The sequence below is a fragment of the Paenibacillus tritici genome (assembly GCF_018207515.1).
In the GTDB taxonomy this organism is placed as follows: domain Bacteria; phylum Bacillota; class Bacilli; order Paenibacillales; family Paenibacillaceae; genus Paenibacillus_AQ; species Paenibacillus_AQ tritici.
The window spans coordinates 3,286,603-3,399,737 of sequence record NZ_CP073365.1; the positions used below are offsets into that span (position 1 = coordinate 3,286,603).

The window sequence follows — 113,135 nt, forward strand, 5'->3', positions numbered from 1 at the left end:
ATGTGATACAAAAGATTGAGCAGCGCCATATCATCACCGACCAGCGTAAAACCCGCAAAACCGGTCGGACGATCCGGCGGATGAAGATCAAGGATCTCGACGACGGAAGACAACTGATTGACATGGTCATCTCTGCTCCAGACAAGGATTATGCTACGGAAATCTATTATGATGTGAAGAAAATCGAGCATGTGATGAGTGTGGAAGTGGAGCAGCTGTAAAAATGACATGTTGCCATTCCGGCAGATGTGGTACTCTATCTATGAGAGAGTCATAATGAATATATGGAAGGGGATTAGAGTAATGAGTTCAATTACTGCATTTGAAGGGCACTATGAGGGAGAAGCCGCCATCTGGCTGAAGGCCGGACGTTATGAGGCTGCGGTTCTGCCGGGCATCGGCGGGAATCTGATCTGCTTCCGTGATACTGAGAGCGGTTACCGTTTCCTGCATGAGCCAGGTGCGGAGGAGATGGAAGCGTTCAAGGCTAACCCCGGCATTCACGGCATTCCTGTGTTGTTCCCGCCGAACCGCTACGAAGACGGGGAATTCCCGTGGAACGGACAAACCTACCACTTGCCGGTTAATGAGGCCAAGACAGGCAACCATCTGCACGGTTTCTTACATACAGCAGCATGGGAGGTAGAAGAATTCGGCAGCGGTACAAGCGAAAGCTTCGTCACCGTAGCGATCAAGGTGGATGAGAATCATCCTTCTTATCAATATCTGCCGTTCAAATATACCGTCAAGCTGCGCTATACGCTGAGCGAAGCCGGTCTGTCCCAGCAATTGCTGGTTCATAATGACGGCGAAGTGCTGATGCCTTGTCTGCTGGCGTTCCATACTGCCATTAATGCACCCTTCGCACCCGGAAGCACAGCGCAGGATTACCGCGTCAAAGTAACGATCGGTGAGCGTTGGGAGCTGAGCGACGACCGGATGCTGCCGACCGGCAAATTCCAGGAGCTGACTGCCGATGAAGTGGCCTTGCGCGGCGAAGGAGTGTATCCGTTCTATGCGCCGATGGACAACCACTACACCGCAGCCGCCCAGAACGGACGGAACCGGATGGAGCTTACCGACCGCAAAGCCGGAGTTACACTGGTATACGATGTGGGCACCTCTTACAAACAGTGGATGATCTGGAACAATGGCGCAACAGAAGGCTTCTTCTGTCCGGAGCCGCAGATCAACCTGGTGAACGCACCGAAGGTAGATCTTCCTGCAGAGGACATCGGCCTGTTCGGTCTGGAGCCCGGGGAGTATTGGGAGGAGAGTAGCCGGTTGTATGTGAAGTAGGGGGATATAGCTTGAACCGGGAAAGTCCACTCAGGGGTCAGCCGTGGCTGCAGAGAATGTTTGACTTCCGGCCGCTGTTGTCCCCAGATTTCTTGATTTAAACCGCTCTTCGCGGTGGAAATCCGGGAACAAAGGCGGTCGCTATCGCTCCTACAGTTCAAACTTCTCTTCCGCCACTTCACCCTTAGTGTATATACCAAATTCAAGCTATCTCTTGGAGTTGAGAATAGATAAGAAAGAGGAGAGCAGCGCTTATGCTGCTCTCTTTTTTTGAAAAGAGATGTGCTTTTCCAAATATTGCGTACTTCTTCCCGCTTGAAGGTTATATTTACTTCATGCACGAGCCGGGTGGACGACGGGAGACGATGGGAAGGGGAGTAGATGGATTTTGTCCACTTGCTGAAGTACGAATGACCACTGGCGGGGGAGCAGTTGGAAAAACAGCACTTAATTACTCGCAATTTACGCAAAAGGGCAGGAATCCTCAGCAGCAGATGCTGTTTTTCCACTTGCTTACGCCAAATCGTCGGAAACGGCTAAATTAAGATACGTTTATCCACCTGCTGAAGTACGGAGGGTTCCTGCTACGACAGACAGCTGTGCGATCAAGGATGCCTAATGTTCCTTTTTGGATACTGAATTTTAAGGCGGTTTTAAGCTTAAAGGCGTATACTACTCCTTTAACCGAGTTAGGAGTGATTGCACTTGTCGCGGATATTACCTTCCAAACGTTTGTCATATTTGCTGGTTGTTTTGCTGGCCGGAGGATTCGGGCTGAATTTTTTCCTTCAGGCTGCTACTTTTCGGATGGATCTGCCCCGGGCCCTGGAGTGGGTTGGCTCGTATCCATGGCTGTATGGTACAGGAAGCTTGTTCATTTTCTTCATTCTGCTCTTAAGTTCAGTGCTGCTGCCCAATACATATGCGGGGCCGGCGGTTACCGGGGCAGTGTTCCTGCTGCTGGGCATTGCCAGTGCGCAGAAGCTTGCTGCGAGGGGGGAACCGCTGTTTCCGTGGGATCTGATGCTGCTGAGGAATGCCGGTGAGATGAGCAAAATCACCAGCGGCATCATCTCGCCGGCTGCTATCGTGGCCGCAGCTGTGCTGATTGCCGGGCTGGCAGTTGTGATCTTCAAGCTGCCCAAGAATAGAATCAGACTACCGCTGCGATTAACGCTGGGCGGGATATCCGTGGCTTGCAGCGCAGGATTCCTGGTGCTGGTCACCGGCCATTCCCCTGTTGTTGCGGCTATGAATTATCAGAACATCTTCTGGAATCAGAAGGTTAATTATACGCAGAACGGGTTTGTGTATGCCTTTGCCGGGAATTTGCGGCAGAGTCTGATGGAGAAGCCGGAGGGGTACAGCCGCGAGGCGGTTGAAGCGGTGGCGGCCAAGTACTCGGCATTGCCGGATACGCCGGTGCAGGCCAGCCCTGAAGAACAGCCGAACATTCTGTTCATGATGAACGAGGCGTTCTTTGATCCTACGCGTCTGCCCGGGTATACGTTAAGCGAAGATCCGCTGAAATTCATCCATGGGGCGGCGGAGCAGACTCCGTCAGGGTATTTGCTGTCCCCGGAATTCGGGGGCAATACGGCGAATGTTGAATTCGAGGCCTTGACCGGGCTGTCGATGTACTTCCTGGGAGACGGAACCATTCCTTATCAACAGCGCATTGTCAAAATGTCTTCTCTGCCGTCAATCGTCAGCATTCTGAAGGAGAGAGGGTATCAGGCACGGGCGGTGCATCCGTTCGATGAGACCTTCTATAACCGCAACCGCGTCTACCCGTTGCTGGGCTTCGACAGCTTCACCAGTGAGAAGGATCTGCCGGATGCCGCCCGTCTTACTCCGGGAGGGTACATCTCGGACAAGGCCGCTGTACAGGAGGCGGTCCGGCAGCTTAAGGACGCATCCGCACCGACATTCCTGCATCTGGTGACGATGCAGAATCATTTTCCATTCACCAAAGGGATGAACGGACCGAACACAATCACCGTCGAGGGCGGACGGCCGGAACAAAAGGATGAGCTTGAGACCTATGTGCAGGATACGAAGCTGACGGACGAGGCACTGGCTTACATGCAGCAGGAGCTGCTCAAGCTCGAGCGGCCTACCATTGCAGTATTCTGGGGGGATCATCTGCCGGCACTGACCGCCGGTATCTATACCGAAGCAGGCTGGGATCAGAAGCCAAGGCTGAAGCATGAGACACAATTATTGATTCTGGCTAATTTTGAGATTGGCAAGGAGCCGCTGGGTACCCTGAGTCCGGCCTTCCTGGGTCCTGCCGTCTTCCGATTATCCGGCCAGAGCTTGCCGGCCTATTACAAGCTGCTGGAGCAGGTGCGGGCTGAAATTCCCGGACTGAGCAAGAAGGTGCTGATCGGGCCGGGCAACAGCGGAGTTCTGCAGGAGCTGACACCGGACCAGCAGGAGCTGCTGAATGACTATCGTCTGATCGAATATGACCTGCTGGAAGGCGAGAAGTATGCAGAGTCTCTGATGTTCTGACCGGCAGAACCGACACCACCAGCACAATAGGCACAACCCAAGTCTCCAGACTCAGCGCAGCCCCACATCCTGGAAGCGGTTCGCAATGGGTTCGCGCAGCAGGCCGCGGATGGATTGAATCGCAGCGGTCTCGATACGCTGTGCTTCCCGGAGGAGCGTGATCAGCTCCTGCCGTCTACTCGCCGCTGGAAGCAGCGTGTCCACGCCTAACCGTGCCGTGATTTCATCATAGACGGCGGACAGGGATGCGTAATGACCCGCAGTTTTCTCGAGTCCAGGCATGTAGGTGCAGGCCTCCCTGGTGTAGCTGGCCGCTTCCTTTTTGCTGGCTGCATAGAACATCAGGGTTGCATAAGCACCAGCGGCATCATAAGCATCGCCTGAGAAGGCTTCCAGCATGGCATCATAAGCCTGCAAGCCGCAGGCATACTGTGCTTCGGGCAACAGGGGGTCATGGACCTCTGCTTTGTACACCGCCTGGATTAAGGATTCCCGGATGACCTGCGGGAGCTCCTTGCGGATCTGTCCTTCATAGATCTGACAGTACCAATAGGGAGTCGTATTCCTTCCCAGTTGTGCGTACGGCAGCTCCAGCTCAGCGCCAGAGGACATCTCATTGTAATAGAATAGCTGCTTGCGGTCATCGGAGCGGGTGATCACCACAAACTGGTCTTTCCAGCAGACAACGCCGGTGCCTTGCGCAAGCGACCCGCGGATATCCAGGATCGCCTGCTTCTGATAGAGCGGGAAGGTTGGGGCGAAATGATAACCTGCCGACTGACCGGCGACAATGCCGATTAGATCTGCTGCTACTGTGTGTTCGGCCGCCCAGTTATAGGCCGTTGGTGAATCCTTATGAAGCTGTCTGTGGACGGAGAGCCGGAAGCAGGAGGCCGTCATCCCGGATAACATAGGCTTCGGCAGATTGAACCAGCCTTTGGCGGACAGGACCTGGTGCAAGGCATCAACATAAGATATGGTGAGCGGGTGCTTGTCTCTCATCGCGCTGTATGGGCCCCCCATCTTGGCAGAATGGAACGTTTCAGATCCGGGTACTGCCCGGAGATGACTCTAACCTGCTGCATGGCCTGTTCCTCCAGTTCCATAGCCTGCTGTACAATAGCGCAGAGTGAGGGAAGCTGCTCAGGCAGCAGCACTCTGTTGCCGGGCGCCACGGGAAGGGAGGAGGCCAGCTGCAACCGCATTATTTTCTCCAATTGAGCGTATATACCATGAACTTCACCGAGCCCCGGCAGTACAGACTGAACCTCCTCCAGATAACGGCGAATCTCAGAGCGTGAGCTCAAATAGGATTCAAGAATATAGACAGCGCCGCTATTGTCGAAATCCCCCTGCTGAAGAGCGCCGATCAGGAAGCTGTAGGCCAGGCGGCCGGAAGCTATACTTTGGTCAGGCAATATTTTATACGGAGTCTCCCAGTCCTCCAGGGCAAGTCTCAGGGATTCGAGGACAGCGTCATGCAGCGGAATATCCACCTTATCCCCGATATACTGGCAGTACCAGAAGGAGGTGAAGTTAATGCCGAAGTTGTCATAGAGCACGTACTCCGTCCCGCCGGACTTGCCATCCTGTACATAGAACACTTGATCCTCCTCGTCATAACCATGAATCACGCCGAACTCCGGTATCCAGTAGATGCAGGCCCTGCCCCGGTCCAGACTCTGCTTTACACTCTCAATAGCGATCCGCTGATACTCCCTGAACGACTCATGTCTGCTCCTCCCGCCATCATAGACGGTATAAATGCCGAGATTATCTATGCCCGGACCATGCTCCTGGCCCCACTGTCCATAAGCGGTAACGGAGTGGAAATAGAGCTTCTCATGCACCGAGAATTTGAAGGCCATGCCGCTAAGCCCGGAGAGCATGAATTTCGGACCCTGGAATAACCCCGCAGCAGTCAGGACCGCATAGAGGGCATCGGTAAAAGATTTGGATTCACGCTTCATCTGGATTCCTTCAAGGATTACTCTCGTTCTCACGCTCATTCTCCTGTTCATCTAGCAGTGTCAGTACAGCCCGGCACCTGTCCCGGACCTTGTGCTTCAGCCATTTGGGAGAGAGGATTCCGGTCCAGTCCGAGCGGAGCAGGTGTCCCAGGAAGGCTTCGGTGTCCCAAAAGTCGATTTCGTACACATCTCCTCCGGCTGCGCGGACCGCATACCCGCCCCATGAGGAGTCCGCAGGTGCTTCTCTTAAGGTGATACGGGCCGTGAACGGCTTCAACGGCGGTCTGTTCTGCTGTGGCGGGGAGACCGAACCTTCTTCTTCACCAGCTGTAAAAGTCCTGCCCGTCAGCTTCAGCTGCCGGATACCGGATAGCATGTAGAACGCTGGCTGCTCCTGGCCTTCGATAGCTGCAAGAAGATAATCTTCATCCAGACGGCGGCTCAGCTTCACGGGACAGAGATACAGCTCCTGCGGCGGGTCCTGCTGCCCCTGGTAGAGCACATGGATCACGCTGCGGGACGCAACGGCTTGCTCCAGCAGTTCAATGATCTGCAGCAAGCGGGCATCCACTTCAAATACAGGAAGCCGGATGTCCTTATCCGCGTTAGGCTGCGCCGTGAACCGCTCCAGCAGACCGCCGATTTTGCGGATCGTCCGGGCATTCTCATAATCATAATGGCTGTAACGATAAGCCAGATATTTAAGTATCCGCTGCTCCTCGTCCGTGATATACAGATGCGGCAGCACAAAGCTGTTATCCTCATATATATATCCCCGCTGCTTCGCCACGTACCGGAGGGGAGCACGCAGAGACTCGGCCAGATATTCGATATCCCGCTGCGCCTGGCGCCTGGAAATCTCGAATTGCTCCGCCAGCGACTGGCTGTTCGGATATTTGGCATTTCGGATCTGCTGGTCAAACCACTGAATCCGGTGAATATGGCTCATGCGGCTCCGCTCCTTTCCTGTCGGTCAGCTTTCAGTATATCCGCTGGCGGTTATCTTACGCAACGAAACAAGGATGCCGCCCGGCTACATGCACTTAGGAGCATATAGGCGGGCAGACATCCTTGCACGATACCCTCAGGTTATACGGCGCATGACCTTTTAGGGCTATACGGCGTCTACTTTGCTTTGCGGTGCTTTGTCACAGCGTTTGCAGACCTTAAGGGCGGTACCGTCAGACTTAACTTTGGTGTAGAGCACCTTAATTCTGGTGGCCCCGCAGATCGGGCAGGTGCCGCGGCCATGGGAAGGGAGGGTCCAGAGTACCCGCCCGCGTTTTGTTTTTGACATTTGTGTAGTCCTCATTTCAGTAATTTGAATGTTACCTGCTCAGTATAGAACAACTGGTACGACATAAAATGTCGCAGCAGTTCACGATCTTGATCCATCTGCCCTGTAACGTAATTGACGGAAAGCCTGCTGAGCCATTAGACTAGACTGGACAAAGATGGAAGAAGCTGGAGGATGTCTTGATTTTTTGGTTTTGAAAGAGGTTACAGATGTGAAAAAGCTCTGGCTAGTCTACGTGCTGCTGATCGGGATCTTCGTGATCTATGTGCTGAATTACAAGCAGCAGGGGGATTCAGCAGACCCGTGGGAGACCGCCGGACTGCGCGGGAATATTGAGGATAAATATGTGATGGTCACCTTCCAGATCGGCATTGACTATTGGAAAAGCGTGCTGAAGGGCTTCGAGGATGCGGCAGAAGAGCTTAATGTATCTGTCGAATACCATGGCTCGACCCAGCATAATGCAAGTGAACAGATGACCGTGCTGGAGCAGACCATTGCCAAGAAGCCTGCGGGGATTGCGATCTCGGCGGTGAATTCCAAGCTGCTCACAGCGACCATTAATAAGGCGGTGGAGAGCGGCATTCCGGTCGTGCTGTTTGATTCGGGAGCTCAGGGCAGCAAAGCGTATTCCTTCCTGGGAACGGATAATTACAAGGCCGGGACCCAGGCCGCGCACAAGATGGCCGAGCTGACGGGAAGCTCCGGCGAGGTTGCGATTATCACCACACCGGATCAGCATAATCATCAGGAACGGACGGACGGCTTCACAGATACCATCCGCAGCAAGTATCCGGAGATGAGCCTTGTGGCTGTCAAGGATGGCCGGGGCGATCAGGTGGCGTCGAGGGAAGCGGCGGAGCAATTGCTGGAGCGGTATCCGCAGCTTGCCGGGATTTTTGCCACGGAATCCAATGGCGGAATCGGAGTGGCGGAGGCGGTGGATGCAGCCCGGGGCAGCGGCCCGTCACCGAAGATTATCAGCTTCGATACGGATAAGGGCACGCTCGATCTGGTGAAGGAAGGCAAAATTGCCGCAACGATGGCCCAAGGGACCTGGAATATGGGCTACTGGTCCCTCACCGAGCTGTTCCATCTGCACCGCGATCTGAAGGCTGACCCTGACGCCTATGCCAATAACAAGCCTCTGCCCGTCCCCGATTCTGTAGATACCGGCATAGATGTGGTCACCAGGCAGAACGTGGACAATTATTATGCCAAGTAGACTGCGGCAGAGGGGGAGCCTGTGATGCGCAAGTCCGGCGTAACTATGGAGAAGCTGAAGCTGAATAATATGCCGATCCGCTACAAGCTGATTATTCACTTTTTGCTGATCAGTATTCTGCCTTCCATTGGCCTTGGGCTGCTGATCGGCTGGACGGTGGACCGGATCGTGGAGGAGCAGAGCAACGAGAATACGATGCAGCTGATCCGCAAGGTGAACACGGCGATTGAGAGCGATGTGGAGAATCTGCAGAAGATTACCTACCTGATTTCGTTTGATCCGGGAGTGCAGAAGTTTCTCAAGGGGGAAGCGGCGGGAACCGCACAGATGGACCCGGCTGCGGGTAACGGGGAATCCGCCGAATACAACATCCGCAAATTTCTGCAGGGCTTCACCACGCTCAGCTCCGAGATCGCGGGCATTATGCTGGTCAACCGTGAAGGCGGTTTCATTAGCAATGAGATGTACACCCGTTCCGGGACCCGGTTGACGGAAGAGGCCTGGTATAAACAGGCGGCAGCGAATAAGGGGATCTTCCAGATCGTTGGGCATCCCTACGGCCGTGCGGTCAGGTCCCATGTGGACTATAAGGAGAGTGAGGTGGTCTCCGCCGTGCGGGCCATTGTGAATCCTGAGACACAGGTCGTGCAGGGCGTGGTGCTGGTGGATCTGAAGCTGCGGGTGATCGCGGAGACGGCCAGAGATGTCACACTCGGGAAGACAGGTTACCTGACGGTGGTGGATAACAACGGGGAGATGATTTACGCGCCGCAGCACCCTTTGATGCAAAAGATTCCGGCAAACCTGTTCACCGAGTCCTCGGGGATCACCTCGGAGACGGTGGAGGGCCGCCATTTGCAGCTGATCTACCGGACTTCGCCGTTTACCGGCTGGACCACGATGGGCGTCTTCCCGATGGATGAGTCGGCCTATGGTATCCGCGAGATTACATTCAATGTCGTAACCTTTGTATTTGTGGTCTGCATGCTGGGCATGACGGCTTCGTTCTATCTGGCCTATTCGATATCCCGACCGATCGGTCAGCTGGCCTCCTTCATGAGCAAGGCGCAGTCCGGCGATCTGACGATCCGCTACTGGGGCAACCGGTCCGATGAGATCGGGCTGCTCGGCCGCAGCTTCAATACCATGCTGGCCCAGATCGGCCGCCTGTTGTCTCTGACGGAGCTTCAGGCGCGGCAAAAGCGTGAAGCAGAGCTGCGCAGCCTGCAGGCGCATATCAAACCGCATTTTCTCTACAACACGCTGGATACCATCCACTGGATGGCCCGCAGCAAGGGGGCGGAGGATATCGCCGAGGTGGTGCAGTCCCTCTCCAGGCTGTTCCGGCTGGGCCTGAGCAAAGGGAGTGATATCATTCCGCTCTCCGATGAGCTGGAGCATATCGTCAGCTATCTGAAGATTCAGCATGTCCGCTACAGCAGCAAGCTGACCTATTCGATTGAAGTGGAGCCGCAATTGCAGGAGCTGTACGTGCTTAAGCTGCTCCTGCAGCCGATGGTGGAGAACGCAATCTATCACGGCATTAAGGAGCGCCGCGGTCCCGGACACCTCTCGATTGAAGTCGTGGAACGAGGCAACGAGCTATACCTTACCGTACGCGATGACGGAGCGGGGATGGCTGCTGACAGGCTGAGGGAACTCAGGTACCGGCTCGAAGCTGTAGGAGGGGAAGAGCCCGAGCCTTCCGAGCCCGAGATGCCTGTAACGGGTAGCGCAGGAAGCGGCTACGGCATACTGAATGTGCAGGCCAGAATCAGGCTGACCTATGGGGAACCATACGGGATCAGCATGGAGAGTGAGCCGGGGAAGGGGACCGTCGTCACGGTCAGGCATCCGGTCGTCCGTGACCCGGAGAAGAATTAGGATGAGGAGGAATACCGGGCATGCCGGACAAATGGAAAGTAATGATTGCCGATGATGAGAGCATTATCCGTGAGGGTATCCGGCAATGCGTAGACTGGGACAGCCTGGGCATGAAGGTTATAGCGGAGGCAGAAGATGGAGAAGAGGCGCTGGAGCTGGCAACGGAGCAGGGCATCCACATCGCGCTGGTGGATCTCAATATGCCGATTATGCATGGCATGGAGCTGATGAAGCGTCTGAGGGAGGAGCTGCCCGGCTGCAAAATCATTGTGATCACCGGACATGATGAATTCTCCTATGCCCAGGAGTCGATCCGGCTGCAGGTGAATGATTACATCCTTAAGCCGGCGGAGCCGAAGCAATTAATGCAGGTGCTGCGGGGCGTCCGCGATGAGCTGGAGTCGGAGCAGCAGCAGAGCCAGCATCTGGAGCAGGCCTCCCGGCAGCTGCTGAAGAACTTCCCGCTGCTGCGTGAGCGCTTTTGCCAGGAATGGCTGGACGGCAATCTGAGCCAGGCGGAGATCAGGGAACAGCTGCAATTCCTCAAGCTTCCGCCGCAGCGGCCGGAGCTGATCGGCATCATCCGCTGGAGATGGGAAGGCCAGCATCCGGCGATGAAGGAGAAGGAGCGGCAGCTTTTCCTGTTCGCCATCGAGAATATCGCCGCTGAGCTGCTGGAGCCGTATTCCAGAGTGATCTTCCGGGATGCTGCCGGACTGATTGTCATTCTGCTGTGGGATGCCGCTGGCGAGCGCGTCCTGGCCGGTGTGGAGGCTGCTGTGCGCAGCAATCTCAAAATCGCAGTGGAAGTCGGCGCCACGCCGATCCAGGGAGAGATTACAGACTTGACCGCCGCCTACCGGAGCTGCCGGATGGCGCTGGCTAAGGAGCAGCCGCTGTCCCCGCTCGTCCGCCGGGCGAAGCAGTATATCCAGGAGCATTACAGCGAATATGGCCTTACGCTGGAAGCGATGGCAGGCATCCTTCAGGCATCGCCGGTCTATCTGAGCCGCCTGTTCAAGCAGGAGCTGGGCGAGTCCTTCGGCGCCTATCTGACGCAGATCCGTATCCGCCGGGCAGCCGGGCTGCTGCATTCCACGGAGCTGAGTATTAATGAGGTAGCGGAGCAGTCCGGGTATGAGACCCAGCACTATTTCAGCACCGCCTTCAAGAAGCATACGGGGGTATCGCCGATGCAATTCCGTAAGGGTGTGCAGCCTGGTGACGGTGGTAACCGGAAGCAAGATAATCAGTAGGAAGGATAACTAATACCTACCATAATTTTGTGAACCGCCTGTGGTCAATGGACTGCGGGCGGTTTTTGATGTAGGAAATTATAAATCCACCTGATGTGGATAATGGGGGGCATAGCGTGGGGAGCAGCGCTCTTTGAATGATTCGGAGACCGAATGAGAAACTTTCAAGGCACAACTCCAGCATGAAAATGAGCAGCGCGCCTAAAAACAGAACGTCGTCTGTTCATCTGTTTAACAAATTTCAACGGAAAACCGAACACAATTAGACCGGGGGGGTAGCGTAAGCCGAATGTAATCGGAAAACCGAACACAATTGGACTGGACGCGCCGCGTAGGCCGAATGTAATCGGAAAACCGAACACAATTGGACTGGACGTACCACGTAGGCCCAATGTAATCGAAAAACAGGCATGACAAGACAGAGGCCTTGTCACCCCCAGGAATGAAAATAAGTGGGTGGCATCCGTCGCATCCATTCTAAAAGATGCTGTAGTCGTCAACACTACATATACAAATCAAAGGGCGGACGCGGTTACTGGGATACACCCCGTGCGAAAAACCGTTCTATTGCGCTTTTCGAGCATCGCCTATTGTAACCCCCAAAAAGTACGTGTATTAAATTACACTCACTCGAGCGCATGATTTGTAAGCTGACGATGGAGGATGATTGGAATGGATGCTGTACGTATGTGTTGCGCCGGTCTGGACGTGCACCAGGAAACCGTTGTGGCCTGCGTGTTAAAAGGACCGATCGAACAAAAACCGCAATGTCACATGAAAACCTTTGGGACGACAACCAGAGAATTGTTAGGACTGCAAGATTGGCTGAATGAACACGGCTGCCTTGAGGTGGTGATGGAGAGTACCGGCGTGTTTTGGAAACCGGTATGGAACATCTTAGAGGGCAGTTGTGATCTTGTCTTGGCCAACGCCCAGCGGGTAAAGAATATGCCGGGTCGAAAAAGTGACATGCAAGATGCGCGCTGGTTAGCGCAATTGCACCGTTGCGGGCTCATTGAAGGCAGTATGGTGCCAGAACAGGACATCCGGGATTTGCGAGATTTGACCCGTTACCGGAGTAAGATGGTGCAGGCGGTGACGGCGGAGAAGAACCGCATCCACAAAATCCTGCAGGATGCCAACATCAAGCTAACCACCTTTATGTCCGATCTATATGGGGTTTCAGGACGGGGCCTGCTCCAGAAGATCATGGACGGCGAGGTCGTAGACGAAGTGACCGTTAAAAACCTGGTCAAAACCCGTTTAAAAAAGAAAGTTCCGCAGTTGCTAGACGCGCTCAATGGCAAGTTGCGCCGTCATCATCGGGAGATGATTCGAGACCACTGGGACCACTTGGTCTATTTGGAGAAACGGATCACGGAACTGGAAGCTCGAATCGAGGCGAAGGCAGAACCCTACCTGGAGAGGATTGAACAAATTGACTCCATTCCAGGAATTGAGCGGACATCTGCCGTGACCATCTTTGCAGAAGTGGGGCCGCATGTCGCGGAAATGTTCCCGAGTGATGCGCAGTTTGCATCATGGGCGGGGGTGTGTCCAGGGAACAACGAAAGCGCTGGAAAGCGAAAAAAGTCAAAAACGATGCAAGGGAACAAGCATCTGAAAGGGGCCTTGTGTCAGGCGGCTTGGGCGAACTCTCGCTCCTCGAACCGGATCGGCCAATTCTTTCGACGAATACGTAAGAGACGAGGAGATAAAAAAGCAAACGTCGCCACCGCACATTTGTTGATTCGAATCCTCCATGCCCTGATGCGGGAGAAAAGGTTATACCAAGAAATAGACGTCTCACTAGGCGATGAGACGTCCAAGAAAAACCCGTTGGATCGGTACGTGCAATATATCCAGCAGTTAGGATATAGCGTGCAATTAAATCCTATCCAATAGTCTCCCCTTTTTCAAAAAAAACGAAACGTAATTTTGGGGCGGTGGGTCTTTTTTTGTCAAAATCCAGTCTGCGGCGCATTTTCCGATACTTTTATTTTCGTATTAAACCGAACACAATTGGACTCGGTGCACCGCGTAGGCCGTGCGTTTATCGCAGTGCCAGACGTATTTCCACAGAAAACTCAATACAATGTGCGGGTGCGAAGGTTCGTAGACCGGATGTTCCGGAAATGGGCAAATGGGTAAGAGCGAGGTAGCCATATGAGCTGTCTGGACCACAGAGGTTCTTACATCATCCACCCGCAGGGTGATTATGTTCAGTGCCTGCTTAGTGTGAAGGGACCGCGTACCAAACAGGTTTATCTTTACAAAAAGCACTACAGAACTAAACAAAAAGCAAAAGAAGCGGAGGGGAAATTTGGAACTGTAGGAGCGGTAGCGACCGCCCGAAAGCTTTCCGAAGGAAAGCTACCTCGTAAGGATAAGCTGTCACCGGATTTCACCCGCTTACAGCGGTTTAAAAATCAAGAAATCTGGGACAACAGCGGCCGGAAGTCCAAATGTTCACCGCAGTGACGATGTAGCTTCAAGTTCAAAACTTAAGTGCGTCTTATATAGATTGAATCATTTGAGGAAAGAGCATGAACTTTTATGACAAAAGTTGGATTTTCATAAAAACAGTAGTCTTATTATAAATACGCCGCATGCCCTTCGTTGCTATACTCGATTTGTCACACGGGAAGCCCGTGGAAGACAACAGAATAGTTCAGGGGGTAGTGCAGGAATGAAAAGATATTCATTGATCACGTTGCTTCTAACAATGGTAATTGTCTTATCTGCGTGTGGCAACAGCGGCAACTCTTCCGGCGGCAGCGGGGATTCAGCCAAGGGTAAGGTAGGCATTGCAATGCCGACGAAATCTTCGGAACGCTGGGTGAATGACGGCAACAATATGGTGAAGGAGTTCGAGAAGCTGGGCTACGGCACGGATCTGCAATACGCTGAGGATGTGGTGGAGAATCAGGTCTCGCAGATTGAGAACATGATCACCAAAGGCGTGAACGCGATTGTAATCGCTTCAATTGACGGCGAGGCGCTGACGGATGTGCTGCAGAAGGCCCATGATGCCAACGTTAAGGTTATTGCCTATGACCGTCTGATCAAAAAAAGTGAATTCGTAGACTATTACGCAACCTTCGATAACTTCAAGGTGGGCGTGCTGCAAGGCTCCTACATTGAGGAGAAGCTAGGCTTGAAGGACGGCAAGGGGCCGTTCAACATCGAACTGTTCGGCGGATCGCCGGATGACAACAACGCCTACTTTTTCTTCGATGGCGCGATGTCGATCCTCAAGCCTTACATCGAATCCGGCAAGCTGGTTGTCCGCAGCAAGCAGGTTACGATGGATCAGGTGGCTACCCTGCGCTGGGACGGCGCTGCCGCCCAGTCACGGATGGATAATCTGCTGAGTGCGAACTATGCCAGTGATAATCTGGACGCCGTATTGTCTCCATACGATGGCATCAGCATCGGTATCCTGTCTTCACTCAAAGGTGTGGGCTACGGCTCGGGCGACAAGAAGCTTCCGGTAGTTACGGGGCAGGACGCCGAGCTGGCTTCCGTGAAGTCCATTCTGGCTGGAGAGCAGACTCAGACCGTATTCAAGGATACGCGTGAGCTGGCCAAGAAAGCGGTCGAGATGACTGAGAGCGTGCTGAAGGGCACTGAAGCCGAAGTCAACGACACCACAACCTATGACAATGGCGTCAAAATCGTCCCGTCCTACCTGCTGGAGCCCGTGTCTGTGGATGCAAGCAACGTGGATAGGGTACTGGTAGACGGCGGCTACTATACCAAGGAACAACTGGGACAATAGCCGTCAGGCAGCGATTTAGCGGATACCCGGCGGCTGTGATTCAGATTCGCCGCCGGAGAGCCGCTGCACAGTCACAAGGAAAGCTGGGTGAGGCACTTGAGTGAAACGATTTTGGAGATGAAAGGCATTACGAAGACATTCCCCGGCGTCAAGGCGCTCGCAAATGTCAATCTGCAGGTGAAGGCAGGCGAAATCCACGCCCTCTGCGGGGAGAACGGGGCAGGCAAGTCCACGCTGATGAAGGTGCTGAGCGGAGTCTATCCGCATGGAACCTATGAAGGGGATATTTACTACCAGGGGCAGGTATGCCAGTTCAAGGATATCAAGGACAGCGAAGGACTGGGGATCGTCATCATCCATCAGGAGCTGGCGCTGATTCCGTATCTGTCGATTTCGGAGAACATCTTCCTCGGCAATGAGCAGGCCAGGCGCGGGGTGATCAACTGGAACGAAACGACGGTGAAGACCAAGGAGCTGCTTGCCACCGTCGGCCTCAAGGAATCGCCGTTTACGGGAGTATCTACGATAGGTGTCGGCAAGCAGCAGCTCGTTGAGATTGCCAAGGCACTCTCCAAGGAAGTGAAGCTGCTCATTCTCGATGAACCTACAGCGGCGCTGAATGAGGATGATAGCGAGAACCTGCTGATGCTCATTCTGGAGCTGAAGAAGCAGGGGATCTCCTCGATTATCATTTCCCACAAATTGAACGAAATCGAGAAGATAGCGGACTCGGTCACGATTCTGCGGGATGGACAGACGATCAAGACCCTGGATATGAAGCAGGATGAGGTCACTGAGGATGTCATTATTAAGGGCATGGTCGGACGCGATCTGACGAACCGTTATCCCGAGCGCACGCCGGAGCTGGGCGAGACCATCTTCGAGATCCGGAATTGGGACGTCTACCATCCTACGCAAGCAGACCGCAAAATGCTGGATCAGATTAATCTGCACATCCGGCGCGGCGAGGTGGTCGGCATTGCCGGACTGATGGGCGCGGGGCGCACGGAGCTGGCGATGAGCGTGTTCGGGAAGTCCTACGGCAAGCGGATCAGCGGCCAGACACTGATGCACGGCAAGGAAGTCCGCCTGAATAACATCAGCCAGGCGATTGAGAGCGGGCTGGCCTACGTTACCGAGGACCGCAAGCATTACGGCCTCATTCTGATCGACGACATTAAGCGGAATATCTCGCTCAGCAGCCTGAAGAAGCTGTCCCGCCGCGGAGTGATTAATGAGAACGAGGAAGTGCTGGTCGCAGAGGAATACCGCAAGAAGCTGAACATCAAGACCCCCAGCATCCTGCAAAAAACCGTGAATCTCAGCGGCGGCAACCAGCAGAAGGTGGTACTCAGCAAATGGATCTATGCCCAGCCGGATATTCTCATTCTGGATGAGCCTACACGCGGAATTGATGTCGGGGCCAAATATGAAATCTACTCGATCATTAACAGTCTTGCGGCGGAGGGGAAGGGCGTGCTGGTCATTTCGTCCGAGCTGCCGGAGATCCTCGGGATGTGCGACAGGATCTATACCATGTGCGAAGGGCGGATCAGCGGGGAAGTCGAGCGGAAGGACGCATCGCAGGAGCTGTTGATGAAATTAATGACACGAAGCAGGGGGTAACACCGCATGGGAGCCATAAGTGAATTATTCAAAAAAAACATCCGCCAATACAGCATGATCATTGCCTTGATCTTTATTTCAATCTTCTTTCAAATTCTGACGGACGGCATTCTGCTGAAGCCGCTGAACGTCACCAATCTGATTCTGCAGAACAGCTACATTCTGGTGCTGGCGATCGGGATGGTGCTGGTCATCATCACGGGTCATATTGACCTGTCCGTCGGCTCGGTAGCCGCCTTCATCGGCGCTCTTTCGGCCATTATGATGGTCGATATGGAGCTGAATCCGGTGCTGGCTGTGGTTCTGTCGCTGCTGATGGGAGCGCTGGTCGGGGCCTGGCAGGGCTTCTGGGTCGCTTATGTCAAAATCCCGGCGTTTATCGTGACCCTGGCGGGGATGCTGCTGTTCCGCGGGTTAACTATGATTGTGCTGAACGGACAGTCGATTGCGCCTTTTCCCAAGAGCTTTCAGAAGATCAGCTCCGGGTTCATACCTGATGTTGCCGGAGGGGGTTCGCTGAATGTGCTGACCCTGATCATCGGTGTGATCCTGTCGGTGCTGGTGATCTATCAGGAATTCCGCAACCGCCGGATCTCGGTCAGATACGGGTTTGAACAATCCCCGGTCTGGATGTCCGTAGCCAAGGCGGCCGCGCTGGTCATCGTGATCAACCTGTTCACGTATGTCCTGGCTCAGTATAACGGCATTCCCAACATTCTTGTGATTCTGCTGGTGCTGATCGTGATTTACTCCTTCGTGATGAACCACATGACGATGGGGCGGCATATCTACGCTCTGGGCGGCAACGAGAAGGCGGCAAGCCTCTCCGGTGTCAAAACCAAACAGGTGACCTTCTGGGTATTCGTCAACATGGGTGTGCTGGCGGCCTTGTCCGGTCTGGTGTTCGCGGCCCGGCTGAACTCGGCTACCCCCAAAGCCGGGACCAACTTCGAGCTGGACGCCATCGCTGCCTGCTTCATCGGCGGAGCCTCGGCTTCCGGGGGAATCGGAACCGTGGTCGGCGCCATTATCGGCGGTCTGGTCATGGGGGTCATGAACAACGGCATGTCACTCGTCGGCCTTGGCGTGGATTGGCAGCAGGGCATCAAGGGGCTGGTGCTGCTGCTTGCTGTGGGCTTTGATATCTATAACAAGTCGAAGACGGCGTAATAGGCGTGATATAGGATAGAAAGCCGGGCCGGAACTGCTCCAGAGGGAGCGGCTCCGGCTTGCCTGTCGTACAAGTCTTCCCGCGCAGCTTGCAGCATCCGGCTCTGGCATGGATAATAGCACCTAAGGTGCTTTATATTTCATGACTGTAACAGGAGGCTACAGATGCAGATTATTGCCATGTTGACCATGCTGATTGATCATATCGGCTATATTTTTTTCCCGGGTGAGCTGGCCTGGAGGTATGTGGGGAGAATTGCCTTTCCGATTTATTGCTACGCGCTGGTGCAAGGACATATACATACCTCATCGAGACCCCGCTATCTCCGCAGGCTGCTGGTCATTGCCCTGCTGGCCCAGATTCCGTATAATCTGGCGCTTGATCCGGGGGGCTGGAATGTAGTATTCACCCTGCTGATCTCAGCGGCCTTGCTGGCCCTGCTCGATAAGCTGCCGAAGCTGTGGTTCGGCATTCCGGTTGTAATACTGGCTGTGCTGCTGGCGGATGCGCTGCCGCTGGATTACAATGCCTACGGGCTGCTGCTGGTGCTGATTTTCCGCTATACCCGCTCCTACTGGCTGGTGCTGGCGCATTTGGCGCTGAATGTATTCTATCTCTTCTATTATAATTGGCTGGTGCAGATGGCGAGTATCCTCCCGACGATCCTGATTGCGCTCATTCCGGGCTTCTGGGTCCTGCTGGAGAAGAAACGTCTGCCGCGCTGGGTCTGGTGGAGCTTTTATCCGGCACATTTAGCATTACTTGCCCTGGTAAAGTTTCTCTTATTCAAGGAATGGGTATTTATAGAGTGGCGGAGTTTATTTACCGTCTGAATTGTTAATCATTTCAAGGCGCCGTATTTACAAATCCACGTTCCTTTGAGATGATGGAGACGTTGCCAAATTATGAGCTAGAGGAGACATGCTATGAAGAAAATGAAAGCAAGAACCAAGTGGCTGGTGCCGATTCTCGCCCTGCTGCTGATCCTGTCCGGCTGCCAGACGGTTGGCGGCTTCGATGTCAATAAGGCATTGCTCGGGGATCTGGATGTCAAATCCTCTGAATCAAGCACTACGATGACGCTAAGCGCTGTTCCTGCTGTAAGCATCCGTGCAGAAGACCGGGAAATCGTCGATCTTATTAATTCTTTATCCCTTTCGTTCGGACATGTGAAGCTTCAGGATAACGGCAACGTCTCGGCAACGGGTGTTGTAGGTTATAAGGAAATGAAGATTCCGTTCTCCTTCTTCATGGATAAGACGAATATGGTCTTTACCGCAGAAGGCGCGAAGCAGCCGTTCTACTTCCCGATTCAGGGATACGAGGATTCACTCGGCATTGAAGGCATGGATCAGGCCAAGACACTGGAGCTATCCAAGCTGATCTCCCAGTTCGTGGTCAAGAATCTTCCGAATCCAGGTGCTATCACCGTAGCCTCCGTAACAGAATCCGTATATGGTCAGCCAACCAGCTTGACGAAGCTACATACGGAAATTACAGGGGAAGAGCTTCCGGTATTGTTGAAGAGCTTCCTGAGATCTGTCTCCAAAGACACCGAAGGCTTCACAGCATTGATCAGCGGTCTTTATGATTATTTGTATCCGCTGCTGAAGGCTTCTGGTGAAGAGATGAACAATTTCGATTTCGGTCTGGGCGAAATTCCGCTCGATGACAAAGAAGGCGTAGTCACTGTAGCGCATGACGCTGCCAAGCTGGGCATTGATGCCCTTCTGCTGGTCTATGACAAGCAGCTTGAGAAGCTCTATGAAGAAGCTCCTGAGCTTAAGACTGTGCTCGGCAAGGATACGAAGCTGACCGTGGACATGTTCGTGGACAGCGGCTTCCATGTCCGCAAACAGAACATCGACCTTAAGGTTGCTCTTCCGGCCAGCGAGGATCTGCCGCTGCAGAGTATCAATGTGAAGCTGGTATCCGAGACCTGGAATGTGAACGGTCCGGTAACGGCTGATCCGATCAGCACCGACGGAGCGATTGACTTCTCCAAGTCACAGCTGACTCCGGGCGAGACCCTGAGAAGCTTCGAGCCATCTTCATCCGTGTATAAGCTGCTCAAAGAGGACATGGGAATCACCTCTAAGAGCCTGATGATCTCACCGGATGACGATTACTATTATCCGATCGTGGATAACGGTACAACTTATGTGCCACTGCGTTATATCGCGGAGGATATGGATGCCACTGTAGAGTGGGATGCTCCTAACCGGGCGATCAAGGTGACTGACGATGTATACGGCGACCAGCTCGTATTCAAAATCGGTTCCGCCCAGGCACAGATTGCCGGCAAGACCGTTAAGCTTCCACAAGCAGTATTTGTGGATGAATACGGAGATGCTTATGTACCGCTGCGTGTACTCGCACAAGGTCTTCATGCCACGGTTGAAGTGGATGATGACGGGTATATCTGGATCGACCGTCCATAAGATGTACTGTTTAAGCCGGGACCCCTGAGCAATCAGGAGGTCCCGGCTTTTTGTGCTTTTGTAATGGTATAAGAAATTATAATATCCGTCTGATGTGGATAAGGGGGGATGGCGTAGGGAGAAGTGTTCTTTGAAGGATCTGGAGCTGGTGCCACGGAAATGGGCAGAAGGTAAGGGGGAAGTAGTTGGATTTTCTCCACTTGCTGAAGCAGGGATGGCTCCTGGCGGGACAGCAGTTGTATAAACAGCACTTAATGAATCACCATTCAACCCAAAGGGGGGGAACTAACAGTATTAGATGCTCTTTTTCCACTTGCTTGCCGATTATCCGATGAAAACGGTAAATTAAGATACATTATTCCACCTGCTTGCCATTGAGGAGACCTCACATTGATGCCCAAGTATTACCACTAAACCCAGCCTTGACAACTTAGGTTTACTGCAATAGACTTAACATCATAAGGTCTACTACAATAAACTTATAAGGAGTGATCAGGATGGAGCCCTACAAATTATTCGATGCTGAGTATAAATTCGCATGTCTGATCTGGGATCATGAGCCCATTAATTCTACAGAGCTGGTGAAGTTAAGTCTATCCAAGCTTGGCTGGAAGAAGTCCACTACATATACCGTACTAAGAAAGCTGTGCGAGCGTGGAATTCTCAGGAATGAGGAAGCGATCGTGACTGCCATCATCCCCAAGTCAGAGGCGCAGCGATATGAGAGTCAGACGGTTGTAGATAAAGCCTTTGACGGGTCTTTACCGCAGTTTTTGGCCGCTTTCCTTGGGGACAAGAAATTATCTGCGAAGGAGGCGGCTGAGCTGAAAAAGATTATTGAGGAGGCCTCCCAATGACGAACCTGTGGGTCAACATTCTGAACATGAGTATTACAGCCAGTTATGTGGCCGTCGCTGTAATGCTGGCAAGAGTCATTCTGCGGCGTGTCCCTAAGGTGTTCTCCTATATTCTGTGGTCGGCTGTAATGATCAGGCTGGTCATTCCTGTCAGCTTCACTGCAAGCTTCAGTATTCTGCGGCTTATACGGCCTGCGAGCCAATCGGGCACGGGGGTTATGGAATTTGTTCCGCATAATATCGGGCTGCAGCCGCAGCCTGCTGTGGACACTGGACTAGATAGTGCTGGAAGCTTAATCAATAATCTTCTTCCGGCTGCAGCTCCGGCAGCAAGTACAAATTCAATGCAGGTGATCTTGTGGTCGGGAAGTATGATCTGGCTGGCAGGTGTTATAGCATTGCTATTCTATAGTGTTATCTCCTACATGAGAATATTGCGGAGAGTCCGTACGGCAACACTTGTGAAGGATCATATTTTTGAAACAGATCAGATCACTACACCCTTCGTATGCGGATTCGTGAAGCCGCGGATATACATTCCGGCCGGAGTAAGCGAACAGGAGTTGTCCTATATCCTGCTGCACGAGCAGACCCATATTCGCAGGCGGGATTATCTGATTAAACCTTTAATGTACCTGCTGGTGATTCTCCATTGGTTCAATCCGCTGATGTGGCTGTCGTATGCGCTCATGAGTAAAGATATGGAGATGTCCTGCGATGAAGCAGTTATCAAGAAGCTGGGTCCGCAGATTAGAGGCAGCTATTCGGGTTCCCTGCTTGGGTTTTCGGTCCGCAGAAGCGGTCTCGTAACCGGCAGTCCGCTTGCTTTTGGAGAGAGCAGTGTGAAGGCCAGAATCAAGCATATTCTCGCGTACCGTCAGCCCACTTCCCGGAGAGTTGCCGTCTCTACGATTGCGGTTATGATCTTGATAATAGGATGTATAGCTAACCCTAAGCCTGTGCAGACCGCTTCGCAGCCGCTATATTCGGGATATGCCGTAGACCGGCTTCTGGAGAACAGAACCATGTATGTGGGAGATAATAGTAAGGTGGTAGCTCTCATCAACGACTTGCCTTTACCGGCAGGGGTAGAAGGTGCAGGTATCGAACTAAAAACAGGCTCTCAGCCGTATGAACTAACGATCCATTACTCCATGAAGGAAGCTGCCGGAATGATGAAGGATGGAGCATTAAGCGGTGAGCTTTTATACTGGAATTCCATTCTGCTCTTCAGCCTGATTGATAACGTCGGCATTATTAATAATGTGGTGGCTGATAACACAGGAGAATATGATGGCGTAACCGCTGCTTATACCTTTACAAGACAACAGGTCGATCAGCAGCTCGGAGAGGATGTCCGGCCATATTCCAAGAATGAACCAGGCCTGCGACAGCTGATCGACCGGTTAAAGAGCCTGTCTGTCCTTGATTTATGACCAATGATGCTTTACCACCGGCCCACCGCCACAACCACAGCCAATACGATGAAGACGAGATTCACAGCGATCTCCCGGTACTCCTTACGCTGGATGTGGAACACAGCTCCGCTAGCCACAACCAACGCAAGCGCGGTTGCGGCAACCGGCGTCAGCACGGGCATGATATTGAGCGCATAGGGAAGGATGATTCCCGTTGCGCCGAGCAGCTCGGCTACTCCAATCAAGGTGACTAATGCGCGGGGAACATCGGTTACCCAGCCCCAGGAGCGTTTCGCCTGCTCATATTGAACGGCTTTTAGCCAACCGGAATAGATGAAACCAACTGCTGCAATACCCTGAACAATCCATAATGCAATATTCATGAATAACTCCTCCTGATTACGTTTTTCCTGCCCGGTACTGGTATAATAGCCGCAGAGATAGTTCTTAAGGAAGTAGGCACTTTTAATAAACCTGGTCTATTAAAAGTAACCATAGACCGTTAAAGGAGCGGGGGGAGTTATGGAAAAGTATTGTAAGTTCGAATCGGCGCTGGATATTCTAATCGGGAAATGGAAACCTGTCATTCTGCTGCAGCTTATTACTAACGGCACCATGAGATTCGGCGAGCTTCAGAAGTCCATCCCGGAGATTAATAAAAAGATGCTCACCCAACAATTAAGAGAGCTGGAATATAACGATATTGTACACCGCGAGGTGTATCACCAGATTCCGCCGAAGGTCGAATACTCGATCTCGGAATACGGCAGAGGGTTAAGCAGCGTCCTGCAGGTATTGAACGATTGGGGAGTCTCGCATATCGAGCATATGAAGGGCCGGAATGAAGCATAAATTATTTTACCTTACGCTGCACTGCGTTTAATCAAGTTCTTGATCAGGATTGATAGACTGAGAGGAGGTTTACATTTCAACAGCAAGGGAGCCATAGAGATGGAAGCGGATGAGCAGGTGGTATCGGTGGAGCAGAAGGGGAAGGCTGGCGCCCTATTAGAAGTGCTGGTTGTATCTGCGAAATTAGGTCTTACTTCCTTCGGCGGACCTATAGCCCATCTGGGTTACTTTCATAATGAGTACATCCGGCGCCGAAAATGGATGGATGAGCGGAGTTATGCTGATCTGGTGGCGCTCTGCCAGTTTCTCCCGGGTCCGGCGAGCAGTCAGGTGGGAATTGGCATCGGTGTGGTGAGAGCAGGGGTGCTGGGCGGTATCGTGGCTTGGCTGGGGTTCACTTTGCCTTCTGTCCTTGCGCTGGTTGCATTTGCCTTGGTGCTGCAAGGTTATGATATCGCCAGTGCAGGCTGGATTCATGGTCTGAAGATCGTAGCTGTAGCGATTGTCGCCCAGGCTGTTCTGGGAATGGGGCACAAACTGACGCCTGACCGGGAAAGAGTAACCATTGCCGTTATTACAGCAGCGATTACATTATCCTGGCAAACCGCCTACAGTCAGATCCTCATGATTGCGGCTGCGGGCTTAGTCGGGATATGGCTGTATCGTCACCACACAGCAGAAGGTCTGACGACTCTTCATATACCCATCCGCCGGTCCTTTGCTATGGGGTGTTTAGCTTTGTTTGTTGGATTACTCGTAGCTCTCCCGCTCCTCAGAGGCTCAGCTGAGACGGGAGGATTGGCGATCGTTGACAGCTTTTATCGTTCCGGTGCTCTGGTATTCGGCGGCGGACATGTCGTCCTTCCGCTTCTGGAGCAAGAGGTAGTTCCCACAGGCTGGGTAAGCCAAGCGGACTTTCTAGCAGGCTACGGGGCCACGCAGGCCGTTCCAGGCCCGTTGTTCACCTTTGCAGGTTACCTTGGGGCTATGACGGGTGGTGTATCCGGGGCAATTATTGCAACGTTGGCCATTTTCCTGCCAGCCTTTCTGCTGGTTATCGGTGCATTGCCCTTTTGGAACAGCTTAAGAAGAAGCCCGAAGATTCAAGGAGCCTTGGTTGGCATCAATGCCGCAGTTGTTGGAATTCTGCTTGCTGCCTTGTATGACCCCCTATGGACTACAGCGATCTTGGAGCCTATGGATTTCGCCTTGGCCGTCATCCTATTTGTGATGCTGGTCTTCTGGAAGCTGCCGCCTTGGATGGTGGTTATAGCGGGTGCAGCGGGCGGAATGGTGCTGGGAGTCCTGTGAGATTCTGTCATAAGCATATCTTCTCCTTCGATTCTTAGAATCACCTATTGTGTAGTCAGAACCATTTCCAGCGAGACATTGCTCAGCTCTGCATGTTCCGCCATACTGCGGATGTACCCGGACATGAAGCCGCCCTCCATACTCTCCCACAGCTTGTAACCCGGCATCGCCCGGATCTCCTCCAGCGAATCAGCGGCATTCCCGGCAAAATATTTCACATTCAGCTTCGACATCACCTCAGCCATGGCTTGCTTCTGGGCTTCGGTGAAGCTGCTCTCCTTCAGCCTGCTCATGGCCTTCGCGTAAGAATTCTCTGCAAAAATCTCTTCCGCATACGATTTGAAGTTCAGCAGGTGCGGATCAGTCTTGTTGTTAGCCTTGGCCCAGCCTTCGACATCCACGACTGCCGTATGGTAGGTGACTGCCCGGGAAGAAGGATCGAAGGTCATGCTGCCGTACTGATGCGGGTTAACCGCCATTGCGCTGGTTGCAATATCATATACAGGCAAGGCGGGATCTATCGAATCTGCGGGAGGATCACGGCGGATATCCTGCATATGAATATGCCCGGACAATACCAGATTCAGACCATCCCTGCGAAAAGCCTTCATCGTCTCCTGGCTGTTATTCAGCTTGAACCCGGATACAGCCATAGACGTATGGCTCAGCAGATTATGATGCATCACTGTAAGTATGGAGGCGTGTTCCTGTGCGGCCAGCTTCACTTGCTCATCTATCCACGACAAGGTGGACGGCAGGATGCGCCCATCGGTCTGCGGGAAATTATATTCTTCATTATGCGCATATTGGGCACTGTCCATCATAAGCAGCCATAGGCCGGGAGCCGCCTTCACGACATAACTTAAGCTGTCCTTATCCCGCGAGACCGCCTCATGATATCCGAAATCAGCGTAGATCCGCAGGAAATCCTCCATATTGATGTGCGGGGCAACTACCTGCTTGTCCCCGTCGAATGATCTGGCCCACGGATTATTGATATCATGGTTACCCGGGATTACATAGACAGAGGTCCCCGCAGCTTCCATGCGGTGCAGCTTTGCAGCCAGCTCCTTGTGACTATCCGCCTCACCGTTATTGGTGAGATCGCCGCTCAGAATCAGGAAGGCGGGTTTCTTGTGTTCCACATCGCGGACGAGAGCTTCGGTCAGCTCATCGCTGTAGGGAAGCATTTTACCGTCCCCGCCCGTGACGTAGGTCTGGAAGGCCTGGCCGCCATCCTCAAGGGCTTTATCCAGGAAATGAGTATCTGTGGCGATCCAGAAGGGGACGGGCTGTGTAGAATCTGTGCGGGCCTCAGCCGCCGCCGGAACAGCATTCAAGGATGGCGAAGTGGTGTCTTTGTCTTTGCACCCGCTGAGTATGAAGAGTGAAGACAACAGCATGATGAAGGTGAGTTTCACAGTTTTAGCAGTACCTTTATGGAGTGAAGCGCGCATGGCTTGACCTTCTTTCTGTATTTTTGCTGAATCATTGTAGCGTATTTATTGTCCGGTTGTATATACGAAAAGCCGGCCGGCTGTTTCTAATCCTCATGAATGGCTTATAGAAAATAGTGGAAGATGTATAAATAGAACGAATCCAGCGACACTAAGAGCGGGTATATCAATAGTTCCTCAAAGGAAATGTGAATATGTATTGTATTCAGGTAGGAAAAGTGTTATGCTTTAAAAAAGTAATTTACTTAATTAAATGGAGGTAGTTATTTTATGTCGAAAACTTTTTTTGAAGCGGTAAAAGGCAGACGTTCCATATATGCGATCAGCAAGGAATCCCCGATCTCTGATGAACAGATCCAGAAAATCGTTGAAGAGGCCGTATTACATAGCCCAACTTCCTTCAACTCCCAAAGCTCCAGAGCTGTAGTGCTGCTGGGAGAACAACATGATAAGCTGTGGGATATCACTGCAGAAACTTTACGTAAAATCGTACCTACGGAACAATTCGAAGGCACCGCCCAGAAGCTGTCCTCCTTCAAGGCGGGATACGGCTCCGTGCTGTTCTTTGAAGATCAGGCAGTTGTGAAGCATCTGCAGGAGAACTTTGCACTGTATGCAGAGAACTTCCCGATTTGGGCCAACCAATCCTCGGGGATTCTGCAGTTTGTAGTATGGACAGCCTTTGCCGAAGCAGGCCTGGGTGCTTCCCTTCAGCACTACAACCCGCTGATTGACGATGAAGTGAAGGCAACCTTTGGTATTCCGGCAGAGTGGAAGCTGATTGCGCAAATGCCATTCGGCAAGACCTTGACCCCTCCAGGCGAGAAGGAATTCCAGCCGATTGAAGAACGGGTAAAAGTCATCAAATAAGGTAACCTTACACAAAGCAGTTTAGAACCTCCTTGATCCGGCTAAGTATAACTATAGCCAAATCAAGGAGGTTTTTGATATGCCATGGAACAAGGAGAACTATCCGGATTCACTGAAGAATTTCACGGCGCCTGTACGCAATAAAGCGGTGGAGATTGCAAATGCGCTGCTGGAGGATGGATATGAGGAGGGGCGGGCGATCGCTATTGCCACCGCACAAGCCAAAGAGTGGGGCGAGAATCACGATAAGCAGATCCGCAAAAAGGAGCATTGACGCTGTTCCTACCTGTTAAGCTCAGGCTACAATACGTGCATAAGTAAAGAGGACAAGCGGTGATCCGCTTGTCCTCTTTGCGCCTATATGTTGCGGTAAATCATTTATTACTTGGCTGGAGCTTCTGTAGCAGCAGCAGGATCTGCACTGGCATCCGGTGCGCCAGATTCTGCTGGAGCTGTTGAAGCATCCGGCTTATCAGTCAGCGTATTTGTAATCTTGGAATTCTTGTTCAAATCAGCCAACCAGGTAGCAGACATCTCAGACACTTTTTGTGCCGTTAAAGTCTTTTTGATCTCGTCTTTCTTCTCTGCCAGGGTATATTCCTTGGCTTCCTTGCGGTCTGTAACCTTGATAATGTGGTAGCCGTATTCCGACTTCACAGCACCGCTGGTCTCGCCAACCTTAAGCTTGAAGGCAGCATCGGAGAATTCGGCAACCATGTCTCCGCGTTTGAAGAAGTCCAGGTCCCCGCCTTTTTCCTTGGAGCCGGTATCTGCGGATTTCTCCTGAGCCAGCGCAGCGAAGTCTCCGCCTTCTTTAAGCTGCTTCACAATCGCATCGGCTTCTTCCTTGGTCTTCACCAGGATGTGGGAAGCGCGTACTTCCTCTTCCTGATTGTACTTCGCCTTATTCTCTTCGAAATATTTGGAAATATCCTCGTCCGTAATCTTAATCTTAGGTTCAATCAGCTTGCGGATCTCAACCTGGAGCGGCATTTGCTTCTTCAGATCCTCGATCGTCATAGAACTCTGCTGCAAGGCGTTATTCAGAGCTTCCTCGCCGCCGAACTGAGTCTTAAGGTCTTCGATTTCCTGATTAATATCTGCATCGGTTACCTTAATGTTCGCTTTCTTGGCTTCCTGGCCCACGAGAGTGGTAGTAATCAGGTTCTGCAGGGTGGATTCCCCGCCGGCTTCCACCAATTTATCATACAGCTCTGCTTTGGTGATGTCCGTTCCGTTGACGGTAGCAACGGCTGTTTTGCTGTCATCCTTCTGGAAAGGCTGTACAATCAGCACTACGATTAAAGCTGCTGCGAGCAGAATGGAGGCAATCATCCAGCCTTTACCGCCGCCGGATACACCAGGTGTGGAAGGAGGAGTACCCCCGCCGCCAACCTTATTCATCACGGGAACGCTTTCTTCAATTCTTGGGGACTGCGGTTTGCCGGAGCCCTCAGTTGCAGCTTGTACCGGTTCCTGCGGTACAGGGGCGGTTCCTGCAGGTTCAATTCCTTCATCCGTGTTAATTACAGAAGCCTCATTCTCTTCCGGCGTTAGGCCGTTTTTAAGCTGTTCATTTTCATTGAAATCTTTTTTGTCCATTATAATTAATGACTCCCTTCAATATAGGTGGTGCCTGTCTTTCTACAACTTTACCAGAAAACAGAATTCCAAACCTTAAGAAAGTATAAAAAAGCACAATTACTTTTTAAGATTCCATTAAGAAACAGGAAAAACCGGAGCCGCAAATGGTTCCCCATGTGCGCTCCGGCCTGATGAGAGAGGCTGTAATATAGAAACCTGCGGATATGTATCCGCCTTAGGAACTTAGCCCCTTAAGCAGATGACGGATATTCTCCTGCTTGCGTCTGGGAACACGTACAGACTTGGCATATAGGCCCATTTCACCGAAGTAGATGCAGTCATCCTCGATGGAGCTGATCTTATTCAGGTTCACGTAGCAGCCCCCGTACACATGATAATAGCTGTTGCTCGACAATAAGCGGTTCAGTTGCTCGGCAGTCATTCTCTTTTTAATATTGTAGTTTCTGCCGTGAAAAATGACCAGGTCATGGTCCCCGACCTTAAAGAACAGAATGTCTGTCTCCACCTCGAAGTCCTCGTATACATTTCTGGCTTCCAGCAGGCTGCTCATTCGTGTTCCCCCTTTATCTTGATTAATAACATTAATGTTAGCGCTTTCATTATATCATACTCTGTTTGCTTTGAGAAGTCTTATTTTTGAAATGTTTTTTGTCATTTTTTCCGTTGCATTTGTCATCTCTCACGAAAAAATGTAAATTATATAGATGGCTATTTAACTTGGAGGAGGAATATCAGATGAAAGACAAGACGAAGCTGCTGTTATTTACCGGCTCTTATGCCACGGCAGAAGAGAGCGGAGTCCAGGTATTTGCTTTTGACGGTGAAGCAGGGGGGACTCTTGAGCGGCTGGCTACCGCAGAAGGCGTGACGAACCCGACGTTCGTGAATGTGGACCCTTCCGGGCTGAAGCTGTATGCCATAGGGGAGAAGCCGAATGGTGAAGGCGGCAAAGAGGGGGAGGTTGTAACCTTCGCTATTGATCCTGAGACCGGTAAGCTTGCTGAGCTGCAACGGATACAGACTATGCCATCGGCAGGCAAAGGCCAGACGACAACCTGTAACATTAACCGGGATGCCGGTAATGAACATCTTGTAGTGTGCAGCTATCACGGGGGATCGGTCGGACTAATTACCCTTGATAAGAAGGGACTGCCTGTAGCCTTGGCGGATACAGCCGTACATACCGGGCAGGGAGCGCTCCCGGGCCAGGATCGCCCTCATCCGCATTCAGCTATCTATAGTCCGGATGGACGTTATCTGTTTGTGTCTGATCTGGGACTGGATCTGATTCGCAGCTACCGGATTAATAAGGAGACGGAAACATTTGAAGCTGTTGGGGATACCAAGCTGCAGGATGGGGCGGGACCGCGCCATTTCGTATTCCATCCGGACGGGAAGTCCGCTTATGTGATCAATGAATTGAACAGCACCGTGACTTCTTTCCTGTATGATGCTGCTGCAGGTACGCTCCAGACGGCAGTTACCTTATCTACCCTCCCTGAGGGATATCCCGCAGACTCTAACAGCTGTGCAGAGATTACGTTCTCCAAGGATGGCAGATATCTGTACGGCTCCAACCGCGGACATGACAGTATCGTGGTGTATGCAGTAGATCCGCTGACGGCGGGGTTAACCCTGGTAGAGCATGTATCCACCAGAGGCGGACATCCGCGGCACTTCACGGTTACCCCGGATGGGGCCTACCTGATTGTGGCTAACCGGGACGGCAATAACCTGGTTGTCTTCGCGCTGGAGCCTGCCAGCGGCCGTCTGAGCTTCACCGGGCACACCGCCGAGCTGTCCAAGCCCGTATGTGTGATGCCGGCAGTCTTCCCTGCGTAAGACGACAGGACGCCTTCCCTTAAGCGATCTGCCGGCACAGGCAAAAGGAACACCGGAATCATGCTCCGGTGTTCCTTTTGAATTCCTGGCGGTTATGCGGCTTAGGTCTAGGTTAGAATGTGCGCCTTGGAGACTGCTTATTTGAGTGAGACCGGCTTCAGCGGCACTACAGTTGAGACTGCCGACTTGAAGAGTACGTTCTGTCTTCCGTCACCCTGGCCCTGCAAGGTGATTGTATAAGCGTCATAAGAGGTTATCAGTCCCTGCATTTTGACTCCGTTCGTTGTAAAAATCGTCACAGGCATCTTCGTTGAGATGCACTGGTTCAACAAACGTTCCTGCAATTTTAGACTTTCCACTTGGCAGCACTCCATCTTTATATAAAATAATTTCTCAGGATATTATAACACGGGATAGACCTTCCCTGGAAATGTGTTCATATGGCGTGACAAATAGACAAGGGGGTAGTTATGCTTTATTATCATTACTGGTCCCGCGGATTCCGGCGGTTTATATGGTTCCTGCTGGCCTTTATCGTGATTGCGGCACTGGTCAAGCTGGGCGGGGCTGGGGGCTTTGACCGTGCGGTTATCCGGTTCGTTCAATCCATGGAATCCCCGCCGCTGACTACGCTGGCCAAAGGCTTATCCCTGGTGGGCTCCTCGAAGCTCGCGATCGGGATATCCCTGCTGACGATGATCATCCTCTTCTTCGCCCTGAAGCACCGGCTGGAGCTTGCCTTGTTTCTATGGGTAGGCTTAGGCTCACAATTGCTGAACACGCTGCTGAAGCTGTGGTTTCACCGGGAGCGCCCCAGCATCCACAGGCTGATTGAACAGGCCGGATACAGCTTCCCGAGCGGGCATTCTATGGCAGCCTTCTCATTATATGGAGTCATAGCCTACTTGCTCTGGCGGCATATGCATAGCCGGACCGAACGGTTCCTGCTGATTCTGTTCGCGGTGCTGATGACCGGAGGGATCGGCTGGAGCCGGATTTATCTGGGGGTGCATTATCCCAGCGATGTCATTGGCGGCTATGCCGCGAGCGGGGCCTGGCTGATGCTGTCGGCTGCTATATTCGAGGCCTACCGGAATTATAAGGAACGCAAGGGGAAGAATCCACGCAACACAAAGGATGCCCGGCGCAAATAAGCTCCCGGGCATCCGCAGGCTTTTACTCCTTAAGGTGACTTCGTTGCAGCAGGCTGCTGCGAAGGTTTGATCTGGTGAAGCTGGGCTGTGCGGCTAAGGCTGCGCTTGATCAGCAGCGGTAGGCCCGGCTTCAGCTTGGCGGCGTCTTCCTGCGTCAGCTTCCCGTCCTTGACGAATTCATCGAGCTTGAGACTGGCGGCTTCGCTCAGCTTCTGGATATACTGGTCTTCACTCCAGCCTTTTTTCTCCTGAGCCAGACCGCTCAGCGTTTTGCCGGATTTCAGGCTGTCGATCAGCTCCGGACGGCTGATTCCGAGCAGCTTGGCGGTTTCGCTCAGGATGAAATGGCCGCCGGCTCTGAAATTTCGGTCCCCGCCGCGGGGATGATGATGCTCTTGGCCGGCATGCATGGAATCCGGTGCTGCGGTTGCCCGTCCTCTGGACGGCTGCTCTGCATAAGCGGCGGCAGGAGCCATAGTAAGCATTAAGGCTGTGGCCCCTGCGATGATTGTACGGGTGCTCTTGTTCATGGATTCACCTCTTCTGTGGTTGTGGCTGCTGCCTGGTAACCAGTATTCCCCGAAAGCTGAAAGAATCCTGAAGCCCGGCTTAAGACATACTAAAATTCGCCAGCCCGCTTCATGGGTAATAATGTGTGTACAAATATTAGAGATTAATCGAATGCCTGCAGGATATACATAAATGATGAAGACCGGCATTTATTATGAAACAGAGCATCAAGCTACTTGGGAGGGATAGATTTGGCTTTTGGTGCCCGCATACTCAAAACAGGAATGGCCGTAACACTTGCACTTTATCTGTCCGTTCTATTCCAATTCGCCTCTCCTGTCGGTGCGGCCATTGCGGCAATCTTTGCCATGCAGCCATCCATATACAGATCATGGAGGTATTTCCTGGATCAGATACAGACCAGCACCATGGGGGCGGTTATCGCGCTGCTGGGCGGAATGCTGCTGTCCAATGAACCGATTGCGGTTGGACTGGTATGTATACTGGTGATTATGATCAGCATGAAAATGAACCGCGCCGATACCATCGGCCTGACACTGGTCACGGTTATCTCCGTCATGGAGGCGTCCGGCCAGTGGCAGTTCGCGTTAACCCGTTTCCTGCTGACATTGACAGGAATCCTGTCCGCTTTTATTATCAATATTTCCGTATTTCCGCCGCAGCCGCGTAAGCAGTACATCAAGCAGATAGAGACAGTATTCACCAGCCTGTCGCTGCTGCTGCGGACGGCGGTGTCGCATGAAATGAAGGAAAGTGTGTTCCGGGATGAGAAGAACGGCCTGGAGGGCTCCATTAAGGCGCTGGCTGACAAGTATGCCTTGTTCGAGGAAGAGCAGAAGCAGCTCCGCAGGGCTAAATATAGTCAGACGAGGCAGATGGTGGTCTACAAAAACCTGCTGAATTCTCTGCAAAAGGGCTATCAGGTGCTTGAGGCGATTGACCGCCACTATTTCCAGGCAGAACGTACGGAGCATACGGATGAGCTGTTCGACCGGCATCTGGAGCAGCTCATCAAGTATCATGAGTATATCCTGCTGAAGTTCGAGGATAAGCTGAAGCCTGGAGCCAATGACTCTGAGCTCTTGGGAGAAGACAATGAACGGTTTTTGAAATCTGCTATTAATGGCTATGATCCGCAGAAATCCGGGCAGCTCCGGCTGTCGGTGGTGGCAGCGGCAATCTATGACTACGGCTATCAGCTGGAGCGTCTGGATAAGGTGGCTGACCAGATTAACCGGATGAATGCGGACGACAAGGACAGCGCGGTTCTGAGCGAGAAACTGTAATGAGAAATGAAGGGGATGACAACCATTGGATAAACATGATCACGAGTGGCAAAAGGAGCAGGAGCGGGTAAACGGCATCACCAGACTGCTGTCTACCCAAATCCGGCTGCTGTCGGAGGAGCTTGGGCTCCACCGCACGGATGTCGTGGATATGCGCAAGGACTTCTGGGAAGAAGTTACAGTGAACTTCAGCAGCCCCGACGATCTGGGGGAGACCTCCACAAGTCTGCGGCAGCAGGCCCAGATTCTGAACGAACGCGAACGCCATCATCTGCAGTCCAGCAAAGCGCTCAAAAAATATAAAAAGCTGGTCGTATCCCCCTACTTCGGCCGGATAGACTTCTCGGAGCCGGGGGATGAAGCGGCTGACAAAATCTATCTTGGCATCGGTTCATTGATGGAGGATAACGGGACCTTCCTGATCTATGACTGGCGGGCACCGATCTCCAGCCTGTATTATGACGGCGCGCCGGGACCGGCCGCTTATGAAACACCGGGCGGCCTGATTAAGGGAACAATGGAGCGCAAACGCCAATTCGTCATCGACAACGGTGAAATCGAAGTCATGTTCGACACGGGCGTAACTATCGGCGATGAGCTGCTCCAGCAGGTACTGAGCCATAGCGCCGATGACCGGATGAAGAGCATCGTGGCTACCATCCAGAAGGAGCAGAACGCGGTCATCCGCAATGACAGAAGCCGGATGCTGGTTGTGCAGGGAGCCGCCGGAAGCGGGAAGACTTCAGCGGCGCTGCAGCGGGTGGCCTACCTGCTCTACAAGTACCGGGAGGTGCTTCAGGCAGATCAGATGCTGCTTTTCTCCCCCAACCCCTTGTTCAACAGCTATGTATCTACCGTACTGCCTGAGCTGGGTGAAGAGAATATGCAGCAGACGACCTTCCAGATGTATCTGGAGCACCGGCTGGGCCAGGAATTTCAGCTGGAGGATGTGTTCAGCCAGACCGAGAGTCTGCTGAATGCCCCGGACGGTCCGGAAGCCTCCATACGCAGAGAAGGTATCGCTTATAAATCGTCAGTGGTCTTCCTGGGTGCCATCCGGCGTTATGTGAACCTGCTGGAGCATGAAGGGATGCTGTTCAAGCCGCTGATGTTCCAGGGCCGGGCGGTTGTAGGCAAGGAAGAGATGGAACGCCAGTTCTACAGCTATGACCCGGGGATCAAGCTGGCGAACCGGATCGAGCTGATGACGGGCTGGCTGCTGAAGAGAATCGCTGCGTTCGGCGTTGAAGAGCGGAGTGCTTCATGGGTAGACGAGCAGATTGAGCTTATGGACAACAGCGATTATCAGCGGGCTTACAATCAGATGCGCCGTAAGGGCGGGGGACATAACGACAGCTTCGATGATTATGAGGCGGAGAAAATCCTGCTCGCCCGCTACGTAGTGAGCCAGAAGCTGAAGCCGCTGCGCGGCTGGACCAAACGCGGACGCTTCGTTGATGTGAAGGGTCTGTACAGCAGGCTGTTCCAGGGCCGCGAATGGATGAAGCGTCTGGATACCCGCCAGCCGTTGCCTGAGGCGTGGGACGAGATCTGTGAACAGACGCTGGCTTCCATCAGCGGCAATGAATTGGCGTATGAGGATGCCACGCCGTTTCTGTATTTGAAGGAGCTCAGCCAGGGCTTCCGGACGAATACGCTGATCCGTCATGTCATTGTTGATGAAGTGCAGGATTACTCGCCGTTCCAGCTTGAATTCATGCGCAGGCTGTTCCCGCGGGCCAAGATGACGGTGCTGGGTGATCTTAACCAGGCGATCTATGCCCAAGGTGAGGTGCTTGGAGACCTGGCGGGACTTGTGAGCATCTACGGTGAAGAGAACACCGAGGTGATCTCCCTGACCCGCAGCTACCGCTCGACTTATGAGATTGTTGAATTCACCCGGGCGATGATTCCCGGAGGCGAGAAGATCGTACCCTTTAACCGCAGGGGCGAGGAACCGCTCTTGACGGTAGTGGATAATGAAGCAGATCTGCTGGCCTCCGTGGAGCAGGATGTGCTGAACCTTCATGCCCAGGGCTACCACTATGTAGCCGTGATTTGCAAGACGGCGGAAGAGAGCGCACAGGTGCATAGTGAACTGGAGAAGCGGCTGCCGGTAAGGCTGGTCACGAAGGAGACGCCCAATTTCCAAAAAGGGACGCTGGTGCTTCCCGCATATCTGGCGAAGGGCGTCGAGTTCGATGCTGTGATCATCTATGACGGCTCGGCGGAGAGATACGGCCGTGAACATGAGCGCAAGCTGTTCTATACGGCTTGTACCCGGGCGATGCATCTGCTGCATATCTACAGCCTGGGCCAGCCTAATCCGTTCCTTCCTGCTGCGGTGCGTGATACTGTAACGGCAGGCACATCGCCGAACTGAGCCATCGTCTGCTGAACCTGCTGAAATGATAAGACCGCCTGCGCGTATGACGCGAGGCGGTCTCTTGTGGTTATGACGCTATGCTGAGCAGCGGCTTATTCCCCGGAAGGCTGCGTTGCCGCTCCCGCCGTAGGCGCCTTACGCTTATGGCCCTGCCGGTAAGCCGATACCGCAAGGTAGACGGTGAGCAGCAGAACCGGGGCCAGGATGGAATACCGGTACATCACGGCATAGCTGGTGTACATGGCGACAGCGCCAAGCAGCATGGATCCGATAGCGACTCCAAGGTCCAGCGAGTTCAGGAACATCCCGTTGGCTAATCCGCGCTGGCGCGGCTCCACAGACTGGATCATCCAGGTCTGAAGTGCAGGCTGCATGGAGCCGAAGCCGAAGCCGTAACATAAGGCGGCCGGGAACAATGCCGCTGTTGTTGAGGCGAAGGACAGCAGCAGCAGGCCGGCGATGATGAACAGGCTTCCCGGGATCAGCAGGGCGGCCGGCCCGAAGCGGTCGTAGATCCTTCCGGACAGCGGACGGATCACTAAGATAGCTACCGCATTGAACAGGAAGAAATACGCGATATGCTGGAGGTTCTTTTCTGCCCCGAAGAGTGCCAGGAAGCCCAGCAGTCCCCCGTAAGAGATGGATAAGAGGAAATTGAGCAGGCCGGGAAGTAACAGCCTGCGGTACGCTCCTCCTCCGGGGGCGGCAGCCGGAGCGGCAGGAGGCTCCTGATGTCCGGCCGGCAAGGCTGCGGACAAGCGGAAGCCCAGGGGCAGGATCAGAGCAAGTACGGCAGCCGTTCCCAGGAGCAGGGAACCGAAGCCCGGTCCCTGCAGCAGGCTGAGTCCGATTAACGGACCTGCCGACATGGCGAGGCTGGTGGATAACCCGAAATAGCCCATGCCCTCACCCATCCGGCGGATCGGGATGACATCGGAGGCCATCGTCGGGAATGCCGTGCTGGCCATTCCGAAGCCTATGCCGAACAGCATGCGGAGCAGCAGCAGGGTAAGGATGCTGCCTGCGAAATAATATCCGGTCACGGCTGCGAGTGAAACGGTAAGCCCGAGGAAGATCAGCAGGTTGCGTCCGCCCTTCTCCATGGCTCTGGCCGAGAACAGGCGGGAGGCAATGGCGCTGAGTGCGAACAGGCTGGTTACAAGACTGACCTGAACGGGAGTAGCCTGCAAGGCTGCTTCTGCATAAGCCGGAAGAGTGGACAAGGTCATCTGCAGTCCGAGGAAGAGCAGCAGATTACAGAGGGTAAGTGTGATGAAGGATGTAGTCCATAGACGTTCGGATGAAGGGTTCAAGTGAGTAGACTCCTATTCGTGATGTAGATTGCCGGTGTTGTGATAGATTTGCTCCAGCATGCTGCGGAGGTCTTCAAGCTGCTGCGGATTCAGCCCGGCTACAGCTGTGTTAATGGTCTGCTGCTCCAGTTCAAGCGTATTTACGATTAGCGATCTCCCTTCCTCGGTAGCGTAGAGCTGAAATGCCCTGCGGTCCTCCGGGTTGGTCGATTTGCTGATGAAGCCTTTCTTGAGGAGCAGCTCAACGATCCTGGCGGTTGTCGGCTGGTCTTTGGCGGCAGCAGCTGCAACCTCCTTCTGATTGATTCCGCTCTGGTCACAGATCATAAGCAGGACAGACCATTGCTCAGGCGTAATATCATAGGGCTTCAGGGCCCGGGCGAAGCCGCCCGAGATTCTCCGGTGGGTAGATCCCAGCAGGAAACCGAGGAATTGGTGAGGAGAGGATGGGTTCATAATGAGTGGCTCCTTTATAATGCTTGTTATGACAATTATAATTACAACAAGTAAAATGGTCAAGGCGGCGTTCGCGTGTGCCTTCCCGTTATATACACCAACTATTCCCTTGAGCCGCATTCGTGCCATAAAAGTGAATGGTGCCCGCACTGCATGGTGCAGCACATAGTGCCCGCTCTGTGTGGTGCAGCACATAGTGCCCGCTTGCATGATGAAGCACAGATGCCCGATCTGCGTGATGCAGCACATGGTGCCCGCTTTGCATGATGCAGCATATGGTGCCACTCCGCATGGTGCAACATTAGTTGGAAAAACGTATCTTAATTTAGATAAATTGCTGCGACTGGCGGAATTAGTTGGAAAAACGTCATTTATTTTTAGGATTTCCGTCTAATCGGGCGGATGTGAAGCAATTAAGTGTTGTTTTTCCAACTATTTCCTGAGAGAAACGTTCCTCCGCTCCTGAGCAAGTGGAGAAAATCCAACTGTTGTCGCCGGAGCACTCGCATTTGTACCCGCACGAACAAAAAGCCCCACTCCGCGTGATGCAGCACATGGTGCCCACTCCGCGTGATGCAACACATGGTGCCCGCTCCGCATGGTGCAGCACATGGTGCCGACTCCGCAAATGAAGCACATGATGCCCGATCTGCGTGATGCAGCACATAGTGCCCGCTCTGTGTGGTGCAGTACATGGTGCCCACTCCGCATGGCGCAGCAATAGTTGGAAAAACGTATCTTAATTCAGATGATTTGCAGCGGTTGGCGGAATTAGTTGGAAAAACGTCATTTATTTTCGAGGATTTCCTCTATTCTGCCGGAAGTCCAGCTATTAAGTGTTGTTTTTCCAACTAATACCTGAGAAACTCGCTTCCGCTCTTAAGCAAGTGGAGAAAATCCAACTGTTGTCGCCGGAGCCCTCGCATTTGTACCCGCACCCGCACCCGCACCCGCACCCGCACCCGCACCCGCACCCGCACCCGCACCCGCACCCGCACCCGCACAAAAAAGCCCCGCTCCGCTTGGTGCGGAAGGGGGCTTGAACGGTATTTCTTTTGTTTTAGACCTGCGGTACTTTCTCCCAGTCCTTCAGGAAGCGTTCGATTCCGTTGTCTGTCAGCGGGTGCTTCCAGAGCGATGGCAGAAGTGAACCCGGGATCGTAGCAATATGGGCACCGGCAATCGCAGCTTGCTCCACATGGGCAATATTGCGGATACTGGCGGCGATAATCTCGGATTTCAGGCCGTAGTTGGTCAGAATCGTCTTCAGATCCTTGATCAGCTTCATGCCGTCTACCCCGATATCATCCAGACGTCCGACAAACGGACTGATATAAGTAGCTCCGGCCTTGGCCGCCATGAGGCCTTGCGCAGCGGAGAATACGAGTGTTACGTTGGTTTTAATGCCTTTTTTGGTCAGTTCATAGCAGGCTTCCAGACCATCTTCCGTCATAGGCAGCTTGATGACCACGTTCGGAGCCCATTCAGCGATCTCGTAAGCTTCCTTGAGCATCTCTTCTGCCGTAAGGCCGATCACTTCAGCGCTTACAGGACCGGGAACAATCGCTACGATCTCTTTGATTACGTCCTTAAACAATCTGCCTTCCTTGGCGATCAGCGACGGGTTCGTCGTTACGCCATCCACTAATCCGAGGCGGGTAATACGTTTGATTTCCTCAATATTTCCGGTATCCAAGAAAAATTTCATTTCCAGGTGTCCTCCCTTGATTTCGTATGGATTGACAAAACAGCAGGCTCCACTTCATTATGAGACATGCCAAGTGAAGTTTCAACTGTTAATTTGAATATCTCAAAATAACTTTATGGAATCCCGGCAAAAAATTGATTTTACACGATAGGACCATTCACGGCTAGTTCTGTCCATGATAATATAGAAGCGGTATTGTCCATTACAGGCGAATGGCTGGTGAGAGTAATGTATACTTTAATTGCGGGAGTTGTGCTGTTTCTGCTGTTCACCGCCGGACTGATTGCTTACCAGAACAGCAGAATCCTTGCTGATCAGGAGACGGATGCTTCCAGAGCACACACCGGCAATCTGATGTATTCTGTATATAATCAGAGGTTCTCCCCGGATGAAGAGCTGCCGGAAGCGGTGCCGCTGTTTCAGTTCACTGTGCTTGACGGAGGTGCGGAGGCGATGCCGGAAGAGGCGGGAACGACCCGTGCCCTGTGCAGGGTTGCCGCCGGTACAGGCGAGCTGGTGTTATCCGATGCGCAGAATTATATGCTGGGCAATCTCCGTCAGGCCGCGCTGCAGGGGGGCCGGCTGGAGCATTTATCTTTTCCGGGAAAGGCCACCCTCAGGGGGGAGAAGGAACTGATCAAGGCGCTGGAGACTGCGGCGAAGGAGGAGGCCGAACATGCAAATTACCGTTAAGGATGTAGTAATTTCGGTAAAAGAGGGCGATATTACCGCCTGGCAGGGCGAGATGATTGTCAATGCTTCCAATTCCGGCCTGTATGGAGGCGGCGGGGTAGACGGGGCAATCCACCGGGCCGGCGGTCCGAGAATTGCCGAAGAATGCGCGGTGATCCGCCGCAAGCAGGGCGGCATTCTTCCCGGGGAAGCGGCGCTCACCACTGCGGGTCAGCTTTCTTTTCGCGGAATCATACATACGGTGGGGCCGATCTGGAAAGGCGGCACAGCCGGGGAAGCTGCGGTGTTGTCCAGGTGCTATAAGAGCAGTCTTGATCTGGCTTGCGCCCATGGCGTGCAGAGCCTTGCGTTTCCAAATATAAGTACGGGGATTTATAGCTTTCCTAAGGATCTGGCCTGCAAGACGGCCCTGGAATCCGTTATTCAATATATCCGCGGGAAGAACCCGGCAGAGCTTCCGCTGCGGCAGATCGACTTCATCTGCTTCGAGTCTGACAATGCCAGGTTATACGAAGCCATGCTGGGCACTTATAGCTGAAGCGGCGCTGTGCTGGAGACAATAGAGAAGAGATAAAGGAGTGGGGCAAGCATGAACCCTGTAACTGAAGTGACATTCGTGCGCGTTGATCCGCATCATACAGATCTGGGAACACTGATCGGCCAGCTCGATGAGGATCTGAAATCCCGTTATCCGCATGAGATGATCTATGGTGTGGATTTCTCCGATCCCCAGGTGAAGGAAATGACCTTCGTGGTCGCTTATGTGAATGAACTGCCGGTGGGCTGCGGCGGGCTGCGCCCGCTGGACACACACAGCTCCCTGATGGAGCTGAAGCGGTTCTATGTAGATCCGGGTTCCCGCAAGCAGGGAATTGCCAGCCGGATGCTGCAGGATCTGGAGGAGCGGGCAATGGCAGCAGGGTGCCGGGAGATCAGGCTGGAGACCGGCATCAAGCAGCCGGAATCCATTGCCCTGTATGTGAAGCATGGCTATCAGCCAATCGAGCTGTTCGGGCCTTACATAGGTGATCCGGACAGCATGTGTTACGGCAAAAGCTTGTCCTGAACGCAGGTTCAGACTCAGGCGTGGTATTTGCCGGTTGGGGCATTTAGTACCCATTCCAGCATTAGAATCAAATCTTCAAGCCGGGTAAGCTGGGCATCTAAGGCTGCCCGCTGCGGATCACCGGACGGCAAGGGAGCCAGCCGCGACTCGAGGGATCTGCGCTGAAGCGTCATTTCGTTAATTTTGGATTGGATTTGGTGTTCGGTTCTCATCCGGATTCCTCCTGGTGTGGTATTGGATTAAGGATCTGCTCATCGTTCATTATAACGGATAACATGGGGGTAATAAAATGAGTATCAATGTGAAGCAGCTTGCAGCGGAGAAGGCAGTCGAATATGTGCAGGACGGAATGAAGGTAGGCCTGGGTACAGGCTCTACTGCCTACTGGGCCATCCGCAAGCTGGGTGAGCGGGTAAGCGAAGGGTTGAAGATTACGGCGGTAGCTACTTCACAGGCATCAGAGGATCAGGCCCGTGAGCTGGGCATTCCGCTGGTGTCCTTCAGTGAGGTGGACAGTCTGGATCTGACTATTGACGGAGCGGACGAGCTGGACGGAGCGCTGCAGCTGATCAAGGGCGGAGGCGGCGCACTGCTGCGTGAGAAGATTGTAGCCATGGGCAGTGCCCGCATGATCGTAGTGGCCGATGAGAGCAAAGCAGTGACCACGCTCGGCAAGTTCCCTTTGCCGGTTGAGATTGTGCCGTTCGCCTGGGAGTGGACGGTCGCTGATCTGGCCAAGCTGGGCTGCAAGCCCGAGCTGCGGCGCAGCGGGGACGAGCTGTACAAGACGGATAACGGCAATTATATTGCGGACTGCCGGTTCGAAGCTATCGCCTCAGCCGCTGACTTGGCGCTATCTCTCCAGCGTATTCCCGGAGTAGTGGAGCACGGCTTGTTCATCGGGATCGCCAGCATGGCCATTGTCGGCAAAAGTGACGGTACCATTGAGATCATTGAAGGTGATAGTGGTCGCTAATACGCATCCGCGCCGCCGGAAGGGCAAGGCCGCTACAGGTAAGCAGGGGCTGCCGCCCGGACGCCGGGTACTGGCGTGGCTGTTGCTGATTACATATAGCGCATTCCTGCTGTACTGGATGTTCGTTGGATTCGGACGGACCGTACAGCTGGACGGGCCGCTGCGTTACAATCTTGAACCGCTTCGTACGGTGCGTCTATTCTTCGATATGACCAACGGCTTATCGTATGCAAGCCGGCTGGTCAATCTGCTGGGGAATGTAGCGGTATTTGTTCCTTTTGGCATTCTGCTTCCGCTGGTGATCTCCGGTTACCGCTCTGTTGTCCGGCTGACACTTCTGTCTGTCTTAGTCATCACCTTCCTGGAGCTGCTGCAGATGTTGTTGCATGTCGGAAGCCTGGATATTGATGATCTGCTGCTTAACCTGCTGGGCGTGTGGACAGGTTATGTGCTGCTGCGGCTGGTGCGGGGATAGCGGCGGGAAGTTCGAAGGTTCAGCGCAATTACGACTCAGCTTCAAGTACCACTCTTAAGTGCGTCTTATATAGCTATAAATTAAGGAGGTTACTCTAATGTTGATTGATTTGAAGCCGCTTGTCGGCACACCGCAGGTGAATGAGCTGCTGACTTATGCGGTGATAGATGATCCGGAGGCGCTGGAGAGTACTTCGGCAGAATACAGGGAGCAGGCGGCCATGCAGCTATGCGGCTGGGAAGAGGAAGGGCTGCTGCTCGGGCTCACAGGATTTGAAGAGACGGAGGACGGCTCGCTGGATATCCGCCACATCGCAGTGCTCCCGGAGAACCGGGGCAAGGGCTACGCGCGCGGCATGATTCTGGAGCTGGTGACCACCCGGGAGCCGCGTTATCTGGTAGCGGAGACGGAAGACGAGATTGCCGCAGACTTTTACCGCAGCCTTGGCTTCATGGTGTACAGTCTGGGCGAGAACACCGCCGGCATCGAGATGTTCCGCTGTGTTTACGAGGTTGAAGAGACCGAGGACGAGGAGTAAGGCAGGTGGCGGTAGCGTAAGAGTAAGCGTAAGCGAACCCGCAACCGTAACCGCAACCCTGTAGCTGCTTTAAACAGGACTGAACAACAGCCATTCTGCACTTACGGTGCGGGGTGGCTGTTGTTTGCGTCCAAGCGAGCCAACTTGCAGGAAATCCTGCACATTATACAACACGGCAGAGCTTGATTCGGGTAAGCGGCTGGAAATCCTGCGCATTTTGCAACAATACTCGGTATAATCGCGCCAAATCACCGGAAATCCTGCGTTATGTGCAACAAATTCGAATCCGGCCTGCTGGTCCGTCACAAATCCTGCATAATGTGCAACAAGTCTGGTATCCGAATGGCTGACGCGGGACAACAATAGTCATCATAGTCACCGTAGCCATCATTTCCCTGGAAATCCCGCTTGAAGGGCAGTTACCGCCCAATGAATATCCCAAATGAATCTCAATGTAAAATTCATGAAAACCAGTTGACTTTTAATGAATCGGACAATATAGTTTTACTGTGAAACAGTTCTACACGTGAACTATTATTCAGAAAGGCGGAAGTAGCATTGAAGAAAGATGCAGAGGAATGGATCAACCGCTACGTAGACGCTTATATGGTGGTCACCCGGCAGATCAATGCGCGGCTCCGGGATATTTTTGGAGAAGGGCTGACGAATGATCAATTCCTGATTCTCAGGCTGATCGCCGGGCAGGAGCAATGCACCTCCACCTATCTCGCTGAAGCTGTGGCGGTTGGCAAAAGCTCGATTACGGCCATTATTAACCGGCTGGATGAAGCGGGAATGATTCAGCGGACCCGTGATGAGAATGATCGCAGGCAGGTGTATCTGACCATGACGGCGCATGGGGAGAGTGTCTACCGTACCTGTGAGAAGCAAATGCAGGAGGTAATCTCCCCTTATTTGTTCCACTTCGAGGATGACAAGATTGAACAATTTATTGTGATGTTTGAAAAGCTGGCGTTTCTGATGCAGGACACTGGGGGGAGAAGCAATTGAGAACGATTTTGAAGGTAAGATGGGCGGTTATAGCGGTATGGCTGGCTGTGGCGGCAGTGTTATTCCTCACCGCACCCGGGATGTCTGAGCTGGTACGTGAGAAGGGACAAATCTCGGTTCCGGCAGGCTACACCTCTTCAAGGGCTGCCGAGATTATGAAGGAGGTCGCTGCCGCCAAAGACGGGGAAACGGTGCATCAGGTGGCCCTGGTGTTCCATAAGCCGGAGGGGCTTGCAGCCGCAGACACCGAGAGTATCAAGCAGGGGGTGGAGCAGCTCGCCGGGAACAAGGATTCCCTGAAGCTCAGCACGATTACAGATCCTTTCTCGCAGCCGGAGCTTAAGGATACGCTGATTGCGGAGGACGGCAAGACGATCATGGTTGCGTTGTCTGTGCAAGGCGGGGAGGAGGCAGTCAAGGAACTCCCGGCTAAGGCCGCTGAGATGCTGGGTAACGTCACTGCGGAGCATTATATGACCAGTGAAGGACTCATTACGGAGGATACGATTGCCAGCTCGGAAGCCGGACTGAAAAAGTCGGAATATATCACAGTCGTGTTTATTCTGCTGATTCTGTTCGTCGTGTTCCGTTCGTTCGTGGCTCCGTTTGTTCCGCTGCTTACGGTAGGGCTGAGTTATATCGTCTCCCAGTCGGTTGTGGCTTTTTTGGTGGACCGGTTTGATTTCCCGCTGTCCACGTTCACCCAGATCTTCATGGTGGCCGTGATGTTCGGGATCGGGACCGACTACTGCATTCTGCTGATCAGCCGGTTCAAGGAGGAGCTGGTCCAGTCTGAGGATACTACAAGCGCCATTATTGCCACTTACCGGAAAGCCGGTGGAACGGTCTTCTATTCGGGGCTGGCGGTCTTCGTCGGCTTCCTGGCCATCGGGCTGTCCAAGTTCATGCTCTACCGTTCAGCGGTGGCGGTGGCGGTCGGCATAGCGGTGATGCTGCTGGCGCTGGTGACAGTCGTTCCGTTCTTCATGGCGGTGCTGGGTCAAAAGCTGTTCTGGCCGTCCCGCGGTAAGCTGGAGCATAGCGAGAGCCGGATCTGGGGAGCGGCCGGTTCGTTCTCCCTCAAAAGACCCTGGGCTGCGCTGCTGATTGTGGCCGCCATTGTGGTGCCGTTCCTGCTCACCTACAGCGGGAAGCTATCCTTCAACAGCATGGATGAGATCGGGCCGAATTACGCCTCGGTCAAAGGATTCAATATTATATCGGAGAGCTTCGGTCCGGGTGAATCCATGCCGGGCAAGATTGTGATCAAGAACGATGACCGGATGGATACCGCTGAATACATGGGGCTGGCGGAGAAGATCAGCCGTGAGCTGGAAAAGGTGGACGGAGTCAAGGCTGTGCGCAGCATGTCACGGCCCACCGGGGAGCAAATTAATGACTTCCTGATTCCTACTCAGGTGGCTACGCTGGCGGACGGTCTGGATCAGAGCAGTGAAGGGTTAACCAAGATCCAGAGCGGGCTGAGCGAAGCAAGCAAGCAGCTGAAGGATAATGGGCCTAAGCTTGCCGAGGCCGCCTCGGGCAGTGCGAAGCTGACAGAAGGAACAGCCGAGCTTAAGAAAGGTATAACTGCCCTGGGCGATGGCTTGTCGCGGATTGAGCGCGGTATCCGCAGCGGCTCTGCCGGAGCCGGAGAGATTAAGGCAGGCCTCGCGCAAGCATCGGCCAGTGCGAAGCAACTGGCACAGGCCAATGCCGCGCTGCTCGAAGGGTACAAGAAGATCGGCAGCGGTCTGACCGCGCTGAACGGAGGGCTTGCAGGGCTGCAGACACAGCTTCAAGGCGTGGCTGATGCCCTCAACGGTCTGGGTGCCTCGTTCACCGGACTGGAAGCTGCTTATCCCGAACTGCTGCAGGATGTGAATTACCAGACGATCAAAGGCACGGTAACACAGAGCGGGACGGGGGCGGCAGGCTTGGCTGGAGGACTCGGCCAGATCTCTGATCAGCTCAGCGGTGCAGCGGCTGGATTGACAGAGGCCAACGCCGGTTACTCCAAAGCGGCGGCAGGCCAGGCGGCGCTGGTGAAGGGGCTGGATCAGCTTGTGGCCGGTATCGGCCAGCTGCAATCCGGCCTTGTGCAGGCGGCGGACGGCCAGGGGCAGATTACCGGCAAGCTCCCATCCATCACCAGCGGACTGGATCAGCTTCAGGGCGGTCAGCAGCAGCTTGCCGACGGCTTCGGTGAGCTTACAGGACAGCTGGGTCAACTGACAGACGGACTTACGCAAAGTGCGGATGGACTGGGGCAAATCACCGGAGGCCTGAGTTCCGCACAGGATTATCTTAAGCAGATTCAGGACGCCAAGGATGATGAGCTGAGCGGATTCCTGGTTCCGGCAGAGGCGCTTAAGGCCAAGGAGATGCAGCAGGTGTTCGACACCTATCTGTCCAGAGACCGCAAGGTGATGACGATGGATGTGGTTTTCGCTGGTAATCCATACAGCGCGAAGGCTATTGACAGCGTCGGACAGATTCAGGCAGCGGTGGACCGTGCCGTGGCCGGCACCAAGCTGGAGAATGCGGAGACAGCCATGAGCGGCGTGACCAGCACCTACAGCGATTTGCAGACGATCTCGAATGAGGATTACACGCGTACGGTCATTCTGATGCTAAGCGGTATTTTCATCATCCTGGTGGTACTGTTCCGCTCGATGATTATGCCGCTGTACATCATTGCCTCATTGTTAATCACTTACTTTACGGCACTGGGCATCACGGAAGCGATCTTCGTCCATCTGCTGAACTACTCGGGGATCACCTGGACGACGCCGTTCTTCAGCTTCGTTATGCTGATAGCGCTCGGGGTGGACTACAGTATCTTCCTGATGGACCGCTTCAATGAGAATAAAACCTGGGATGTGCGGGAAGCCATTCTCCACGCCATGCGCAATATGGGAACCGTGATTCTCTCAGCCGTTGTGATACTGGGCGGAACCTTCGCCTCGATGTACCCTTCAGGGGTGCTGTCGATGATGCAGATTGCCACGGTTGTATTGTCCGGTCTGGCCCTGTATGCACTAGTATTCCTGCCGTTCTTCGTGCCGGTGATGGTGCGGATGTTCGGCCGGGCCAACTGGTGGCCGTTCCCCGCGGCGGCTGCGGAGGAGAAGCCGAAATCCCTGAATCTCTAAGGCTCAGGATGATCTGATAGGATACAATAAAGAGCAGGCTTCCGGTTTCATGGAGCCTGCTCTTTGCTGTTTACGTAAGAAGAAGAGAAAATAATTGTTCGTGCTGAGGTAACCTTATGTGCCTGTGCTTCATCTAAACAGATATATACAACTAACAAGCGGGAAGCAGCAGCATCCCGAAGGAAGGGAGGAGATCTACCCTGGATACCGTACAAGAGGATCTGGTCCAGCGTGCACAGGCAGGCGACAGCGAGGTCTTCATCCAACTGGTGAAGAGTCTGGACAGGAGGATGTACAGTATGGCGAAGTCCATGGTCAGAAATGACGAGGATTGTGCAGACGCCATGCAGGAGACCGTGCTGAAAGCTTTTAAAGCCATCTCAGGACTGAAAGAAGCGGCTTATTTCAATACATGGCTGTTTCGGATTCTGATCAATGAATGCAACATGATCCTGCGCAGACGGGACAGAGTGGTAGTGATGTCCGAGCCGCCGGAGCGCATCGAGTCCTCTTCTTCATCCGCAGAAGATATGGATCTGCGTCAGGCCATCAGCGGGCTGGAAGAGGTAACGCGGACGATTGTTAAGCTGCATTATTATCAGGGATTGAGGCTGCAGGAGATTGCAGAGCTGCTTGAGCTGTCAGAGAGCGCAGTCAAAACCAGATTACACCGGGCCAGAAAAACCTTATATCAATCTCTCTCGCAACCTCTAGAAAGGAAGGTGAACGAATGAGTCAGCAGCCATTGGAGAACAGGCTGGCAGGTCTCAAGGAAGAGAGTCTTCCTGAACTGCCGGAAGCTGTGCACACACGTATGGAGGACACTTACCGGATGATCATTGAAAGGGATGAGGTAAGCCTGGAGGAGACTCCAGAGCATCAGGAGAACGTCAGACGTAAAAGAATGCCCCGGTGGCTGACCCGGCTGATGATCAGTGCCGCATCTGTGGCCGCCGGGCTGGTGATCATTGTTAGTCTGGGGTTCATCTCTCCAGCAATGGCAGAGACCCTGAAGCAATTGCCGTTCATGGAAAGTGTATTCAGACTTGTAGGGGATGCCGGGCTTCAAAAAGCAAACGAAGCAGGTCTAACCACAAATGTTCAGCAGAGCGTTACTCAGGACGGGACGACGATCAGTGTGTCGGAACAGATGTATGACGGAAGCCGCTTGTCATTGGTGCTTACCCGTGCTCAGGCAGCCAATGGTCAAAAAACGGAGGCGTGGTGGGATTTAATCAACCGCAGGGATCAGCCGCCGGGAGGAATCAATAATATTGAGTTTGTGGTTAACGGAAAAACGGTCAATACGGGATACGGCCTTGCCTCGGGAGGTGCGGGTGCACCTGACTCTATCATTGTTACAGCACTGGATGGAGCTAATCTGCAAATTCCTGAGCAGTTTGATCTCACCTTGCTTGTCCTTATTGATGGAATGGATCAGCCATTCCGCTTTGAGTTTCCCGTAAGCAAGAATACGTTGGGTGATCTTGTGCTTGTTCCGGGAGAGGTCAAGGTACATGATCATATTCATCTGCGGTACACACGGCTAGAGTTAAGCCAGACATCAACCCGGCTGCTAACTGAAATTAAGGGAGACCCCGGGGGGGATACTAAGGCTATTGAAGAAGCTATTCCAGATAAATACAAGCAAGATGGGCTTTTCACTATTTGGTTTGAGCTGCGGGATGAGCAAGGGCAAGAGGCTGTCATGCTTGGAGGTAGCGGTACTGGTGACGGGGATACGCTGTCCAGCAGCAGTGTCTTTGAACCTTTTGAGAAGAGGCCGGAGAGTATCATCATTAAGCCTTACGTCTGGAAAGACCGGCATAAGCTCTATATTCCTGAACTTGAGGTAACGGTTCCTGTAAAATAAAACAAACGACCTCCGGGGCACTGCAACGTGCAGCAGCCGGAGGTTGTTTGCGGTTCATGTCCTCTATTCCTAATATCTGCGGCTCAGCGCAGCTTGGCGAAATAACTGCGCAGCGCCCAGCCGCGTTCCTAGCGTTTCTTGTATTTGGGCAAGGTGCGGTAGACGGCAAGTGATTCGTTAAAAGCAAGCTTGGCGTCCTCCGTCCGGCCCAGCGCCTTGTACATGGAGCCTGCCAGATAATAAGCTTCGCTGGAGGAGGACTGGATCTCCTGGAACTGGCTCACATAGTGGAGCGCCTTGTCATGGTCAACATGCCGGAAGGTCTCGGCCAGTCGCAGGTAAGGCTGCCCGTATTGCGCTCTGCGGTTGATCTCCAGTCCCTTGAGCATCTGGGCTTCTCCTTCGGGAAGCTGTCCCAGCTTGAGATTGGCGTAGCCCAGTTCTACCCAGTATTCAGCGGAGGTCTCATAACGGTCGGCGATGGCTATCAGCAGCTCCTTGGACTCGTTGTAACGCTTGCGCTCAATCAGCAGCCGGGCCAGGTCGAATTTGGCGGATACATCGTTCGGGTTCTGTGCAATGGTCAAGCGCAGTCTGGAAATCTGGCGGCTGCGGCGGAAAGGCTTGGAGAAGCTGGGCAGAATGCCTACATAACGGCGGTCTACGAAATATAGAACGACGAGCAGAATGATCAGGGCCAGAAATGGATTGCCGAGCAGACGGTACAGCAGCAGGAAACCTAGAATTTTAATCATGGATAATGAATTCCCTCCGTTATGGTTGTGTTATGTAAGCTTCCAGCATGGATTAGTACAGTAGGGCAGGGTAATTATACCATAAGCCCCTTTTTCAAGGCTACGGTAGTAGAGGAGGAGCGTCCGGCTCCCCGGTGCGGGCAGCGGCGGGACCAAGGCCCGCGCCTGTTCCGCTGTAATTGACAGTGCGCCGGGAAAGTCATAAGCTGTGACTACAGTTAGAGGGTCAGACAGCAACTAATATGCCGAGAGAAGGATGAACTATGGAAACACCTGTAAGTGAGGTCCGTCTGCGCTTCCTGGGACAGTCTGAATTATCTGTATCGCCGCTGGGACTCGGCTGCTGGCAGTTCAGCAGGGGCAGCGGCTTCGTAGGCCGTTACTGGAGCAATCTGACCGATGCGGATATTCTGGATATCGTACGGGTCAGCCTGGAAGGCGGCATGAACTGGGTGGATACGGCTGAAATTTATGGCGGAGGCAAATCAGAGGAGACATTGGCTCATGTGCTGGACCAGCTACAGCAGGAAGGCAGCTCACATGCTGCACCGTTGATTGCGACCAAATGGTGGCCGATGCTGCGGACGGCACGCTCGATTCCCTCTACAATTGATCAGCGCATTGCTTGCCTGGGCGGCAGGGAAATTGATCTGTACCAGATCCACCAGCCGTTCTCCTTATCCTCGATTGCCAGTGAGATGAAGGAGATGGCCGGGCTGGTGAAGGCTGGCAAAATCCGCTACGTCGGGGTAAGCAATTATTCAGCCAGGCAGATGGTGGAAGCGCACCGTATTTTGCAGACTTACGGGCTCACTCTGGTCTCCAATCAGGTCAAATATAATCTGCTGCACCGCAGCATTGATCAGAACGGCATCATGTCCGCCGCCAAAGAGCTGGGAATTTCGATTATCGCCTACTCGCCGCTCCAGCAGGGGATTCTGACCGGACGATTCCACAATGATCCGTCGCAGATTAGCGCAGTCTCGCGGTCCCGTCGGATGATGTCCGGCCTGGACGACCGGAGCCTGGCCCGCAGCAGGCCGCTCATCGCCACCCTGACAGCGCTGGCTGACAAATACGGGGTCACACCCGGCCAGGTCGCACTTAACTGGCTAATTCATTATCATGGCGACACCGTTGTTGCCATCCCGGGCGCTTCCAAGGTCCGCCATGCCCGGGAGAATATCGGCGCCATGACCTTCCGGCTGGAGCGTGACGAGCTGGAGCTGCTGAATGAAGGTTCCTGGGCAGCAGTGAACAAATAGCGCGCAATTCGGAGCGTACCTCAGTCCCTACCACAGTTCGTACACGTAGAACTCAGGCTTGGGACCAGGTACATTGTAAGAGTGATCCCTCCGGGGCAAAAACACTTTAGCTGTATTTCGTACAATTAAATCAATTGATTATGGATTAACTGGGTGGTTAACTGTATTTCGTACAGCTAAAAACCCCTTCTTTCGTTAAATGTGGACTTGCGGTCATTTTTTATTGTACAGAATACAGCTAACCTGGCACATTCCGTTTTTTGCCGCCTTTTAATTGTATGAAATACAATTATCCGCCTTTCATTACTCCCAAGGGTTAACATACATAATCAGGCAGGTGCGGGTGCTGGCTTTTTCTGCGCAAGACATGTTGAGGGCTAATCAGACCGGGGGAGTGAACTGGAATGAATGAGAAATGCTGGGTAGTCGTACAATATCCCTTGAAAAGCATTAAAGGGAGCCAGCGCGATGAATGGTTGAGGGATAAAGTAACGGAATATCTGAATCTATTTTTGGCAGATGCTGAACTCGGCTATGTGGACGGGTTTGAGATGGGGAGAATGGTGTCTGACCCGCAGCAATATGTGCTTAACCTCTTTTGTGTTGTTACGGATGAACAACGGGGGATGGCTCTGATCAAAAAAGTTATAAGAGAGCATAGGCTTGATTTTACCCGGATCAAAATAGCCACGATGCCCTTTGAGGGCGGAGGAGCCTATACGCTGAAATATGCCTCTAAGAAAGGCGTGACTGATTTTTCGTTGTAACTGTTAATAGCCTCTTAATGTAAATTAGGGCTTGTGTATCACGTAGCGTGATATCCTATTATTCATTCAAGAGGTGATAGACATGAATAATATCATAAGAATGCTTTCTGTAAACAAGGACTTCAGAATGGTCCTAGCGGACACCCGTCAGATTGCAGAACAAGCATTAAGCGAATTTAGAGGGACGGATTGCATGCGCGGGTTTTTGGAGCAGATCATTACAGGTTGTACGCTGCTCTCCTCCATCAATGATGTTAATGCAAAGATAAGTTTTTCTTTTCGTCTTTCTCAAGGGGTCTCTGTTTTTTGTCAGATCACAGATGCAAATTTCACGATGGAGTATAAAGATACGATCCATGAATTTAAAGGGACAGTAGCTGAATTGTTTGACAATAAATCGGTTGTGTCTATTACAACGGGGAATTGGGAAACCGGATTACACACAGGGACCGTTGAGGCAAATATGGATAGCGTCGTGATGCTGTTTGCTCACTTTACAGTTCAGAGCGAGCAGCTTCCCAGTCAGTTTATATGGGCCGGGGATGGGTGTTCCAGAGGGATCCTGATGCAGCCCTTACCGTTCGCAGTAGAACCATTCATTTCCAAAGCTGCGTATGAATTGAACTATCACTCCAAGGAGCTGGAGCACATGGATTGGAAGTGCGTTCCGGCCAGGTTCCGTCACTTAGCCAAGGTCATCTCAGAGAACAGGATAGGTAGACTGTATGACGATGGAACAATATATAAAAATTAAAGAGCTTTCCGAATTGACCGGTGTAAGTGTGAGGACTTTGCAATACTATGATGAAATTAACCTGCTCACCCCGGCATATATCAACGAGTATGGTCACCGGTTTTATGATGCAGATTCCTTTTCCAAGATTTTCGTGATTATATCTCTTAAAAATATGGGGATGACTTTAAGGGAGATCAATCAGTATATCCATAATACTGATTTTGATATTCGGCTTTTTATTAAAGCAGAACAACGTAGGATTGAGGCAGCTATTACTGACCTGCAGCTGCGTTTAATGCGCTTGTCCATTCTTGAGGAGCGGATCAGCGAGCAACAGGAGATTACCGCGTATCTTCTTCCGTTTTTTGCACAAATCACAGAGGATACGGATAGTTCAACATTCCGCGTTGATCATCCCGAACAGAAATTAAGCAAAACCTTCAATATCAAAGGCTGGAACACATTTCTAAAGGATTTGAATTTCTGCCTGGAGCATAAGCTGTCTTCGGCGGACCAAAGAGCGATAAAGTGCATTCAATATTGGAAGAAGAACATTCTTGAGGCCAATCAGGTATCCGGGGATATGATAAAATTTGCCGAAGATTTCTATCACAAGAACCCCGCGAATTCGTTTGGGATTACTGAAGAGAATTACAAATATTTAGTCAGGCTGATGAATGAATAGGATGAAAATCACCTTGACGAAACCCGTATCCGGTTCGAATTTTTATGAGGTGACATGATGAGACAAAAGCGAATAAGCTTACTTGTTCTAATTGTTGGTTTGCTCATTTTAGGCTTTTTGGCTGCACGTTATTTCGGGTGGACAAATACACCTAAGGAGACTTCTATCCCTGAACCGAATATTGAGATTCAAACCCAAATAGTCGAAGACACAACCTTTGCCTTACGATATGCCTCATATACGAGGGATGAAATTAAGGTCGGTTACGAGATAAAAGGGATCACTATTTTAAAAGATTATAATATAGTCTGCAAACTTTTTAACAATAAAAAGGATATAACCGCTTCAGATACGTCTGGAGGAGGATTAGTGAAAATGGGTGAAAACCATTATTATCTTACGGGTATGGAGAATATCAGCAAAATCGTCTTACCCGATCCTCTAATCTTGACTGTAGAGATAACAGCAGTGCCTACTGATTCTCGTCTAGAGCCTATTACTGCATCTTTTGAGTTGTCTCTAAATAAAGAAAAGAATTAATTCCATAGCTATGTGGTGTATAGCAGCCTACTCTGATTTAATTGTTCACTCTTTCTGAGCTTGGATTCAATGTAACTTCAAAAGTACAGCGGCGGACCCGGACTTTATTTCAAGTCTGGGTCCGCCTTTGCTATTTTCAAGGGGGATAATTTTAAGATTCCGTTTCCATTTTTCTGAGATAAAACTGTTTAGGATTGGAAAGAGCAGTTTATATAAGGGATAAGAAGTTTCGCACTCACGCAAATATTGGGTGAAGATTATGGAAGGAGGTTGAACTCAATGAGTATGAGCGTACATAATCTAATGGCTTTTAATCATCAGTTTTTTAGACCTCAGCCCGTTATTGATCCCAAAGCGCAGAGACAGGAAGACAAAGTCCAGAGCTTCCAGGAAGTTCTGAATGAGAAGCTGAATACCTATGGCGACATGAAGAAATAAGCAATGGAGCAGCAGAACTATTTTCCACAGAAGATCTTGCAGCAAATCATAGAGCCTTCAGCAAAAGCAGCAAAAAGGTGCCTCCCGGAACTCGGAAGGCACCCTTTTTGTTGTTTAGGAAATTATAATTTCCTCCTCTTGTGGACCAGGTGTGTTTGGATTAGCGGATAAGGGCTCTTTGAATGGTATGGCCTGAATGTATGCGGAAAACAGCATACATTGTGCTGGTGCGAAGGTAATCCTATTCATCCGTTAGGATGACTTAGTTCCTATGCTTGCATCCTGGGAGCGCCTGCATTATCCTGCTGACCGGCAGATTAACGTTTGCTTCGTACGCGCTTTGATTTACGCAGCTTGGGTTCGGAGCCCGGCGCCTGCCGCATGATCCATTTCAGATAAGCGGCAATCTGCGGGTCGCTGCGCAGTCTCTCCAGTGTCGTAAGGCCAAGAACAACGAGATCGCTGTTGGTATACAAGGCATGAATCTGCCGGTGGCAAGCCTTGCACAGAAGGGCAGTCGGGAGCAGGCTGCCGCCTTTCTCGCGGGGGATCAAATGATGAACGGTAGTTGCAAGAGGAGAACGGCCGCACAGCTCACACGTGTCCAAGGCCCGGACAGTCATCCTTTAAGGCCGGACTTCGAAGAATTCGCAGCGGCTGCGCGAATAATAGGTTAAGTCGCTGACACGGGACTGGATTACAACATCCGAATCGGTAAACCGCACTATAGTAGCGCCGGAATTCACCAGATGGTCATCCTGAAAGACGCGGACAGGCACCTTGCGGTCAATCGCTTCCTGCAGATCCTGGTCAGTCAGCAAGGGACGGTTAATGGGCATGCGATATAAATCTCCTTTATATAGGGATAACTGCTGCTTCAGCAAATACGATCAGTATACCCGTCTGCCCGCCAGAAATCCACTTAACGCTTACTTTGGTGCGAAATATGAAAATGAAGGGAATTATGACAACTGGTTTAGCAAGTCCATCTACTTTTGAAGTTCGCCAACCCCTTAATGCTAGTAATATTTCTTTTTTTACCAAATTAGTGTTTTTAAGTGAGATACTAGGAAATATAATATATATGTTTGTTCGTATCAGTACATTAGTTTTGAAGAGTGAAAACGGGAGGGGAACATTTGTGAGTAAGGTCGTATTACTAATTTCAAGTGTCGTTGTAGGTGTGCTTATAATGATATCACCAGGATTTATCACTGGGCATACTTTCGGCTCAACGCAATACCAAGGGAGCCTCTATATTGCTGAGTTCGTTGTAAGAAGTTTGGCTTTAATTATTGGTTTGATGGTCATATATGATGGAATCAAATCCTTTTTCAAAAGACTGGAAAATATTTAATACAGAGTTTAGAAATGATATGAATATTACATAACAAAACCCCGGATCGTTATTCCGGGGTTAAATCTATTCACACGCTACTCCGTCACCCTCTCGATCAAGCTTTCTGGAGTATCCAGGCTCTCCAGCATAGATCGGCGCAGCACCGGCTGCTCTCACAGCAGAACAGTTCTTGTAGTAAACATCTTGAACTGGTTGCGGGGTTGCTTTTGGTTTCGGTTTTTTAGTAGTTGCAGGTTTTTGAGTTTTAGCTGGAATAGGTTTTTTAGTAGCGGTAGGTTTCGGTGTGGCTGTGGGCTTAGGTGACGGTTTAATTGTGGCAGTGGGATGGATAGTAGCTTTAGCCACAACGGTCTCATCATATCCTTTATCAGTTGCGTAATCTTTTAAGCTCCATATCCCTAATTTTGCTGCTTGGGCTTTTTTCTGGATAGACCTGAACTGATCCACATTTTTCACATTCGGCTGAAAGACAGCGACTCGTGCAAGACCTTTCTCCAGCAGCAATTCATTTACCATTTTATCATCGACATAGGCGTAAGCAAGGATACGTCCGTACTGGTCACGTTCGGATACATCGAATTCAAGTCTGACTGTATTATCCGTAAGCAACTTTGTTGTAAACGCACTCGCCTCTGGCCCGAAGGGCTGTACAGGTTTTATTTCAGGAGTGTCGATTAGGATGAGCCGCACCTTTTCAAGCTTTCCATCTAATTTGACTGTGAAGGTATCACCATCAGTCACTGCGGTGACCTTTGCTTCAATGGTTTTTGCATTCATAGACAAGCTGGTAAGTTCAGTGTTCTTCTGAGTTGTTTCAGATTTAAGCACATATGTGTCGAGAACTTCTGTGTGGTCATCAGTCTTATTAGTAGCTTGTTCCAAGGGAGAGGCTTTTGGAATTGCAATAACGAACAAAATAAAAAATATAATAAACATAACAGCAGAATACTTGGTAATTATTTTTCGATTTCCCCGGCGAACAATGGTCGGCTTAAACATGCCAACGAACCAAAAAATAATTACAGCAAGTGAGGCAAGAAGAAAGTTCATCCCTAAGGCTTCTCTCAAGGACATGCCTGTAAAAATAGCAATTTCTAATAAAGCGATGATTCCGATGGTAATTAGAAGCTTTTTTGATCTAAACATTAAAATCCCCCCTTTGTACGTCTACCTTTTAAACTATCGGTAATTTACAATGATTTGTAAATACTGTAATGATAAAAACTCTCCAGTTTTAGAATCGTAAGTATTTCCACCATAAATCGGTAATTTGCCTCCTCAAAAAAAACTTCTCCCTACGGTACACTAAGTCTTGTAAAAGAAACCTTTGAGAGGGGTACAGAGGAATGAAAAAAGTTAAAAACCTGGCGCTGACGCTGGTCTCTATCATGCTCATGAGTTCACTCGCAGCATGTGGAGGCAACAACGGCGGCAATAAAGCTGCTGAAGGAAATACAGGTAACAACCAGGCAAGTACAACTGCACCGGCAACAGATGGAGAGATGACGGAGCCTGCAGAGAAGGTGGAACTGTCTTTCTGGACGCTGGGCAACGTGAACTACGAAGAGCTGGCTACAGCCTACACGAAGGAACACCCGAATGTAACGATTAAGATACAGAACACCGGGGACCAGACTGCTCACCACAACAATCTGACGACAGCCTTGTCGGCGGGTTCGGGCGCACCTGATATTTTCCAGCTTGAGATCGGTTTCATGGAGCGCTTCCTGGGGGCCCAGGACAAATTCTACAACCTGAATGATCTGGGCGCGAAGGACATCCAAGCGAACTATCTGGACTGGAAGTGGAAGCAGGCATCTTCCCTCGACGGCAGCTTCCAGCTTGGACTTCCAACAGATATCGGCCCGACTGTAGTCTATTACCGCACCGATCTGGCTGAAGCAGCCGGCCTGCCGAGTGATCCTGAAGGCTTCAGCGCAGCCATTGACACATGGGACAAATTCGCTACGGTTGCCAAAGCATTCAAAGATAAGACCGGCAAATATTTCTCCGACCTGACGGATCTTACGTACAATGCCCTTCGTGACCAATCTGCCGACGAGATCTATTTCAGCAAAGCAGACGGCAGCTTCATCGGCGACACCAATCCGCAAGTGAAGAAAGCGTATGACTTCACCGTTAAAGGCATTCAGGAAGGCTGGATCAGCAATGTAATGCTCTGGTCGCCGGAATGGGGTCAAGGCATGAATGACGGTTCGTTCGCAGTGGTTATGGGCCCGGCCTGGATGGCTGGCAATATCAAGAGTAACGCGCCTGATTCTTCAGGCAAATGGAAGATTGCCCAGCTTCCTGAAGGAGCCGGCAACTGGGGTGGTTCGTTCATCACGCTGCCGAAGGAAGGCAAGCATTCCAAAGAAGCTTATGATTTCATCCAGTGGCTTGTGAACAAGGATAACCAGCTGGAGTCCTTCAAGACCAAAGGCCTGATGCCTTCCATTCCTGCACTGTATGAAGATCCTGCATTCGTAGATTTCAAGGATGACTTCTTCGGAGGCCAGCAGACGGCTGTTGAATTCGGTAAAGCGGCTAACCGCGTGAAACCGGTATATTACGGACCGCTGCATGACCAGACGGACACCTTCTTCAAGAATGCGCTCAAAAACGTACTTGAGAAAAAAGCCGATCCGGCAAAAGAGTGGGAAGATGCTGTAAAGCAGTCGAAAACTCTTGCAGAGCGCGGCTAAATTCTTAACCAGCGGGGAATCCCATTCCACGGACGTCCGGATTCATCCAAATATAAGAATTTTGATGTGCACACGATAACTTATCCTTTTAATTCTCGCTGAAACGGATGCCGTCCTATAAAAGGGCGGCACAGCCGTTTTAGCTTGCGTTATGAATTCCCTGGAGGTGTGACATGGCAGAACCCGTAATCGCGAGTCCGCATGCCGAGAGCAAACGCCCTTTCCTTACTGAACAAAGACGGAGCCGCATCACTGCATATACATTCATTTCACCGTTCTTTATTCTGTTCTCGATATTCGGACTGTATCCAATCTTCTTCACATTCTATTTATCGTTCTTCAAGTGGGATGCCCTCGGTCCCATGAAATACGTAGGCTTCAAAAACTATGATCTCATCACCAGTGATCCGACCTTCTGGATCTCCTTCAGCAATACGCTGATTATGGGGCTGATGGGCACCGTACCGCAGGTCATTCTGGCGCTGCTTCTGGCTGTGCTGCTGCACTCGGGGATGACCAAATTCAAAAAGACCTTCCGCATTCTGTACTTCATGCCCAATATCACTTCAATCGTTGCCGTTACGCTGGTATTCAGCACGCTGTTCGGCAACAACGGGATGATCAACTGGCTGCTGAATGGAATGGGAATCGACAGCATGGCCTTCAACTCCGGCTGGTGGGGGGTCAAAATTGCCATCTCCACCATGGTGATGTGGCGCTGGACGGGCTACAATGCCATTCTGTTTCTCTCAGGACTGCAGAGTATTCCGATGGATCTGTACGAATCCGCCAAAATTGACGGGGCTAACCGCAGACAGCAGCTATTCTCCATCACCCTGCCGCTGCTCAAGCCGTTTATTATTTTCGTATCCCTGCAATCGACCATTGGGGCGCTCCAGCTCTTCACAGAGCCTTATGTCTTCCTGGGCCAATCGGGAACCGGTTCTACCCGGCAGGAAGGAATTACGATGGTTACTTATTTGTATAGCGAAGCATTCCGCAACGGATTCTTCGGCACAGCGGCGGCGACGGCAGTTCTGCTGTTCCTCGTTACGATTCTGTTCTCTGTCTTGAATATGCTGATCTCCAGAAGCGGCGGCAGAGAGACTGGAGGGAAAAAAGCGTGAGCACACTGCGTATGTTCAGAAAAAAACCGGATGACCTCGGCTTCTTCGGCAAGCTGGGCTTCTATTGTCTGCTGATCCTCGGGGCGCTGGTCTCCATCTTCCCGTTCTACTGGATGTTTGTGGTTGGTACCAATGACAAGGGAGCCGTGTTCCATGTCCCGCCGCTGCTGACCGTAGGAGATCAGTTCTTCGACAACTTCAAGCGTGTGCTGGAGAAGTCGGACTTCTTCCAGGCGCTCGGCAACTCGCTGTTCGTATCGTCCATGGTGACAATCTCGGTGGTGTTCTTCTGTACACTAGCCGGTTATGCGTTCGCCAAATATGAATTCCCCGGTAAAAACGTGCTGTTCGTGTTCGTTATTGCTACCCTGATCGTTCCGCAGCAGCTCGGCGTCTTGCCAACCTATGTCATTATGGCCAAGCTTCACTGGATTGACAGCTTCAAGGCACTGATTGTCCCGGCCATGGTGAATGCCTTCGGGATCTTCTGGATGAGGCAGTACATATCTTCGGCTGTGCCTACCGAGCTGATTGAAGCCGGACGCATTGACGGGGGCGGCCACTTCCGGATCTTCTGGAAAATTGCGGTTCCGGTCATTACACCGGCAATGGCTACCCTGGGAATTCTTAATTTCATGACGGTATGGAATGACTTCTTCTGGCCGCTGGTGGTCTTGAAGAACAAGGAGAATTTCACGATTCAGATTGCCCTGCAGCAGTTGTTCACTACACGTGACGGTCTTGATTACGGAATGATTATGTCGGCGACCTTCACAGCAACGTTGCCGCTGCTGGTGGTCTTCCTGCTGTTCAGCCGCTGGGTGATCGCCGGTCTGACCTCCGGAGCCATCAAGAGCTAATCTATCTATTCATGTAAGCAAGAGGAAATACAGAATGCTGTGAAGAATAATAATCAAGTGGAAACAGCTTTGCCGTCCTTGTAAAGGGCGGCATTCGTTTCAGCGAGAAATAGAAGGATAAGGTATCGTGTGAAACCTATGAATTCTTCTATTTGGACAGAGACAGCAGGAGGAAGGGACAGACCATGAAGCTCCGCCGCAAAATCTTGTTCGCTATTATTCTTCTTGTTTTCATACCCGTGATTGTCATGGGGATTGTTACGTATGTCAACTTCTCCAACGCCATGGAGAAAAAATCAAGCAATTTCTACTGGATCTCCCTGCTGGAGACGGACCGCAAGCTGAAGTTCGCGCTCAGTGAGATTTCCTCCATAACCAATTCAGCCATTACGCAGCCGGCGATTCAGCAATCGCTGAAGCAGCAAAATTTCGTTCTGACCTATGACCGCAAGCAGGAAATCAACAATCTGCTGATCAACCATCCGATGATCACTTCCTTCAGCCTGTACGGCAAAGACCGGCTGCTCTATCAATACAATGCGCCGATGTCTTTTGCAGATATGCATAAGCAGGTCTGGTTCGGAGCCATGGAAGGTGCCGAAGGGCGCCCTGTCTGGTCCGGTCCCGGGGAGAACGGCTCGGTAAGCGGCGATAAGCCGGTGCTCATCCATGCCAGAGTGATTAAGGATTACTATTCACTGGAGGATATCGGCTATCTGGTGGTGTACGTCAAGCCGGATCTGCTTGATCAGATCTTCTGGGAGGCAGCCACCTTGAAGAAGGGGGATATCCTGCTGGTGAACAAGCAGGGCAATATCGTCTTTAACAAGTCCGGTGAGCATATCGGAGAACGGACGGATTTTCCTTTTTTGCAGGAGAATTATACACAGGAGCAGGACTATTACATCGACAATTATCAAGGGGAGCGGTCTCTGATCACTTTCCTGCCTTCACATAATTCGGATTGGTTTCTGGCAGCGATTACACCGATGAATCTGATCTCCTCGGAGTCGGCTTCGATCCGCAATATTGCCATTATTCTGGGGATGGTGTCGCTGCTGTCCGCCTTTCTGTTCGATCACTATTTCATCCGCAGGCTGGTCCGCAGCATTAACAGTGCCGTGAACGGCATGAAACGGGTGAAGCAGGGGATATTCACCCCGATCACCGTACCTCTGCGGGCCAATGATGAGAGCGATTCCCTGATTGACGGCTTCAACCGGATGAGCTCACAGATCAACGAGCTGATAGAACAGGTACAGACAGAGCAGGGGCGCAAGAAAGAAGCGGAGATGAAGGCGCTGATGGCCCAGATTAATCCGCATTTTATCTATAATTCATTAGAGTCGATCAACTCCATGGCAGTGCTGGCAGGCAACAGGGATATCAGCAAAATGGTGATCTCGCTCGGCAGGCTGCTGCGGATCAGCATCAGCCAGAATCAGGAGCTGATCCCGCTGCAGATGGAATTCGAGCATGTCCGGCATTATCTGGATATTCAGAAATTCCGTTTTGAAGACAAATTCTCCTATCAGCTTGAGCTGCCCGAGCCGCTGAAATACGTAATGACCCAGAAGCTGATTGTTCAGCCGATTGTAGAGAACGCCTTGTATCATGCCATTGAGCAGATGGAGGAGCAAGGGACGATAACGGTCACTGCCCAGGAGAACGGCAAGGATATTATCATTATTGTGAAGGACAACGGCCCCGGCTTCGATCTTGAGGTCCTGATGAGCCAGTGGAACAAGGAGCGAAGCAACCCCAAGAAATACAGCGACAGCGGGGTCGGGCTGAAGAATGTGCATGAGCGCCTGAACATCCGGTTCGGCAATCCCTATGGCATTCTGGTCTGTTCCTCTCCGGGCTTCGGATCAGCCATCTGCATCCGGATTCCGAGGATACAACCGTCATGAGAGGGAGAAGCCAAATGAAAGACCAGCGGCATATGGTAAGATGGCTGATCAACTGGGGGTGGATTCTGCTCTATATTGTGCTCATGTCCGGTGCCGTATGGTTCATTATGATGGAGGACCGGGAGCAGATTGAGGATACCTCGCCCGAGAAAATCACCCTGACGTTCCGGCATTTCTGGATCAAGGAGCATGACCGGCCGTTGCTGGCCATCTTCGAGGAGGTGGTGCGCAGCTATCAGGAGAGCCATCCGAACGTGAAGGTGAACTTTGAAGGGCTGGATCAGAATATTCACCGGGAGCAGAAGCTGAAGAGTGAGATGGTTACCGGGACACCGCCGGATATGTTCGTTCTGTTCGGCGGGGCGGAGATAGAGCCTTACGTGCGTTCGGCCCGGCTGATGGATCTGACTGACTTCACTATCGGGAACGGACTGAGTAATCAGTTCAAGGATCTGCATCTCTGGACGTTCAATAAGCATATCTACGGGCTGCCGATTGAGGGGAATGCAGAACCGCTCTATTACAATAAAAGCATCTTCACCAAGCTCGGAATCAGCATTCCGGCCACAGTAGCGGAGCTGGATGCCGCCATGGCGAAGCTGAAGGCGGCAGGGTATATCCCGTTTGCGCTGGGGAATGAAGACCGCTGGCCTGCCGGGATTTTTGCCCATTACCTGATGGACCGCTACGCCGGACCGGAGCTGATCCAGAAGCTGGTTACAGGCGAGGATCAGTCCAGCTTCCAGAACAGCAGCTACCTGGAGGCCTTCCGGCATTTGAACCGCTGGGTGGCAGCGGGCTACTTCAGCAAAGGCTCCAATGACACCTCCACGGAGAACGCGGTCCGCCTGTTCACAGAAGGCAAGGCCGCCATGTATCTGAACGGCAACTGGGATATCAATCTGTTCTCAGGTGCGGCAGCGCCCGGGGAATTCCAGACGCAGGTCGGTGTTATTCCGTTTCCTGTGCTGGCTCCGGGGACAGAGCCGTCGATAGCGGGCGGTTATACGATCGGCATCGGACTCTCTTCAAGCCTTAGCGGAGCGAAGCGGGAAGCAGCGCTTGAATTGATGAAGGGCTTCTACACGAAGGAGATTCAGACGCGGATTGTATATGAAGGACTTAGAATCCCATCCATGCGGATTGCGTTCGATCCCGATAAGACCGGACCGGTCTTCGCCCAGGTCATGGAGATGATGGAGGAGAATCACCAGAGCTTCGTTCCTTATGATAACCTGTTATCACCTGAAGTGAAGAAGACTTTCCTTAGTGTCATCGAAGAGATGATTGACGGAGGGCTGCAGGCAGACCTGGCCTTGAAGCAGCTGCAGGATGCGTCCAAGCAATACTGGAATCTGATCCGTAGTTCGTCCGATCAATAAGCCTGGGGGGTATGAGATGAAGGAGCATCAGGAGAAATATAAAGTCCTGCTCGTAGATGATGAGCCGATTATTCTGCGCAGCCTGAAGGTTGCCATTCCATGGGATGAGCTGGGTCTGAGCATTGTCGGGGAAGCGAAGAACGGGGAAGTTGCGCTGCAGCTGATTCAGGAGACCTCGCCGCAGATCATTATTAGCGATATCCGCATGCCGGTGATCGACGGAATCGCTCTGATGAAAGAGGTGCTGCCGCGCAGCGCCAAGCTGATCTTCATCTTCATCAGCGGCTACGGGGAGTTCGAATATGCCAGGGAAGCCCTGCGGCTGGGCGCGTTTGATTACCTGTTGAAGCCGATTGACCATGATGAGCTGGCGGAAATGCTCAAGCGGGCGAGGGAACGGCTGGACCGGCAGAAAGAGAATGAGCAATTGCTGCTCTCTGTGCAGAACTTATCGCTGCTTGCCCGTGAGCGGATGCTGGCTGAGTTCACGCTCGGCAATCCGCGGCCGCTCCAGCATCTGAAGTGGTTGGAGAACAGTGAGCTGGAGGACGAATACTTCATGGCGGTGGTCCGTCTGGATGACTACGCCGGACTGACGGCGAGATGGAGTGCCGAAGAGAAGCGTCTGTGGCTGTTTGCCGTGCGCAACATTCTGGAGGAATGGTCGCTGGAGAACGGGGCGCTCTCCATCTTTCCGTTCTATAACGGGGAATGGATTCTGCTCTTCCCGGCCAGCCCCGGTACCGGCAAGAGGGAGCTTGGGGAGCAGCTGATTGCCGGGATCAAGCGCTACTCCAAGCTGAACTGTTCTGTCGGCATCAGCAGAAGCACCCGGGGAATTGATCAGCTCAGCACGGTCTATCCCTTGGCCGCCCAGGCATTATACCGGCGCTTCTATTCCGGCCAGGCCGGGGTCTTCCTTGAAGAAGAGACGGCGGCGGGCGGCAGCCGTGAGGTGCAATATCCGAAGGAGCTGGAGCATTCGCTGATTGAGAGTATCCGCACCCTGAACCTGGAGCGTATGCTGGCCCTATTCGATGAGATGTCCGTATTCATCGAAGCCCAGAGTCTGCCGCAGCCGCTGGCCGAGCGGCTGATGATTGAGATGAGCGTGGTGCTGTACCGGCAGTTCGAGCATCTGAACACACATAATGACTGGTCCATTGAAGGGCTGCTCAGCAGGCTGAACGGACTGGGCAGCTTGCCGGACATGATGAATGTCCTGAAGTCAACCTTCCGCGACTGGCTGGAGCAGAGCCGGGGGACCGCAGGCCGCGAAGACGGGCGGAGTATCATCGAGAAGGTCAAACGGTATATTGAAGCCAATTACCACAAGGATCTCAGCATCGAAGAGGTGTCTGAGGTGGCGGATCTCAGCATCAGCCATTTCTGCACCCTGTTCAAACAAATCTCAGGATACACGTTCCTGGAATTTGTCACCCACTGCCGGATGGAGAATGCCAAGTACATTCTGCGGAGCAGCAATGTGAAGGTCTATCAGGTTGCGCCGCTTGTCGGCTATCAGGACCCGCGGTATTTCACTCAAGTGTTCAAGAAGGCAACGGGCAAGACCCCCACAGAGTATCGGGAGGAGCATGTGAAGCAGGCCTGACAGACCGGCGGGCAGGAAGCTGCATGAACGCAGGATATACATAAAGGCCGAATAAGGGTACCGCCTAAGAATCTGAGCAACTAAGAATCTGAGCAACTAAGAATCGAAGCACCGAAGCACCGAAGCACCCAAGCACCTAAGCTAATGGGTGCTTTTTTTGTCGTTCGAGGCGTCGAGCCTATTCAAGCCTCTTACTGCTGATTAATTCGCTGCCCGCCTGTGCCTGCTTCGAGGAAGCTGCTAAGTAAGAAGCACTAAAGAAATAAACAAAAAGCAAAAGAAGCGGAGGGGAAATTTGGAACTGTAGGAGCGATAGCGACCGCCTTTGTCACCGGATTTCCACCGCGAAGAGCGGAATAAATCAAGAAATCTGGGGACAACAGCGGCCGAAAGTCCAAATGTTCACCGCAGTGACGGCGAAGCTTCAAGTTCAAATCTTAAGTGCGTCTTATATAAGTGGAAAAACTCCAACTATTTCAGCCGAAATCATTGAAACCGGTGAAGCAGTTGGATAAACAACACTTACTGGGAGCGAAATTGGAGCTTTAGCGGAATGGGGGCGAATTAGATGACAAAAATCCACTTACTCTTCTTATGGAAAGAGAAACGAATTTATTAAGTGTATAAAATCCAACTAAGATGGCGAACAGGGGCTAGGGGCTGCTTTTCATTCATCATAACTGCTCATGTGTTGGACCGGCTAATCATGCTGCTACAAAGAGATTCGTAGACGAATGGAAACATTATCTTTAAATATATAGACAAATAAATAAAACATCTATATATTAATAAACAGATTAGATATATATCTATTTAGTCAAATATGAAATGCGGAGGATGTTAACGTGTTAAGTAACAAGTATGTACGGACGATTATGCTGTCCAGGGTGCTGCTTCAGCTCGGGGTTTGGGTGAGGAATTTTGCGATTCTGCTGTATGTAACGGATATTACGCAGAATGACCCTTATTATGTCTCGCTTATTTCGGTGGTTGAATATGCGCCGATTTTTATTTTTGCCATTATCGGAGGAACCTTCGCAGACCGCTGGCGGCCCAAGCGGACAATGATGTTAAGCGATCTGTTGTCTGCCTGTTCAGTCTTTGTGGTACTGCTGGTGGTCATGTCAGGATCATGGAAAGCGTTGCTGCTGGCAACACTGGCTTCGGCCATTCTGTCCCAATTCTCACAGCCTTCCGCCATGAAGCTGTTCAAGCAGCATGTGCCTGAAGAGCAATTGCAGAGTGTGATGGCCATGTTCCAGTCGATGACGGCCTTTTTCATGGTGATTGGTCCGGCATTCGGTACATTTATCTATGGACACTACGGAATTGAAGTATCGCTTATCGTGATGGGCGGCATGTTCATCGGCTCATCGCTCATTCTGGGCCTGCTGCCCACGGATACCTCTGACGAAGGCGGGCGTTCCCGGAGCGGATTCCTGGCTGAGATGAAATCGGGACTGGATTATGTGCGCTCTAACCGGGTGCTGAGGAATCTTGGAGCGGCCTTTGCCTTCGCGGGACTTGCCGCCGGGCTGACCCAGCCGCTGAGCATCTTCATCATTATTGAGAATCTGGGCAAGGACAAAGGATTCCTGCAGTGGATTATGATGGCGAACGGGGCGGCGATGCTCCTCGGGGGAATGTTTATTATGAGTAAAGGCAAAACTATGAAACCACAAACCATGTTGTCCTTAGGTCTGCTGGTCAGTGCTGCCGGAACAACAGGTGTAGGCTGGTCGCATCATACCGCGCTAACGCTTGCCCTGCAGACAGTGAGCGGATTCTTTTACCCGTGTATCCATATCGGCATCAACACACTGCTGCTGCGAAATACCGAGTCGGCCTTTATGGGCAGGGTTGGCGGAATTATGGGGCCGATGTTCATGGGCTTCATGGTGATTGGCATGTCAATCGCAGGTTATCTTGCAGGCATTCTCTCCCTGTCTGTGGTGTTCTCCGTCAGCGGTGCATTATTCCTGATCGCGATGCTGATTCTGCTGCCGATGGTTCGAGCGAATGAAGCTGAACAACAACCCTCCCTTTCAGGGCGACTATGACAAATGTCATACATCAGAGTTGATGTTTATGACTTACGGGGGTGATACTTCCTCCTCTATAATGACATTACATGAAGTATCCTTGAATGGATGCATCCTAGGAGGAACTGATCCCGATGAACAACCACCACCACCATAACAATAACAACATACCCCAGCTCTCCACCTTGAAGAAAAGCGTAGCCCCTTACGAAAAAACAGACCGCAACACGAGCATAAAACAGCTCATCAACACGCTTGGACCGCTGGTGCTGTTATGGGCCGCCGCATACTTCAGCTTATCCGTGTCTTACGGGCTGACGCTGCTGTTTGCCATTCCGGCCGCCGGATTTGTCATCCGCACCTTTATTATTTTTCATGACTGCTGTCACGGGTCGTTCTTCAAGAACCGCAAGGCGAATGATATTCTCGGAACGATCACCGGTGTGCTTACCCTGGTCCCTTACCGTCAGTGGAAGCACAGTCACTCGATTCATCACGCCGGAAGCAGCAATCTGGACAAAAGAGGCATCGGCGACATCTGGATTATGACAGTGGATGAATATGTGGCTGCGAAGCCGCTGCAGCGGCTGTATTACCGGATCTACCGCAATCCGCTGGTTCTGTTCGTTATCGGACCGATTGCCGTTTTCCTGATCCAGTACCGGTTCAATGCCAAGGGTGCAAGACGCAAGGAACGGATGAATACGTATCTGACCAACGTCTCTATCGTGGGTTTATACACGGGTCTCATTCTGCTTATTGGCTGGCAGGCGTTCCTGCTGGTACAGCTGCCGATCGTGTTCGTGTCCGGATTCCTCGGCATCTGGCTGTTCTATGTGCAGCACCAGTTTGAACATACCTATTTCGAGCATGATGAGGAATGGAGTTACGTGAACGCTGCTGTAGAAGGAAGCTCGTATTATAAGCTGCCGAAGCTGCTGCAGTGGATCACCGGCAATATCGGTTTTCACCATGTGCATCACTTAAGCCCGAAGGTGCCTAACTATAATCTGGAGCTGGCCCACAATGCCAGCCCGTCACTGCAAAAGGCGACAACCATTACGCTGGGCACCAGTCTGCAAGCCTTGAAATACCGTCTCTGGGATGAGGACCACAAAACCTTCATCAGCTTCAAGCAAATGAAGCAGCGGCTGCGGCAGAACGAACCTGCTGTGACCGAGGGGCTGAAGGTCATCAAACCTGGATTTCAGAGTGAATAGAAACCATTAACTGAACTAGAAAGGCAGGTCCGGGGAGCAGGTTTCCGGGTCTGCTCTTTCTTTTTTGAAATATAAGCGGTGACTGGCGGGCGAGACTGCCGGTTATGTGATGGTTTATGTTAAAATGGGGGTATAAACTTGCTGGCAAAAAGGATGGCTAACATGCAGAAGTGGCATCATATTTTTCATAAAAGCACTGGACTGAGCCCTTATGTGTGGGTTATTTTTTACATTCTTCCGTTCTATTTCATCTTCCGCTCCTCCTCGGCGAACCGCTGGGTCTACGGGATTCTGATGATTATGGTCTTCTTCGCCTGCTACGTGCTGGCGTTCAAGTCGCGGGGCTGGGTGGTCTATTTCTGGACCAGTGTGCAGATGGTGGTCTCGGTTACAATGACGGTGCTGTTCGGGTATATGTATTTTGCGCTGTTTCTGGCTTTTTTTATCGGGAATATCCAGAAAAGGGCTGCCTTCTTCACCCTCTATCCGATCCATCTGTTGACGACCGTTATAGCGATTAACTATGAGCTGATTATGCGTAATCCCGTGTTCGTCTCGCAGCTGCCGTTCGTGCTGGTCAGTATCATTGCGGTGGTCCTGCTACCCGTCACGACCTATAACCGGAACAACCAGGATAAGCTCCAAGGGCAGCTGGAGGATGCCAACAAACGGATCTCCGAGCTGGTTATTATGGAAGAGCGCCAGCGGATCTCCCGTGATCTGCATGATACGCTGGGACAACGGCTGTCACTGATCGGACTGAAGAGCGACCTGGCGGGCAAGCTGATCACCAAGAATCCGGCACAGGCCATCATCGAAATTAACGATGTCCGCGTAACCGCACGCAGCGCGCTTAAGGAAGTCCGGGAGATGATCACACAGATGCGGGGCATCCGGGTGGAAGATGAGCTGGTACGCATCCGGCAACTCCTCCAGGCGGCGGAGATCGGTTATATGCTGGAGGGTGATCCCGTTCTGACCAATACCTCGCTGATTACCGAGAATGTGCTGAGCATGTGTATGAAGGAGGCCGTGAACAATGTGGTGAAGCATAGCGGCGCCTCGCTCTGCCTGATCCAGATTGAGCCTTCCCGGACAGACCTGGTGATTAAGGTGAAGGATAACGGCACGGGGATTGAGGGAAGCCATCTCTATACCAAAGGGCATGGCCTGCAGGGAATGAGGGAGCGGCTTGAATTCGTCAACGGGTCTATGGAAGTGGTACATGATGAAGGGACGACGCTGGTCATTAAGGTGCCCAATGTTGCACCGCTGCGCGAAATGGAGGTTACCGTGTAATGATTAAGATAGTGATTGCCGAAGATCAGCGGATGCTGCTCGGGGCGCTTGCGGCCCTGCTGGACCTGGAGGAAGATATGCAGGTGGTCGGCAGGGCCGGCAACGGGGAAGAGGCGGTGAAGCTGGTAAGGCAGCATCAGCCGGATATCTGTATTATGGATATTGAGATGCCTGCCATGACGGGACTGGAAGCTGCGGAAGCGCTCAAAGGAGCAGGCTGCAAAATCATGATCCTCACCACCTTTGCCCGGGCAGGCTATTTCGAGCGGGCGGTCAAAGCCGGAGTAAATGCCTATCTGCTCAAGGACAGTCCCAGCGAAGAACTGGCTCTGTCGATCCGCAGTGTGATGGACGGCAAACGGATGTATGCGCCGGAGCTGATGGACGAGGCTTACAGCCAGGAAGCGAACCCGCTGACCCAGCGGGAGAAGGAAGTGCTGGGGCTGATCGCAGACGGCAAGAACACGAAGGAAATCGCCAGCCAGCTCTATATCACCACCGGTACGGTCCGCAACTACATCTCGGTCATTCTGGACAAGCTGGATGTGGGCAACCGGATTGAGGCGATTACGCGGTTTAAGGAGAAGGGCTGGTTCAAATAGAATAACGCTGTGCGGTTATAGGAACGGGGCTGTCATTAGATGGCTGCCGTTTTTTGTTATATAGGACCTTTTAACTGTTTTTGGCGTGAATGGGGCTGCAGCATTGGATCGGCCGGGCAGATTTGCTAATATAAATGCAAACATGTGATCTTATCATGTGATCTTTTCAGGTAAAGTTGGGTAATAGATTAATGTGTCCCATCTGCACTCTTATTTATTCTGCATATATCCTAATTCAGCCGGGAGGAATCTAATTTGCCAGAGCTTACATCCACTTACGTCGATTCACTTGCACCCAACGCTGCTGCCATCAAGAACGGCCAAGGGCTGGTCCGCAAAAAGAGCTTCGTGGAGCTTCATCAATCGGAGAACGGAGAGCTGCTGTTCGGAAAATGTGCCGGGAGCGGAAAAACGCCCTATGAGTGTTCAGTGGATTTCATCGCAGCAGACATTCCGGTATTCCGCTGCACCTGCCCCAGCCGCCAATTCCCCTGCAAGCACGCGTTAGGTCTGCTCTATGCCTATACCGAAGGGCAGACGTTCACGGCTGCACCGGTGCCTGAAGACATCGCTTCCAAGCGGGAGAAGGCAGAGAAACGGGAAGAGAACAAAGTGAAGCAGGCAGCTGAAGGAGTAGAGCCCAAGCCTAAGAAGGTTAACAAATCTGCCCTGAAGAAAAAAATCACCGCACAGCTCGAAGGGCTTGATCTGCTGGAGAAGCTGGTGCTCTCGTTCGTCCGGGGCGGCTTATCGACGATGGACCGCTCTGCAGTGAAGACCATTCAAGAGCATGTGAAGCAGCTCGGGAACTATTACCTGTCCGGCGCGCAGATTGAACTGCGCCGCTTCTCGAACCTGATGTTCGGCGGTAAGGATCAGGAGCAGAACTATACATATGCGATGGAGCAGCTGACACGGCTTCACGCATTTATTAAGAAGGGCCGGGCGTACCTCCAGGCCCGGAGCGAGGACCCGGAGCTGGCTCTGGATCATGAATCGACCATTGATGAATGGCTGGGACATGCCTGGCAGCTAAGCGAGCTGAAGGAATACGGGCTGGTGAAGGAAGGGGCCGAACTGCTGCAGCTGGCCTTCTACAGCTTCAATGATGCGGCCCGCCTGGAGTTCGTAGACATGGGCTACTGGCTGGACCTGTCTGCGGAAGGCGGGGGGATTCACCGGACGTTCAACTACCGCCCTTACAAGGCGGCCAAGCTGATGCGGGAGGAAGACAGCTACTTTGAGGTTGCTGTGGTCCCTCAGCTCTACACTTATCCCGGGGAGATGAATGCGCGGATTCGTTACGAGGCCGTGACTCCAAGGCAGGTGCAGGGCACAGATCTGCAGCGGGCTGCCGCTCAGGCGCACCGTTCTTACACTGAAGCCGTCAAGAAAGTGAAGAACCAGATCAAGAACCCGCTGAGTGACAAGCAGCCGGTGATGCTGCTGCATGCCGCGACTCTGGGCGTTACGGAGAACGGCCAGTATGTCATGACGGACGAAGAAGGCACCCGTCTGCTCCTGGAGGATCTCCCGTCCGTGCCGCAGGGGACGGTAGAGCTGCTGCCGTTCCTGCCGGCTGCCGCCCGGGAGGACTGCTATATTCTGGTGATGTTCGAGCATAATCTGGATCAGGGACGTCTGCGTGCCCAGCCGTTAACCGTCATTAAGGATGAAGAGATGATCCGTCTGTTGTACTAGAGTACTTCAACTACATCCATTAACTTTATTCATAGGGGAGGACAGTCCATGAGCACAGCGTTATTACAAGAGCTGCATCAGGAGTATAGAAGACTGTATATTGCAGGCAGCGAGCTTGCGGCAGGAGATTTCCGCCTGAAGCGTCTGCTTCCACAGTTCCAGCAGCTCGGGGAGCGGTCTCCGGTCTTCAAAAAAATCGGTGAGGGTATTGCTGCGCTGCTTGAACCAGCCAGCTCTGACGGACCTGCACCGGGCGTTCAATTGCAGGAGCATACCCTGCTGCTGGAATCGGTGCTGTACACGCAAGGGACAATAGCCGTGGATGGAACTCCCGGACCCTTGCCTGTCCGGAATTTCACACTTCACACGAAGCAGCCTTACCGGAAGCTTGCTCCGGTGCTGGAGGCACTCAGCACAACCGGTAGCGGCAGGCATGAGATTGTGGTCGATGCCTATAAGGAAGGGGCCTTTCAGGATCTGCGCCTGCTGCCGCCCGCAGTCTCTGCCTTGAGCGACCCTTATTCGGAGCTTGCGGAGTATGCGATGACGAATATCCTGCCTTCCTACGGGCCGGGTATTGCGGGTTACTTGCTGGAGAGCCTCGATCTGACAGGAGGACGAAGCGAGGTCCGCAAGCTTGAGGTCATCAGCAGAGTTGGCGCTGACGAATATCTGGATCAGATCTTCCATGCCGCCGGGAATGGCAGCGAGGAGATCCGTGCCGGGGCGATCAAGTGCCTTGGGGGCTACGAGCAATATCTGGATCATCTGCTGGAGTGGTCCACGGATAAGAAGAAGGCTATCCGTGAAGCGGCTTACACAGCGCTGGCGGCTGGAGGTTCGGCGCAGGGCGGGGAACGGCTGGTGGAAGCGTTCATCAAGAAGAAGGACCGCGAGATGGTGGCCGCTGTGCTGGCGCGCTGGCCTGTTGCGGAGGTATCGACCAGGCTGGCGGCTTTGTTCATGGAGGAGTTGAAGGCAGCCCCGCAGGACAATGCCGACAAGAAGCTGACGGATAAGGTATGGGATGAGCTGCTTCCCTTCATCACCGCGCTTCGCCGCGAACGGAGTCCGCAGATGGATGAAATCTACAGCTATGTGCTTCAGGAATATGCCCGTTTCTCTCCGCTGGGCTGGATTACGCTCATTGAGCATGCAGCCTGGTACAAGGAGAATACGCCGGACAATACCGCGCTTGCAGAGCTGGAGGCGCTGGACAAGCGGAGCGCGCGATTCCTGCCGAATTATTTCCGTGCCGCCCAGAAGACTATGAGTCCGAAGGAGCTGTTCAACCAGTTCTGCGGAACCTTTATGGATAAGCTGAAGGCGCTCGTGGGCAAAGAGGCCAAGGATGCGGCTCAGCGCTCGCAATTGCTGATTCACACGATTGAGGAGCAGACCGTGGATATCCGCCGGAGAAATTATCAGGTGGAGTATGATGCTGCTGGAGTCAGACAGTACAGCAGAGATCTGCTGCCTTCCGAAGAGATTGCGGCAGACTGGGACCCCCGCTGGCTGGATTGGTTCATCAAGCAGGATGCGGTGAATCTGGCCGGCACCTTTGCCCGCCCGGGTCATCAAGGGGTACGCGATTATCTGGCTGGCAAGCTGAAGGAGCCTTATAAACGGCGTACTTATGATTATATTCCTAATATCTTCAAAGGTCTGGAACGGGCGGGAGTGCCGGAGCCGGAACGGCTTGAACTGCTGATGACTGCCCTGGAGAATAATAATGTGCATACGCCTTATACGTTTGAATTCTATTTAGTTAAACTGATGGAGCGCTTCCCGGCCAACTACGCCAGCCGTCTGGAAGCGGTCGTCCCTAAATATAGATATGAATGCAAGCAGCAACTGGAGTATGTACTGAACAGCCTGCAGAGTGCCAAGTAAGTAAATAATCGGTTTCATCTAAGGATAAGGAGAGGTGTACATGTCAACAGAACAAGAACAGCTCCAGGATTACATGCGTCTGCCGGCCGAGGTCCTGTACCGGGATGAGCTGGAAGCCTTGCGCAAGGAGGATACCGGGCGTATTCCTGCCGGATGGCAGATGTCCCCGCGCTCCGTGCTGACCTTCATCGCAGGCGGGATGGCGGGCAAGACGGTCATTACCCCGAAATATATCGGCAATACCCGGCTGATCGAGATGGCGGTCGCTACGCTGGTCACTGACCGGGCACTGCTCCTGATCGGGGAGCCGGGGACGGCGAAATCCTGGCTGTCCGAGAATCTGGCGGCGGCTATCTACGGCAACTCGGGCATGGTTGTGCAGGGAACAGCGGGAACGAGCGAAGAGCATGTACGCTATTCCTGGAACTATGCCATGCTCCTGGCGAACGGTCCAACGCCGGAGGCGCTGGTGAAGAGCCCTATTATGCGGGCGATGGAGGACGGCGGCATTGCCCGGTTTGAAGAAATCTCCCGCTGTGCCTCCGAGGTGCAGGATGCGCTGATCTCGATTCTGTCGGAGAAGACGATCTCTGTGCCGGAGCTGGGCAAGGAGACCAGTGCCCGCAAAGGCTTCTCGATTATTGCCACTGCCAATACGCGGGACCGCGGGGTCAATGAGATGTCCGCTGCTCTGAAGCGGCGGTTCAACATCATCGTGCTGCCTGCACCCTCCGATCTGGAGACCGAGCTGTCAATTGTGAAGAAGCGTGTTGCTGAGATTGCCTCATCATATGAGCTGCAGGCTGCGGTTCCGGCGGATGAAGCCCTGCTGAAAGTAGTGACGATCTTCCGCGAGCTTCGCAGCGGCATGACTCTTGACAAGAAGGAGAAGGTCAAGACTCCAGCCGGTGTCATCTCCACGGCAGAGGCGATCTCTCTGCTTACGAACAGTATGGCCCTGGCCGCCAGCTTCGGCAGCGGAGAATTGACCGACGGGGATCTGGCTGCTGGACTTCAGGGGGCCATCGTTAAGGATGACGATAAGGATAAGCTGGTCTGGAAGGAATATCTGGATAATGTAATGAAGAAAAAAGGAGCGGACTGGCGCGGACTCTATCATGCCTGCAAGGAGATGAACGAGTGAGTGGGGCAACGGTTGCCGGCGTTCATATATTCGGGGTCAGGCATCTGTCTCCGGGCGGTGCCAGGCATGTGCTGGAATACCTGAACGAACTGCAGCCGACCGCCGTGCTGATTGAAGGACCCGGCGATGCAAGTGCAGAGATCCGTCATCTGACCCATGCCGTAACGAAACCGCCGGTAGCGATACTGGCCTTCACCGAAGATCTGCCTGTACGGACTGTACTCTGGCCGTTCGCCGTCTATTCCCCGGAATATCAGGGAATGAAATGGGCGCAGGAGCATGGGGCGGAGGCGGAATTCATAGATCTGCCTTCCTCTGTAACCCTGGGCTTACAGGACGCCTTACGGCAGGAAACCGGCGGCCGCCCAGAGCTGAAGCCTGTGGCTGATGAGCAAGGCGAACCGGCGGAGGAGGATGTGCAGGAGCCCGAGTCCGTCTATAGCCGGATTGCCCGGCTTGCCGGTGAGCATGACTATGATATGTACTGGGAACGCAACTACGAGCATAACGCCAGCAGCGGAGCCTACCGTGCCGCTATTCTGGCATTCTCTGCTCACATGCGCGAGCTGTCGGAGTCCAAAGAGCGCTCGGAGCAGCCGCGTGAATATGCCTACAATGCCCTGCGTGAATCCTATATGCGGCGGCAGATTCAGCGGAAGATTGAGGAGGGCCATCAGCCGGAGAAGATTGTCGTGATCTGCGGCGCTTATCATGCCGCTGCGCTGGCCGATCTCACGGATGTGATGAGCGATGCGGAGCTGGCGTCACTGCCCTCACGCGCCACCAAGCTGACGCTGATGCCTTATTCCTATTATAAGCTCTCCACCATGTCCGGCTACGGCGCAGGCAACGCCGCTCCGCATTACTTCCAGATGATGTGGGAGCTGATGGCATCGGGGCGTGCAGAAGAGCTGCCCCATCTCTATCTGTCCTCCGTCGCCCGCCAGGTACGCGGCTCCGGGACACACCGCTCCACCGCCGAAGTGATTGAGGCGGTGAGACTGGCCGAATCACTGGCCGCGCTGCACGGCGGAAGCGCACCTACGCTGCGCGATCTGCGCGATGCTGCGCAGACCTTGCTCGGGCACGGTGATCTGGCTGTTATCGCCGATTCGCTGGCACGGATCGATGTGGGTACGAACATCGGGAGCCTGGCCGATGGCGTCAGTCAGACGCCGATTCAGGATGACCTGAACCGGCTGCTGAAGCGCTACAAGCTGGAGAAGTACAAATCGACGGTAGCGAGCGACCTGGCTCTGGACCTGCGTGAGAACCGCCGGGTGACGAGCAGCGAAGCGGCTTACCTGGATCTGCACCGCTCCGTGCTGTTCCACCGGCTGGAGCTGCTGGGCATCCACTTCGCCCGGAAGGTGCCGAGCAGCCAGTCCGGGGCGACCTGGGCGGAGCACTGGAGGGTCCAGTGGTCGCCGGAGGTGGAGATAGAGGTCGTGGAGTCTACCCTGCTGGGGGAGACGATTGAGGTAGCCGCAGCTTATGTGCTGCGGGAGAAGCTGCTGGAATGCCGTACGATTACCGAGGCCTCGGCACTGATCGTCACCGCCTGTGAATGCGCCATGACCGCACAGATGGAAGAGAGCAGCCGGGTGCTGCAGAGTCTTGCCGTGGACAGCCGGGATGTGGTCTCTATTGCGGTAGCGGCAAGGGAGCTGGCCAAGATTATCGGCTATGGGGATATCCGCAAGGTGGATACGGCTCCGTTCATACCGCTGCTGGAAGAGCTGTTCCGCCGGGGCTGCCTGTTCCTGCTGGATGCCAGCGGCTGCAATGATGAAGCGGCTGCGCTAATGATCAGCGCGATGAACGACTTGAATACAATCTCACTGGAGCATAGTGAGATTGCAGACACGGCCCTGTGGCTGCAGGAGCTGCTGCAGCTGGCTCAGCGGGATGACCGCAACCCGCGGCTGTCGGGCTTCGCCTGTGCGATCCTGATGGAGCGGGCGGCGATTCCTGCCGGGGAGGTCGCGGCTGAGGTGTCGCGCCGCTTGTCTCCCGGTATACCGGCAGATCTGGGGGCAGGCTGGTTCGAAGGCCTGTCCATGCGCAACCGCTACGGGCTGTTATCCCGGATGAGCCTGTGGGAGCAGTTGAACGATTATATCAATGCCTTGGAGGATGAGGAATTCAAGCGTGCCCTGGTCTTTTTGCGCCGGGCGTTCAGCACCTTTTCCCCGCGCGAGAAGACGATGATCTCGGAGCTGCTGGGTGAGCTGTGGGGCGTGAACACAGAGCAGGCGGCCGAGATTCTGACAGGTGAACTGAAGGAGGAGGAAGCCAAGATGCTGGATGATCTGAATGATTTTGACTTCGGTGATCTGTAGATGGGGGACGAGAAGCTGAAGGATGATAACCAGGACGCAGCCGTTACACGCTGGCGGCTGATTCTGGGGCAGGAGGCTGAAGCGGCCTTGCCCGGCTATGGGCAAGGCGGAGGCCGGACGCTGAGCGAGGAAGAGCTGATTATGGATGCGGCGCTGGCGGCTATCTATAATGAGACCGGCTCAGGCAATGCTGGCGGGAATTCCGGTTCCGGCTCGAAGGGGAGAGGGGCGGGCTCCGGACATGCTGCGATTAATCTGTCCAAGTGGCTCGGCGATGTGCGTAACTTCTTCCCGGAGGACGTCGTCTCTGTCATTCAGAACGACGCGATGGAGCGCAGAGGCTGGAAGCAGCTGCTCTTCGAGCCGGAGCTGCTGGCGGCGGTGAAGCCGGATATCCAGCTCGTGGGTACCCTGCTGGCACTCAAGGGCAAAATCCCGGAGAAAACAAAAGAAACGGCAAGAATGCTCGTCCAGGCTCTCGTAGATGAGCTGGTCAAGCTGCTGGAGACCGATATCCGCCGTGCAGTGACCGGAGCGCTCAACAAACGGCAGCATTCCCCGCTGCCGTCGCTCAGCGGGCTGGACTGGAAGCGGACGATCGAGCGTAACCTGAAGCATTACGATGCGGAGCGGCGGATCATTATCCCCGAGCGCTTCTTCTATTTCGACCGCGCCCGCCGCAGCAAGGAATGGACCGTGATCGTAGACATTGACCAGAGCGGCTCGATGGCCAGCTCCGTGATCTGGGCTTCGGTGATCGGCTCGATCTTCGCCAGTATTCCGGCGCTGGACACGCGGGTCGTGGCGTTTGACACCGAGGTGGTGGATCTGACGGAGCAATGCGCGAATGATCCTGTAGATATGCTCTTTGGCATTCAGCTTGGCGGCGGTACGGATATCCATAAGTCCGTGAAATACTGCGAGCAGTTCATCGAAGAGCCGAAGAAGACACTGTTCATCATCGTATCGGACCTGTATGAGAACGGCAATCAGGCCGGACTGGTCCGGCGGATGCGCGAGCTGCGGGAATCCGGCGTGCGGACCATGACGCTGCTGGCCTTGTCGGATGAAGGCAAACCGTCCTACGATGAACGGCTGGCCGCCCAGCTCACCCGGGATGGAACCCCTTGCTTCGCCTGCACTCCGGCCCTGCTGCCTGTCCTGGTGGAGGGTGCGCTGAAGGGCCAGGATCTGGGAGAGCTGGCCAAACGGCTGGGAACGGCCCGATAATTTTATCGTACAGGAAACACTTACTTTATAATCACATATTGTGTAACATGCAACTATCATTTATAATCGGTTATTAAAAAGCACCTTTCGCTAGGCGCTGCTTGAAAGGAAATGAATTTCTTATGTCAAGGAAGCTCAGAGCAGGTATTGTTGGCGGTACCGGTATGGTCGGCCAGCGTTTCATTGCACTTCTTGAGAATCATCCGTGGTTTCAGGTAACGGCTATTGCAGCTAGCGCCAATTCGGCAGGCAAGTCCTATGAGGAGTCTGTCCAGGGCAGATGGAAGCTGTCCACACCTATGCCCGAGGCGGTCAAAGGGATCATGGTTCAGGACGCCTCCAAGGTGGAGGAAGTGTCTGCGGAGGTGGATCTGATTTTCTGCGCCGTAGATATGAAGAAAGAGGAGATCAAGGCGCTCGAAGAAGCCTATGCACGCACCGGAACTCCGGTCATTTCCAATAACTCGGCGCACCGCTGGACTCCCGATGTTCCGATGGTGATTCCTGAGATCAACCCGGAGCATCTTGAGGTGATTGCCCAGCAGCGCAAACGTCTGGGTACAGAGACCGGATTCATCGCCGTGAAACCTAACTGTTCCATTCAGAGCTATATGCCGACCCTGCATGCGCTTCATGGTTTCAAGCCGTCCAAGGTAGTTGTAACCACTTATCAGGCCATTTCAGGTGCAGGCAAAACCTTCACGGACTGGCCGGATATGGTCGATAACGTGATTCCTTACATCGGCGGCGAAGAAGAGAAGAGCGAGCAGGAGCCGCTGCGGATCTGGGGGAAGGTAACCAGTGAAGGAATTGTCAAAAGTGAGCAGCCAGTTATCACAACACAGTGTATCCGTGTGCCTGTGGCTGACGGCCACATGGCGGCTGTATTCGCCTCCTTCGAGCAGAAGCCATCCAGAGAAGAGATTCTGGAACGCTGGAACAGCTTCCAGGGGCGTCCGCAGCAGCTTGGACTGCCAAGCGCGCCTAAGCAGTTCATCACTTATTTTGAAGAAGAGAACCGTCCGCAGACCCGCCTGGACCGCGATATTGAGAATGGCATGGGGATCTCTGCAGGACGTCTGCGCGAAGATTCACTGTACGATTACAAATTCGTCAGCCTGTCCCACAACACGGTAAGAGGGGCTGCCGGCGGTGCGGTGCTGATCGCTGAACTGCTTAAGGCCGAAGGATATATTCAGCCCAAATAAGCAGTTGTCCCCGTTGATGGATTCCCTGTATACAGCCTGCCGGATGTTCTCCGTGCAGGCTGTTTGCAGTTTTACCTGACATTACCCTCGAAATAATGGTAAGATAGAGAAATGATTGACGATAACTGAATACTGACGGAGTGATATTGTGGCAAAAAGCAAAGGCGGCGGCACAGGCAGAGGAACAGGCAGCAAGGGCTGGACCCGCTGGAACAAGACGGCGAAGCCCGTGAAGCCGGCAAAAAGCGGACCTCCCGGAAGCCCCGGCACCAAAGGAGCCAAGCCTGTCAAGGGCAACAGCGGCAGCAGCAAAACCGGAGGCAGTAAATAAGGCGGCATGTGACCATAAAGGAGTTCAAAATATAGGGTTATATGTTTGGGCAACATCTGATTTGTATGTGAATCAGGTGTTCTTTAATATGTAGGGCATGAAAGCGGGTACTTCATGAGAATTGACAAGTATATAAGTGAGACAGGGGTCTATCCGCGCAGAGAGACCGGCCGGCTGCTTGCAGCGGGCCGGATCACCATTAACGGGCAGGCCTGTGCACCCGGGGCAATCGTTGAGCCGGGGGATACTGTGGCTGTGGATGGGATCATACTAACTCCTGACCGGGGGGAGCGGGTCTATCTGGCGCTTAATAAGCCGGTAGGCATCACCTGTACAGCGGCCCGGGAGGTGGAAGGGAACATTGTGGATTATGTCAATTATCCCTCCCGGATCTTTGCCGTCGGCAGATTGGACAAGCACTCGGAAGGACTGATTCTCATGACCAATGACGGGTCGATTGTGAACCGGATGATGCGCTCCGAGCATAGTCATGAGAAGGAGTATACGGTTACGGTGGACAAGCAGATTACGGAAGGTTTTTTAGAGGAGATGTCAGCAGGGGTAGATATTCTGGAGACCCGGACCAGGCCCTGCCTCACCCGCCGGATCTCGGAGCATGAGTTCTCCATCATTCTGACCCAGGGACTGAACCTGCAGATCCGCCGCATGTGCAAAGCGCTGGGCTACCGCGTACTTCGGCTGGAGCGTGTACGGATTATGCATCTCACCCTCACAGGGCTGGAACGGGGACAATGGAGGCGGCTGACCCTGGAAGAAGTGGCTGAGCTTCATGCAAGACTGGAGGAATAACCTGAACGTACACAACTGGATATAGGCTTCCGAAGCTGGTTTTTTGCGAAGTACGCTCAGAAGTCATCTTATCCTGACTATTAGGAGGTTCACATGCGAATTATAAGCTTATTGATAGCATTAGCAATAATAGCGGGTTGCTCAGGCACAGGAGGCAGCGGATCAGCCGATCCCGCAGCGGCGCCGCACTCGTCTTCAGTAGCAGACCCGTCAGCAGCTAAGGAGAAGCTGGAGGAAGACATGGCTGCCGCGGCGCTCGCGGAGGTGTCGCCTGAAATAGCGGATCAATACTCAGGTTACGTACATATGGATGCGGTTCAATTGAACGGGCAAATCTTTCAGGTCTATTACTGGAACAAGGGAGATTTCAAGTATACGCAGTTTGCGATTGTCAAAGAGGGGAAGATGGTCTTTGACAGCAAGCAGGCCGGACTGACCCTGGAAGGCGGGGACATTTGGAATGAGGAAGAGGAGCTCTGGGCGGAAGCGGTGGTGCAGAATAACCGGAACACGTTCCTGTTCACTCTGACGGACAACCGTCCCGAATTCGCCTCCATTGTGGTCGAGGAGATCGACGGAGAGATGCAGGTCACCGTGAATGATGACTTCAGCGTGAACTATGAGGATGTAGATCAGGACGGGAGCGAGGATCTGCTGGCCAGCCCGTATTCGGGCCAATCCCCGCTGGGTCCGGCGCTGATGGGGATCTATCAATTGAATGGGAGTAACTATGTACCCGACAAGCTTCTCACCCGGCAGTATGCGCAGGATCAGCTGCAGTTAAGCGAGCAGGAGTACAAAAATGATCCTTCAGAGCAGACGTTAGAGCAGCTATTGAATGCTTACCTGGTTCTCGGACAGCGCAGTGTTGCGCTGAGCCGGTTCGCTGAGTTCTATGAATGGGCAGGCCAGTTTGCCGGGGATGGCGGATATGTGGACGAATATAACGGGCTGTTGCGGCAGACAGAAACCGCTGAACAAATCAGCGGCTGGATGGACAAGCTTCAGCCGCTGCGGACGAAGAGATAATTCGCACGAGGCTCGTCAACTCAACAAGGGATTCCCGGGAGCAGCGGCTCACTCCGGGAACCCCTTTTTGCTATATATAAGTCAAAATTCGGATTCTCTGGCCTGAAACTGCTTATTGTACAAATCCCTGTATAGCCCGTCCTGTGCCAGCAGGGTATCATGTTGCCCGGACTCTGCGATCATGCCGTCCTGAACAACCAGAATAGTATCGGCAGCGCGGATGGTGGAGAGACGGTGGGCGATGACAATACTGGTCTTCCCCCGCAGCAGCTCGTGCATGGCCTGCTGGATATAGTACTCCGATACTGTGTCCAGCGAGGAAGTGGCTTCATCCATGATGATTACCGGCGGATTCTTGAGCAGCACACGCGCAATGGAGATCCGCTGCTTCTCACCGCCCGACAGCTTAATTCCGCGGTTGCCGACCACCGTGCCGTAGCCTTCGGGCAGCTTCATAATGAAATCATGAATATAGGCGGCTTCGCAGGCGGCAATCAGCTCGGCTTCCGTGGCTCCGGCGTTTGCGTAGAGCAAATTCTCCCGGATCGTTCCGTTGAACAGGTAGGTGTCCTGGGTGACGAGGCCGATCTGCGAGCGGAGCGAATGCAGCGTGAATTCACGGATATCCTTGCCTCCTATACGGATGACGCCTGCCTGAAGCTCATAGAGCCGGGGGATGAGGTTGGTAATGGTGGTTTTGCCTGCTCCGCTGGGTCCCACGAGGGCGGTCAGTGATCCGGCAGCCGCCGTGAACGAAATCCCCCTCAGCGCCGGTTTGTCCGGGTGGTAGGAGAAGTCTACCTGCTCGAAGACGATATCTTCACCGTCTGCGCTCTCTGGCAGAGCCAGTGGAGTATCCACAATCAGCGGGTCCATATCGAAATAGTCAAAAATCCGTTCAAACAGCGCCACCGAACGGTTTACATCCACATAGAGATTGGTCATCTGCATGACAGGACTATATAGTCTGCCGAGCAGGGCCACAAAGGTGATGATCGCCCCGACCGTCAGCTCTCCCTGGATAAATAAATAGCCCCCGTACAGATAAATCAGCATCGGTCCGATACTGGTGAAGGTGGTGAGGACCAGCATGAACCAGCGTCCGGCCATGGATTCCCGGATTTGCAGCCGCGTTGCCTGGGCATTTACTGTTTTGAAGCCGGCCAGCTCAGTGTCTTCCCTGGTGAACAGCTTCATGAGCATATATCCGCTGAGACTGAGTGTTTCCTCGATGATCTGATTTTGCTCCGAGATTTTCTCCTGGGTTTCCTTGGCCAGCTTCCAGCGCAGATTTCCCATTTTGCGGGTTGGCATAATGAATAGAGGGACGACGAGAATGCCGAGCAGCGCCAGCTTCCAGTTCATAATGAACAGGGTTGCCGCTGTGGAGATGAGAATGAACAGGTTGCTCGCAAAATTGACAATGGTGCTGTTGAACACGCCCTGAATTCCGGCGATATCACTGGTCATCCGGGTAATAACTTCCCCTTGCTTGACGCCTGAGAAGAACTGCAGCGGCATCCCCTGCAGATGGCGGTACATCTGGTTTTTCATATCATGGACAATATTTTGGGAGATAAAAGAGTTCAAATAATTCTGCAGCACCCCCAGCAGGCCGGATACTACCGTTGTAGCCAGTGAGGCAGCAACAAGCAGGACAAGCAGCTGCAGATTCTTCCCGGGGAGCGCCCGGTCAATGATCTGCTGAATCAGGAGGGGAGGAAGCAGTCCCAGTACTGCGGAAATGCACAGCACGAGCATTACCAGCACGGTCTGCTTCCAGTAGGGCAGGAAATATTTAACGATACGGAGCAGCAGAGCTTTGGACAGATTGGGCTTCGCCTCATCGTCGTTGAACTTTAGCTTGCCGAACCCGGACCCTCCGGGTCCCATGGGTCTGATACCTCTGGACAATGTATAATCACCAGCTTTATGTATTTTGAAGGATTCCTGGCCGGAGCAAAGTTCCAGCCTGAATCAGACAGGGGAATTATACCCCTGGATTTTCCAAATGTAAATGCTAAGCTGGATAAGCAAGTGTAAGCTGAAATGCGTGAGGCTAACTAGGCCAGCCAAAGATTCAGGAGGAGAAAAAAATGATTATTAAGGCACAAACCTATGAAATCAAGGGATTAAGCTATATTATCAGGTCCGCAGTGGCGCAGGATGCTGAACAGTTGTCAGCTCTCAGGCTGCAGGTCGACGGGGAGACCGAGAATTTGGACCGGGTACAGGGTGAGGGATGGATGGGCCCGGCAGAGTTCTCAGCGCTTATAGCGGCGGATACCGTTAGCAGCAGGAACCTGTTCCTGGTGGCTGACGTTCAGGGCAGGCTGGCGGGATTCGCCAGATGTCAAGGGAATGAACTTAGCAGACTGGCGCACCAGGCTGAATTTGGTGTGGGCGTGCTTCAGGAGTTCTGGGGCTACGGGATGGGCCGGAGCCTGCTTGCGCAGGCAGCCAGTTGGGCAGACGCAATAGGCCTTGAGAAGCTGAGCCTGAAGGTACTGGAGACCAATGACAAGGCAATCAAGCTGTACGGGAGGCTGGGCTTCGAGGTCGAAGGAGTCCTGCGCAGAGACAAGCGTTTGGCCAACGGACAATTCTATAATACGATCGTTATGGGAAGGCTGCGCCGGGACAGAGCAGGGGATTCCTGATCTCGGCGGCAAAGGGGGAATGTATGAGAAAAACCGAACACAATGGGCGTGCGCGGGGTGCATGGACCGAATGTATGCGAAAACAAACATGTCTTTCAAGTCACAACTCCAGCATGAAAATGAGCAGCGCGCCTAAAAACAGAACGTCGTCTGTTCATCTCTTAACAAATATTAACGGAAAACCGAACACAATTAGACCGGGTGGGTAGCGTAAGCCGAATGTAATCGGAAAACCGAACACAATTGGACCGGGTGCGCCGCGTAGGCCGAATTGTAAACGGAAAACCGAACATAATTGGACTGGGGGCACCGCGTAAGCCGAATGTAATCGAAAAACAGGCATGACAAGGCAGAGGCCTTGTCACCCCCAGGAATGAAAATAAGTGGGTGGCATCCGTCGCATCCATTCTAAAAGATGCTGTAGTCGTCAACACTACATATACAAATCAAAGGGCGGACGCGGTTACTGGGATACACCCCGTGCGAAAAACCGTTCTATTGCGCTTTTCGAGCATCGCCTATTGTAACCCCCCAAAAAGTACGTGTATTAAATTACACTCACTCGAGCGCATGATTTGTAAGCTGACGATGGAGGATGATTGGAATGGATGCTGTACGTATGTGTTGCGCCGGTCTAGACGTACACCAGGAAACCGTTGTGGCCTGCGTGTTGAAAGGACCGATCGAACAGAAACCACAATGTCACCTGAAAACCTTTGGGACGACAACCCGAGAATTGCTAGGCCTGCAAGATTGGCTGAGTGAACACGGGTGCCGGGAGGTGGTGATGGAGAGTACCGGCGTGTTTTGGAAACCGGTATGGAACATCTTAGAGGGCAGTTGTGATCTTGTCTTGGCCAACGCCCAGCGGGTAAAGAATATGCCGGGTCGAAAAAGTGACATGCAAGATGCGCGCTGGTTAGCGCAATTGCACCGTTGCGGGCTCATTGAAGGCAGTATGGTGCCAGAACAGGACATCCGGGATTTGCGAGATTTGACCCGTTACCGGAGTAAGATGGTGCAGGCGGTGACGGCGGAGAAAAACCGCATCCACAAAATCCTGCAGGATGCCAACATCAAGCTAACCACCTTTATGTCCGATCTATATGGGGTTTCGGGACGGGGCCTGCTCCAGAAGATCATGGACGGCGAGGTCGTAGACGAAGTGACCGTTAAAAACCTGGTCAAAACCCGTTTAAAAAAGAAAGTTCCGCAGCTACTAGACGCGCTCAATGGCAAGTTGCGCCGTCATCATCGGGAGATGATTCGAGACCACTGGGACCACTTGGTCTATTTGGAGAAACGGATCACGGAACTGGAAGCTCGAATCGAGGCGAAGGCAGAACCCTACCTGGAGAGGATTGAACAAATGGACTCCATTCCAGGAATTGAGCGGACATCTGCCGTGACCATCTTTGCAGAAGTGGGGCCGCATGTCGCGGAAATGTTCCCGAGTGATGCGCAGTTTGCTTCATGGGCGGGGGTGTGTCCGGGTAACAACGAAAGCGCAGGAAAGCGAAAAAAGTCAAAAACGATGCAAGGGAACAAGCATCTGAAAGGGGCCTTGTGCCAGGCGGCTTGGGCGAACTCTCGCTCATCGAACCGGATCGGCCAATTCTTTCGACGAATTCGTAAGAGACGGGGAGATAAAAAAGCAAACGTCGCCACCGCACATTTGCTGATTCGAATCCTCCATGCCCTGATGCGGGAGAAAAGGTCATACCAAGAAATAGACGTCTCACTAGGCGATGAGACGTCCAAGAAAAACCCGTTGGATCGGTACGTGCAATATATCCAGCAGTTAGGATATAGCGTGCAATTAAATCCTATCCAATGTCTCCCCTTTTTCAAAAAAAACGAAACGTTATTTTGGGGCGGTGGGTCTTTTTTTGTCAAAATCCAGTCTGCGGCGCATTTTCCGATACTTTTATTTTCGTATTAAACCGAACACAATTGGACTGGGAGCGCCTCGTGGCCGTGCGTTTATCGCAGGTTGTGCCAGAAGTATTTTCACAGAAAAACCAAACACAATGGCCGTACGCCATGGTTAACGCTCTATGTCGCCCCAAAAGCAGGCGGATGGAGTGAGACGTTTGCCTATGCGTGGCATGAAGCATCCGCATCATTCCATCCACAGCTTTGTTCGTAATTATGGAGAAGGAGCAGTGACTAACTGCGCGAATCTCCGCGTGGTCCCCCTGATATCTTCTGCTCCGGCAATGGCCGAGATCACGGAGATACCGTCTGCTCCCGCCTGGATCACTGGCGGGGCATTCTCCAGGGTGATTCCGCCGATTCCCACGAGGGGGATGGTAAGCCCGCTGTGCCTTAGCTCTTCAATAACAGCCGTTCCCCGGACAGCTTGGGCATCGGCTTTGGACGTTGTGGGATAGACGGGACCGACCCCGAGATAATCTGCCCCGTCCGCAATGGCCTGCCGTGCTTCCGTCAGGTTATGGGCGGATACCCCGATGATCTTATGCTCGCCAAGCCGCTGACGGATCAAGCGGGCCGGAAGATCATCCTGGCCGACATGAATCCCGTCCGCATCAAGCGCGGCAGCAAGCTCCAGATCATCATTTACGATGAACGGGATGCCGTAATTCCGGCAGGTTTCCCTGAGCTGCCCTCCAAGCTTGAGCAGGGCGGCACCCGTTAGCGCGGCGGGACCCTTTTCCCGAAATTGGAACAGAGTGATTCCCCCGTCCGCAGCAGCCGATAAGGTGTCAGCCGGTGAGAGCTTGCAGTTCACGCTGCCCATTATGAAGTACAGCTTCAGAAGTCTGCGCATGTCCTCGCTGTTGATCCGTTTCATAGCAGTTCCCCCTTGGATCTCATCCGGTTCTGGTAAGCAAAATGATTGGTCGGCCCCTGCCCGGCCCCAATATTCAGACTGTCCTCGATAGCGGCCTGAATGAAGGCCTTGGCGGTACGGACCGCTTCCGGCATGGAGCGGCCGAGCGCCAGACCCGCCGTCACCGCTGCCGAGAAGGTACAGCCGGTTCCATGCGTATGTCTGGTCTCAATCCGCGGACTGGACATATATTGAAATTCCCGTCCGTCATAGAGCAGATCCACAGCCTCATCGCCTTCCGGGTCATGTCCCCCCTTCAAGACAATATACTGCGCTCCCATCTGATGGAGGAGCCTTGCGGCTTGTTCTCTGTCCTGCCGTCCGTGAATCTTCATGCCTGTAAGCATCTCTGCTTCAGGAAGATTGGGGGTGATGGCGAGTGCCAGAGGAAGCAGGTCTGTAATCAGCGCCTGCACCGCTTCCTGCAATAGCAATTGGGAGCCGCCCTTGGCGACCATGACCGGGTCGATGACCAGCCGCTGCTGCCAGCCGTATTGCTTCACTTTGACGGCAACTATGCGGATAATGTCACTGCTGAACAGCATCCCCGTCTTGATGGCGTCCGGCGGTAAATCACTTCCGATGGAATCGAGCTGGGCTACGACTGTCTCCGGCTCCATGGGATAGACCCCTTGAACACCGAGCGTGTTCTGTGCGGTGAGCGCAGTAAGGGCGGACATGCCATATACCCCCAGCTCCTGGAAGGTTTTCAAGTCTGCCTGAATGCCGGCCCCTCCGCCACTGTCGGAGCCGGCAATGGTTAACGCTTTGCGTATGCTAGTCATCGTGTAATCTCCTTCTGTAATATGCGGTCTAGGATATTGTGCGGTCTAGGATTCGAGCAGCTTCAGCCGGGACCGGCTGCTGTATAGCTCCGGAGTCACCAGGGCCAATTGATTGAGGAACTCTATCTGGAAGCTGCCGGGCCCTTGGTCTTCTGCCGCTTCAGCAGCAAGCTCGGCTGCCACGCCATAGAAGGAGAGGGCTTCGGCAGCCGCCTCCAGCACATCGCCGCCCCCGCCGCTGGCCGCAAGAAATGCGCCTACGACAGCACTGAGCAGACAGCCGGTTCCGGTGACCCGGGTCAGGATGGGGTGGCCGTTGCTGGCGATATAGGTCCGCTTGCCGTCGGTAATGATATCTTCCTTGCCGGTGATGATGACCACACAGTTCAGCTTCCGCGCAGCCTTGTTCGCCAGGGCGATTACATCGCCTTCGCCTGCCCCGGCATCCACGCCTTTGCTCGCCCAGCGCTCGCCGGCGACATTAGCAACCTCAGCTACATTGCCGCGCAGAGCGGTAAGCTGAAGCTCCCCGAGCAGCTTGGCGGTAACCTCCGTGCGGTAGGCGGTGGCGCCTGCCCCGACGGGATCAAGTACCAACGGAACGCCCTGCCGGTTCGCGGCCTGCCCGGCTTTGAGCATGGAAGCGATGGCGGCTTCATTCAGCGTGCCGATGTTCAGCACGACAGCCCCGGACATGGCGGCGACATCGGCAACTTCTTCCAGCGCATCGGCCATAAACGGGGAGGCCCCGAGCGCAAGCAGCCCGTTTGCGGTGAAGTTGGCGACTACGATATTCGTGATATTATGCACCAGCGGATTCGCCTGGCGCACCTTGGATAGATAAGACATATGAATTCCTCCTGAGGGTATAATCTAGAAATTAATAAAAGCGTTCTTAATATCCACTTCCTGCGCCAGCAGTCCGTTCTCGCCCAGCCACTGGTTTACTTTCTCCCATGTAGCCCCATCCTGATAGCCGAAGGGCTGAGAGCCGGCATCCATCAGCGGCAGCAGGATCTTCAGACTGCGCTGTTCAATCGCTTCATCCAGCGGAGCGGTATCCTCCTGATGCTCCAGCAGAAGCTTCAGCGCTTCATCCGGGTTCCCGGCTACGAACTGCTGGCCTTGTCGTATGGCTTCCACGAATTTTTGGTAATACCCCTGCGAATCCTGAAGTCCCTGTTCACTGGCGACCAGCACCAGCTCATAATAATCGGGAACCCCGTATTCCACAGGATTGAAGGAGCGTACCGGATGGCCTTCCTGCTCCAGAAGGAGCTGCTCATGGTTGATGAAGCCGCCCATTATGGCATCCACACGGCCCGTGGAGAGCGCGGGAATCAGCTCGAAGCCAACGTCGATCAGCTTCAGGGATGAGGCGTCCCCGCCGTCACTTGTCACCATGGCTTTCAGCATGGCTTCATACAGCGGAACAGAGGAATATCCGGCTTGCTTGCCTGACAGCTCTCCCGGACGGGTAATTCCGCTGTCAGCGGCTACCATAAGATGATTCAGCGGATGCCGCACCAGGGCGGCAATGGATTTGACCGGAATGTTCTCTCCCCGTGCCATCAGCACCTGAGGCTGATAGCTGAGCGCGAGGTCCACCTTCCCGGCAGCGACAAGCTTCAGCGCATCATTGGTATCGGCAGGCATCTGAATCTCCACCTCAAGACCTTGTTCAGCGAAATATCCTTTAGCCTGAGCTGCGTATAAAAAGGAGTGGACAGCGTTCGGATACCAGTCGAGCATAATCGTCAGCTTATGGGCTGGACCGTCAGCACCCGCTTCGGAGGTCGCAGTTGTTGCAGCCGTGGAGCCGGAAGTCCCCGGACTGTTGCTGTTGGCGCAGCCTGCCAGGACCGGCAGGGTACAGAGCACAAGAGCGGACAGCAGCAGCTTGGCCGGCCTTGAAATGCTATTGTACAGATTACGTGCATAGCGGATAGTAGTCATGAATAACGTCCTCTTTTCTTCAGAATAATCTTCTCCAGCCCGGCGACAGATAGAAACAATAAGATACCGAGTGCGGACAACAAGACAACAGCGGCAAACATCTTGGCGCTCTGCAGATTCCCGGCCATTCTGCGGCTGAAGTAGCCCAGCCCCTGGCTGCCCCCGAGCCATTCTCCGATCGTTGCACCGATGACACAGTATACAACCGACAGCTTCAGTCCGGAGAAAAAAGAGGGCAGGGCCAGCGGAACGCCAACCTTCCTGAGGATCTGCCAGCGGTTCGCGCCGAATGTCAGCAGCAGCTCCCGGTAGCCGTCTGTGTTCTTGGACAACCCGTCATAGGTGCCGATGACCACCGGAAAGAATGCGGTCAGGAAAACAACAGCCACCTTGCTCCATAAGGTGTAGCCGAACCACATAATGAACAGGGGCGAGAGGGCGATTAGCGGTATCGTCTGGCTGATAACCAGGAGCGGGTACAGCGCCTTGGCCAGCGGCCTAAACAGATGCATCCCCGTCCCCAGCAGGCTTCCGCAGCCTACGGACAGGGCGAAGCCTGTGAGCACCTCCAGTAGTGTCGCAGGCAGATGCACTCCGAAGAGCAGGCTGCGTTCTTCAATCAAGGCCATCCAGACCGCAGACGGAGCAGGAAGAATGAATGGAGGAATCAGGCCAAGGCGCGCTACAGTCTCCCAGACCGCCAGGGTCAGCACCGCCAGCAGGGCAGACGGGCCGTAATCCTGCATCAGCCGTCTAGGTGAGACGGTTATCATATAACTTCAGCTCCAATTCCTGACGCAGGGCAGCAAACTGCGGTTCATAGTTCAGACTGTGGTGCCGGGGACGAGGGAGTCTGGAAGTGAACTCCTGTATCCCGCCGCCCTGACTGCCGGTCATCAGATAGATTCTGTCACTGAGCAGCAGTGCCTCCTCCAGGTCATGGGTGATGAACAGCACAGTCTTGTCCAGCTCCGACCATAACTCCAGCAGCCAGATCTGAAGCGCCCGCTTCGTAATGGCATCCAGCGCTCCGAACGGCTCGTCGAGCAGCAGAAGTTCATTGCCCGCAGCGACCGTGCGGAGGACGGCCACCCGCTGGCGCATCCCGCCGGACAGCTCATGCGGATAAGCACCTTCGGTCTCGGTGAGACCGAAGCGGTCCAGCAGGGTGCGGATCTGCGTAACGGCGTCCGCTTTGGGGACGCTGCGCTTCAGTTCCCAGGGCAGCAGACAATTATCCAGCACGGTTCTCCAGGGCAGCAGGAGATCCTGCTGCGGCATATAGGCGACACGGCCCAGCCTCTGGGCCGCTGATGTTGACTCAACCCCGTTCAGCGTAAGGCTGCCGCTGGCAGGCTCAAGCAGGCCGGCGATAATTTTGAACAACGTGCTTTTGCCGCATCCGCTGGCACCGACGACAGAGATGAATTCCCCCCGGCGAACATTCATGGACAGCTCCGAGAATACCGGTGCACGGGACGATCCGGACCCGAAGGCGTAGGACAGATTCGTAAGGTTAATCATAAGACTATGTTGGAAGCCTCCTCCGGGATCAATTAACAGCCGTACGAACATCAAAAAGCCCCATTCATTTCCCGGAGGAGATGAATGGGGCGGAAGGTACAGTCAGCTGCGGCCTATGACGCGGAAGCCACTGATACAATCTGCTCCACTTCCCTCCGCTGGTATGATCCAGATCAGGTTCCAAGGGTCCGGAGCTTAAGCTCCGTCTCAGTCGGCCGACTCCCCTAGTGAAATAACAGGTGCTATTGAATTCGTAATTGCTACTTAATATACCATAAATTCCTCTCTTGTAAAGAGCAGGCTGTTCTAGCGTCTGGAGAGGCCTGTCACGAACAAAGCCACGATTCCGCGGGAGATTTCCAGCTTGGAGGAATGGTTACGCTTCTGTTCATATAAGTACAGATCGGGGCTGAGTATTGAGATTAATGCGGTAGCTGCGAAGCCCGGATCTATATCAATAATCTCTCCATTGTCTGCAGCCCGCTGCAGCAGCTCAGTCATCATCACTCCCAGCCGCTGAAAAAAAGGATGCTCAAACTGGGTAAGCTGCTTCTTGCCGGTGAACTCGGCTTTGATCATATTCAGCAGCTCGGCATACTGCTCTATGAAATCGGCAATCTGCTCAATGCTGCTCTGCAGCCGGGCCAGGGCCGGAGCTTCACCGGCGCCGGCAGCGACCTGCTGCTCCAGACCGGAGAGGAACTGGTCCGCGCTGCCCTTCAGCAGAGCAGAACAGATCTCACCTTTGTCCGTGAAGCGGCGGTACAGCGAGCCTTGCCCTATCCCCGCCCGCTTCGCAATGCTGTACATGTTCACCGCCTCCAGGCCGCTCTCGGTGAACAACTGGCGGGCGGCTTCGAGAATCCGCTGCACATAAGGATCGGCGGACACGGGCGGAGCGGATTCTACGGCTTGCGGAGCTGACGGCGGGAGCTGTGCAGCATCGGTGTCTGGCTTTTTCATGAGATCCCCTTTCAGAAACAGATCAGCGATTTACAGAAAAACAAATAAATCAATTGACACAACGGACAATTGTCCGTAGACTATGAATTGCACTTACGGACAGTTGTCCGTTCACTCATTATATCTATAAATCTGTCCGCAGGTCAATGCTGGGCGCGGACAGCTCAGGAGGAGAAGAGACATGGATCAAACCTTGAAGCAGGAGGCCGAGTTCCGGCTGTCCGGCATTCTGGTTCCGCTGCTGGCGATTATTGCCGGGGTATTTATGGTTGTCCTGGACAGCACAGCAATGAATGTGGCATTGTCCCGGCTGGTAGTGGATTTCAAGACCGATCTGCATACGCTGCAATGGGTGGTAACCGGCTATATGCTGGCCCAGGCTTCCGTTATTCCGCTGTCCGGCTGGCTGTCAGACCGGTTCGGGGCCAAAACGGTCTTTTTGACAGCGGTAATCATATTCACATTAGGCTCCATTCTGTGCGCTACGCCGAGCAGTGCCGAATGGCTGATTGTATTCCGTGTAATTCAGGGACTTGGCGGAGGGTGCGTACTCCCTGTCGGTATGGCCTACGTGTACAGACTTGCTCCGAAAAGCAAGGTTGGCGTAGTTATGGGCATTATGGGGATTCCGGTGCTGTTCGCACCGGCTATTGGTCCGGTACTGTCCGGCTGGCTGGTCGAATACCATTCCTGGCGCTGGATTTTCCTGATCAATATTCCGATCGGCATCATTGCCGTGCTGATTGGACTGCGCAAGTTGCCGAATGCGGCGAAGAACAGCGTGCCCGGCATGGATAAGTTCGGGATGGTTCTTGGTCCGTTGGCTTTTGCTTCCCTCACTTACGGTGTCAGCCAGGGTGCGCAGAGCTGGACATCCGAGAAGACTCTGCTGGGGCTGGGACTGGGAGCGGTTGCTCTGATCGCCTTCGTGATTGCAGAGCTGCGTTCCAAGACACCGCTGCTGGAGCTGCGGATTCTGAAATCTGTTGATTTCACCACCGGAATTATCGTACAGTGGATTGCCCAGTTCGGCTTATACGGCGCGTTATTCCTGCTGCCGCAATTTCTGCAGCAGGCCCGCGGCTTCGGCGCTTTCGACACCGGTCTGACGCTGCTGCCGCAAGCGATTGCCTCCGGGCTGATGATGCCGATCGCCGGAATCCTGTTCGACCGGATTGGCGTGCGCTGGCTTGTGGTCTGCGGTCTCAGCCTGGTCTCCGGCGCGTTGTTCCAATACTCCCATGTGGATCTTACGACACAGAGCCGGGATCTGATTCTTCCGCTGATCATGTGCGGTGCCGGAATGGGGATGATGATGATGCCGATAAAACCCCGAAACAACAACGTTTTTTTGCTATTTACCCACAACATCACCCACAGACTCCATAAATGACTCAAATCTATCCGGTGTTGCTGATTCTCTTCGCTTCGTGACATGTAGGTAAATATCTCGGGTTGTCCGGTCGTTCTTGTGTCCCAGCCTTTTTTGGATCACCTCTAAATCTTCGCCCGCTTCTGCCAGCAGAGATGCGTGAGTGTGTCTAAAGGAGTGTGGTGTGAGAGAATCGATGAGTTTTGCTATTTCGAGGAAGTACTTCATTCTACTTTGGACATGAAAAAACGATTCCGGAAGCCCTGGTAAAGAACGATTATTAACAAAAAGGAATTGTCGTTGAGTATAATAGGTTTTTCGATTTTCCATTTTGTATTCATTTTGCCATGCGAGATGATCGTCTAAAACAGCAATGACTGATTTCGAAATAAGAACTTTACGAATTGAAGATTTTGTTTTGGGTGTATTGAGGACGTAATTAAATATGCTTCCTCGGTAGTAGAGGGTCTTCGTAATGGAAATGAGTTTTTCTCCTTTTTTATAGTCATCTTTGCCAAGGGCAAGTAGTTCCCCAAGTCTTAAGCCGGTATAGGCCAGTAAATAAAACATATTATACTCTTGCTTAGTTCCATAAGTTTTGACAACCTTTAAAAACCTCGCCAGTTCTTCTTTCTCCATATATTTCGGTAGCTCAACGTTATTTTCAATATCTTCCACTGTTTGAAGGTAAGATGGAAAAACGGCTTTTTTTGCTGGATTGACTTGAATAATTTCATCTTCAATAGCTTGATCAAAAAATAATAAAGCAGATGCATGAAAAGTCATTAGTGTATTTTTAGCAAGACCTTTCTTTTTTATTTTAGGGTCGCCCTTTTTTAAATAAGTTAGGAAGGATTGGTACTCTTTCTTATCTAAGTCAATTACCTTCTTGTCTGGACCGAAATGATCAATCATCTTCGTGATGTTTCTTCTTCGCAGATCCACAGAAGGTTCTTTGACATTCCTGTGATCCCTATAAAAATCTAAAAATATCGGTAAGTATTCTTCAAGTGTTGCTTTTGTCTTTTCGAAATATGTTTTGTTTAAAAGCGATGCTTTGATCAAGATTCCAGCGTCGTATGCCTCTTTGGGGGTGGAGAATCCTGGTGTCTCTTTTTGTTTTCTACTAGGCTTACCATTTTTAGTCGTCGGGATGCTGTACCGATAAGTGAATATCCCTTTTTTTTCACGTACCCCGGGATACTTTTCCTTCCAATCTTCTGGTATCTTTTTTTTGGCCATTTTTACCCTCCTTAAATTAGTAATCAGCATTCGGTGGGGACATGTACCACACCATTTTTCCTATAATTCTTAAATCCTCCATTTCGGCACCTGAAAAGTTTTGGGCGACATGATCGGGATTATAGCTATCAGGTTCAAGAACAACAGTATTCTGGAGGCGATAGAATCTTTTTAGTGTTGCATCATACCCATTAACTTGAATGGCAACCACATCACCATTTTTTATGTTTTCCACAGATTTAGGTGAAATTAATGCATATGCTCCGTTAGGGATAATTCGATTCATGCTATCACCATTCACTTTTAGCAGAAATCCATCAGCATGATTTTTCCCGATTTCTTCAGGGATTTCTATGTATTCTTCAACGGGTAGCATTTCAAGAGGTAATCCAGCGGCAATAGATCCATACAAAGGTATTAGGTGAGATTTAGGTTTGACTTTAACGCCATTTACTGGTAATTCATTAGATTTATCAGAAGACTCATAAACAAGCTCCTCCAAAGTTACTCCTAAAGCATCTGCCAGTTGTTGTACCGAACCCATTTTAGGTTCGCTTTTTCCTGATTCCCAATATCCGATAGAAACATCGGATACTCCGATTCTCCGACCTAATTCTGATTTGGAAAATCCGCGAGCTTCTCTAAACTTTGTTAGATTAGTGGCGAAAGCTATTGTTTTCACGTTTCATACCTCATTGTTTTTTATTTATCATACCATGTACAATCTAATTATTCCACAATAAATCTAATTATTATTAGATGTATTGTAATTTATCGTTGACATCTAAATAAATTTAGAATACGATTTGGTTAGCGGAGGGAGGTAGTAAGAATGCATGCAAATACTGAAACCGCAAATGAATCAAGTAAGGTTGCGGACATCAATTTAAACGGAGGGCTAGACAACAAAAAAACATTAAGGGAGTGGAGGGTAAAGCGTTTCAAGAGTAAACAAGATCTTGCAGAACTACTTAATGTTCATCCAAGCACGTATGCCAAAATGGAACTGAAACCTGAAGAAATGAGATTGCGTCATTTAGTACTAATTGTTGACTATTTAGAATGCAATCTCAGCGATATCCTTTTTTTTGAACAAAACTCTAAAAATAATTAGAGTTTGGAGGTGTTGAAATGCGATTTGAAGATTTACCGGAAATTTGCACACCTGACCAGGTGGCAGATTACTTAGGGGTTACTCGGAACACTGTTTATCGCTGGTGTAAAGAAGGGGATATTCCAAGCATTAAAGTTCGCAAAGTTCGTCGGATACAAAAATCAACTTTAATTGATTGGATCGCAAAGCAAGAGAGGGCCAGTTGCAGTTCTTAGTTGTCCCTCCACAAACCATACTTACCACATCATAGAGTTTTATTCCTGAAAGGAGAATTCGATTGAAAAAAGATTTACAAATTGCTTATGAAGCTCTATCAAGAGTAATAGCATCCGGGCTGGATGCCGGAGACAAGATTGCCTTACGTGAAGCTGGTCTAGCACGGGCTAAGACATTGGAGCTTAAGGCTATGTTGCAACAGCGCGAGGTCAAGCCTCATCGAGTTACACTGAACCGGGTTGAAAATTACTGCTTGTCAGTTCTATAAGAAAGGAGAATTACATTGCTCATTGATATCAACAAAATCAAAGTAACGGATCGCATCCGGCAGGACTTTTCAGGCATCGAAGAACTGGCCCAGGACATTGAACAGAACGGTCTGATCAATCCGATTGTCATAACCTCTGACTATCAGTTAATCGCCGGAGAACGCCGCCTGAGGGCTCACCAGCACCTGGGAAGACAAGAAGTAGAGGTTAACGTGATGGATGTTCGCGATTACGCTCATCACCTTCAGCTGGAGATCAGCGAGAACGAACATCGCCGGGATTTTACTTTCTCGGAACGGATCGCTTATGGCAAAAAGGTAGAAGAGTTAGAACGAATCAAGGCCAAAGAGCGAATGACAGCGCCAGGGAAGGAAAATTTGCCCGAGGGAGAAAAAGGGCAGGTCAGAGATATCGTTGCTGATCAGGCTGGATTCGGGAGTGGACGGAATTACGATAAGGCGAAATTTATCGCCGAAAACGCCACTACCGAAATCATTGAACAGCTCGATGCCGGGATGATTAGCACTCATAAGGCGTTCGTTCAAACCCGTGAACGCATGGAACTGGCCGAACGCGAGGCGGCAGAAGCAAATGCACGAGCTGAAGCTGCCGAGAGGGAGAAAGAGGACCTTCGAAAGCAGTACAGTGACGCTATACCTGCTGATCAACTCGAAGAGGCGGTCCACGCCGCCATAGAGCGCCAGCAAGAAGAGAATGAGGTGTTTATTGCTCAGAAGGAGAAGGAGGCTCAGAAGGCCCTTAAAGAGCGTGACGCGAAGTGGAAGAGAGAAATTGAAGCTGAAACTCAGAAGGTGAAGGATTTGAATGCTGGCTACAAGAGAATCCAAGAGGAACTGGAGACCTTGAAGCTTCAACAGCCTGAAAACTTTGATGATCAGCAGCGTGCAGCCCAATTGAAAAAACTACGTTGTGAGGCGGACACAAATACAGTTCAGATGAGCATTCATGTAAAACAGTTCCTTCAAAAAGCAGCTATTACCACTCTCAATCTTGGATCAGTCGCTTCAGCATCAAACAGCGAAAAGAAACGCTTCAATGAAAGCCTGGACATGCTTCAAACATTTATTGATCAAATGCGGCCGGCTGTAAACGGTAGAAAGGTGGTAGAAGCTGATGTCATTAATGAATCAAGGTAACATGCTCGCTATGTTGGAAAATCAGTTGAAGCAGTCAGAGGCTCAAGGGACTGCGGTTCGGATGATGTTTGAAGAAATGAAATCCATGCACGAGAACATGCAGGAAATGAAATTGGATGTGAACGAAAAATTTGAAGAATGCCAGATCATGGTACAGGAAGTCCGTGACAGCGTTACTCTCATTGATGCCGAATGCGACTTAGTGCAGGCGGCTGTGAGGGTGAAATCGAATGAACTCACAAAGCACCGGTTCAAAGATTCGGATATGAAATTTAAAGAAATGGTAGGCAGATATCGCCGTTTGATCTGGAGTAACTTAAAAAAGAACTTCAGTGTAGCAAAATACAGCCATATTCGCCGGATCGATTTTGAAGATGCCATTGAATTTATTAAAGATTTTCAACCGGAGGACTACATGTGATGACGGATGAACGCCTGAAACAGCGCCATGACGCATGGAAGAGAATGAATCAACTGAAAAGTTTTGTTGGACGAGGATTGCAATCTGCTGAAATTGATTGGGAAATTAATATCCTGGAGAAATTTTTACAAACCAGGGAGGGGTAGAGATGCAAGAATTTAGTATTCCCGTTATCGCCTTAGGCGAACAGTTTGAAATGACACAACAAGCAGAGACTCACTTTGACGCAGTGGCAATCTTGCATGATATCCTGAATGACGGATTGCTTCGTGTTGACCTTATTCGGTTGGATCTCAATCCGGCTGAAATCGAAATCATAGATGCCCTTTTTCGAAAACGCACCTTGGAGATCCGCATTAGATCTTTGCGTCAATACATTGGTGTCATAGGAGATATTCCTAATTTAATCGATCAAGCAAGTGGGCAACTGAGAGATGTAACGAGAGAATTAGAGGGGTTAATCGAAGGTATTGAAATAAAAATGACCACGTTGAGGGACGCGGCCATTTAAAAGCAAATCAAAATATATTTAATTTATCGTATCACAGCCTTTTTATATGGTCAACTGGTTCGGCAGGAGAGGTGAGGTGATTGGCGGACACACAGCCAGAGAAAGGCTTTGTCAGGCTTGCCAATGATTTATGGAAAGAGTTGATACGCCGGAACTTTACGAAGCGTCAGAAGGACATCCTGCTATTCATCTGGAGGATGTCCTATGGATGTAATCTCAAAGTAGCGTACATCCCAAAATTAAAAGATTTTGAGATTTGTGGAGTACCAGCGACCCATATTAAAAACGAGCTCAAGCATCTGGAGAGCGCGAAGGTAATCAATTGGGACAGGGAAGAAAAGCTATTTTCTATAAATAAGGACTATGATCTTTGGCAGATTACCCCTGTCATGGGCTGGGAAACGGAGCGATTTAACGCGCTTATCCATCTGAATATAAAACGAAAAACTTCACAAAACGTGAACTTTTCAGTATTAGAGCAAGAAGATGAAACTTCACAAAACGTGAACCAAGACTTCACAAAACATGAAGTTATTGAAGAAGAAAACTTCACAAAACATGAAGTTGAAGGTGCTTCAAACCCTTGCGGCTGTAAGGCTGAGGAGGTCCCTAAAGACAGTTCTTTTAAAAACATTATTAAAGACAGTAGTAATAGTTGTTGTTTAAAGGAGGACTCAATTATGAATCAAGGATCTCAAAATGAAATCAAACCAGATAGCCAGGATGCCGTTCCTGCCGGGGATGCCGACTCCAACCGGAAAGCTGCTGAGTTAGATTATCGTAATACAGTTACAAGCCGTTACCTTGATCGAAAAGGCAGTGGGCTGATTATTACCATCAAGGATGAGGCATTCATTAGCGAACTCATTGCCGATGGAGTGCCTCTGACTATAGCGCTTGAAGGTATCAATCAATCATTCGACAAATTCAAGCCAAAGCATAAAAAAGACTCAATCAAAAGCCTGAGTTACTGCGAAGGGGCGATTTATGGACTGCTTGCCAAACAAGAGGACAAATCCTCCGATCCAGTAGTGCTTGAGGAAAGCGTTCCTGAAATCAGCCAAGATGAGTATCGTAAGACACTTGAGAAACTAAAAGCCAAACGTGGAGTTGAGGCTTGATGGAAAGTATGGGCGATGAACTTAAGAAATTAATTCCGAAAGGATTCGCAGAATTCCAAGCTCAAGCAACGAAAAAACTTGAGGAACATCCGGAAGTGATTCGCATAAAGGAAAATTTTCCTGGGCGAACCGACATGCTGACTCATCCGACAAATTACGGATCAATTTCGCGCCATATTGCAGTCTCGGATAACTGCAAGGCATGCAAAGGATTGTCAGCCTGTCAGAACGACCACATAGGTCACTGCAGCGTTGTAGAGGAAAATCCAAAGGACGACAAAGGCTTGATTTTCAGGCTCCAGAAATGCCCATTGCTTCTCTCCTACGAGAAACGTCAGAAGGTTACGGAGAAGATCAAAAGCCATTTCATACCTGAGCATATTGTGAATGCAACATTTGAGGATATAGAACCTGACTCGCACAGAGTAGCAGCAATTACGAAATGCATGGAGTTCTGTGCGAATTATAAAGCCGGAAAGAGTAAACGTGGCATATATCTCTACGGTCAGTTCGGAGTAGGGAAAAGTCAAATAGCTGGAGCGATTGCTCAAGAACTGGCTTCTCAGGGCGTAGATGTTGCAATGGTCTATGTACCGGACTTTATGGCTGAGGCGAAGGATGCGATCAGTTCAAAAACAGAAACCGTCCTTTCAAAGCTAGAGGCACTACAAAATGTGACTGTACTCATCTTGGACGATATTGGCGCGGAGGCCCTTACCATTTGGACGAGGGATGAAATACTCGGACCTATTCTTCAGCGCCGTATGGAGAGGTTAGTGACAATCTACACATCCAATTTGAGCATGAAGGAATTAAAACAGCACTTATTAAATGTCAAGGATGCCAAAGTTATGGACCCTCGTCAAAATGAAACGAAGGTCGAACGTATATTTGAACGGATTGAACCTTTTGTTGAAGTGCTACATGTAGGCGGCAAGAATCGCCGCAGGGAGGGTTAAAGCGCATGAAGATAGTTGTAGACAGTGCCTTGCTTTCAGAGGCGCTAGCAGACGCTGACAAGGCCATATCGCCAAAGCCGGTCATGGAAATAATGTCCGGTATCCTGATCCAGACCACGAATGACGGGATAGATGTTACTGGAGCAAGCGAGAGAGCAATGATCCAGGCTTATATCCCAGATGAGCATGTTCAAATCATTCGGCCCGGCGCAATTGTCCTTCCGAAAATCGCCCTGGAATTAATCAGAAAATTGACCGGAGAGATAGAAATTGATGTTGGAAAGGATTGTGAGATCACAATCCTTAACAAGAATGAAGAGATCGAGATATCCGGGTTCGACCCCGAAGAATTCCCGAAGCCTCCTGATGTAAGTTGGGGAGACACTACAATAATGCTTGGCAAGAGCTTGAAGGAATTCATTAAAAAATCAGTATTTTCGGTTGCAACAGAAACGAAGATGCCAGAAATAACGGGCGTAAACATTTCTTTGTCTGATAATCAGATTAAATTCTTGGCTACAGACAGAAATAGAGTTGCTTCGGTGCGGAGGCAAATGGATGTAAGGGATTTTGGGGATGCAATCGTCGAGGCACGGGGGCTGTCTGAACTGGAGAAAATCCTATATGACAAAGATGAGATTCAATTCGGCTTTTCGAAGCTACAGTCAGGCGAGGTGTTTGTTGTCTTCATCAAGACAGATCGCTTCACTTTTTACTCAAGAGTGCTCGAAGGAAGGTTTCCCGACATTGAAAGGATGCTATCAAAGGTTGAAACTGTATCAACGATCGAAGTGAATAAAAAGGAATTTTCAAAATCTTTAGATCTGATTTACACCCTGGCAAAGGAAGAAAAAAAGAATCAGGTTCGGTTAACTGCTTCAAAAACAGAACTGACTATTCGAGGTAACGGCAAAGGCATGGGGAAAGCCAAAAGGGATCTTCAACTTCTATCACTGAAGGGAGAACCGTTCACAGTTTCATTAAATGCCAAATACATTTTTGATCTCCTAAAAGCCATAGACTCGGATGTTGTAACGATTGAGTATTCCGGGAAGATGACAGCTGTAACATTCCGAGGCGAAGAAAGTGAGAGCAGCAAGTACATTATACAACCTTATCGAACAGAAATTTAACGTGAAAGGAAGTTTAAAATGACTGAGCTCTCCGGAATGGAAATGAAGTTTACTGTCATTAAAAATGCTGATATCGAGGAATATCTGGACGAAGGAGAAAAGAGTGACCTATCTAGACTACTCTGGAAAGTCGGTAGACTTCGGAAACTTGATGGCAAGGTAGCTGAACAAGCACATCTCGTAATAAGCACTGATGAATCCTATGTACAAAGGGTGGTGGATATTTTGAAAGAGAATGGTCACTGGGGAATGAAGCAAGATCCAAATCAACTTCAATTCGAAATAGTCGATGACATATTGGTTCTACCAGAAAGTAAGGAGTAGTTATGGAAGAACCGAAAGTGTTAGGTCCTGGCGAAGTTGAAACGGTCAGAGGTCCATATGGCACATACGAACGCTATTATCTATCTGATGAAGAACTGCAGAAATACCGCGAGCTACCACAAGATACATTTTGGGATCATAACAGCAAACCACATAATGCACCAGTCAGAAAAACAAAAGGAGCATAGAGGATTTATTCCTCTTGCTCCACCCTTAACTCTATCAATTCTTTGATATCCTTCAATTCAAGAACCTCAGCTATTTTCTCAAGATGTTCACGGTTAATTGAGGTTCGCATGTTATTGCAAATTTCGCTTACAGCAGCCCTACGAATACCTGTTTTTTCAGCCAGTTGCTTTTGAGTCCAACCCCGTTCATCAATGAGCGTTTGAACATTAAGAATTATTGAAACCATGCGTTCTTCCACCTCCAATGAGTAGATTCTATCACAAGAACTATAATTCCGCAATTTCGTAATTATTATATTGACGATACGAAATAACGGAATTATAATGAATATATAAATACGACATAACGAAATTAAGTAATCATGTGTAGGAGGGATAGCTATGGATTTAATCGCTCGACTTGAAGCCTATGTTAAAGAAGAAATACAACCTAAATACACATACCCCATTGGGCTAGTGCACACAAAGGCGTTCGAAGAGGCAGGGAAGGGGCGATTGTATATTTGGATTGATAAGGGCGTGACGTTTGATCACAAGTTCATTGACTTGCCAGAGAAACTATATACTTCAGGAAAAATTTCCTGACCATGTGAAAGGAGGGTCCTATGCCTAAGAAAACAATTAACCTTGCTGAACTGGACAATGAGACGCAGGAGATCAAAGAAGCAATTGCATTCTATGCAGCACATACCGTATTGCCGATTCACTTTACCGCAGCCGAGCGCGACCGTCATTACTTAACGCTCGAACAAGCCGGTTATTTGGAACGGATCTCGTAAAACCGCAGTAACGGCGCGGCGGAACAGCATTGTTATAGCCCTAAAATAGAAATATAGGAGGTGTAAAAGAGCATGGGAGAGCACAAAACATTCTGGAAACCTGAAAAGCAGGTTAAGGAGAAAAAGACTTATAACAGTTTAGGATCTAAAAAACCGAAGGCGAAGAAGGAAGTCCCGGAATGGAAGAAAGATCTCCTTGCTCATCACAAACCAGGACAGAGCTCAAAAGATCGGTGCGACTTTGATAAAGATGTCCTTGCAGAAGTTATAGCCGAACAAGGTGAATTATGCCCCTGCTGCAAGATTGCACCATCCACCACTACGCACCATGTCTGGCCGAGAGGGCGGAAGGGACGGGGCGTTAAGAGCAACGCCTTAAGGGTCTGCTGGCCCTGCCACGATAAGATCCAAACGACCGATGAACTACTTCAATTCTGGATTTCAATTTATCGCGAAAAATATGGCGATTACTTTTACTTCGATGAGCAAGATTGGGATGAACATAACCGGAAACTGGCGATCCAGTCCAATAAGGAACGAGAAAAACAAGAACGCCAGAACCAAATCAAACCGGTTATCGATTTGCTCTCAGCCGCAGCAGGACGAAGTCTCAAGGCTAAGGAATTACGCTTGCTGCAATCCTTTGAAGATAAGGATATGGCGATATTCGCCAGCATGATGGCAGATGCGTTGGGTAGAGCAGCAGAGCCAGCACCAGTCTACAGTTATGGTGAGCGGTTCGAGGATTAAGGAGGAACGACATTGAAGAAGCTTCCAACAAAACGGATAAGGGATAGTCACCCTCAGCTAGGTACAAAAGAGGAGTGCTACCAGAATCACTATAAAATGGTTCATGAGGTTGCGAAGAAATTCGGACATTTGAGATTCCATGGCATTGATCCGGACGATCTGGTCAGCGAGGGAACCATTGGTTTATTAATTGCTTATGACAGATTCGACCCCGGCAAAACATCAGCCAAGAAGTTTTCCACGTTTGCATATCCATATATAAAAGGCTTTATCCTTAGGTACTTGGAGACTAGAGCGCAGTTGATTCACATCCCATTTCATTCAGGGTTGCAGCCGAAATCAATCACAAGATTAGACCGCATGATCAAATTCAAGGATGGAACTGAGCTTGGTTTAGCCGAAACGATCGCAGCTGAAGAAGACGATACGGAGTTTGTGGTTGATCAGTTCATATGTGCTTTGACTCCGGTGGAGCAAGAGACCGTAAGAATGATGATGAGTGGTTACTTGCATCGTGAGATCGGGAAAGCGGTTGGGGTATCAGCGAATACCATAGGCCAATACAAAAATAGGATTGCGCTGAAATACATTCAAATTGCCCAGTGATAGGTCGATCAAGTTCGGATAACAACGTTAAATCATAATAAAAAGGAGCGAATTATATGTCGTTGGAAAATAGCATTAAGGACGTTATCGCTAAAAAACTCGAAGATGGAACCATTGAGAAACTTATTGGAGAGCAACTCGAAAAAGGCGTAGTGAACGCTTTGGAAAGTATGTTCAGATCTTATGGTGATGTAACAAAAGTTATTGAAGACAAGGTTAAGTCCGTGATGATCCCTTATCTTGAGTCCTATGACTATTCAGAATACATCGTGAAACTGGATTCGGTACTCGTAGATGTGTTGAAGAATACGGCGCTAGATAACAAAAAGATGCTGGAAAACTTCAAAAATCTGATGATTCCAGATGAAATGAAAACTATTAAAGTAACTGAATTGTTTGATCGTTGGATGAAATATGTAAAAGAAAACGTTGAAACAGATGGTCTTGAGGTTTGCTACGACGAAGGACCTTATTACGAATATGTGGATGTGCGTTTTGAAGTTGAATACAACGAAGAGCGGTCTTGGAGCAGTGTGAAGCATGCGGTATTAGTATTTGAATGCGAGCATGACGAGAAAATGAACGTTGAAATCGGAATCCACACATGGCCTAAATACGATAAAGGCGAATGGACAATCGACCGCCATTCTATTCAAGACATAAGTTCCCTAAGACACTTGGATGAGTTCTCAATTTTCCTGATGAAACTCAACCAAAATGGAACGAAGCTAATTCTTGATTCTGATTCTGAAGGCGATGAAATTAAACCTGACAAAGAACCAGAAGCATCGTTCTCATAAATAAGAGGGGCGTAATCGCCCCTATAAAGGAGCTGATAAGCAATGAAGGTTAAAATCATTGATCCAAATCACCCATGCTGCGGGCAAGAACTTGAAGGCGGCATCATCTATTACGACATCTACCACCAGGGCGGCAGACCTGACTTGTATCAGGTCAAGACCCCAGAAGGAACTGTATACCGGCTGCTGACCAATCAGATTGACGAAGCGCATTACAACGCTCAGGAGATCGCTGAAGAGGTGGAACGCATAGGCGCGAACGTAGGGGACACCGTGATGATAACGCGCCTGGGAAGCGGCTGTATCAGTGCTGGATTCGACTTCAAGGCACCGCATGTCATTACAAAGATACTTTGTACTGGAACTGTTGAATTTGATAATGGCGCTGCAAGTGGATTCCGTCCGGATTTAACCGTGATAACCCGGGGAGAGGCGGCTAGGGCATGAATGAAGCAGGAAAAGTTTCCTTACCCACACCAGAACGGATACAAGAGCTAAAAGGGCGTTACGAGGGATTATCGCCTGAAGACATTACATTTATGACCGTGGGTGAGCTTACGGGCTTGCTGGCTGCTCTAGAAGAGGCAGAGAACCAGCTGAAAGAAACCGAAGAGTGGGAAGCTGATGCATACGCTTGGCGGGATTTCTGCAATGAACGCAATAATCTTGATTCAACTGAATTTACTGAGGAGAATTTCACTTTGTTGCGCAGGGAACTGGCAGAGGCACAACAGACCATAGCCCGGCAACAACAAGAACTAATCAAATCACAGACGGACGCGGACATATTACTGCAAATGAACCGACAACTCCGGAAATCAATTAGGGAAGGAGCTAAGGAATCATGAAGAGTATCGAAGAAGTATTTGCTCGAATCGCGGCCACGCAGGACCCTGAATGGAATGGATGTTGCACCTGCACTGATTGTTACTGGAATATGTGGAGCCCTGAGCGTACTGACACCACGACATGCGTATCTGAGAGTCTTGGAGATACACGGATGCAGCCAGATACAACAGACTGCCCTTCCTACTGGTCTTATGAGGTCGCATGTGGAATCGGTAAAGGTAAATGGTTAACAAATCAAGCCGGGGAGACACAGCCATGACACAGGTACAGGAATGGAGCAACGCCGAGCTTAACCGTAAGCTGGCGGAGTTGATGGGGTACACGGTTATACAGAGCCACGATGCAAAAGAAGGCGGCGGGGCACCGCTATATCAGTTAACTGGCCCGGGCTTTACAGGCAGATATGACCGCAAGCCAGAAAACACATGGAAATCAGTACCTAACTGGAGTTCTGACCCTGCTGCCTCTCTAGAGGTACAGACAGCAGCCATAGAAAAATCTCAGGTAGATTATCTTCTCAACTTGAGCAAGGTAACCAATCCTAATGCGGACGATTTTGCACCATGGACACCGACTGAGATCATTAAACTACTCACCGCGAGCCCCCGAGAGAGGGCAGAGGCGGCATATATCACGCTTAGTAGTAAGCAATAGACGCATACGGTTCACCCAAGAGCAGGAGGCCCAATGACACTCACAAGGGAAGAGATACTGGCGATGGAGCCGGGACCGGAGTTAGACAAGTTGATCGCTGAGCATGTAATGGGTTGGAGCATCTACCGTTTCGACAAAGACGTTCCAGAACGATGCTATTACATGCTGGTGGACAAATCGTTTGATCCGGTTGTAGATGGTGGCTATTGGAATGCTGGAGAGCGCAAGACCGAGGAAGAAGCATGGAATGACAATAGACCATTTTCAACAGACATATCCGCAGCATGGGAAGTGCTGAACAAGGTCATCGAAATGGGCATGGAGATAAACGTAGGCTTCTACCAGAAATGGGATTGCGCTCTTGATTACCGTGGCACGCAGTGGAATGAACAGGCAGACACCGCACCAGAAGCGATATGTAAGACGGCACTACTCGCTGTACTGGGCTTATAACGGCCGTCAGGCCTCCATATCGACTGAATCAGCTCAGCGTAGCGGAGGCCGTAACAGGTCTGGTACTTAACTTATAAGGGGGCTAAGACACATGGCATCCGTATTTATGCAAGAATCCATGTTAAAGAGCATGGTGAAGTATTGCCTGGAGCTAAACGAGCAAGGAGTCTATGAGGTACCAGTGGTGCTCTCACAAATGATTGAATTGCTCACAGCTTATTTAGAAATCGAAGAGAACGAAAGTCTTCGTAAGTTGCTTAACCGGTATTTGGAGCAGCAGACAGAAGAGGAACAGATGATAAAGGTATCCGTTGCGAATATGTCCGGCATTATAGCAATGTATCTGGATAAAAAAGGATTAATTTAGGGGCATAGACCCCAAAGGGAGAGGATACACGATGGGCAGAGAGTACAAATTTAGAGTGTGGGATATATTGGGCAAACGGATGCTGCAATGGGGAGACATATTCGACCTTCCAGCGTGGGAGATATTCCCCGGTACGCCGGAGCAGCGTGCATTCAATGTGATGCAGTACACCGGGTTAGATGATGTAGAAGAAACGGAGATTTATGACGGACACCTTTGCACTGATGATGGAGTTTCAGTATTACAGGTCCTTTGGTTGGATAGCCATCATCAATGGGGAGTGAAGGTCATATCCGGCAGCGGCACACTGAGCATCGGACTGGAGTTTCCTCTCTGGCACTGGGATAACTGCAAGCAGAATGGATACCGGCAGTTGAAGATTATCGGTGATGTTTACACTAATCCAGAACTACTAGAGGTATAAGGGAGGGTTAACAGATGGAAAACGTATTGATCATTTGGTTGAATGGCACACCCGCTGATGTAGCTAAGCAGGCGGTAAAGGCGGCGCTAAGCCATAGCTACAGCATTGATGAACGGGAACTGCAGCAGATTGATAACGGATTTGAATTCACTTTTGACGATGAAACAGGCGGAAGTGCCAGAGTTGAGTTCATATATGATGCACGCTGGGAACCACTCTTGTCTATAAAAATTACTACTGATTTATTTTGGGAAGCAATTCGACTTTATGATTTAGTGAAAGGCTGCTTTGAAGACGATTCAGAGGTATAAGGGGGAGAAGAGAATGGATAAAGTCTCAGTAATGGTGATGCGCAACAAGACGAACGCAGAACGGTATCTTGCAGCAAATGCTGACGTTGGAGATTGGGACGATGAGAACCTGGACGTTACCATAGCCGACATTCAGAACGCCTATATGATTGTGCGCAAAGATAAGCTTGCTCCAACCGCCGCGGATTTTGAAGAACACAAGAAATGGCATACAGAGCTGAAACGTGTGCTTACTGAGAAGTATGGTCCCGATCCGTTTATGTCACTGGATTTCGAAGCAGTAAGCGAATATTACGAGCCGGTGAATGTGGAGATCACGCACGAACAACTTCAGTATGCACAAGAACTGATGGAATAGATTGAGGGGGATAAGAGGATATGCGACAAGCAGATATTAAAGTTGGCGTGACCTATCACAACGGAAAAACGGGCAACCGATCATACTCGGCCCGCGAGGTTTTAAAAACAGGAGCTCCTTACATGGACTGGATGTATGGGAAAATGCGGGATGGGGTCAAATACAAGCAGATTGCGGGTCCAAATAAAGGATGGATACTTACACTGAGTCCCAGATCATTTGCTCAATGGGCGAAAGGTGAGGTTACGGCCGAAGGCAACCATCCGGCGGAATAATCCCAGCGAATGCGGGGGCCGGATAATGGTTTAGGGGTTATCTGGCTCCCCATAAAGAAAGGAACAACCCACATGATACCTTGGAAAATATACGAAAGACTAGCGTTTGAACGGACTGAAGAAAAAATCGAAGAAAAGACATTCCTCGTGGTAGATGTGGATGGTCTGTTTTGGACTTGTAGATACGATGGAGGGATATGGAGAGACGATTCAAACGATAGCCTTAACAACATGGTAGAGGAAGTCACTCATTACGCCCATATCAACCTACCAGGGGAGGATAAAGCAGATGCCTAAAGGAGACGCAATCGTATTAGCCCTTGCAAGCTTTTCACTCGGTATATTGGTCTGCCAGATGATATTCGCATGGCCCACAAAGAAGAAAGGGTGATGACAATGCCTAAGATGATAGACAGCGAAAAACTTATCTCATATCTCACTGACATGAAAAACAAATATCCTGGTCCAGTAGGCGGGGCGCTTTATGTTGTGCTGCAACAGATAGAATACGGCACCTTTGACCCCACACCACCAGTACAGCCAGACACCGAAGAGTTGAGCCAAGAGGATATCGAGGAATTGTCAGTAATGTTTAAGAGCATGAAACAATCCTTTGACTCAATTCAAGGACACTTAAATGGGATGAACACCACGCTTGATATGTTTGGCGATCTAAAGGATCCAGAACCACCAACCAGGGGAGGAAACAGACAATGCCTAAACTAATTGATGCAGATAAGCTGCTTAAATGTTTGAATGCAGAGATGAAATAATTTGATTGTCGGACATCCCCATACAGTCGAGGCAGATATGAAGCATACGAATGGGTTGTCGCTCGCATTCAGTCAGGCACGTTTGACCCCACACCACCAGTACAGCCAGACATCAAACTGTGGGATAAGGTACGGCATAAGGACCATCCCGGATTGATCGGGGAAGTATGGGAGAACCCCAGAGTTAAAGCGCGTTTTGAAGGCCAGGCGCCGGACTATTACCGTTTAGACAAACTGGAGGTCATAACCGATGATCCCTCCACTTAAACCCATAACAGGCTGGCCCGGATACTTTGTGAGTGAGGATGGGCAAGTATATAGCACACGCAACAACCAGGAGCGCAATATGATCCCGGTTAAAGTAAATCGATACGGCAAAGTGGCATTGTATAACATGGGCTATCACAAGCAACTCAAGCCACAGGAGCTGGCAGCAAAGGCATGGCAGCCGAGATGGTATGACAAAAATGAGGGAGTGAATAGCAATGTCAAATGAAGATATCAGCGACTACAATCTATTTGATGATGATTTCGAGGAATTCCAGCGCCGGGGCATGGAAGCCTACGGCATAACTGAATCGCAATTATCCGTAGTAACTCCGTATGAAATGCACTCTATACTAATCGTAAATATGTAAGACAAACGCAAGGAGGTTATGTCAATGATTGAGTTGATTCCAGCACCGAAGAACGACTTCACTCCTAAAAATGATTTGGCTGATATTACGAGAGCCTATCAGGTCCAGTTCTTCACAAATGCAGATCAGGAGGACATCCGAAAAGCCTTGTGGCTGCTGAACAGTTACCGGACCATCAAGGGATTAGTCGATGATTATGAATTCACTTTAAAAAAGAAGCTTGAAAACGGCCTGAATGAATATGATATGGCCGGTGTAGAAGGGGCTGTAAAACGCCTGAATTCAAGTGATCACATCTCAAATCTTCCAGCAAATGTTCTCATAGCAAAGGAAACGAGACACCTTAACTATCTTCTCTACAAGCTCGTGACAGAAGCAGTCATGCATGCAGCAAATAACATCATTGATCCGCATGAGTACAAGATCGTAGAATTGCTGTTTACCGGGGAAAGGAAGTTCCGGTACAAAGACGCAGTTGAGTATATGAGACATGAAAGGAAAAAAGGGATCTACAGCATAGAGGCTACTACGTTCGCTGAGAAGCGCAGAAAGGTCATTGCTTCACTGGCAAACACATTGTTATTTAATGGTACGCTGGATTATGTAACGATCGATTACGGACGAGGCCGAAATAAAGAAGGTGAAATCGGATTAAGACAACTTAACCGCGAAGGGTAGATACCTGGAGCGGTATTTTTTTGCCTATTAACCTAATAAGGCGTGATTTCCGTAGCTTAGTAGCATTAAGCCCCAAATATAATAAAGATACCGAGGCGAGAGCTTCCGTACTACTCCATATCTGGTTGCGGTAATCTGTGACGGGCATATCACACCGCAGCTCATACCCGACACCTCCTGGGCAACCGTGATCTCAACGGCGAAAGATATGGATCGAGAGCGCATCCGTCTGGACGCGCAAATAAGTTCCAGACATCATATAAAAACAGTCGATGGCCTTCTGCAGGGGTTAGTGCTAAGGGGAACTCCTGATAAGAGTTCTATGCTCAAGCACCATTGACTGTTTTTATGGTTTTAAAATGTAAAAAAACACCAAAATGATTCTTGGTGTTTTACATATATTTATTCATTACCAGAACTTCGGGATCTAAATCGTCGATCCCTTAGTGTAGTTCTGGCGTTAACGTGATATTTCATTTTTTAGGCGATATCTTCAAGGTCAATTTACTTTTTAATACCGTAAATACAATTTCATAGGCATCAAGTAAATCTTTATTCAAAGTGATAACATCGCCATTAATCTTGATTTCCACGTCAAACACCTCCTTTCGGAAAGCGTAAGAACGGAGTGAGTGATATCTCACACATATACAGCTTAATTTAATTATGGGAAAAAGTAAAGATTTTAGAGGAGGTAGTGAAATGAAATTTGTCCAGCCGATCCGCGATCCCGTGAAACTATCATCCATTCAGAAATACCTTAGGAGTCAAAGCCATCGTAATTACATTTTATTTCAAATTGGAATCAATACCGGCTACCGCATCTCAGACATCCTTCCTCTCACTGTACTGGACGTTAAGGGAACTCACATCACAATCCGGGAGCAGAAAACAGGCAAGGTCAAGAAAGTTCCGATCCGCAAGTCCCTCAGAAAAGACCTAGATGTATATATATCTAACAAAAGGGATGGAGACCTGCTATTCCCCAGCAGGAACCGAAAAGGAAGTCGAAAGCCCCAGCCGATCACTCGCAGCATGGCCTATAAGATCATCCGGGAAGCTGCAGCTGAGTTCGGACTTCCTGATATCGGTACGCACTCCATGAGAAAAACCTTCGGGTACAACTTTTACAATGAAAAGAAAGACATCGTGTTACTGATGGACCTTTTCAACCACACCGAGGAAAGCGTGACTTTGAGGTATGTAGGCATTCACCAGGATACCCTAGACGATGCCTTAGACGATTTTGAGCTGTAGTGAACTCTCTTCAATAGGGTCATGATGAACTCAAAATAGGTGATATTCAAGAAGTGTTATCAGATCAAGCCTTTGCGATCATTTTACAGTTACACACA

At 51.5% G+C, this 113,135-nt stretch carries 125 protein-coding genes and 1 riboswitch (1 of these 126 running past the window's edge); of the genes, 95 read left to right on the forward strand and 30 right to left on the reverse strand.

Going from position 1 to position 113,135, the window contains the following annotated elements:
* The 4 genes from KDC22_RS13775 to KDC22_RS34040 all read left to right on the forward strand — a co-directional run.
* Positions 1-221, forward strand: the 3' portion of a protein-coding gene (locus tag KDC22_RS13775) for an MgtC/SapB family protein (protein WP_173126339.1). The gene continues 511 nt to the left of window position 1, outside the view; the window shows 221 of its 732 coding nt (coding positions 512-732); its start codon lies beyond the left edge, outside the window; it ends in the stop codon at positions 219-221.
* An 82-nt stretch (positions 222-303) separates the two neighbouring features.
* A complete protein-coding gene (locus tag KDC22_RS13780; protein WP_211723442.1) occupies positions 304-1,299 on the forward strand; it encodes an aldose 1-epimerase in 996 nt (331 codons plus the stop codon).
* Between the two features lie 254 nt (positions 1,300-1,553).
* Positions 1,554-1,844: a hypothetical protein gene (locus KDC22_RS13785; RefSeq protein WP_211723443.1), complete on the forward strand. Its 291-nt coding sequence runs from the start codon at positions 1,554-1,556 to the stop codon at positions 1,842-1,844.
* Between the two features lie 799 nt (positions 1,845-2,643).
* Positions 2,644-3,816 (forward strand): LTA synthase family protein, encoded by a 1,173-nt coding sequence (locus KDC22_RS34040; RefSeq protein WP_425517060.1) that lies wholly within the window; start codon positions 2,644-2,646, stop codon positions 3,814-3,816.
* 51 nt (positions 3,817-3,867) lie between these two features.
* Here KDC22_RS34040 and KDC22_RS13795 read toward each other — a convergent pair whose 3' ends face one another.
* The 4 genes from KDC22_RS13795 to KDC22_RS13810 form a co-directional block, all read right to left on the reverse strand.
* Positions 3,868-4,818, reverse strand: a complete 951-nt coding sequence (locus KDC22_RS13795) for a hypothetical protein (protein ID WP_211723445.1) — start codon at positions 4,816-4,818, stop codon at positions 3,868-3,870.
* The gene (locus KDC22_RS13800) at positions 4,815-5,819 is read right to left on the reverse strand and encodes a BtrH N-terminal domain-containing protein (RefSeq protein WP_246553558.1); all 1,005 of its coding nucleotides are present in this window, start codon (positions 5,817-5,819) and stop codon (positions 4,815-4,817) included. Before KDC22_RS13800 ends, KDC22_RS13795 begins: the two co-directional genes overlap by 4 nt.
* The gene (locus tag KDC22_RS13805) at positions 5,797-6,735 is read right to left on the reverse strand and encodes a helix-turn-helix transcriptional regulator (RefSeq protein WP_211723447.1); all 939 of its coding nucleotides are present in this window, start codon (positions 6,733-6,735) and stop codon (positions 5,797-5,799) included. The genes KDC22_RS13800 and KDC22_RS13805 overlap by 23 nt, the downstream gene beginning before the upstream one ends.
* 165 nt (positions 6,736-6,900) lie before the next feature.
* Positions 6,901-7,083: a hypothetical protein gene (locus KDC22_RS13810; RefSeq protein ID WP_173126358.1), complete on the reverse strand. Its 183-nt coding sequence runs from the start codon at positions 7,081-7,083 to the stop codon at positions 6,901-6,903.
* Between the two features lie 211 nt (positions 7,084-7,294).
* On the opposite strand from KDC22_RS13810, the gene KDC22_RS13815 reads away from it, so the two are divergent.
* From KDC22_RS13815 to KDC22_RS13870, 12 genes are all read left to right on the forward strand, one after another.
* Positions 7,295-8,308, forward strand: a complete 1,014-nt coding sequence (locus KDC22_RS13815; protein WP_211724036.1) for a substrate-binding domain-containing protein — start codon at positions 7,295-7,297, stop codon at positions 8,306-8,308.
* Between the two features lie 24 nt (positions 8,309-8,332).
* On the forward strand, positions 8,333-10,192 hold the full coding sequence (locus KDC22_RS13820; RefSeq protein WP_211723448.1) for a cache domain-containing sensor histidine kinase: 1,860 nt from the start codon (positions 8,333-8,335) through the stop codon (positions 10,190-10,192).
* Between the two features lie 20 nt (positions 10,193-10,212).
* Positions 10,213-11,448: a response regulator gene (locus KDC22_RS13825; RefSeq protein ID WP_211723449.1), complete on the forward strand. Its 1,236-nt coding sequence runs from the start codon at positions 10,213-10,215 to the stop codon at positions 11,446-11,448.
* A 672-nt stretch (positions 11,449-12,120) separates the two neighbouring features.
* The gene (locus KDC22_RS13830) at positions 12,121-13,353 is read left to right on the forward strand and encodes an IS110 family RNA-guided transposase (RefSeq protein WP_211721118.1); all 1,233 of its coding nucleotides are present in this window, start codon (positions 12,121-12,123) and stop codon (positions 13,351-13,353) included.
* A 261-nt stretch (positions 13,354-13,614) separates the two neighbouring features.
* A complete protein-coding gene (locus KDC22_RS13835) occupies positions 13,615-13,929 on the forward strand; it encodes a hypothetical protein (protein ID WP_211723450.1) in 315 nt (104 codons plus the stop codon).
* Between the two features lie 208 nt (positions 13,930-14,137).
* Positions 14,138-15,229 carry a multiple monosaccharide ABC transporter substrate-binding protein gene (chvE, locus tag KDC22_RS13840; RefSeq protein ID WP_211723451.1) on the forward strand — a complete coding sequence of 364 codons (1,092 nt, stop codon included), beginning with the start codon at positions 14,138-14,140 and terminating at the stop codon, positions 15,227-15,229.
* Between the two features lie 96 nt (positions 15,230-15,325).
* Positions 15,326-16,855 (forward strand): multiple monosaccharide ABC transporter ATP-binding protein, encoded by a 1,530-nt coding sequence (gene mmsA / locus KDC22_RS13845; protein ID WP_211723452.1) that lies wholly within the window; start codon positions 15,326-15,328, stop codon positions 16,853-16,855.
* Positions 16,856-16,861: 6 nt separating this feature from the next.
* On the forward strand, positions 16,862-18,025 hold the full coding sequence (gene mmsB, locus KDC22_RS13850; protein WP_211723453.1) for a multiple monosaccharide ABC transporter permease: 1,164 nt from the start codon (positions 16,862-16,864) through the stop codon (positions 18,023-18,025).
* Between the two features lie 165 nt (positions 18,026-18,190).
* Positions 18,191-18,859: a TraX family protein gene (locus tag KDC22_RS13855; RefSeq protein WP_211723454.1), complete on the forward strand. Its 669-nt coding sequence runs from the start codon at positions 18,191-18,193 to the stop codon at positions 18,857-18,859.
* Positions 18,860-18,952: 93 nt separating this feature from the next.
* Positions 18,953-20,467, forward strand: coding sequence for a copper amine oxidase N-terminal domain-containing protein (locus KDC22_RS13860; protein WP_173126382.1), 1,515 nt, complete (start codon positions 18,953-18,955; stop codon positions 20,465-20,467).
* Positions 20,468-20,964: 497 nt separating this feature from the next.
* Entirely contained in the window at positions 20,965-21,324 is a 360-nt protein-coding gene (locus KDC22_RS13865) for a BlaI/MecI/CopY family transcriptional regulator (RefSeq protein ID WP_211723455.1), read from the forward strand.
* Positions 21,321-22,760 carry a M56 family metallopeptidase gene (locus KDC22_RS13870; RefSeq protein WP_211723456.1) on the forward strand — a complete coding sequence of 480 codons (1,440 nt, stop codon included), beginning with the start codon at positions 21,321-21,323 and terminating at the stop codon, positions 22,758-22,760. The genes KDC22_RS13865 and KDC22_RS13870 overlap by 4 nt, the downstream gene beginning before the upstream one ends.
* A gap of 11 nt (positions 22,761-22,771) precedes the next feature.
* On the opposite strand, the gene KDC22_RS13875 is transcribed toward KDC22_RS13870, so the two are convergent.
* Entirely contained in the window at positions 22,772-23,125 is a 354-nt protein-coding gene (locus KDC22_RS13875; RefSeq protein ID WP_211723457.1) for a DoxX family protein, read from the reverse strand.
* 139 nt (positions 23,126-23,264) lie between these two features.
* On the opposite strand from KDC22_RS13875, the gene KDC22_RS13880 reads away from it, so the two are divergent.
* Positions 23,265-23,594, forward strand: coding sequence for a winged helix-turn-helix transcriptional regulator (locus KDC22_RS13880; RefSeq protein WP_173126390.1), 330 nt, complete (start codon positions 23,265-23,267; stop codon positions 23,592-23,594).
* A 99-nt stretch (positions 23,595-23,693) separates the two neighbouring features.
* Entirely contained in the window at positions 23,694-24,905 is a 1,212-nt protein-coding gene (locus tag KDC22_RS13885) for a chromate transporter (RefSeq protein WP_211723458.1), read from the forward strand.
* 44 nt (positions 24,906-24,949) lie between these two features.
* Here the strand turns inward: KDC22_RS13885 and KDC22_RS13890 are convergent, their stop codons facing one another.
* Positions 24,950-26,308 carry a metallophosphoesterase gene (locus KDC22_RS13890; protein ID WP_211723459.1) on the reverse strand — a complete coding sequence of 453 codons (1,359 nt, stop codon included), beginning with the start codon at positions 26,306-26,308 and terminating at the stop codon, positions 24,950-24,952.
* 324 nt (positions 26,309-26,632) lie between these two features.
* On the opposite strand from KDC22_RS13890, the gene KDC22_RS13895 reads away from it, so the two are divergent.
* Together KDC22_RS13895 and KDC22_RS13900 are read left to right on the forward strand one after the other, a co-directional pair.
* On the forward strand, positions 26,633-27,232 hold the full coding sequence (locus KDC22_RS13895) for a nitroreductase family protein (RefSeq protein ID WP_173126409.1): 600 nt from the start codon (positions 26,633-26,635) through the stop codon (positions 27,230-27,232).
* Between the two features lie 79 nt (positions 27,233-27,311).
* On the forward strand, positions 27,312-27,506 hold the full coding sequence (locus tag KDC22_RS13900; RefSeq protein ID WP_173126411.1) for a DUF2188 domain-containing protein: 195 nt from the start codon (positions 27,312-27,314) through the stop codon (positions 27,504-27,506).
* Between the two features lie 107 nt (positions 27,507-27,613).
* Here KDC22_RS13900 and KDC22_RS13905 read toward each other — a convergent pair whose 3' ends face one another.
* Both KDC22_RS13905 and KDC22_RS13910 read right to left on the reverse strand, forming a co-directional pair.
* The gene (locus tag KDC22_RS13905; RefSeq protein WP_211723460.1) at positions 27,614-28,834 is read right to left on the reverse strand and encodes a peptidylprolyl isomerase; all 1,221 of its coding nucleotides are present in this window, start codon (positions 28,832-28,834) and stop codon (positions 27,614-27,616) included.
* Between the two features lie 217 nt (positions 28,835-29,051).
* Positions 29,052-29,387 (reverse strand): LytTR family transcriptional regulator DNA-binding domain-containing protein, encoded by a 336-nt coding sequence (locus tag KDC22_RS13910; RefSeq protein ID WP_173126417.1) that lies wholly within the window; start codon positions 29,385-29,387, stop codon positions 29,052-29,054.
* Positions 29,388-29,572: 185 nt separating this feature from the next.
* Between KDC22_RS13910 and KDC22_RS13915 the strand changes: the two genes are divergently transcribed.
* The gene (locus KDC22_RS13915; protein WP_211723461.1) at positions 29,573-30,679 is read left to right on the forward strand and encodes a lactonase family protein; all 1,107 of its coding nucleotides are present in this window, start codon (positions 29,573-29,575) and stop codon (positions 30,677-30,679) included.
* A 137-nt stretch (positions 30,680-30,816) separates the two neighbouring features.
* Here KDC22_RS13915 and hfq read toward each other — a convergent pair whose 3' ends face one another.
* On the reverse strand, positions 30,817-31,038 hold the full coding sequence (gene hfq, locus KDC22_RS13920) for an RNA chaperone Hfq (RefSeq protein WP_173126423.1): 222 nt from the start codon (positions 31,036-31,038) through the stop codon (positions 30,817-30,819).
* Between the two features lie 111 nt (positions 31,039-31,149).
* Here hfq and KDC22_RS13925 point away from each other — a divergent pair, with 111 nt between their 5' ends.
* The gene (locus KDC22_RS13925; RefSeq protein WP_211723462.1) at positions 31,150-31,833 is read left to right on the forward strand and encodes a phosphatase PAP2 family protein; all 684 of its coding nucleotides are present in this window, start codon (positions 31,150-31,152) and stop codon (positions 31,831-31,833) included.
* Between the two features lie 29 nt (positions 31,834-31,862).
* On the opposite strand, the gene KDC22_RS13930 is transcribed toward KDC22_RS13925, so the two are convergent.
* The gene (locus tag KDC22_RS13930; RefSeq protein ID WP_211723463.1) at positions 31,863-32,363 is read right to left on the reverse strand and encodes a hypothetical protein; all 501 of its coding nucleotides are present in this window, start codon (positions 32,361-32,363) and stop codon (positions 31,863-31,865) included.
* Positions 32,364-32,594: 231 nt separating this feature from the next.
* On the opposite strand from KDC22_RS13930, the gene KDC22_RS13935 reads away from it, so the two are divergent.
* Both KDC22_RS13935 and helD read left to right on the forward strand, forming a co-directional pair.
* On the forward strand, positions 32,595-33,650 hold the full coding sequence (locus KDC22_RS13935; RefSeq protein WP_173126431.1) for an FUSC family protein: 1,056 nt from the start codon (positions 32,595-32,597) through the stop codon (positions 33,648-33,650).
* 25 nt (positions 33,651-33,675) lie between these two features.
* Positions 33,676-36,033, forward strand: coding sequence for an RNA polymerase recycling motor HelD (gene helD / locus KDC22_RS13940; protein WP_211723464.1), 2,358 nt, complete (start codon positions 33,676-33,678; stop codon positions 36,031-36,033).
* A gap of 95 nt (positions 36,034-36,128) precedes the next feature.
* On the opposite strand, the gene KDC22_RS13945 is transcribed toward helD, so the two are convergent.
* Entirely contained in the window at positions 36,129-37,349 is a 1,221-nt protein-coding gene (locus KDC22_RS13945; protein WP_211723465.1) for an MFS transporter, read from the reverse strand.
* A gap of 12 nt (positions 37,350-37,361) precedes the next feature.
* A complete protein-coding gene (locus tag KDC22_RS13950) occupies positions 37,362-37,805 on the reverse strand; it encodes a MarR family winged helix-turn-helix transcriptional regulator (protein WP_211723466.1) in 444 nt (147 codons plus the stop codon).
* 208 nt (positions 37,806-38,013) lie between these two features.
* On the opposite strand from KDC22_RS13950, the gene KDC22_RS13955 reads away from it, so the two are divergent.
* Complete coding sequence (locus tag KDC22_RS13955) at positions 38,014-38,199, forward strand: hypothetical protein (RefSeq protein WP_211723467.1); 186 nt, start codon at positions 38,014-38,016, stop codon at positions 38,197-38,199.
* Positions 38,200-38,865: 666 nt separating this feature from the next.
* On the opposite strand, the gene fsa is transcribed toward KDC22_RS13955, so the two are convergent.
* The gene (gene fsa / locus KDC22_RS13960) at positions 38,866-39,513 is read right to left on the reverse strand and encodes a fructose-6-phosphate aldolase (RefSeq protein WP_042213033.1); all 648 of its coding nucleotides are present in this window, start codon (positions 39,511-39,513) and stop codon (positions 38,866-38,868) included.
* Positions 39,514-39,741: 228 nt separating this feature from the next.
* Between fsa and KDC22_RS13965 the strand changes: the two genes are divergently transcribed.
* Genes KDC22_RS13965 through KDC22_RS13975 form a run of 3 tightly spaced genes read left to right on the forward strand, consistent with a single transcriptional unit; the run spans position 39,742 to position 41,272 of the window.
* Positions 39,742-40,206 (forward strand): hypothetical protein, encoded by a 465-nt coding sequence (locus KDC22_RS13965; RefSeq protein WP_173126444.1) that lies wholly within the window; start codon positions 39,742-39,744, stop codon positions 40,204-40,206.
* Positions 40,190-40,744 (forward strand): macro domain-containing protein, encoded by a 555-nt coding sequence (locus KDC22_RS13970; protein ID WP_173126447.1) that lies wholly within the window; start codon positions 40,190-40,192, stop codon positions 40,742-40,744. Before KDC22_RS13965 ends, KDC22_RS13970 begins: the two co-directional genes overlap by 17 nt.
* 51 nt (positions 40,745-40,795) lie before the next feature.
* A complete protein-coding gene (locus KDC22_RS13975; RefSeq protein ID WP_211723468.1) occupies positions 40,796-41,272 on the forward strand; it encodes a GNAT family N-acetyltransferase in 477 nt (158 codons plus the stop codon).
* Positions 41,273-41,286: 14 nt separating this feature from the next.
* Here the strand turns inward: KDC22_RS13975 and KDC22_RS13980 are convergent, their stop codons facing one another.
* Positions 41,287-41,484: a hypothetical protein gene (locus KDC22_RS13980; protein WP_173126453.1), complete on the reverse strand. Its 198-nt coding sequence runs from the start codon at positions 41,482-41,484 to the stop codon at positions 41,287-41,289.
* 77 nt (positions 41,485-41,561) lie between these two features.
* On the opposite strand from KDC22_RS13980, the gene rpiA reads away from it, so the two are divergent.
* The 3 genes from rpiA to KDC22_RS13995 all read left to right on the forward strand — a co-directional run bounded on the left by rpiA (position 41,562) and on the right by KDC22_RS13995 (position 43,261).
* Complete coding sequence (gene rpiA, locus KDC22_RS13985; protein ID WP_281425010.1) at positions 41,562-42,248, forward strand: ribose-5-phosphate isomerase RpiA; 687 nt, start codon at positions 41,562-41,564, stop codon at positions 42,246-42,248.
* Positions 42,217-42,723 (forward strand): VanZ family protein, encoded by a 507-nt coding sequence (locus KDC22_RS13990; RefSeq protein ID WP_246553560.1) that lies wholly within the window; start codon positions 42,217-42,219, stop codon positions 42,721-42,723. Before rpiA ends, KDC22_RS13990 begins: the two co-directional genes overlap by 32 nt.
* A gap of 97 nt (positions 42,724-42,820) precedes the next feature.
* Entirely contained in the window at positions 42,821-43,261 is a 441-nt protein-coding gene (locus KDC22_RS13995; protein ID WP_211723469.1) for a GNAT family N-acetyltransferase, read from the forward strand.
* Between the two features lie 69 nt (positions 43,262-43,330).
* Here the strand turns inward: KDC22_RS13995 and KDC22_RS14000 are convergent, their stop codons facing one another.
* Entirely contained in the window at positions 43,331-43,621 is a 291-nt protein-coding gene (locus KDC22_RS14000) for a hypothetical protein (RefSeq protein WP_211723470.1), read from the reverse strand.
* 198 nt (positions 43,622-43,819) lie between these two features.
* Between KDC22_RS14000 and KDC22_RS14005 the strand changes: the two genes are divergently transcribed.
* The 4 genes from KDC22_RS14005 to KDC22_RS14020 all read left to right on the forward strand — a co-directional run bounded on the left by KDC22_RS14005 (position 43,820) and on the right by KDC22_RS14020 (position 49,300).
* Entirely contained in the window at positions 43,820-44,272 is a 453-nt protein-coding gene (locus KDC22_RS14005) for a MarR family winged helix-turn-helix transcriptional regulator (protein WP_173126459.1), read from the forward strand.
* On the forward strand, positions 44,269-47,427 hold the full coding sequence (locus tag KDC22_RS14010; protein ID WP_211723471.1) for an MMPL family transporter: 3,159 nt from the start codon (positions 44,269-44,271) through the stop codon (positions 47,425-47,427). The genes KDC22_RS14005 and KDC22_RS14010 overlap by 4 nt, the downstream gene beginning before the upstream one ends.
* Positions 47,428-47,648: 221 nt before the next feature.
* Positions 47,649-48,161 carry a sigma-70 family RNA polymerase sigma factor gene (locus KDC22_RS14015; RefSeq protein ID WP_343222042.1) on the forward strand — a complete coding sequence of 171 codons (513 nt, stop codon included), beginning with the start codon at positions 47,649-47,651 and terminating at the stop codon, positions 48,159-48,161.
* Entirely contained in the window at positions 48,158-49,300 is a 1,143-nt protein-coding gene (locus KDC22_RS14020; protein ID WP_211723472.1) for a DUF4179 domain-containing protein, read from the forward strand. The genes KDC22_RS14015 and KDC22_RS14020 overlap by 4 nt, the downstream gene beginning before the upstream one ends.
* A gap of 128 nt (positions 49,301-49,428) precedes the next feature.
* On the opposite strand, the gene KDC22_RS14025 is transcribed toward KDC22_RS14020, so the two are convergent.
* Positions 49,429-50,055, reverse strand: coding sequence for a tetratricopeptide repeat protein (locus KDC22_RS14025; protein WP_211723473.1), 627 nt, complete (start codon positions 50,053-50,055; stop codon positions 49,429-49,431).
* 263 nt (positions 50,056-50,318) lie between these two features.
* Between KDC22_RS14025 and KDC22_RS14030 the strand changes: the two genes are divergently transcribed.
* From KDC22_RS14030 to KDC22_RS14055, 6 genes are all read left to right on the forward strand, one after another.
* Positions 50,319-51,320 carry an aldo/keto reductase gene (locus KDC22_RS14030; RefSeq protein WP_211723474.1) on the forward strand — a complete coding sequence of 334 codons (1,002 nt, stop codon included), beginning with the start codon at positions 50,319-50,321 and terminating at the stop codon, positions 51,318-51,320.
* Between the two features lie 440 nt (positions 51,321-51,760).
* The gene (locus tag KDC22_RS14035; protein ID WP_246553562.1) at positions 51,761-52,087 is read left to right on the forward strand and encodes a hypothetical protein; all 327 of its coding nucleotides are present in this window, start codon (positions 51,761-51,763) and stop codon (positions 52,085-52,087) included.
* An 82-nt stretch (positions 52,088-52,169) separates the two neighbouring features.
* The gene (locus tag KDC22_RS14040) at positions 52,170-52,841 is read left to right on the forward strand and encodes an Hsp33 family molecular chaperone HslO (protein WP_211723476.1); all 672 of its coding nucleotides are present in this window, start codon (positions 52,170-52,172) and stop codon (positions 52,839-52,841) included.
* The gene (locus KDC22_RS14045) at positions 52,813-53,508 is read left to right on the forward strand and encodes a MerR family transcriptional regulator (protein ID WP_211723477.1); all 696 of its coding nucleotides are present in this window, start codon (positions 52,813-52,815) and stop codon (positions 53,506-53,508) included. Before KDC22_RS14040 ends, KDC22_RS14045 begins: the two co-directional genes overlap by 29 nt.
* Before the next feature lie 54 nt (positions 53,509-53,562).
* Positions 53,563-54,048 (forward strand): hypothetical protein, encoded by a 486-nt coding sequence (locus KDC22_RS14050; RefSeq protein WP_211723478.1) that lies wholly within the window; start codon positions 53,563-53,565, stop codon positions 54,046-54,048.
* Between the two features lie 279 nt (positions 54,049-54,327).
* Entirely contained in the window at positions 54,328-54,486 is a 159-nt protein-coding gene (locus KDC22_RS14055; RefSeq protein WP_173126486.1) for a hypothetical protein, read from the forward strand.
* Between the two features lie 317 nt (positions 54,487-54,803).
* Here the strand turns inward: KDC22_RS14055 and KDC22_RS14060 are convergent, their stop codons facing one another.
* Positions 54,804-55,094 (reverse strand): HNH endonuclease, encoded by a 291-nt coding sequence (locus KDC22_RS14060; RefSeq protein WP_425355114.1) that lies wholly within the window; start codon positions 55,092-55,094, stop codon positions 54,804-54,806.
* Between the two features lie 18 nt (positions 55,095-55,112).
* The gene (locus KDC22_RS14065) at positions 55,113-55,325 is read right to left on the reverse strand and encodes a hypothetical protein (RefSeq protein ID WP_173126492.1); all 213 of its coding nucleotides are present in this window, start codon (positions 55,323-55,325) and stop codon (positions 55,113-55,115) included.
* Positions 55,326-55,450: 125 nt separating this feature from the next.
* On the opposite strand from KDC22_RS14065, the gene KDC22_RS14070 reads away from it, so the two are divergent.
* Positions 55,451-55,843 carry a hypothetical protein gene (locus tag KDC22_RS14070; protein WP_211723480.1) on the forward strand — a complete coding sequence of 131 codons (393 nt, stop codon included), beginning with the start codon at positions 55,451-55,453 and terminating at the stop codon, positions 55,841-55,843.
* Positions 55,844-55,909: 66 nt separating this feature from the next.
* Here KDC22_RS14070 and KDC22_RS33410 read toward each other — a convergent pair whose 3' ends face one another.
* Positions 55,910-56,992, reverse strand: coding sequence for a thermonuclease family protein (locus tag KDC22_RS33410; protein ID WP_246553564.1), 1,083 nt, complete (start codon positions 56,990-56,992; stop codon positions 55,910-55,912).
* 200 nt (positions 56,993-57,192) lie between these two features.
* On the opposite strand from KDC22_RS33410, the gene KDC22_RS14080 reads away from it, so the two are divergent.
* The 19 genes from KDC22_RS14080 to KDC22_RS14170 all read left to right on the forward strand — a co-directional run bounded on the left by KDC22_RS14080 (position 57,193) and on the right by KDC22_RS14170 (position 82,296).
* Positions 57,193-58,551: an ABC transporter substrate-binding protein gene (locus KDC22_RS14080; RefSeq protein ID WP_211723481.1), complete on the forward strand. Its 1,359-nt coding sequence runs from the start codon at positions 57,193-57,195 to the stop codon at positions 58,549-58,551.
* A 173-nt stretch (positions 58,552-58,724) separates the two neighbouring features.
* Complete coding sequence (locus KDC22_RS14085; RefSeq protein WP_173126501.1) at positions 58,725-59,678, forward strand: carbohydrate ABC transporter permease; 954 nt, start codon at positions 58,725-58,727, stop codon at positions 59,676-59,678.
* A complete protein-coding gene (locus KDC22_RS14090; protein ID WP_173126504.1) occupies positions 59,675-60,538 on the forward strand; it encodes a carbohydrate ABC transporter permease in 864 nt (287 codons plus the stop codon). Before KDC22_RS14085 ends, KDC22_RS14090 begins: the two co-directional genes overlap by 4 nt.
* A gap of 185 nt (positions 60,539-60,723) precedes the next feature.
* Positions 60,724-62,451, forward strand: coding sequence for a cache domain-containing sensor histidine kinase (locus KDC22_RS14095; protein WP_211724040.1), 1,728 nt, complete (start codon positions 60,724-60,726; stop codon positions 62,449-62,451).
* A 14-nt stretch (positions 62,452-62,465) separates the two neighbouring features.
* Positions 62,466-63,833 carry an ABC transporter substrate-binding protein gene (locus tag KDC22_RS14100; protein WP_211723482.1) on the forward strand — a complete coding sequence of 456 codons (1,368 nt, stop codon included), beginning with the start codon at positions 62,466-62,468 and terminating at the stop codon, positions 63,831-63,833.
* Between the two features lie 16 nt (positions 63,834-63,849).
* On the forward strand, positions 63,850-65,445 hold the full coding sequence (locus KDC22_RS14105; protein WP_211723483.1) for a response regulator: 1,596 nt from the start codon (positions 63,850-63,852) through the stop codon (positions 65,443-65,445).
* 845 nt (positions 65,446-66,290) lie between these two features.
* Positions 66,291-67,505 carry an MFS transporter gene (locus KDC22_RS14110; RefSeq protein ID WP_211723484.1) on the forward strand — a complete coding sequence of 405 codons (1,215 nt, stop codon included), beginning with the start codon at positions 66,291-66,293 and terminating at the stop codon, positions 67,503-67,505.
* Positions 67,506-67,621: 116 nt separating this feature from the next.
* Positions 67,622-68,707 (forward strand): Delta(5) desaturase DesA, encoded by a 1,086-nt coding sequence (gene desA / locus KDC22_RS14115; protein ID WP_211723485.1) that lies wholly within the window; start codon positions 67,622-67,624, stop codon positions 68,705-68,707.
* A 162-nt stretch (positions 68,708-68,869) separates the two neighbouring features.
* Entirely contained in the window at positions 68,870-70,006 is a 1,137-nt protein-coding gene (locus KDC22_RS14120) for a sensor histidine kinase (RefSeq protein WP_173127626.1), read from the forward strand.
* A complete protein-coding gene (locus tag KDC22_RS14125; RefSeq protein ID WP_173126519.1) occupies positions 70,006-70,608 on the forward strand; it encodes a response regulator transcription factor in 603 nt (200 codons plus the stop codon). Before KDC22_RS14120 ends, KDC22_RS14125 begins: the two co-directional genes overlap by 1 nt.
* A 255-nt stretch (positions 70,609-70,863) precedes the next feature.
* On the forward strand, positions 70,864-72,309 hold the full coding sequence (locus KDC22_RS14130; RefSeq protein WP_211723486.1) for an SWIM zinc finger family protein: 1,446 nt from the start codon (positions 70,864-70,866) through the stop codon (positions 72,307-72,309).
* A 48-nt stretch (positions 72,310-72,357) separates the two neighbouring features.
* Positions 72,358-74,202 carry a HEAT repeat domain-containing protein gene (locus tag KDC22_RS14135; protein WP_211723487.1) on the forward strand — a complete coding sequence of 615 codons (1,845 nt, stop codon included), beginning with the start codon at positions 72,358-72,360 and terminating at the stop codon, positions 74,200-74,202.
* Between the two features lie 40 nt (positions 74,203-74,242).
* Positions 74,243-75,346 carry an AAA family ATPase gene (locus KDC22_RS14140; RefSeq protein WP_211723488.1) on the forward strand — a complete coding sequence of 368 codons (1,104 nt, stop codon included), beginning with the start codon at positions 74,243-74,245 and terminating at the stop codon, positions 75,344-75,346.
* Positions 75,343-77,688 (forward strand): DUF5682 family protein, encoded by a 2,346-nt coding sequence (locus tag KDC22_RS14145; protein WP_211723489.1) that lies wholly within the window; start codon positions 75,343-75,345, stop codon positions 77,686-77,688. Before KDC22_RS14140 ends, KDC22_RS14145 begins: the two co-directional genes overlap by 4 nt.
* The gene (locus KDC22_RS14150; protein ID WP_211723490.1) at positions 77,689-78,918 is read left to right on the forward strand and encodes a VWA domain-containing protein; all 1,230 of its coding nucleotides are present in this window, start codon (positions 77,689-77,691) and stop codon (positions 78,916-78,918) included.
* A 122-nt stretch (positions 78,919-79,040) separates the two neighbouring features.
* Positions 79,041-80,126, forward strand: coding sequence for an aspartate-semialdehyde dehydrogenase (gene asd / locus KDC22_RS14155; RefSeq protein ID WP_211723491.1), 1,086 nt, complete (start codon positions 79,041-79,043; stop codon positions 80,124-80,126).
* Positions 80,127-80,271: 145 nt separating this feature from the next.
* Entirely contained in the window at positions 80,272-80,457 is a 186-nt protein-coding gene (locus tag KDC22_RS14160; RefSeq protein ID WP_173127629.1) for a DUF3934 family protein, read from the forward strand.
* Between the two features lie 114 nt (positions 80,458-80,571).
* Complete coding sequence (locus tag KDC22_RS14165) at positions 80,572-81,267, forward strand: pseudouridine synthase (RefSeq protein ID WP_173126539.1); 696 nt, start codon at positions 80,572-80,574, stop codon at positions 81,265-81,267.
* A gap of 93 nt (positions 81,268-81,360) precedes the next feature.
* Positions 81,361-82,296: a hypothetical protein gene (locus KDC22_RS14170; RefSeq protein ID WP_173126542.1), complete on the forward strand. Its 936-nt coding sequence runs from the start codon at positions 81,361-81,363 to the stop codon at positions 82,294-82,296.
* Between the two features lie 81 nt (positions 82,297-82,377).
* Here the strand turns inward: KDC22_RS14170 and KDC22_RS14175 are convergent, their stop codons facing one another.
* Complete coding sequence (locus tag KDC22_RS14175; RefSeq protein WP_246553565.1) at positions 82,378-84,210, reverse strand: ABC transporter ATP-binding protein; 1,833 nt, start codon at positions 84,208-84,210, stop codon at positions 82,378-82,380.
* Between the two features lie 182 nt (positions 84,211-84,392).
* Between KDC22_RS14175 and KDC22_RS14180 the strand changes: the two genes are divergently transcribed.
* The gene (locus KDC22_RS14180) at positions 84,393-84,956 is read left to right on the forward strand and encodes a GNAT family N-acetyltransferase (RefSeq protein ID WP_211723492.1); all 564 of its coding nucleotides are present in this window, start codon (positions 84,393-84,395) and stop codon (positions 84,954-84,956) included.
* A gap of 604 nt (positions 84,957-85,560) precedes the next feature.
* On the forward strand, positions 85,561-86,898 hold the full coding sequence (locus KDC22_RS14185; protein ID WP_246553567.1) for an IS110 family RNA-guided transposase: 1,338 nt from the start codon (positions 85,561-85,563) through the stop codon (positions 86,896-86,898).
* A gap of 207 nt (positions 86,899-87,105) precedes the next feature.
* On the opposite strand, the gene thiE is transcribed toward KDC22_RS14185, so the two are convergent.
* The 7 genes from thiE to KDC22_RS14220 all read right to left on the reverse strand — a co-directional run bounded on the left by thiE (position 87,106) and on the right by KDC22_RS14220 (position 93,038).
* Positions 87,106-87,771 carry a thiamine phosphate synthase gene (gene thiE, locus KDC22_RS14190; protein ID WP_211723493.1) on the reverse strand — a complete coding sequence of 222 codons (666 nt, stop codon included), beginning with the start codon at positions 87,769-87,771 and terminating at the stop codon, positions 87,106-87,108.
* Positions 87,768-88,595 (reverse strand): bifunctional hydroxymethylpyrimidine kinase/phosphomethylpyrimidine kinase, encoded by an 828-nt coding sequence (thiD, locus tag KDC22_RS14195; protein ID WP_211723494.1) that lies wholly within the window; start codon positions 88,593-88,595, stop codon positions 87,768-87,770. Before thiD ends, thiE begins: the two co-directional genes overlap by 4 nt.
* Positions 88,596-88,640: 45 nt before the next feature.
* Positions 88,641-89,444 carry a hydroxyethylthiazole kinase gene (gene thiM / locus KDC22_RS14200; RefSeq protein WP_211723495.1) on the reverse strand — a complete coding sequence of 268 codons (804 nt, stop codon included), beginning with the start codon at positions 89,442-89,444 and terminating at the stop codon, positions 88,641-88,643.
* A 24-nt stretch (positions 89,445-89,468) separates the two neighbouring features.
* Positions 89,469-90,551 carry an ABC transporter substrate-binding protein gene (locus KDC22_RS14205; protein ID WP_211723496.1) on the reverse strand — a complete coding sequence of 361 codons (1,083 nt, stop codon included), beginning with the start codon at positions 90,549-90,551 and terminating at the stop codon, positions 89,469-89,471.
* Positions 90,548-91,324: an ABC transporter permease gene (locus KDC22_RS14210; protein WP_211723497.1), complete on the reverse strand. Its 777-nt coding sequence runs from the start codon at positions 91,322-91,324 to the stop codon at positions 90,548-90,550. The genes KDC22_RS14205 and KDC22_RS14210 overlap by 4 nt, the downstream gene beginning before the upstream one ends.
* Complete coding sequence (locus tag KDC22_RS14215) at positions 91,305-92,075, reverse strand: ABC transporter ATP-binding protein (RefSeq protein ID WP_211723498.1); 771 nt, start codon at positions 92,073-92,075, stop codon at positions 91,305-91,307. Before KDC22_RS14215 ends, KDC22_RS14210 begins: the two co-directional genes overlap by 20 nt.
* 133 nt (positions 92,076-92,208) lie before the next feature.
* A riboswitch (TPP riboswitch) is annotated at positions 92,209-92,311 on the reverse strand.
* 70 nt (positions 92,312-92,381) lie between these two features.
* Positions 92,382-93,038, reverse strand: a complete 657-nt coding sequence (locus KDC22_RS14220) for a TetR/AcrR family transcriptional regulator (RefSeq protein WP_211723499.1) — start codon at positions 93,036-93,038, stop codon at positions 92,382-92,384.
* Positions 93,039-93,219: 181 nt separating this feature from the next.
* Here KDC22_RS14220 and KDC22_RS14225 point away from each other — a divergent pair, with 181 nt between their 5' ends.
* Entirely contained in the window at positions 93,220-94,431 is a 1,212-nt protein-coding gene (locus tag KDC22_RS14225; protein WP_211723500.1) for a DHA2 family efflux MFS transporter permease subunit, read from the forward strand.
* Here the strand turns inward: KDC22_RS14225 and KDC22_RS14230 are convergent.
* Both KDC22_RS14230 and KDC22_RS14235 read right to left on the reverse strand, forming a co-directional pair.
* The gene (locus KDC22_RS14230) at positions 94,393-95,652 is read right to left on the reverse strand and encodes a tyrosine-type recombinase/integrase (protein WP_211723501.1); all 1,260 of its coding nucleotides are present in this window, start codon (positions 95,650-95,652) and stop codon (positions 94,393-94,395) included. The two genes, KDC22_RS14225 and KDC22_RS14230, sit on opposite strands and share 39 nt — an antisense overlap.
* A 16-nt stretch (positions 95,653-95,668) precedes the next feature.
* A complete protein-coding gene (locus KDC22_RS14235) occupies positions 95,669-96,334 on the reverse strand; it encodes a helix-turn-helix domain-containing protein (protein WP_211723502.1) in 666 nt (221 codons plus the stop codon).
* Between the two features lie 150 nt (positions 96,335-96,484).
* Between KDC22_RS14235 and KDC22_RS14240 the strand changes: the two genes are divergently transcribed.
* From KDC22_RS14240 to KDC22_RS14295, 12 genes are all read left to right on the forward strand, one after another.
* Positions 96,485-96,766 (forward strand): helix-turn-helix transcriptional regulator, encoded by a 282-nt coding sequence (locus tag KDC22_RS14240; RefSeq protein ID WP_211723503.1) that lies wholly within the window; start codon positions 96,485-96,487, stop codon positions 96,764-96,766.
* Between the two features lie 17 nt (positions 96,767-96,783).
* The gene (locus KDC22_RS14245) at positions 96,784-96,981 is read left to right on the forward strand and encodes a helix-turn-helix domain-containing protein (protein WP_211723504.1); all 198 of its coding nucleotides are present in this window, start codon (positions 96,784-96,786) and stop codon (positions 96,979-96,981) included.
* A gap of 62 nt (positions 96,982-97,043) precedes the next feature.
* Positions 97,044-97,250 carry a hypothetical protein gene (locus tag KDC22_RS14250; RefSeq protein ID WP_211723505.1) on the forward strand — a complete coding sequence of 69 codons (207 nt, stop codon included), beginning with the start codon at positions 97,044-97,046 and terminating at the stop codon, positions 97,248-97,250.
* Between the two features lie 15 nt (positions 97,251-97,265).
* A complete protein-coding gene (locus KDC22_RS14255; protein WP_211723506.1) occupies positions 97,266-98,408 on the forward strand; it encodes a ParB N-terminal domain-containing protein in 1,143 nt (380 codons plus the stop codon).
* Positions 98,386-98,829, forward strand: coding sequence for an ORF6C domain-containing protein (locus KDC22_RS14260; RefSeq protein WP_211723507.1), 444 nt, complete (start codon positions 98,386-98,388; stop codon positions 98,827-98,829). The genes KDC22_RS14255 and KDC22_RS14260 overlap by 23 nt, the downstream gene beginning before the upstream one ends.
* The gene (locus tag KDC22_RS14265) at positions 98,826-98,975 is read left to right on the forward strand and encodes a hypothetical protein (protein ID WP_211723508.1); all 150 of its coding nucleotides are present in this window, start codon (positions 98,826-98,828) and stop codon (positions 98,973-98,975) included. The genes KDC22_RS14260 and KDC22_RS14265 overlap by 4 nt, the downstream gene beginning before the upstream one ends.
* 2 nt (positions 98,976-98,977) lie before the next feature.
* Positions 98,978-99,340, forward strand: a complete 363-nt coding sequence (locus KDC22_RS14270; RefSeq protein ID WP_211723509.1) for a hypothetical protein — start codon at positions 98,978-98,980, stop codon at positions 99,338-99,340.
* 80 nt (positions 99,341-99,420) lie between these two features.
* Complete coding sequence (locus KDC22_RS14275) at positions 99,421-100,461, forward strand: replication protein (protein ID WP_211723510.1); 1,041 nt, start codon at positions 99,421-99,423, stop codon at positions 100,459-100,461.
* Positions 100,461-101,420 (forward strand): ATP-binding protein, encoded by a 960-nt coding sequence (locus KDC22_RS14280; protein WP_211723511.1) that lies wholly within the window; start codon positions 100,461-100,463, stop codon positions 101,418-101,420. The genes KDC22_RS14275 and KDC22_RS14280 overlap by 1 nt, the downstream gene beginning before the upstream one ends.
* A 5-nt stretch (positions 101,421-101,425) precedes the next feature.
* Positions 101,426-102,553 (forward strand): DNA polymerase III subunit beta, encoded by a 1,128-nt coding sequence (gene dnaN, locus KDC22_RS14285; RefSeq protein WP_211723512.1) that lies wholly within the window; start codon positions 101,426-101,428, stop codon positions 102,551-102,553.
* An 18-nt stretch (positions 102,554-102,571) separates the two neighbouring features.
* A complete protein-coding gene (locus KDC22_RS14290; RefSeq protein WP_211723513.1) occupies positions 102,572-102,877 on the forward strand; it encodes a hypothetical protein in 306 nt (101 codons plus the stop codon).
* 2 nt (positions 102,878-102,879) lie between these two features.
* Positions 102,880-103,065 carry a hypothetical protein gene (locus KDC22_RS14295; RefSeq protein ID WP_211723514.1) on the forward strand — a complete coding sequence of 62 codons (186 nt, stop codon included), beginning with the start codon at positions 102,880-102,882 and terminating at the stop codon, positions 103,063-103,065.
* A 5-nt stretch (positions 103,066-103,070) separates the two neighbouring features.
* Here KDC22_RS14295 and KDC22_RS14300 read toward each other — a convergent pair whose 3' ends face one another.
* A complete protein-coding gene (locus KDC22_RS14300; RefSeq protein ID WP_246553569.1) occupies positions 103,071-103,304 on the reverse strand; it encodes a helix-turn-helix domain-containing protein in 234 nt (77 codons plus the stop codon).
* Positions 103,305-103,446: 142 nt separating this feature from the next.
* On the opposite strand from KDC22_RS14300, the gene KDC22_RS14305 reads away from it, so the two are divergent.
* The 19 genes from KDC22_RS14305 to KDC22_RS14395 all read left to right on the forward strand — a co-directional run bounded on the left by KDC22_RS14305 (position 103,447) and on the right by KDC22_RS14395 (position 113,037).
* Positions 103,447-103,650: a hypothetical protein gene (locus KDC22_RS14305; protein ID WP_076189967.1), complete on the forward strand. Its 204-nt coding sequence runs from the start codon at positions 103,447-103,449 to the stop codon at positions 103,648-103,650.
* A 20-nt stretch (positions 103,651-103,670) separates the two neighbouring features.
* Positions 103,671-103,844, forward strand: coding sequence for a hypothetical protein (locus KDC22_RS14310; protein WP_211723515.1), 174 nt, complete (start codon positions 103,671-103,673; stop codon positions 103,842-103,844).
* A 72-nt stretch (positions 103,845-103,916) separates the two neighbouring features.
* Positions 103,917-104,594, forward strand: coding sequence for an HNH endonuclease signature motif containing protein (locus KDC22_RS14315; protein WP_211723516.1), 678 nt, complete (start codon positions 103,917-103,919; stop codon positions 104,592-104,594).
* Between the two features lie 12 nt (positions 104,595-104,606).
* Positions 104,607-105,200, forward strand: coding sequence for a sigma-70 family RNA polymerase sigma factor (locus KDC22_RS14320; RefSeq protein ID WP_211723517.1), 594 nt, complete (start codon positions 104,607-104,609; stop codon positions 105,198-105,200).
* Between the two features lie 56 nt (positions 105,201-105,256).
* Positions 105,257-106,000, forward strand: coding sequence for a hypothetical protein (locus KDC22_RS14325; protein WP_211723518.1), 744 nt, complete (start codon positions 105,257-105,259; stop codon positions 105,998-106,000).
* Positions 106,001-106,042: 42 nt separating this feature from the next.
* On the forward strand, positions 106,043-106,447 hold the full coding sequence (locus KDC22_RS14330) for a hypothetical protein (protein ID WP_211723519.1): 405 nt from the start codon (positions 106,043-106,045) through the stop codon (positions 106,445-106,447).
* The gene (locus KDC22_RS14335; protein ID WP_211723520.1) at positions 106,444-106,848 is read left to right on the forward strand and encodes a hypothetical protein; all 405 of its coding nucleotides are present in this window, start codon (positions 106,444-106,446) and stop codon (positions 106,846-106,848) included. Before KDC22_RS14330 ends, KDC22_RS14335 begins: the two co-directional genes overlap by 4 nt.
* A 256-nt stretch (positions 106,849-107,104) precedes the next feature.
* Positions 107,105-107,503, forward strand: coding sequence for a hypothetical protein (locus KDC22_RS14340; protein WP_211723521.1), 399 nt, complete (start codon positions 107,105-107,107; stop codon positions 107,501-107,503).
* 33 nt (positions 107,504-107,536) lie between these two features.
* Entirely contained in the window at positions 107,537-107,956 is a 420-nt protein-coding gene (locus KDC22_RS14345; protein WP_211723522.1) for a BC1872 family protein, read from the forward strand.
* A 91-nt stretch (positions 107,957-108,047) separates the two neighbouring features.
* Positions 108,048-108,323, forward strand: a complete 276-nt coding sequence (locus KDC22_RS14350; RefSeq protein ID WP_211723523.1) for a hypothetical protein — start codon at positions 108,048-108,050, stop codon at positions 108,321-108,323.
* Between the two features lie 31 nt (positions 108,324-108,354).
* On the forward strand, positions 108,355-108,747 hold the full coding sequence (locus KDC22_RS14355) for a YopX family protein (protein WP_211723524.1): 393 nt from the start codon (positions 108,355-108,357) through the stop codon (positions 108,745-108,747).
* A gap of 14 nt (positions 108,748-108,761) precedes the next feature.
* Positions 108,762-109,058: a hypothetical protein gene (locus KDC22_RS14360; RefSeq protein ID WP_211723525.1), complete on the forward strand. Its 297-nt coding sequence runs from the start codon at positions 108,762-108,764 to the stop codon at positions 109,056-109,058.
* 13 nt (positions 109,059-109,071) lie between these two features.
* Entirely contained in the window at positions 109,072-109,416 is a 345-nt protein-coding gene (locus KDC22_RS14365; protein WP_211723526.1) for a hypothetical protein, read from the forward strand.
* Between the two features lie 20 nt (positions 109,417-109,436).
* Positions 109,437-109,691 carry a hypothetical protein gene (locus KDC22_RS14370; protein ID WP_211723527.1) on the forward strand — a complete coding sequence of 85 codons (255 nt, stop codon included), beginning with the start codon at positions 109,437-109,439 and terminating at the stop codon, positions 109,689-109,691.
* A 72-nt stretch (positions 109,692-109,763) separates the two neighbouring features.
* Positions 109,764-109,988, forward strand: coding sequence for a hypothetical protein (locus KDC22_RS14375; protein WP_211723528.1), 225 nt, complete (start codon positions 109,764-109,766; stop codon positions 109,986-109,988).
* A gap of 69 nt (positions 109,989-110,057) precedes the next feature.
* On the forward strand, positions 110,058-110,417 hold the full coding sequence (locus KDC22_RS14380; RefSeq protein WP_211723529.1) for a hypothetical protein: 360 nt from the start codon (positions 110,058-110,060) through the stop codon (positions 110,415-110,417).
* A gap of 532 nt (positions 110,418-110,949) precedes the next feature.
* Positions 110,950-111,102, forward strand: a complete 153-nt coding sequence (locus KDC22_RS14385) for a hypothetical protein (RefSeq protein WP_211723530.1) — start codon at positions 110,950-110,952, stop codon at positions 111,100-111,102.
* A gap of 24 nt (positions 111,103-111,126) precedes the next feature.
* Positions 111,127-111,780 (forward strand): hypothetical protein, encoded by a 654-nt coding sequence (locus tag KDC22_RS14390; protein ID WP_211723531.1) that lies wholly within the window; start codon positions 111,127-111,129, stop codon positions 111,778-111,780.
* 702 nt (positions 111,781-112,482) lie between these two features.
* The gene (locus KDC22_RS14395) at positions 112,483-113,037 is read left to right on the forward strand and encodes a site-specific integrase (RefSeq protein WP_211723532.1); all 555 of its coding nucleotides are present in this window, start codon (positions 112,483-112,485) and stop codon (positions 113,035-113,037) included.
* Positions 113,038-113,135 lie beyond the last annotated feature (98 nt).

What these genes read in the sequence shown, in the direction of transcription:
- KDC22_RS14125 (WP_173126519.1), top strand. Translation starts at nt 70,006, where the DNA reads ATGATTAAGATAGTGATTGCCGAAGATCAGCGGATGCTGCTCGGGGCG.
- KDC22_RS13780 (WP_211723442.1), top strand. Translation starts at nt 304, where the DNA reads ATGAGTTCAATTACTGCATTTGAAGGGCACTATGAGGGAGAAGCCGCC.
- KDC22_RS13995 (WP_211723469.1), top strand. Translation starts at nt 42,821, where the DNA reads ATGTTGATTGATTTGAAGCCGCTTGTCGGCACACCGCAGGTGAATGAG.
- KDC22_RS14325 (WP_211723518.1), top strand. Translation starts at nt 105,257, where the DNA reads ATGTCGTTGGAAAATAGCATTAAGGACGTTATCGCTAAAAAACTCGAA.
- KDC22_RS13880 (WP_173126390.1), top strand. Translation starts at nt 23,265, where the DNA reads ATGGAAAAGTATTGTAAGTTCGAATCGGCGCTGGATATTCTAATCGGG.
- KDC22_RS13855 (WP_211723454.1), top strand. Translation starts at nt 18,191, where the DNA reads ATGCAGATTATTGCCATGTTGACCATGCTGATTGATCATATCGGCTAT.
- KDC22_RS14270 (WP_211723509.1), top strand. Translation starts at nt 98,978, where the DNA reads ATGCAAGAATTTAGTATTCCCGTTATCGCCTTAGGCGAACAGTTTGAA.
- KDC22_RS13950 (WP_211723466.1), bottom strand. Translation starts at nt 37,805, where the DNA reads ATGAACCCATCCTCTCCTCACCAATTCCTCGGTTTCCTGCTGGGATCT.
- KDC22_RS14395 (WP_211723532.1), top strand. Translation starts at nt 112,483, where the DNA reads ATGAAATTTGTCCAGCCGATCCGCGATCCCGTGAAACTATCATCCATT.
- KDC22_RS13870 (WP_211723456.1), top strand. Translation starts at nt 21,321, where the DNA reads ATGACGAACCTGTGGGTCAACATTCTGAACATGAGTATTACAGCCAGT.
- desA (WP_211723485.1), top strand. Translation starts at nt 67,622, where the DNA reads ATGAACAACCACCACCACCATAACAATAACAACATACCCCAGCTCTCC.
- thiM (WP_211723495.1), bottom strand. Translation starts at nt 89,444, where the DNA reads ATGTCTTATCTATCCAAGGTGCGCCAGGCGAATCCGCTGGTGCATAAT.
- KDC22_RS13955 (WP_211723467.1), top strand. Translation starts at nt 38,014, where the DNA reads ATGATGAAGCACAGATGCCCGATCTGCGTGATGCAGCACATGGTGCCC.
- KDC22_RS13835 (WP_211723450.1), top strand. Translation starts at nt 13,615, where the DNA reads ATGAGCTGTCTGGACCACAGAGGTTCTTACATCATCCACCCGCAGGGT.
- KDC22_RS14260 (WP_211723507.1), top strand. Translation starts at nt 98,386, where the DNA reads ATGTCATTAATGAATCAAGGTAACATGCTCGCTATGTTGGAAAATCAG.
- KDC22_RS13910 (WP_173126417.1), bottom strand. Translation starts at nt 29,387, where the DNA reads ATGAGCAGCCTGCTGGAAGCCAGAAATGTATACGAGGACTTCGAGGTG.
- KDC22_RS14390 (WP_211723531.1), top strand. Translation starts at nt 111,127, where the DNA reads ATGATTGAGTTGATTCCAGCACCGAAGAACGACTTCACTCCTAAAAAT.
- KDC22_RS14055 (WP_173126486.1), top strand. Translation starts at nt 54,328, where the DNA reads ATGAGTATGAGCGTACATAATCTAATGGCTTTTAATCATCAGTTTTTT.
- KDC22_RS13965 (WP_173126444.1), top strand. Translation starts at nt 39,742, where the DNA reads ATGTATACTTTAATTGCGGGAGTTGTGCTGTTTCTGCTGTTCACCGCC.
- KDC22_RS14365 (WP_211723526.1), top strand. Translation starts at nt 109,072, where the DNA reads ATGGATAAAGTCTCAGTAATGGTGATGCGCAACAAGACGAACGCAGAA.
- KDC22_RS13860 (WP_173126382.1), top strand. Translation starts at nt 18,953, where the DNA reads ATGAAGAAAATGAAAGCAAGAACCAAGTGGCTGGTGCCGATTCTCGCC.
- KDC22_RS13805 (WP_211723447.1), bottom strand. Translation starts at nt 6,735, where the DNA reads ATGAGCCATATTCACCGGATTCAGTGGTTTGACCAGCAGATCCGAAAT.
- KDC22_RS14030 (WP_211723474.1), top strand. Translation starts at nt 50,319, where the DNA reads ATGGAAACACCTGTAAGTGAGGTCCGTCTGCGCTTCCTGGGACAGTCT.
- KDC22_RS14245 (WP_211723504.1), top strand. Translation starts at nt 96,784, where the DNA reads ATGCGATTTGAAGATTTACCGGAAATTTGCACACCTGACCAGGTGGCA.
- KDC22_RS14085 (WP_173126501.1), top strand. Translation starts at nt 58,725, where the DNA reads ATGGCAGAACCCGTAATCGCGAGTCCGCATGCCGAGAGCAAACGCCCT.
- KDC22_RS14335 (WP_211723520.1), top strand. Translation starts at nt 106,444, where the DNA reads ATGAATGAAGCAGGAAAAGTTTCCTTACCCACACCAGAACGGATACAA.
- KDC22_RS14050 (WP_211723478.1), top strand. Translation starts at nt 53,563, where the DNA reads ATGATGAGACAAAAGCGAATAAGCTTACTTGTTCTAATTGTTGGTTTG.
- KDC22_RS14350 (WP_211723523.1), top strand. Translation starts at nt 108,048, where the DNA reads ATGGCATCCGTATTTATGCAAGAATCCATGTTAAAGAGCATGGTGAAG.
- KDC22_RS14170 (WP_173126542.1), top strand. Translation starts at nt 81,361, where the DNA reads ATGCGAATTATAAGCTTATTGATAGCATTAGCAATAATAGCGGGTTGC.
- KDC22_RS14360 (WP_211723525.1), top strand. Translation starts at nt 108,762, where the DNA reads ATGGAAAACGTATTGATCATTTGGTTGAATGGCACACCCGCTGATGTA.
- KDC22_RS14140 (WP_211723488.1), top strand. Translation starts at nt 74,243, where the DNA reads ATGTCAACAGAACAAGAACAGCTCCAGGATTACATGCGTCTGCCGGCC.
- KDC22_RS14205 (WP_211723496.1), bottom strand. Translation starts at nt 90,551, where the DNA reads ATGACTACTATCCGCTATGCACGTAATCTGTACAATAGCATTTCAAGG.
- KDC22_RS13890 (WP_211723459.1), bottom strand. Translation starts at nt 26,308, where the DNA reads ATGCTGTTGTCTTCACTCTTCATACTCAGCGGGTGCAAAGACAAAGAC.
- KDC22_RS13975 (WP_211723468.1), top strand. Translation starts at nt 40,796, where the DNA reads ATGAACCCTGTAACTGAAGTGACATTCGTGCGCGTTGATCCGCATCAT.
- KDC22_RS14025 (WP_211723473.1), bottom strand. Translation starts at nt 50,055, where the DNA reads ATGATTAAAATTCTAGGTTTCCTGCTGCTGTACCGTCTGCTCGGCAAT.
- KDC22_RS34040 (WP_425517060.1), top strand. Translation starts at nt 2,644, where the DNA reads ATGGAGAAGCCGGAGGGGTACAGCCGCGAGGCGGTTGAAGCGGTGGCG.
- KDC22_RS14100 (WP_211723482.1), top strand. Translation starts at nt 62,466, where the DNA reads ATGAAAGACCAGCGGCATATGGTAAGATGGCTGATCAACTGGGGGTGG.
- dnaN (WP_211723512.1), top strand. Translation starts at nt 101,426, where the DNA reads ATGAAGATAGTTGTAGACAGTGCCTTGCTTTCAGAGGCGCTAGCAGAC.
- KDC22_RS14105 (WP_211723483.1), top strand. Translation starts at nt 63,850, where the DNA reads ATGAAGGAGCATCAGGAGAAATATAAAGTCCTGCTCGTAGATGATGAG.
- KDC22_RS13905 (WP_211723460.1), bottom strand. Translation starts at nt 28,834, where the DNA reads ATGGACAAAAAAGATTTCAATGAAAATGAACAGCTTAAAAACGGCCTA.
- KDC22_RS14315 (WP_211723516.1), top strand. Translation starts at nt 103,917, where the DNA reads ATGGGAGAGCACAAAACATTCTGGAAACCTGAAAAGCAGGTTAAGGAG.
- KDC22_RS14180 (WP_211723492.1), top strand. Translation starts at nt 84,393, where the DNA reads ATGATTATTAAGGCACAAACCTATGAAATCAAGGGATTAAGCTATATT.
- KDC22_RS13900 (WP_173126411.1), top strand. Translation starts at nt 27,312, where the DNA reads ATGCCATGGAACAAGGAGAACTATCCGGATTCACTGAAGAATTTCACG.
- KDC22_RS14330 (WP_211723519.1), top strand. Translation starts at nt 106,043, where the DNA reads ATGAAGGTTAAAATCATTGATCCAAATCACCCATGCTGCGGGCAAGAA.
- KDC22_RS14070 (WP_211723480.1), top strand. Translation starts at nt 55,451, where the DNA reads ATGACAACTGGTTTAGCAAGTCCATCTACTTTTGAAGTTCGCCAACCC.
- fsa (WP_042213033.1), bottom strand. Translation starts at nt 39,513, where the DNA reads ATGAAATTTTTCTTGGATACCGGAAATATTGAGGAAATCAAACGTATT.
- KDC22_RS14295 (WP_211723514.1), top strand. Translation starts at nt 102,880, where the DNA reads ATGGAAGAACCGAAAGTGTTAGGTCCTGGCGAAGTTGAAACGGTCAGA.
- KDC22_RS14305 (WP_076189967.1), top strand. Translation starts at nt 103,447, where the DNA reads ATGGATTTAATCGCTCGACTTGAAGCCTATGTTAAAGAAGAAATACAA.
- KDC22_RS14150 (WP_211723490.1), top strand. Translation starts at nt 77,689, where the DNA reads ATGGGGGACGAGAAGCTGAAGGATGATAACCAGGACGCAGCCGTTACA.
- asd (WP_211723491.1), top strand. Translation starts at nt 79,041, where the DNA reads ATGTCAAGGAAGCTCAGAGCAGGTATTGTTGGCGGTACCGGTATGGTC.
- KDC22_RS14240 (WP_211723503.1), top strand. Translation starts at nt 96,485, where the DNA reads ATGCATGCAAATACTGAAACCGCAAATGAATCAAGTAAGGTTGCGGAC.
- KDC22_RS13875 (WP_211723457.1), bottom strand. Translation starts at nt 23,125, where the DNA reads ATGAATATTGCATTATGGATTGTTCAGGGTATTGCAGCAGTTGGTTTC.
- KDC22_RS14135 (WP_211723487.1), top strand. Translation starts at nt 72,358, where the DNA reads ATGAGCACAGCGTTATTACAAGAGCTGCATCAGGAGTATAGAAGACTG.
- KDC22_RS13830 (WP_211721118.1), top strand. Translation starts at nt 12,121, where the DNA reads ATGGATGCTGTACGTATGTGTTGCGCCGGTCTGGACGTGCACCAGGAA.
- thiD (WP_211723494.1), bottom strand. Translation starts at nt 88,595, where the DNA reads ATGACTAGCATACGCAAAGCGTTAACCATTGCCGGCTCCGACAGTGGC.
- KDC22_RS14380 (WP_211723529.1), top strand. Translation starts at nt 110,058, where the DNA reads ATGGCCCACAAAGAAGAAAGGGTGATGACAATGCCTAAGATGATAGAC.
- KDC22_RS14370 (WP_211723527.1), top strand. Translation starts at nt 109,437, where the DNA reads ATGCGACAAGCAGATATTAAAGTTGGCGTGACCTATCACAACGGAAAA.
- KDC22_RS14210 (WP_211723497.1), bottom strand. Translation starts at nt 91,324, where the DNA reads ATGATAACCGTCTCACCTAGACGGCTGATGCAGGATTACGGCCCGTCT.
- KDC22_RS14345 (WP_211723522.1), top strand. Translation starts at nt 107,537, where the DNA reads ATGACACTCACAAGGGAAGAGATACTGGCGATGGAGCCGGGACCGGAG.
- KDC22_RS14220 (WP_211723499.1), bottom strand. Translation starts at nt 93,038, where the DNA reads ATGAAAAAGCCAGACACCGATGCTGCACAGCTCCCGCCGTCAGCTCCG.
- KDC22_RS13915 (WP_211723461.1), top strand. Translation starts at nt 29,573, where the DNA reads ATGAAAGACAAGACGAAGCTGCTGTTATTTACCGGCTCTTATGCCACG.
- rpiA (WP_281425010.1), top strand. Translation starts at nt 41,562, where the DNA reads ATGAGTATCAATGTGAAGCAGCTTGCAGCGGAGAAGGCAGTCGAATAT.
- KDC22_RS14040 (WP_211723476.1), top strand. Translation starts at nt 52,170, where the DNA reads ATGAATAATATCATAAGAATGCTTTCTGTAAACAAGGACTTCAGAATG.
- KDC22_RS14290 (WP_211723513.1), top strand. Translation starts at nt 102,572, where the DNA reads ATGACTGAGCTCTCCGGAATGGAAATGAAGTTTACTGTCATTAAAAAT.
- KDC22_RS14385 (WP_211723530.1), top strand. Translation starts at nt 110,950, where the DNA reads ATGTCAAATGAAGATATCAGCGACTACAATCTATTTGATGATGATTTC.
- thiE (WP_211723493.1), bottom strand. Translation starts at nt 87,771, where the DNA reads ATGAAACGGATCAACAGCGAGGACATGCGCAGACTTCTGAAGCTGTAC.
- KDC22_RS13980 (WP_173126453.1), bottom strand. Translation starts at nt 41,484, where the DNA reads ATGAGAACCGAACACCAAATCCAATCCAAAATTAACGAAATGACGCTT.
- KDC22_RS14120 (WP_173127626.1), top strand. Translation starts at nt 68,870, where the DNA reads ATGCAGAAGTGGCATCATATTTTTCATAAAAGCACTGGACTGAGCCCT.
- KDC22_RS13825 (WP_211723449.1), top strand. Translation starts at nt 10,213, where the DNA reads ATGCCGGACAAATGGAAAGTAATGATTGCCGATGATGAGAGCATTATC.
- chvE (WP_211723451.1), top strand. Translation starts at nt 14,138, where the DNA reads ATGAAAAGATATTCATTGATCACGTTGCTTCTAACAATGGTAATTGTC.
- KDC22_RS14310 (WP_211723515.1), top strand. Translation starts at nt 103,671, where the DNA reads ATGCCTAAGAAAACAATTAACCTTGCTGAACTGGACAATGAGACGCAG.
- KDC22_RS14225 (WP_211723500.1), top strand. Translation starts at nt 93,220, where the DNA reads ATGGATCAAACCTTGAAGCAGGAGGCCGAGTTCCGGCTGTCCGGCATT.
- KDC22_RS13795 (WP_211723445.1), bottom strand. Translation starts at nt 4,818, where the DNA reads ATGAGAGACAAGCACCCGCTCACCATATCTTATGTTGATGCCTTGCAC.
- KDC22_RS13895 (WP_173126409.1), top strand. Translation starts at nt 26,633, where the DNA reads ATGTCGAAAACTTTTTTTGAAGCGGTAAAAGGCAGACGTTCCATATAT.
- KDC22_RS14340 (WP_211723521.1), top strand. Translation starts at nt 107,105, where the DNA reads ATGACACAGGTACAGGAATGGAGCAACGCCGAGCTTAACCGTAAGCTG.
- KDC22_RS14185 (WP_246553567.1), top strand. Translation starts at nt 85,561, where the DNA reads ATGGATGCTGTACGTATGTGTTGCGCCGGTCTAGACGTACACCAGGAA.
- KDC22_RS14065 (WP_173126492.1), bottom strand. Translation starts at nt 55,325, where the DNA reads ATGCCCATTAACCGTCCCTTGCTGACTGACCAGGATCTGCAGGAAGCG.
- KDC22_RS14080 (WP_211723481.1), top strand. Translation starts at nt 57,193, where the DNA reads ATGAAAAAAGTTAAAAACCTGGCGCTGACGCTGGTCTCTATCATGCTC.
- KDC22_RS13970 (WP_173126447.1), top strand. Translation starts at nt 40,190, where the DNA reads ATGCAAATTACCGTTAAGGATGTAGTAATTTCGGTAAAAGAGGGCGAT.
- KDC22_RS13865 (WP_211723455.1), top strand. Translation starts at nt 20,965, where the DNA reads ATGGAGCCCTACAAATTATTCGATGCTGAGTATAAATTCGCATGTCTG.
- KDC22_RS14165 (WP_173126539.1), top strand. Translation starts at nt 80,572, where the DNA reads ATGAGAATTGACAAGTATATAAGTGAGACAGGGGTCTATCCGCGCAGA.
- KDC22_RS14375 (WP_211723528.1), top strand. Translation starts at nt 109,764, where the DNA reads ATGATACCTTGGAAAATATACGAAAGACTAGCGTTTGAACGGACTGAA.
- KDC22_RS14215 (WP_211723498.1), bottom strand. Translation starts at nt 92,075, where the DNA reads ATGATTAACCTTACGAATCTGTCCTACGCCTTCGGGTCCGGATCGTCC.
- KDC22_RS13810 (WP_173126358.1), bottom strand. Translation starts at nt 7,083, where the DNA reads ATGTCAAAAACAAAACGCGGGCGGGTACTCTGGACCCTCCCTTCCCAT.
- KDC22_RS14280 (WP_211723511.1), top strand. Translation starts at nt 100,461, where the DNA reads ATGGAAAGTATGGGCGATGAACTTAAGAAATTAATTCCGAAAGGATTC.
- KDC22_RS13785 (WP_211723443.1), top strand. Translation starts at nt 1,554, where the DNA reads ATGCTGCTCTCTTTTTTTGAAAAGAGATGTGCTTTTCCAAATATTGCG.
- KDC22_RS13925 (WP_211723462.1), top strand. Translation starts at nt 31,150, where the DNA reads ATGCTTTATTATCATTACTGGTCCCGCGGATTCCGGCGGTTTATATGG.
- KDC22_RS14020 (WP_211723472.1), top strand. Translation starts at nt 48,158, where the DNA reads ATGAGTCAGCAGCCATTGGAGAACAGGCTGGCAGGTCTCAAGGAAGAG.
- KDC22_RS13885 (WP_211723458.1), top strand. Translation starts at nt 23,694, where the DNA reads ATGGAAGCGGATGAGCAGGTGGTATCGGTGGAGCAGAAGGGGAAGGCT.
- KDC22_RS33410 (WP_246553564.1), bottom strand. Translation starts at nt 56,992, where the DNA reads ATGTTTAGATCAAAAAAGCTTCTAATTACCATCGGAATCATCGCTTTA.
- KDC22_RS14230 (WP_211723501.1), bottom strand. Translation starts at nt 95,652, where the DNA reads ATGGCCAAAAAAAAGATACCAGAAGATTGGAAGGAAAAGTATCCCGGG.
- mmsB (WP_211723453.1), top strand. Translation starts at nt 16,862, where the DNA reads ATGGGAGCCATAAGTGAATTATTCAAAAAAAACATCCGCCAATACAGC.
- KDC22_RS14355 (WP_211723524.1), top strand. Translation starts at nt 108,355, where the DNA reads ATGGGCAGAGAGTACAAATTTAGAGTGTGGGATATATTGGGCAAACGG.
- KDC22_RS13820 (WP_211723448.1), top strand. Translation starts at nt 8,333, where the DNA reads ATGCGCAAGTCCGGCGTAACTATGGAGAAGCTGAAGCTGAATAATATG.
- KDC22_RS13930 (WP_211723463.1), bottom strand. Translation starts at nt 32,363, where the DNA reads ATGAACAAGAGCACCCGTACAATCATCGCAGGGGCCACAGCCTTAATG.
- KDC22_RS14045 (WP_211723477.1), top strand. Translation starts at nt 52,813, where the DNA reads ATGACGATGGAACAATATATAAAAATTAAAGAGCTTTCCGAATTGACC.
- KDC22_RS14095 (WP_211724040.1), top strand. Translation starts at nt 60,724, where the DNA reads ATGAAGCTCCGCCGCAAAATCTTGTTCGCTATTATTCTTCTTGTTTTC.